Origin of the sequence: Muribaculum gordoncarteri, from assembly GCF_004803695.1 — a bacterium.
Taxonomy (GTDB): Bacteria; Bacteroidota; Bacteroidia; order Bacteroidales; family Muribaculaceae; genus Muribaculum; species Muribaculum gordoncarteri.
In genome coordinates, this window is sequence record NZ_CP039393.1 from 1 (window position 1) to 115,343 (window position 115,343).

Below are 115,343 nucleotides of genomic sequence, written 5' to 3' on the forward strand. Positions count from 1 at the left end.
TTATTGAGGAAAAGAATCGTAATATAAGAGAAACGCTGGATAATGTTGATAAAAATGTCTCATACTTGTTCATTATAGATGATGCAAATAGAACTGCCATTTGGGATGAGGCAATCGAGTTTTATGAGCATACCCTCAATAGTAATGTTAAATTTATTGCGACAGTTCGCAGTTATGCTCTTGATTCCGTAATTACAAAATGTTCTAATTTGGTAAAAAGTTGAGCAAATTGCAATGTCAGAATCTCCGGAAGATCTTGCATCAAAAATTCTTACATCGTTTGGTATTACTAATGCACTGTGGCACAAACGCATTAATAATATCACTGGTAAGAATATCAGATTAGCAGTGATGTGTGCTCAAATTGCTTTGGCTGGAAAAAAGTATAACGATTTAATTAATGTGGAAGGGGTTTATGACGCATATTACAAACCTTTCTTTGAGCGTTTAATTTCGGATTGTACGGATTGTAAGCTAATCAAGGTAGTTGCAATTATTTCTTTTTACAAAGTTGTTGATTTAGAGGAGACTTCATTATTAGATCAAATTGAACACGTTTTTGGTCTTGAATCGTCAGAGTTTAAATCTATATGTCGTAAGCTTGATGATTTGGAATGTATTAGTATAACAGATGATGATATTGCTACTATAGAGGATCAAAATTTTGGAACTTATGCATTCTATAAATGTTTCTATGTCCTTAAAGAACTAAGTTTGTCGAATCTAATTGAGAACCTGCATAATCGAAGAGAACGATTGAGAGATAGTATATTTTCCGTATGGAATTGTTTCCATAAAAAGGAGGTGATAGATTTCTCGCGAAGTTCTATCTCCGATGCATGGAAAAGTCTGTCTGTTTCTATCAAAGAAGAACGAGAAAAATGCGAGTTCTTAGAAGTATTTAGTGGTGCGATTCCTGCATTGACTTTTCTTTACATTAAGAATTTAATTAAAGAAAATAAATTTGATGATTTTAGTCATTCTTATGTAAATTCTGATATAATTCTTTCCATACTTTCTAATTTCTCTCATTCAGAGGAATCTGATACCGCCACGGCATTAGCTCTCATAGTTGAGTTTTTGAAAAGCCATCCTAATAAAATGGAAAGTGCCGTAAAAATAATATCAGAACATTGGATATATGATGATATTGACTATGCCAATTCATACAAACGTGAAACGAATATCATTGAAGTTCTCATAGATTTATCAAAGGAGAGTGAAACTGGCTTCATATTAGCTAGCTGCGTATTGCCATCATTTCTTAAGTTTTCATACCAATATTCACGCATAAAAGGAAGGAACTTCGTAATCGGACGTTATGCAGTAGTTATCACTGATGAACTGAAGACCAATCGTAAAAGAATATGGGAATGGATTAATAGCAATATCGTTAATTTAAATCAGTCAGTATTATTAAGTGATCTTTATGAAGATTTCTATGAAGTAAAATCTATTGCCCGAAAGCTAATAAGTGCTGAATTGGATTTTATAAACGATTGTGTTAGCAAACTTAATATCACAGAAGATTTCAATGTGTGTAAGAATCTGGAAACTCTTCGTCAGAGAATAAAAGCTATTATGGGGAAAGACCTACTTCAGATAGATTGGTCTAAGGCAAATAGGCATTATCTTCTGGACTGTCAGATAAGCAAGGTTAGAAAACAGAGATGTAATAGATTATATGATTTTGAACGAGAAAATATTGCTCAAATAATAAAAACAAAATCAGTCACCGAACTCATAAATTTTTGTAAAGATATTGCACATATCTCACATTACAAAAATATCGGAGATGACGTTAGGATATCATATGTAATTGAATGTGCTTTTGAACTAAGTCAGGAAAGTGGATTTGAACTTTGGCAATACTGTATTGATCAAGGATTGTATTTTATACCAACTCGAATTATTTCAACGTATTATAGTAAGGGACATGATTTAGCAGAGCTTGTTGGATTTATTGGGTCTCAAAGGCTTAATCTAAAATCAGACTTATTGTTGGCTTATATCGTTATTATTGATAATGCATCATCTCTGGTTTCTGCATCGGATTTTTGTAAAGCTATACGTCATCACTCTTTAGAGTGGTTTACCATAGATGGTTTATGTAATAGATATTTTTCCGCTGAGAGTTTTGATAATGGATGTCGCTCCATAATGGCTGCTCTGATATACAGAATTCGCAATGCTATGTCTATTGCTGGATCAGAAGAGTTTTTGTTGAAATTTTGCAAACGACATCAATCAAAAACAGATCTTGTCAAATATGCATACATCAGTGCTATTAAAAGTCAAGATAAATTTGATTATAACCATAAATTACTTAAGTATTTATTGCAAATATCACCGCAGTTTTGGGTCGAATGTTGTAAAGCCTTTCCAACATTTGTCACTAAGTATCAAATCCATCCCTATGAGTTTATATGGGATATTGAGAACTATTCCATAGTTATTGAGTCGACACTACAGTATTATGGTGCTATGGCCTATTTTCCATATAGCGAAAAAGAGAATTTATATTCGTTCTTTTGTAATCTAAAGGATGATACTGCTGCAAATTTCATAGATGATATGATATATAAATACTGCCAAAACAGTAATATTTCCAGTATTATTTTTGAGATAATATCGTCATATATGGGTTCTTTTAGAATCCGTCATTACATTACATTCATTTCTTCCAATACCAACCTCACCGATTTTCGGCAATTAGATTTATTCCCTCATTCAATGACTGGCGGAGATAGTTTTGCACCTGCCATAAAATGTAGGATTGAGTTTCTGGAATCGCTAATTGTAGAGATAAGAAAATTGAAAGATAAAATAAATTATCTTGAGCATATTCAATATCTTACAGAGGAAAAAGAGTCATTGGTACGAGAGTATGAATTCGAACTAAAACGCGGTCACAAACATAAACTATACGATTTGTAAATGGATAACGGACAGATAATATTATTCCAGACGCAGGGCGGAGAGACGAAGATTGAGGTTCGGCTCTCAAATGAGACTGTGTGGCTCACTGCAGACCAGATGGCGGAGTTGTTTCAGCGCGACCGCTCAACTATACAACGTCATATCAAAAGAATCTACGATGAAGGTGAGTTAACCGCCGATTCAACTTGTGCATTTTTTGCACAAGTTCAAACGGAAGGGAAACGGCAGGTTGAGCGTAAGATTCCCATTTATAATCTTGACATGATTATCAGCGTGGGTTATCGTGTCAACTCTCATCGTGGTGTGCAGTTCCGGCAGTGGGCTACTCAGGTGCTGAAGGAATATATGATAAAGGGGTTTGCGCTGAATGATGACCTGCTGAAAAATGCCGGACAAGGAAATTATTTTGATGAGCTGCTGGCGAGAATCCGAGATATACGCAGCTCTGAAAAGGTGTTCTATCGCAAGGTACTTGAAATTTACGCCCTCAGCATCGACTATGACCCTCGCACCGCCATCACCCAACAGTTCTTCAAGACTGTTCAGAACAAAATGCACTTTGCCGCACACGGACATACTGCCGCAGAGGTTATCTATGACCGTGCCAATGCCGAAAAGGATTTCATGGGTTTGACAACATGGCGAGGTGCCATGCCTACCAAACATGAGGCTGAGATTGCGAAGAATTATCTCGCAGAAGAGGAGGTAGATATGCTGAACCGAATCGTCAACCTATATCTTGACTTTGCCGAACTTCAGGCCAAGAGCCATGTGCCGATGTATATGAAAGACTGGATTCAGAAGCTCGACGATTTCCTGAAGCTGTCGGGTAAGGAATTACTGAACCATGCCGGATGCGTCTCGGCCGAAGTTGCCAAGCTGAAAGCCAATGAGGAATACGACAAATTCCGTGAGCGTACCCAGTATCAACTATCCCCGGTCGAAATCCACTTCCTCGAAGCCTTTGAAGCCGAACAAAAGCGACTCCGCTCCAAGAAATAAACAAAAGAAAAATGAATACATCTAAAGATATATCGCAATTGATTGCCCATGCGAACGAAGACGATTTGCGCGATATTGTTTCAGGATGGGCCAACAAACATTCTGATTTCAAGGATTATATCCGAAATTGCCTCTGCCCTTCGGTAGAAAATGTGGATTTCGCCCGCAAACTCAGTCAGGCCGTAAACCGCGAGACAAAAGAGTTCTTCTCGCGCCATGAAGTGAGAGAAGCGACTGACTGGAGCAATGTCTATAATGACTTGATAAAGCCATGGAGCGAAAACGCAGACTCGCTGTCTACCGAGAAGCTATATGACCTGTGTGACGTAATAGTCAAAGAGGTCGGTATGCAGGTGACTGATGAGGATTTTTACGGTGATGATTGGTATGGCGATGATTTTTCCGGCAGTATTCAGGATATAATGGATGTATTGGGAAACATTGTCGGACTTCTTATGATTCGCGAGGATGTCAGCCACGATATTCTGAATTCTTTAGAAAAACTCATTAAAGCTGCTAAAAAGAAGGATGTGATAGACGACTACATTGGTTCGCCATACGATTTTATTCTTGAACTTATCGCACTCAGACGCGACAACGATGAAGTTACGTGTGGAATATACGATGCTCTGATTGACGAGAATCTGGGTGATGAGGCAGGGACGTGGGTGTGCCGTAAAATTGATTTTATCCGTTCAATGGGTCTTGCAGATGAAGCTCGCCAATATATGGAGGATGAAATACAGTATCCTGAAGTCTGCCTGAAATATTATAATGAGTTGCTTGATGCCGACAACTGGCTTGAGGCTATCCTCCTGCTCGACAGGGCGCAGGCAATCAAGGACAATGGCTCTTACTTCTATTCGCCAAAGACTCCGAACTGGCTTGAACTTAAACAGCAACTTCTTGTGGAACATGGCACATTGGAAGAACGTATAGATAATCTCAAACGCCTGTTCTATAACAGCTACAACGATAAAGCAAAATTCTATCATCAACTCAAGGAACTTGTTGACGGGGACAAATGGAACGCATTCTACCATAATCTGCTCTCAAAGGCAACCGGTTATAATGTCATTGATGAAATCGCCCCATTCCTCATAGAGGAAGGTGAGTTTGACTGGTTATTCCGTCTCGTGTCGGAAGCAACGGCAAAGGATTCGACTGATTATCGGACTCCGTTAAAGTACGCCGGATCATTGCGTCAAACTCATTTTGAAGAAATGCAGGCGATCCTAATCCGTACAGTCCGTGCATACGCTGCCGACCGTTTCCCCCAAAGAAAAAAGTCAATTCTTCCAAGTACTCATATTTCAGAGCAGACCTGGAATCGTTGTCAGAACTTGGGTATTCAAAAACGCAAAAGGAAATTGTCGAATTTCTATTGCAGGAATATAGGTTCCGTCCATCTCTCACTAAAGAATTGAAGTCTATAAAACTGGAAACAGACAATGAGTAAGAAGTCGATACGATTTTTCAATGATCGCGAGGTGAGGGCGGTTTGGGATGACGAGAATAACTGCTGGTGGTTCTCGGCTACGGATGTGGTGCGCGCTATCAATAATGAGCCGGACTATACAAAGGCCGGCAACTATTGGCGTTGGCTTAAACGTAAGCTGAAACAGGAAGGTGTTCAACTCGTGAGTCCCACTCACGGGTTCAAATTCGAGGCCCCGGATGGCAAACAGCGTATTGCTGATGTTCTGAATAGCGATGGCGTTATCCTTCTTGCCAAGCATTATCCCAATAACCGGGCGAGCGGGTTTCTCGACTGGTTTACCTATAGTGATAATACCATTGACGGTCAGAGCCGAAAGAAAGCATACACTTTGTTTGAAAGCGGACTGCTGAACTCTCTTGAACCGGGCAGTATGAAATGCCTGCAACAGATTCATGCCTACTTGTTCGGCGGCCTATATGAGTTTGCCGGACAAATCAGGAACAAGAATATATCAAAGGGAGGTTTCACTTTTGCGAATTGCCTCCATTTTCCGACCATCATACCGACCATTGAGGGAATGCCGGAAACGACGCTTGACGAAATTGCCGACAAGTATGTGGAGATGAACGTGGTACATCCGTTTATGGAGGGCAACGGGCGCAGCACACGCATCTGGCTCGACCTGATGCTCCGCCGCTCGCTCAAACGCTGCGTGGACTGGAGCCGGATTGATAAGAACGAATATCTGACAGCGATGCGAGAGAGCGTTGTCGACTCCACACATATAAAAACGCTGCTCGAAGGAGCCTTGACCGACAAAATCAACGACCGCGAAATGTTCATGAAAGGCATCGACTACTCTTACTATTACGAAGAAGAGTGAACCTAACTCAAAGTTGCGTGCAGGCCTTTTGCACGTAATATGCACGTAAAAATAAAAGAAAGCGACTTAACTTGGTGATATTCACTTTATTAAGTCGCTTTTGTGGTGCCCAGAACAGGACTCGAACCTGCACGCCTCGCAGCACTCGCACCTGAAACGAGCGCGTCTACCATTCCGCCACCTGGGCTTTTGCGACTGCAAAGATACGCTTTGTTTTTGTATTTTCAAAATATTGTAGCAGTGTTTTTCGGCCGAAAATAAAAATATACCCAATGGTGATTGGGTATATGTCGATCGATTCACATCCTCATGTATTGCACTTAATAGGGTGTCAGTTTTTGTGAAACCACCATTTGAGCTTTTCCCACACGGTGGGCGGGTTGGCTTTCAGGTGAACGTTTACTCCCATGTCGTTTTTGTTGAGGAATATGATTGAGCTGTGGAGCACAATCGCTATTGTTTCTTCAAATTGCGAGAAGCCGTGCACGCGTTCAAGCGCTATTTTGTGAAATGGCGACATGGGGTCAAGACTCCCGATTACGATGTGTCCCTCCTCGTCAATCTCGACATTGTGATGCTCCGACGCGTAGTCGAAGAGCAGCCCTATGTCAAGATGTTCAATGCCCGGGGGCAATTTGGCGTATTTCTTATATAGTTCGTCGATAACCTGTTTTGTAATCATAATTTCAGTACATACAAAATTCTGAAAATTTTTTGCATTAATAGTTAATATGCACTTATGCTTTGGAGGGAAACGCGGTAAACCTAAAATTGGTTTAAATTGAAGCGTTTATTAACATTTATTATCTGAAGACAATAGGTGACAAACATTGGTTGGGTAAACAATGCGGCGGAAACGCATTTAAGCAATAACCGCCGCATTGATATTTAGAAGTTTGTTATGCAAGGAATCCGAGGAGCACACCTGCTGCCACGGCCGAACCGATAACACCTGCAACGTTGGGGCCCATGGCGTGCATGAGCAGGTAGTTGCTGGGGTCATATTCAAGACCAAGGTTGTTGGAGATTCGGGCCGACATCGGAACTGCCGATACGCCGGCGTTACCGATAAGCGGGTTGAGCTTCTTGCCCTTGGGCAATACAAGATTGAACAGCTTTACGAACAGTACGCCCGATGCCGATGCAATGATGAATGCCATGAATCCAAGTGCAAAGATGAAGATTGTGTCGAGTGTGAGGAATTCCGACGCCTGGGTCGATGCACCTACGGTCATACCGAGAAGTATTGTAACGATGTCGGTGAGGGCGTTGCTTGCTGTCTTGGCAAGACGGTTGGTGACACCGCACTCACGGAGCAGGTTACCGAAGAAGAGCATACCGAGCAACGGAATACCCGAAGGCACTACGAAGCAGGTGAGCAGAAGTCCTACGATGGGGAAGATGATCTTCTCGTTCTGCGACACGGCGCGTGCGGGCTTCATCTTTATCAATCGCTCGTGCTTGGTTGTGAGCAGTCGCATGATTGGCGGCTGGATGAGCGGTACCAAGGCCATGTAGGAGTAGGCCGATACTGCGATTGCACCCATCAAGTTGGGGGCGAGCTTTGATGAAAGGAATATGGCGGTGGGGCCGTCGGCACCTCCGATGATTGCGATTGCACCTGCCTGGTCGGGGGCGAATCCCAATGCGAGAGCCACCATGTAGGCTCCGAAGATACCAAACTGTGCGGCTGCGCCTACGAGCATGAGCTTAGGATTGGCGATGAGGGCCGAGAAGTCGGTCATCGCACCGATTCCGAGGAAGATTAGCGGGGGATACCATCCGGCGCTTACGCCGTTGTAAAGGATGTTGAGCACTGAGCCTTCTTCGTAGATGCCGATTTCAAGTCCGGCTTCGGCGTTGAAGGGGATATTACCTATAAGTATACCAAATCCGATGGGCACCAGAAGCATGGGCTCGAAGTTCTTCTTGATGGCAAGCCAGATGAAGAACAGACCCACGACAAGCATCACCAGGTGTTGCCAGGTGGCATTGGCGAAGCCTGTCAGCTCCCAGAACTGATGGAAGTTGATAGCCATGAATTCGTGGAAAGTCATAATCTTGAGATTCTAATTGGATTGTAAATTCGTGATATTTGTTCTCTTCGGTTATGCTTAATCCAGAGTGATGAGCACGGCTCCTTCAAGCACTGAGTCGCCGGCGCTTACATTGACCGATGCCACCTTTCCGTCGCGGCCTGCATGGATGGCGTTTTCCATCTTCATGGCCTCAAGCATGAGCACTGTGTCGGATGCCGAAACGGTGTCGCCCACCTTTACGTTGATCGACAGGATGGTTCCGGGCAGGGGAGCTTTTATCTGGAAGCCTCCGGCGCTTACATTGGGCTTGCTTACTACCTTTTCGCCTGTAGCTGTGCGCGGGGCAGCCGAGGGACGCGGAGCCGATACGATGCTTACGGGGCCCTGCTTCTTTTCAAGCTCTACTTTGTAGGGCATTCCGTTTACGAGAACCTCGGCCACGTTGTCGACGATGTCGCCAATCCCCACGTTGTAAGTGTTACCGTTGATTTTATATTTATATTCTTTCATTTTGTGGTAATTGTTAAAACGAGTATTTAATGTATACTTTAATTATAGTGGAGAATTAACGACGGGGAATCTCGCGGAGTCCGTAGATCTTGGAGCTCCACGGCGAGTAGCTCTTTCTCACCTTGTTTATGGTGAGGATTGTGCTTTCCTTGTCGTGGGTGTTGAGGTGTTCGTGCAGTGCCATTACGATTGCGGCGATTTCCTCGCCCGAGTCGTGGGCCGGACGCTCTTCCTTGGCCAGAGCCTTGGTTTCGAGTCCTTGCGAACGTGCCTTGTTGGTCTGCGATATACGTGCTCCTATGCGGCTTATGCCGTAGAAGCAGAGGCTAAGGAGCAACAGGGCGCTGAACACGATGCACATCGCCATGATCGACAGTCCGAATCCGTGTCCGTCGGTTTCGGCAAACATTTCCACCTTTGAGTTGGTGTCGATGATGATGTTGTTGCTGCTCGGGGTTATGTAGAGCAGGTCGCTGCCGTCGCGCACTTCCCATGCCTCGGCGCCACTGCCTGCGCCGTCGACTTTGCGGGCGTAGGTTGTGTTGGCTTCAAGTGAGGCGGGGATGGTTATCGAGTCGATGAGTGTCACTCCGTTGGCGTCGTATATACCTATCCAGTTGTCCTGTCCGGGCTCAAGCTCGAAGCTGAGGTGGAAGGTGCCCTTGTTGGGCTCTCCGTCGGCCCAGAACACTACATGCTGGCGGGGAGGTATCTCGGTGTTGACATCGCCCAGGGGCACGGGGTACATCTTGGGCTTGTCGGGATTGTTGGTAAGATACACACTCGATATCTCCATCGGTGCATAAGTCGAGTTAAACAGCTCTATCCATGCATGGTGAAGGCCGTAGTCGTCGACATAGTTGCTGTCGTTCTGCACCATCACCTCGTTGATGCGCAATCCGCGTCGCCCTTGGGCGTAGGATGCGGCACTCAGGGTGATGACTGCAACGAGCAATAATAATATTCTCTTTTTCATTGCGTGTCGTTTATAGAGGAATATTGCCGTGCTTCTTGGCGGGGTTGGTCACTTTCTTGGTGGCGAGCTGCTGAAGAGCGCGGATTACGCGGAAACGAGTGTTGCGGGGTTCGATTACATCGTCGATGTAGCCGTACTTTGCTGCATTGTAGGGGTTGCAGAAGAGCTTGTTGTATTCGGCTTCCTTCTCGGCGAGAACCTTTGCGGGATCGTCCGATTCCTTGGCTTCACGGGCATAGAGCACCTCTACTGCACCTGCACCGCCCATAACGGCGATTTCGGCGGTAGGCCATGCGTAGTTCATGTCGCCGCGGAGCTGCTTACAGCTCATCACGATGTGGCTTCCTCCGTAGCTCTTGCGCAGTGTCACGGTTACCTTGGGCACTGTGGCTTCGCCGTAAGCGTAGAGAAGCTTGGCTCCATGCAGGATTACGCCGTTGTACTCCTGGCCTGTACCGGGAAGGAATCCGGGAACATCGACGAGTGTTACCAACGGAATGTTGAATGCGTCGCAGAAGCGAACGAAGCGTGCGCCCTTGCGTGAGGCGTTGCTGTCAAGCACGCCGGCGAGATATTTGGGCTGGTTGGCTACGATACCTACCGACTGGCCGTTCATGCGGGCAAAACCTACGATGATGTTCTTGGCGTAGTCGCGCTGGATTTCGAGGAATTCGCCGTTGTCGATGATTGCGCCGATTACCTCATACATGTCGTAGGGCTTGGTTGCACTGTCGGGGATTATGTCGTTGAGTGAATCCTCAAGACGGTCGATGGGATCGGTGCACTCAACCAACGGGGGCTCTTCAAGGTTGTTCTGCGGGATGAAGCTGAAGAGCTTGCGGATGATTTTGAGAGCCTCTTCGCCGTCTTCGGCTGCAAAGTGTGCAACACCGCTCTTGCAGGCGTGAACATTGGCGCCGCCGAGAGCTTCCTGAGTTACATCTTCGCCGGTAACGGTCTTCACTACCTTGGGACCGGTGAGGAACATGTAGGAGATGCCCTTGGTCATGATGGTGAAGTCGGTGAGGGCTGGAGAGTAAACTGCACCGCCGGCGCAGGGACCGAGAATACCTGAAATCTGAGGTATTACACCCGATGCCATGATGTTGCGCTGGAAAATTTCGGCATATCCGGCAAGCGCGTTGATGCCTTCCTGGATACGTGCACCTCCAGAGTCGTTAAGACCGATGACGGGAGCGCCCATCTTCATGGCCATGTCCATGATCTTGCATATCTTCAAGGCCATGGTTTCCGAGAGTGAGCCGCCGAATACGGTGAAGTCCTGTGCAAATACGTACACAAGACGGCCGTCGATTGTTCCGTAACCTGTCACCACGCCGTCGCCGAGGTAGCTTTTCTTCTCCTGGCCGAAGTTGGTGCAACGATGGCGAACAAACATATCGAGTTCCTCAAACGAACCTTCGTCGAGCAGCTGGGCAATGCGTTCACGTGCCGTGTACTTACCTTTATCGTGTTGTTTCTGGATGGCTTTTTCGCCGCCACCTAAACGAGCTTCGTTGCGTAATGCAATTAGCTCCTGAACTTTTTCGAGTTGATTGCTCATGTCTATTTCTTTCCTTTGGAAATGTTGTTATTTAGCCGGCATTGCGCCGACCTTGATTTTATTTGTTGGGGTCTTCGCAAAGCTCGATGAGCGCACCGCAGGTCGACTTCGGGTGGAGGAATGCGATGTTGAGGCCTTCGGCACCCTTGCGGGGAGCCTTGTCGATAAGGCGGCAGCCTTTTTCCTCAGCTTCGGCAAGAGCGTTGGCTACACCGTCCTCCATAGCGAATGCTATGTGCTGGATGCCGCCGCGACCGCCGTTGTTGGCGATGAACTTGGATATTGCACTGTCGTCGCTTGTGCCTTCAAGAAGCTCGATTTTGGTTTGTCCTACTTTGAAGAAGGCTGTACGCACTTTCTGGTCGGCAACTTCCTCAATGGCAAAGCATTTAAGGCCAAGAATGTTCTCGTAGAAAGGTATAGCTTCGTCCAAGCTGGGAACGGCTATGCCCACGTGTTCGATGTGAGAAATGTTCATTTTGAAAATGTTTTAAATATGGTTCATTATATAAGTTAACTTGAAAAAAGCCGAGTCGACATCGCATAAAACGCTGAAGCTACGGATTATTGTGCAAAATTAATAAATATTGTGGAACTTGCGATATTTTAGATATATTATTTGTGCCGATTATTTTAACATGAAAAATGTGAATTTTTGGCAGATTCAGGAAATTGTGTCACGGTAGTTTGACAGTTGCATTTTCATGAATCTTTTTTGCTGGCACGCTTGCACGTGTCAAATTTTATTACTATCTTTGTAGCACCGTGTAGCAATCAACGGCAGGGCGGCATAATATGAAGCTGAAAATAACCAAGACAAAAAAGACTTCCATCCTTTATGTACAGAAGGCATACAGGGACAAGAACGGCAAAAGTACCTCAAGAATCCATGAGCGCCTTGGAACGCTTGAGGAAGTTCGTCAGAGATGCGGAGACAGAGATCCTGTTGAATGGGCCAGGGAATATATCGCCAGGCTTACGGCACAGGAGAAGGAGGGCCGGCAGGTGATAATATCACGTCTGTCGCCCACAAAGCTTATTGAAAAAGGCGAGGCTCAGAGTTGCGAGAGCGGATATCTGTTTCTTAAACGGCTGTACCATAAGGTCGGGATGGACAGGATATGCGAGGCAATCTCACGTAAACATAAGTTCGACTTCGATTTCAACAAAGTTCTGGAGCTGATGGTCTACGAACGGCTTTTGAGACCGGCTTCAAAACTAGGTAATTATCGCAGGAGCGGAAGCTATATCGAGCCTTTTGATATAGAAAAACAGCATATCTACAGGAGTCTGGATATCCTGGACAGACACGGTGAATACATCCAGAAGAGACTTTTCCTTAATTCGTCAAAGGTTGTCGAACGGGATACGACCGTCATGTACTATGACTGCACCAACTATTTTTTCGAGAGAGAATCTGCCGATCCGGACTATGTGACAGACAAAAAAGGGAACGTTCATGAACGTATACGCAAGTACGGAGTCTCCAAGGAACATCGACCGAACCCCATCGTACAGATGGGTATGTTCATCGACAACTCCGGCATGCCGGTTGCGATGTGCATCAATCCCGGCAATGCCAACGAACAGACTACCTTGATTCCAACTGAAAAGATTATAGTTGAGAAGATGGGGGTCAGCAAGATTGTAGTCTGTACAGACGGAGGTCTCGGTAGTTTGACAGTTGCATTTTCATGAATCTTTTTTGCTGGCACGCTTGCACGTGTCAAATTTTATTACTATCTTTGTAGCACCGTGTAGCAATCAACGGCAGGGCGGCATAATATGAAGCTGAAAATAACCAAGACAAAAAAGACTTCCATCCTTTATGTACAGAAGGCATACAGGGACAAGAACGGCAAAAGTACCTCAAGAATCCATGAGCGCCTTGGAACGCTTGAGGAAGTTCGTCAGAGATGCGGAGACAGAGATCCTGTTGAATGGGCCAGGGGATATATCGCCAGGCTTACGGCACAGGAGAAGGAGGGCCGGCAGGTGATAATATCACGTCTGTCGCCCACAAAGCTTATTGAAAAAGGCGAGGCTCAGAGTTGCGAGAGCGGATATCTGTTTCTTAAACGGCTGTACCATAAGGTCGGGATGGACAGGATATGCGAGGCAATCTCACGTAAACATAAGTTCGACTTCGATTTCAACAAAGTTCTGGAGCTGATGGTCTACGAACGGCTTTTGAGACCGGCTTCAAAACTAGGTAATTATCGCAGGAGCGGAAGCTATATCGAGCCTTTTGATATAGAAAAACAGCATATCTACAGGAGTCTGGATATCCTGGACAGACACGGTGAATACATCCAGAAGAGACTTTTCCTTAATTCGTCAAAGGTTGTCGAACGGGATACGACCGTCATGTACTATGACTGCACCAACTATTTTTTCGAGAGAGAATCTGCCGATCCGGACTATGTGACAGACAAAAAAGGGAACGTTCATGAACGTATACGCAAGTACGGAGTCTCCAAGGAACATCGACCGAACCCCATCGTACAGATGGGTATGTTCATCGACAACTCCGGCATGCCGGTTGCGATGTGCATCAATCCCGGCAATGCCAACGAACAGACTACCTTGATTCCAACTGAAAAGATTATAGTTGAGAAGATGGGGGTCAGCAAGATTGTAGTCTGTACAGACGGAGGTCTCTCTTCTGAAGGCAACCGGTCATATAACTCCACAGCAGAAAGATCATTCATAACGGTGCAGTCAATAAAGAAACTGGAGGATAATCTCAGGGACTGGTGTCTGGAACCGACAGGATGGAAACTTGTAAAGTCCGACACGGTACAAAAAGACAAGCGGTACCGGGATGCAGACGAGGATGAACTGGAGTTTGACCTGACTGATGCCGATACTGCCCGTTATTACGGAGACCGCACTTTTTATCGCGAGCGTTGGATTGTCAATGAAAAGACAAAGTTCTCTCAAAGATTGATTGTGACATTTTCATACAAATACCGCGACTACCTCCGATTCCTGCGTCAACGCGAGATTGACAAGGCTGACAGCAATGCACGTGGAAACAGGACATTGACCAAATCTTATAAGAGCCCTGACAGGTTCCTTTCCGAGACCTACGCCACAGAAGACGGCGAGGTTGCGGTATTCAGAACCGTCTCCCTGAATCTTGACGCCATATCAGAAGAAGAAAAATATGACGGCTTCTATGCGATATGTACGGATCTGTCTGACAATGTGACGAAAATCATCGAACTGAACCATAACCGCTGGGAGTCGGAGGATGCCTTCAGGGTCATCAAGACTGACTTCAAGGGTCGACCCGTCTTCGTCTGGACGGCGGAACACATAAGGGCCCACTTCATTGTCTGCTTTATCACACTACTGCTCTTCAGAATAATGGAAAAGGAACTGAACTATAAATACACATCCTCCGCTATAATTGAGAAACTACGGTCAATGACTATGAACATAGTCAAGGGAGAAGGCTACAAGCCTAACTTCACACGGGATGATCTTACCGATGACCTACATGCCAAAGCCGGCTTCAGACTCGACACCGAGATTGTTACTCGTCAGAAAATCAAACAGATTATTGCTAATATTAAAAAAGGTTAAATATAGATAACCCCATTCCAGTGCTACATATATAGACCCTTTTGCACATGGCTTCACGCCAATGTACAAAAGGGTTTGCTCGTTTTTGGACTGTAAAAGATGGGATAATCCCCCACATAACCGCGTTACACCGCCAAAAATGTGGAAATCGCAATCGATGTTTCGTTGCCGATTTGCGGGGATGTGGAGTAATTTTTAACTTTGCCGAATAAAAACAATGTGGATGTTATGAAGATAAGAGAAGTGCGCACCGACGACGCAAAGGAAATTGCCGAAATATACAATCACTATGTAAGGACTTCGACCGTGACTTTCGACACGGTCATAGCCACCGAGGAGATGACGCGCAACCGCATCGAGGCTATCGCTTCGCGCTATCCCTACTATGTGTGCGAGGACGAGGGCCGCGTGGTAGGCTATGCCTATGCCCATGAGTGGAAAGGACGCGGAGCCTATCACAACACCCTTGAGGCTTCGGCCTACGTGCTCGACGGAATGACCGGACGCGGCATCGGCCGCAAGCTGATGGAGTGTCTTATCGACGACTGCCGCAAGCGCGGATTCCATGCCCTGATAGCCTGCATAACCACCGGCAACGAGGCGAGCGAGCGCATGGTGAAGTCGTTTGGCTTCTACGAGGCGTCGCATTTCCGCGAAGTGGGATATAAGTTCGGACAATTCCTCGACGACAGCGACTACGAGCTTCTGCTGTGACACATATTTGAGGCTGCGATGAGCCGTGACGCAAACAATGGACGGCCCGGCTGTGTTACATCATAGTAACCAAGATTTTCAGGATGATGAAACGAATTGTTATCATGGGGGCCTCGTCGGGGATAGGCCTCCGTACAGCCGAGATATTTGCTTTAACCGGATGGCATGTGGGCGTGGCGGCACGCAATGAGGGCCCGTTGAGGGCTTTGAAGGAGATGTTTCCCACTCAGGTGGAGTATGAGGTTATCGATGTAACCCGAAGTGACGCTCCCCACAAGCTTACAGAACTTATAAGGCGGCTTGGAGGCATGGATGTCTACTTCCATGTGGCCGGCATATTCAGCGAGAATCCCTGCCTTGATCTTGACAAGGAGGTGGCCGTGACCGAAACCAACACAACTGGCTTCGTGAGGATGGTCGACACGGCCTATCACTACTTCTGCCTCACGAGAATCAAGGGCACCATCGCCGCCGTGACATCGGTAGCCGGAGTAAAGGGCATAGGGCGGATGGCCGCCTACTCGGCATCGAAGCGTTTCCAATGGAACTATCTTGAGGCGCTTGAACAGCTTTCCAACAACAAGCGCGCCGGAATATCATTTGTCGATATACGCCCGGGATGGGTGCGCACCCCGCTTCTCGACAAAGAGCGCAAATATCCGGTGAGCATGTCGCTCGACCATGTTGCTCCGCTCGTTGTCGATGCGATAGAGCGCAAGATACGCATAGCCGTCGTCGACTGGCGGTGGGCCATAGGGGTGTTCTTCTGGCGTTTGATTCCGGGATGCCTCTGGGTGAAGATGCCCGTAAAGGTGTCGAGGGCGGTTAAGCGCATACCCCGACCCGCCAAATGATGTAACGGTCGATACAATAAGCCGCGACCTGCATTCGTTTACATTTTGTAATGAGTGCGGGTCGCGTCATATTGTCACGTTTCGTTGTCGTTCTCATCCTGATAGCCGGGGTGGGATGTCACGCTTGTGCGCAGCGCAACAACCGCGTGATGAACCGCCCATATACCGACCTGAGGCCGTGGCATCTCGGATTCAGCGTGGGGCTGCACACCCAGGACCTTCAGCTGACGCATAGCGGATATGTCACGCCCGGCGGCGAGTCATGGTTTGTCGAGCAGCCCGACTTCTCGCCGGGATTCTGTGTGGGCGGACTTGTAGATTTCCGGCTCAACGAGTGGTTCAGCCTCAGGGTGTCGCCGGGCATCTATTTCGGCAACCGCAGCCTGGTGATGCGCGACTACGAGAGCGGAGCCGTGGAGCGTCAGGACATCAAGAGCAATCAGGTGGTGCTGCCTGTCGACCTGAAGTATGCGTCGTTGCGCTACCGCAACGTGCGTCCCTATCTTGTGGGCGGCGTAATGGGCGCATTTGATGTGTCGAAGCGACATGCCCGCGACCTGTTGCAGCTCAATAGTGCCGATGTCCTTGTGTCGTTGGGGTTGGGGTGTGACATCTATCTCCCTTATTTCAAGTTGTGCCCCGAACTGAAGTTCTGCTTCGGGCTTACCGACATGCTGCGTCACGACCGTCCCGACCTTGCCGACGACCCCGACCGTTACAAGTTCACGCAGTCGCTTTCCAAGGCGGTTACGCGCATGGTTGTACTAACCTTCTACTTTGAGTGACGCATGACACGGATTAACCGCATATTGTCGCTGATTGCCGTTACGGTCGCATCGCTTGCCGTCACCGTCGACGCGCAGGTCGACATGATGATGACCAACTATGTCGAAGCACTCAACTACTACAATGCCGCCGCCATAGGCACGAGCGACTACCTGCGCGTGAGGGTAGGCGGCCGTTGGGACCGTATAGGTACCGACCCGGCTCCCAAGTCGTTCATGCTCACAGGCGACATGCCGCTTCCCCTCCTCGGCAACAAGCTCGCGGCAGGAGTGGTGGCGCAGCGTGAAAGCATGGGGCTTTACCGCAACATCACCGCAGGATTACAGTGCGGCTACAAGATAACGACCGGACGAAGCTCGAGCGTCACGCTCGCGGTTCAGGCCGGCATCATCGACAATGAGTTCCGGTGGTCGGAGAGGGAGCTTCCCGAAGGTGACGCCGCAAGTGACGAAGCCGGTGACATGCCGGTAGAAGACGAACGACATTCGGCTGTGGACCTGTCGCTTGGGGCGTTCTATAACTCGCGTCACTTCTGGGCGGGAGTGTCGGTGACGCATCTCACCCGGTCGCAGGTCACGCTCGATGTCGACGGCGACGGTGACAACGCCGTCACGTTTAATGCCGGGCGCAAGTTTTATTTGATGGCCGGCGGCAATATTCCTATAAAAAACACGTTATTTGAGATACAGCCGTCAATGCTTCTGAGAGTCGACCGCGACCGCGTGACGGGCCAGCTGACGGCCCGTGTGCGTTACAACCGCTTCCTGTGGGCCGGCGTGGCATGGCGTCACGACGATGCCGTGGCACTGCTGCTCGGAGCTGAGTTCAGCAACATCTTCATCGGCTACAGTTACGACCGTGCCGTGGCCGATGTGTCACGCCGGGGACGGGGCAGTCACGAGGTGTGGGGCGGCTACAAGGTAAAGCTTGACTTCGGGCCGCGCAACCGATACGGGCATAAAAGCATACGCATAATGTAATCATCACAATATGAAAGGAGTATCGACAAGATTATCAATCATTATAATAGCCTCGGCCATGGCGGTGTCATGTGCCGTGGGAGGGCATGGAAACTCCGGCGGCGAGGTTACCGGCGTGGGCGGCGTGTCGTGGAGCGAACTTACGCCCTATGGCATGGTGCTTGTCGACCGAGGGTCGATAATGGCAGGTCCGGCCGAAGCCGACAGCGCATGGAACCTGCGAGCCGACGCCCGCGGAGTGTCGGTCGACGGATTCTGGATGGATGAAACCGAAATCACCAATGCCAAGTACAAGCAGTTTGTCTACTGGGTGCGTGACTCCATAATCCGCGAGCGACTTGCCGACCCGGCCTATGGCGGCAACGACGAGTTTCGCATCGAGGAGGACCGTGACGGCAATCCCGTGGGGCCCTATCTCAACTGGAGCAAGCCCATTCCGTGGCGTAACGCCGACGAGGACGAGCGGCGTGCCATCGAGAGCATGTACCGCGTGAATCCGGTGACGGGAGTGCATGAGCTCGACCCCGAGCAGCTCACCTACCGTTACGAGGTGTACAACTACACCGAGGCGGCCAAGCGAAAGAACCGCCTGAACCCGGCACGGTTCTAGTGGTCGGAAGAGGTTTGTAACGATAGTATTTTGATTTTTAGATTATTGACCTCTGATTTCATTGATTTTACTTGAGCCTCAAGTCTTTTTATCGTTTCTGTCTGATATCTAATCAATTCTGTCATGATGGCCTGTTTGGCTATGCGTGGCCCCATATTATGGGCAATGGAATATATTTTAACCAGCAGGGCGACAATCAGGGTCATATACAGCATTACCTGTATTCCGTGTACATTTGTTGATATAAAATGTGAAAAGCTCAGATCCTGTTTGAGAAATTTAAAGAATACCTCAATATCCCAGCGCCTTCGGTAATATTGGACAATTTCGATGGCATCTTTCTCAAAGTTATTGGTAATCAAGACCATCTCGTCATCATAGTGTCGGGCGTGGCGTCTGGTGTTTCGTGGAGATTCCGGACGCGGTGTCTTGAATCTAACCCGTATAATCCTGTAAAGGCATGAGGTATCCCATTTGTCGGATTGTTTGGCTCTGAGATAACCCTTGTCATCCGCGGTCACTACCACTTCATTGTCTGCCAGCACAGAGTCTTCGGGCAACATCGTTTCTACGGGTTGTGTGCAGCGGTTTAGGTTGAGCCTCCCGACGAAGAAGGCCCGGTTCTGTTTTGTCAGTTTCGCGATACATTTGAAATCATCCACATCCTTCAAGCCTCTGTCAAAGACATATCCATTCGACATCCCCGCCCTTTTACGCAGACATTGTGCCACAGTCTTGCTTATCGGGGCATTGTCGGCAGAATATGTCCTTTCTGTAAAGACATTGGCCGCCACAACGTTGAGTCCGTTATAAGCCATGGTGTACTTGAGTTGTCTCCGGTCTGAAGATGTATTTTTTGTCATGCCGGTAGAGAAACCCTCCACAAGTTTGTTTGAGGTCTCGGCGACCATGGTGCTGTCAACGCGTATTATTTGCATGTCATCCAGTACAGCATCGGGTACATACTTAAGATATTTGGAGCATATCAGTGCATATGCCTCTTTGAAAAAATCTATATTTATCCTGGTCAGCCGCTCGCTGAAAGATGAATGAACCACCACTGTGCGCTTGCTGTCAGAGGTGCCATTTGTGTCCGTCATCAGCGGGATGCCATTTTTTATCGATATAATCCTTTGACTGACCTGAGATGAAGACAGCATTGCAAATATGCAGTCGACCATCATGTCTACTCCACGTAATTTTTTTGCTTTGTAATCGACCTTTGTTTTGGCCGCTATCTCTGAGATTTTATCGTATGGGAGGTTTTTTATCACCCCGATGGCTGTTACATTATCTTTTGGGTGCTGTGTAGTCATATCTGTTTTTTTGATATAACAACCAGGCTCGACTTTTTGCTGTGTCTTCCGACCACTAGAACCGGCACGGCGCGAATACAACACCGACAAGCCGGTGCCCACGCGCGACCCGGTGATATCGAAGGACACGGCCTACATAAACGACGACGGCGAGATTGTGCGCGAAACCATAACCCGTGCGCTGACCGGCGACTACGACTTCGTGAACACCTATATAGTAAATGTCTACCCCGACACCACCGCGTGGATCAACGACTTCGACAACTCGTTTAACGAGCCCTACGTGCGGCTCTACTTCTCCCACGGCGGTTACAGCGACTATCCCGTGGTGGGAGTGAGCTGGGAGCAGGCTATGGCATTCAGCAACTGGCGCACCGACTTCCTGCGCAAGTCGCTCGGCAAGGATGGCATCCACATCGAGCCTTACCGCCTGCCCACCGAGGCCGAGTGGGAGTATGCGGCCCGAGCCGGAAAGAGCGAAAACAAATATCCCTGGGACGGTGACCTGCCGATGAGCGAGGACAAGGGGTGCTTCTATGCCAACTTCAAGCCCGGCGAAGGCAACTACACGCGCGACGGCCACATAATAACCTCCAAGGTGGGAACCTACGCCCCCAACGACTTCGGCCTATACGACATGGCCGGAAACGTGAGCGAGTGGACCTCGACCGCCTACAACGAGAGCGTGAGCCGCCTCACAAGCGATGTAAATCCCGAATACCGATATGACGCTGCCGTCGACGACCCCTACCGCATGAAGCGCAAGATAGTGCGCGGCGGCTCGTGGAAGGATGTGCAGCACAACGTGCGCAGCGACCTGCGCATGTGGGAGTACCAGAACGAGCAGCGCAGCTACATAGGATTCCGTAACGTGCGCACACGCATCGGATTTGCCAAGGGGCGCAACAAATAACTCTCAATAGACTACTGTGACAATGGGAAAAATCAAGAGATACCGTAACCGCGTAGAGCGTTTCCTGTCAAGCGACCGCGGACAGAGCTTTTTCAATTTCGCCTATTCGATAGGCGCCGCCATCGTGATATGGGGTGCGCTTTTCAAGATTCTCGACCTGCCCGGCGGCGACCTTCTTCTCACCGTGGGCATGGGCACCGAGGTGATAATGTTCATCCTGACGGCTTTCGACCGTCCGCCGCGTGAATACCGGTGGGAGGATGTGTTTCCCGTTCTCGACTCGCACCGTGACGCCGACCGCCCGGTCATGACCGGTGCATCGGGTCTTGCAGTGGCTCCGGCGGCACCCCGCCAGGCATCGGGCGATGTGAATGACCATGTGGCACGCATAGCCGAGGCCGCCGACGCACTCGCCGGGGTGTCGGCCACGCTTATGGAGCAGTACAAGGCGGCGGGAAGCGACAGCGAGGAGATAAGCCGCGTGTCGGCCGACTACCTTGAGCAGATGCGCAGCCTCACCCGCAATATCGCCGGACTCAACGCCATCTACGAGCTGCAACTGAAGAATGCCGGGTCGCAGCTTGAAACGATCGACCGCGTCAACCGGGGCATGAACGATGTGCGTGACATGTATGAACATTCATCGGAGATGACGCGCCGCTACCGCGAGGAGGCCGAGAAGATGACCGAGCACATGCAGCAGCTCAACGCAATATACGAAAAGATGCTAACGGCCATGACCGCCAATCCGTTGTCGGCCGTGTCGTCCAACCGATAAAGACTTACGATGGGAAGTAACAATACACGCAATCTGTCGCCGCGTCAGAAGATGATAAACCTGATGTATATCGTCCTGACGGCCATGCTTGCCCTGAGCGTGTCGAGCGATGTGCTCGACGGTTTCGGTCAGGTCGATGAGGGGTTGTCGCGCTCCAACGCGAATGTGGAGTCGCGCAACACCGCGCTTCTCGACCGGCTTGAGGCTGTAGCGTCGCAGAATCCCGAGAAGGGGGGAGCATGGCGCGACAAGGCGGTGGAGATACACTCGATGACCGGCAGCCTATATGCGCTCATCGACACGCTGAAACTCGCCATTGCGGTGGAGGCCGACGGAGAGGATGCCGACCCGGGCAATCTGCGTCACCCCGAAAACCGCGAAGCCTCGTCGGTGGTGATGGTGACTGCGCCTGATGCCCGCGGCGAAGAGCTACGCAAGGCCATCGAGCGTTATCGCGAGCAGGTGACGGCGCTTGTGCCCGACCCGGTGAAGCGTGACAACCTGCAACGCGCACTGTCGACCGACCCCATGCTGCGTGACGGCGCACTCGCCAAGCGGCCGTGGGAGGAGGCACTGTTCCTGTCAAAACCGGCCGTGGCTTCGGTGACCATGCTCACCAAGTTGCAGAACGACCTGCTCTATGCCGAGGGCGAGGTGCTGGGCGCACTTCTTGCCAATGTCGATGCCGGCGATGTGAGAGTCAACGAGCTGAGAGCCTTTGTGATACCGTCGTCGCGCAACGTGATGCGCGGAGCGAGCTACCGGGCCGACATTGTGCTTGCCGCAGTCGACACGACACAGCGCCCGAGGGTCTATATCGACGGCCGCCGCCTCGACAACGACCGCGGAGTGCTCGAAATCGACGCTTCGGCTACGGGAGCGTTCAGCTACTCGGGCTACATCGAGCTGCCACACCACGACGGCACTGTTACGCGTCACGACTTCGAGTCGACTTACAATGTGATCGAGCCCGGCGCTACTGTGTCGGCCAAGATGATGAACGTGCTGTATGCCGGAATCGACAATCCGCTTGGAATCTCGGTGCTGGGCGTGCCTCAGTCGTCGGTGAGCGCGACAATGACCAACGGCTCACTCGTGCGCCGCGGCGACGAGTGGATTGCCCGCCCCGACCGCATAGGCGAACAGGCGGTGGTGACGGTGGCCGCCGACATCGACGGCAGCCGCCGTCAGGTGGCCTCGACCGGCTTCATGGTGCGCCGTCTGCCCGATCCCGCTCCCTATATGACGATCACCGATCAGGCGGGCAACAAGGTGCGCTATCGCGGTTCCAAGCCCATTGCCAAGTCGCAGCTCATGCAGGCTCAGGGGGTTGAGGCGGCAATCGACGACAATCTGCTCGATGTCAACTACCGGGTTCTCGGGTTTGAAACGTTGTTTTTCGACTCGATGGGAAATGCGATGCCCGAACTGTCGGACGGCCCCCGGTTCTCGTCGCGACAGCGCGAGGCGTTCAGGCGCTTGTCGCGCGGTAAGCGATTCTTCATCTCGCGTGTACGCGCTGTGGGTCCCGACGGCGTGGAACGTGACATCTCGCCCATGGAAGTTATTGTAAATTAGAATAATCAGGAGAAAATAAATTATGAATGTCATGACTTCGATATATCGCTACGCGCTGGCGCTGTGCATGGTCGCTGCCGCCGGTGCTCTGTCGGCTCAGAATGCATCGACCTCCTCGGGCGTGAGGCGCGTAGGGGGCGACGACAAGCGCCCAGCCTCGCAGGCTCAGGTGAGCGACCGCATGCAGATGCGACAGGCCGCCGACTCGCGCGTTCCCGACGATGACGCGCAGTGGATGAAGGTGGTGTATCGTTCGCTCGACCTCGCCAAGGTGCCCAATGCGTCGCTCTACTATCCGCAGGAGGTGGTTGACGGACAGGAGAATCTGTTCCGCATCATCATGAACCGCTTTGCGTCGGGCGAGCTTACGGCCTACGAGTATCTCGACGGGCGGGAGATGTTTACCGAGCAGTATCGGGTCAACCCTGTCGATGTGCTTGAGCGTTTCCACGTGCCTTACACCGAGGCTGGAAGCGGAGCGCGTCGCCGTTATGTGGTCGAAGAGAGCGATGTGCCCTGCAACGAGGTGCTGAGCTACTACATAATAGAGCGATGGGAGCTCGACCGCTCCACGACGCGCATGACAACGACGGTGCAGGCGCTGTGTCCGGTGCTTCACCGTGCCGGCGACTTCGGCGGCGAGGATGTGCGCTATCCCATGTTCTGGATAAAGATGGATGACCTGCGCCCCTATCTGCTGTCGACAACGACATTTGTCGACGACGACAACAACGCATCGCGCTACACCTACGACGACTTCTTCGCCCTGTCGCTCTATGACGGCGAAATCTACAAGACGCGCAACCTGCGCAACCTGTCGATGATGCAGATGTATCCCGACCCCGACGACCGCCGTCGCGCCCAGGACAGCATCCAGCACAGGCTTGAAACGTTTGACGACATGATGTGGGTGCCTACTCGCGAGGAGGTGCAGGCACGTGGCGGCGCAGAGTCGGCCGACTCGGTTGCCGTGGGCGAGTACCGCAAGGAGGCCAAGCCGGCGTCACATTCGCGCAAACCGGCCAAGGTGAAGGCTCCAAAGAAGCCCAAGTCGTCGGCCGACAGCGGAGCGAAGCGCTCGGTGCGTCGCCGCCGTTGAAAAAATACCTTAATATGCGCTTGTAATCGGGAGGGAAGCATTAAAAAAATGTAATACGGAAAAATTTCTTTATTTAATTGTCACCGTTATCAAAAAAGTGACTATCTTTGTAGGCGATTTAGAGTACATAGCCCATAACTAAGTATATACATCTAATAAACTCAATTAAATAAAGTCTACAAAATGAGCAAAATTGATTTAACTCAGTACGGTATCACCGGTACCACAGAGATTGTACACAATCCCACCTATGAGCAGCTCTTTAAGGAAGAAACCTGCCCTACGCTTGAGGGCTTTGAAAAGGGCGTAGTTACTGAACTCGGCGCCGTTAACGTAATGACAGGCGTCTATACCGGACGTTCACCCAAGGATAAGTTCATCGTTCTTGATGACAATTCAAAGGACAATGTATGGTGGACAACCGAGGAGTATCCCAACGACAACAAGCCTGTTACCGAAAAGACTTGGGATGCCGTTAAGGAAATCGCTATCAAGGAACTTTCAAATAAGAAACTTTACGTAGTTGACCGCTTCTGCGGTGCCAACAAGGACACCCGCATGGCAGTGCGCTTCATCATGGAAGTTGCATGGCAGGCTCACTTCGTAACCAACATGTTTATCGCTCCTTCAGAAGAGGAACTCGCTAACTTCAAGCCCGACTTCGTTGTTTACAACGCTTCAAAGGCTAAGGTTGAAAACTACAAGGAACTCGGCCTCAACTCCGAAACCGCAGTTGTGTTCAACATCACTTCTCGCGAGCAGGTTATCATCAACACCTGGTACGGCGGTGAAATGAAGAAGGGTATGTTCTCGATGATGAACTACTTCCTTCCTCTCGAAGGCATCGCTTCAATGCACTGCTCGGCCAACACCGACAAGAACGGCCAGAACACTGCTATCTTCTTCGGCCTCTCGGGAACAGGTAAGACCACCCTTTCAACCGACCCCAAGCGTCTGCTTATCGGTGACGACGAGCACGGATGGGACGACAACGGTGTCTTCAACTTCGAGGGCGGCTGCTACGCCAAGGTTATCAACCTCGACAAGGAGAGCGAGCCCGACATCTACAACGCCATCACTCGTGACGCTCTTCTTGAGAACGTTACCGTTGACGCTGAAGGCAAGATCGACTTCAAGGACAAGAGCGTAACCGAGAACACTCGTGTATCTTATCCTATCAACCACATCAAGAGCATCGTTGAGCCCGTTTCGGCCGGCCCCGCTGCCAAGAATGTAATCTTCCTCTCGGCTGATGCATTCGGTGTGCTTCCTCCCGTTTCAATCCTTACTCCCGAGCAGACTAAGTACTACTTCCTCTCAGGCTTCACTGCTAAGCTTGCAGGTACTGAGCGTGGTATCACCGAGCCTACTCCTACTTTCTCGGCTTGCTTCGGCCAGGCATTCCTTGAATTGCACCCCACCAAGTATGCTGAAGAACTCGTTAAGCGCATGCAGAAGAGCGGCGCCAAGGCTTACCTCGTAAACACAGGCTGGAACGGTTCAGGCAAGCGTATCTCTATCCGTGACACCCGCGGTATTATCGACGCTATCCTTGACGGTGCTATCCTCAAGGCTCCCACCAAGCAGCTCCCCATCTTCGACTTCGAGATTCCTACCGAACTTCCCGGTGTAGATCCCAAGATCCTCGATCCTCGCGACACCTACGCCAACCCTGAAGAGTGGAACGTTAAGGCTAAGGACCTTGCCGAGCGCTTCATCAAGAACTTCAAGAAGTACACCAACAATCCTGCCGGTAAGGAACTTGTTGCCGCAGGTCCTCACGTTGGCTAATTCATGCAAGTAGTGACTGACTAACTTTCACGACTATAAAATTTTCCCCGGAAGGTGGACGCCCACGCGCCCACCTCCTTTTTTTGCGCCTGCCGTCCAATGGTGGGGGTGCAACCCGCAAGGGTTCTAGTGGTCGGAAGACACAGCAAAAAGTCGAGCCTGGTTGTTATATCAAAAAAACAGATATGACTACACAGCACCCAAAAGATAATGTAACAGCCATCGGGGTGATAAAAAACCTCCCATACGATAAAATCTCAGAGATAGCGGCCAAAACAAAGGTCGATTACAAAGCAAAAAAATTACGTGGAGTAGACATGATGGACGACTGCATATTTGCAATGCTGTCTTCATCTCAGGTCAGTCAAAGGATTATATCGATAAAAAATGGCATCCCGCTGATGACGGACACAAATGGCACCTCTGACAGCAAGCGCACAGTGGTGGTTCATTCATCTTTCAGCGAGCGGCTGACCAGGATAAATATAGATTTTTTCAAAGAGGCATATGCACTGATATGCTCCAAATATCTTAAGTATGTACCCGATGCTGTACTGGATGACATGCAAATAATACGCGTTGACAGCACCATGGTCGCCGAGACCTCAAACAAACTTGTGGAGGGTTTCTCTACCGGCATGACAAAAAATACATCTTCAGACCGGAGACAACTCAAGTACACCATGGCTTATAACGGACTCAACGTTGTGGCGGCCAATGCCTTTACAGAAAGGACATATTCTGCCGACAATGCCCCGATAAGCAAGACTGTGGCACAATGTCTGCGTAAAAGGGCGGGGATGTCGAATGGATATGTCTTTGACAGAGGCTTGAAGGATGTGGATGATTTCAAATGTATCGCGAAACTGACAAAACAGAACCTGGCCTTCTTCGTAGGGAGGCTCAACCTAAACCGCTGCACACAACCCGTAGAAACGATGTTGCCCGAAGACTCTGTGCTGGCAGACAATGAAGTGGTAGTGACCGCGGATGACAAGGGTTATCTCAGAGCCAAACAATCCGACAAATGGGATACCTCATGCCTTTACAGGATTATACGGGTTAGATTCAAGACACCGCGTCCGGAATCTCCACGAAACACCAGACGCCACGCCCGACACTATGATGACGAGATGGTCTTGATTACCAATAACTTTGAGAAAGATGCCATCGAAATTGTCCAATATTACCGAAGGCGCTGGGATATTGAGGTATTCTTTAAATTTCTCAAACAGGATCTGAGCTTTTCACATTTTATATCAACAAATGTACACGGAATACAGGTAATGCTGTATATGACCCTGATTGTCGCCCTGCTGGTTAAAATATATTCCATTGCCCATAATATGGGGCCACGCATAGCCAAACAGGCCATCATGACAGAATTGATTAGATATCAGACAGAAACGATAAAAAGACTTGAGGCTCAAGTAAAATCAATGAAATCAGAGGTCAATAATCTAAAAATCAAAATACTATCGTTACAAACCTCTTCCGACCACTAGAACCGCAAGGGGTTGTGGAGGGTTGGGGTCACGGCTTGTCCGCGGGTAGGGCTTTCGCCCAACCCGCGGACAAGCACATGATATGCCTATCGGCATATACCATCTGGCCACGCCCCGCATGCTGTGGATGGGTCTGTTTGGGTGTATATGATTGCATATACGCGGCGCGGCCGGCGGCGGTTACTCCAGGAAGGTGTTGAAGGAGTGGGGGGCGAGGGTGGTGTTGATGTAGCGGTCGCCGAGCTTGAGGCTGAAGGGGGCTTCGCTGTCGGCGAAGTTGCCGGCGATCACCACGTGCTTGCCCTGCGGATTCACTGCCACGAGCACCGGCATGGTGCCTTTCTGGTCGCCTTTCCAGCCCACGATGCGCGAGCCTTTGGGGAGGAACTGGCAGTAGTGTCGCGCGGCATAGTACTCGGGCGTGAGGGTGGCCTTGCGCTCCTTGGAGTCGACGCGTATCAGCGCGTTCTGCTTCCATCCCCAGGGACTTTCGCCGTTGTCGGCCAGGATGAAGTTCCAGAAGTTGTATTCGTTGCATCCGTTGCCCAGATAGTGGTTGATGAGCTCGAATGTGTGTTCGGCTGCCGGCCAGTCAAAGCTTCCCCAGCCGCATTCGCTCTCCGAGCAGATGTAGGACCAGTCGGGGTGCTGTGCCCTGATGGCGGCGAGTATGTCGCGTCCTTCCCACTGGAAGCCCATGCCCGAAATCGACTTGTTGAGCTCGCTGTCGCTCAGCACCTTCTCCACATGGTCCTGACGGTTGGTGTTGAACGTGCCGAGATAGAGCTTCACCTCGGGATGGTTGCGCTTAAGCGCGGGGGCGAGATAGTCGCGGTTGAAGCGTATCGTGCCTTCGGCGGTCCAGGCGCATCCGGGGTAGGGGGTGTAGCTGTAGGCCTCGTTCTGATACATAACCATGTCGATGGGTATGCCCTGCTCTTTGTAGGCGTCGATGAAGCGGCAGAAGTAGTTGGCGTAGGCGTTAAGGTAGCGCGGATCCTGTATCATGTAGTCGGTCGTGGCAAGCTGACGCGGAAACACTCCGTCGCGGGCTCCGGTGAGCTTCATCTCGTCCTCGTCGATTTCGGCCGATTCGGTGCCGAAGAGCAGATAGTTCTGCTTCTCCGACAGATTGTTGTATTTGCTGCTCACCACGGGGTAGTCGCCGTTGATTTTCATCCAACTCGGCGGACACCACGGCGATATCCAGCAGGTGATGTCGGGGTTATACTTCTGCGCGGCGCGGATGAAGGGTATTATCGCCTGCTTGTCGCGGTCGATGTTGAAGTGGTTGAGGTTGAAGTCGCCCTCGACCTCGTCGCAGCTGTACCATGAGCGGGCGTAGTCGTTGGCTCCCGGCGATATGCGTCCACGGGTCACGCGCAGGTCGCCGTCGGGGGCGAATACGCGGTGCAGAATCTCGTCCTGCTCCTCGCGGGTGAGCATCGACAGCGCGTCCCAGTCGAGTTCGTTGAAAGTTATGCCCCAAGCCTTGAATTCCTGCCCCTTGGCGTCGCGTGCCACTTCGAGCACGGGTGCTGTGGCGGCTTTTTTCTCCATTTTGCCTTTGGTGCTGCTCCATTCGTTGCCTTGGGTCGACGAGATGTGGGTGTAGGACTGTGCCGACATGTCGGTTGCCGCTGTCGCGAGCAGTGCCGACAGTGCTATTGCTGTGATTCGGGCGTTCATTGTCATGATTGGTTTATGATGTTGATGTTGTGGATGTTATGTCGGTGTAATCAGCGGGTGGGGACTACCGGCTTTATCGAGCCGTCGGGGTTGAACTCCATGCGGTCGATGCACACTTCGCGATGCCAGCCCGGGCCTTTGTCGCGGTCGATGTACTCCTTGTTGATGCGGTGGTACACGATGCACCACTCGTCGGTGCCGGGGATGTTGAGCACCGAGTTGTGGGCCGGGCCGTAGATCTCCTTGTCGGGACGCTGGATGAGTATCGTGCAGGGGTCGGCCACCTTGATGGGGCCGAGGGGGCTGTCGGATGTTCCGTAGGCCACGTGGTAGTTGGGCGAGCCCGTGTCGTCGACCGACCACAGGAAGTAGTAGATGCCGTTGCGGTAGAACACGTAGGGAGCTTCGCGGAAGGCGTAGGTTTCCAGTGTGCCGCCCTGCGGAGTCATCACGGTTATCGTTTCCTCCTTCAGCGAGGTCATGTCGTCGTTGAGTTCGGCGCCGGCCATGTAGCCGTTGCCCCAGTAGAGGTAGTATTTTCCCGAAGCCGGGTCGCGGAACACATCAACATCGATCTGCTGCCCATGTCCGGCGGGAGAGTCCTTGACTAAGGGGCGGCCGAGGTCGACAAATGGGCCTGTGGGGCTGTCGGCCACGGCAACGCCTATCTCCTTGCGGTTGTCCTCGGGCGAGTGTCCGCTGTAGTAGAAGTAGTATCGGTAGCCGTCGCCCTCCTTGCGCTCGATAATGGCGGGGGCCCATGCGTTGCCGCTGGCCCAGGGCACCTGTTCCGACTTCACGTCGAGCATTATGCCGTCGTCGTGCCAGTCGGTGAGGTTGTCCGATGAGAACACGTGGAAATACCAACCACCCCATCCCGGCTGTCCGTCGGTGGTGGAGTAGATGTAGTAGCGACCCGTGTTTTCCGAGTATAGGATTTCGGGGTCGGCGTGAAATCCGGGCAAAATGGGGTTGTGGGCCCGGTCGGATAATGTGTGGGCCGAGGCCGACATGGCGGCCGCGACGCAAAGTGACAATAATATAGTTCGCATATACAAGAAACGGATATTTGATAAACCCAAAGATAGCCAATAAAATCCATCCGTGCAAATCCCGCCGGCCCCCGGGATGATGGGAGCGGTGTATGCCGGTATATAATCCGGTATATAATAATGTGTAATGTTTGGAATGGATGGGAAATGGGGGCATGACGCATAGAGCGTTATATATGGGTATGGATGCTTGATGGGATGCAATTTCCCCACACTTCATTAGCAAATCCGCGCGTTAGCGCTTAGAGCTGCGATAGCTGCTCAATAAGGTTAGCCCCATGCTGCACGTGCCTTTAGGTACGTGCAGCATGGGGTCATGTGCAGGTTCCCCACCATACCGAGGGCTGCGTTAGCTGCCCAATAGATGCCATCATCCCAGGGGATGGGGGTGCAGAGCGGGGATGTTAAAGTGAAAGGGGAAATAGTATCTCTTGGTAGGAGATACTAACTAAGAGATTACAAATCTATGTAAAATGTTTGAATTAAACAAAATATTTTTTGGATAAAATGTGTTCAAGATGCTTAAAATTATTCGGTCAATTTTAACTTAAAATCACAACCCACCTGGCCCTCAGCCCCTTACCCCACGTAGTATCTCCTACCAAGAGATACTATGCGAGGAGGCCTTATCGATTAGGATATATAGTAATTTTGAGGAAAACGCTTACAGAGTTCAAAGTGTGGGATAGACCATGAAATTACTGTATTGCAGAATGTTAAACTATATTTTTAGTATTTTTTAATAATTATTTAACCCAATTATTTACCATTTAAGTAAAACTACAATGAAAAAGTTGACTTACTTAGTCGCTTCGCTGTTGACTACAGCGACAGTCGGTATGACTTTCACCGGCTGTATCGACAATGATGAGCCCTACGGCATTGAGCAACTGCGTGGTGCCAAGGCTGAATTGCTTAAGTCCAAGAAGGCTCTTATTGAGGCTGATGCTCAGTATAAGCTTGCTTTGGCTGAGGCTGAAAAAGTGAAGGCTGCTGCTGAAGCTGCCAAGTTTGATGCCGAGCGTGCAAAAACCGAAGCTGAAATCGCTGAAATTCGTCAGAGAATGGATGATGCAGCACGCATTGCCGAGCAGACGTTGCAGAATCTCAAGGTTGCTTATGAGCAGGCCCTTTTGGCCTACGAGAAGGAAAGATTGGAACTCTCTCAACAGCAGCAGACTATTCTCGATGGATTCTACAGAAAATACTTCACCGCTCTTAACAATTACAACGAGAAGTATATGGAGTATGTGAGAGCCCAGAAGGATCTTGTAGCGAATGCTCTCGACCCCGATGGTATTGCTTATGATGCCAAGAAGCGTGTAGAAGATGCTGTTGCCAACGCTCAGAAGGCTCTTGATGACGCTCAGGCCAATATCGAGGACTATAATGAGCAGCTCGCCGACGCAAAGACCTGGAAGCCTTCGGAACTCGGCGCAAAACTCACCGCTTATCAGGATCAGGTTGAGGAAAATACCGAGAAGATGAAGCTCATTGACCTTACTATTGCTGAAAACAACAACGAAAGCGAAGAGGGTAAGGCTCTTGTAGCAGCAAAGAAGGCTTTAGACGCTCTGTATAACGAAGAGGTAGAGATTCCGGCTTATACTTTCAATGCCGATGGCGCAATCACTATCCCCGGCTTGACTGAACCTGAGGAAGTTATAGGTGAAGGATGGAGCTATACTTGGAATAGTCAATACGGCTACCACGGTTATAATGACGCTTTTAACCGCCTTGGTAATTTCAAGAATAGCATTCGCCGTTATGTCCTTGATGACAACGATGTTGAGTGGACTAAGGCAGAAATCAATAACCTTGAGGCTGAAAAGAAGGAAAAAACTGCTGAATTCGACAACCTGTTTGCCGGCTGGAAGATGTTTGCCGACGCTTATAATGTAGGTGCTGCTCCCAAGTATGACGCCATCATCGGTTACGATGAGCTTAAGAAGGCTGTTGACGCTTACAATGCACAGGTTCCCGCAACTCAGGCTGCCAAGGATGCATATTATGCCGCTCAGAAGGCCGCTCAGGAGGCTTGGGATGCTTATAACGAGAAGAACAATCTCGAAGGTGATGCTTGGAGTGACTATTATGAAGCAGTAAATGCCGCAAACGAGGCTTATAATAAAGCTGTAGAGGCTGCAAATAATGAACTTGACAAAACTATCACCGCGCTTAACAATGCTGTAGTTAAGGCTCAGCAGGAAAAGAATGCTGCTGATAGCAAGTATATGATTGCACAGGGTTTGGCTGATAAGTACGATGATAACGACCTTAAGGAGGCCGCTTTAGCAGCTCTGAAAGTGGCTGAAGATGCAGCTAAGGCTCTTGAAACCGCTGAAAAAGCAAGAGATGAGCAGGCTCCTAAGGCTCAGGCAAAGGCTGAAAAGGCTAATGATCTTGCTGCTGCCACCCGTGACAACGCTATCACCGATGCTGAAAAGGCACGTAAACTTGCCATTAACGATGCTCCTCAGATTGCCGATCCGTTGCTTGATGCCGCTAATGCTGCCGATAACAAGGTAAATGAGGCACAAGATGCTTATAACGAAGCATGGAATGAATTAAGCGAACTTGTTAGAGTATGGGATAACGAAACTCAGAGTTATACCGGTGTTTATGGCGCTATAGACAATCAAGTTGAAGAGATTAATAAAGAATATCAGTATGAGGAAGAGTGGTATGATGGCGAAAATTGGCATACATACACATGGATGCCTGCCTCCGATTATTCATTGTTCTATCAATTCGAGAATGAAGTCAACGGCTCTCAGTGGGATGCAGAAGTAGCTATACCTGAATGTTCGGTTGCTGATGTATGTGCTTATTCTTCTTCCAACATGAAATATAATATCATCGCTTTGTCAAATAAGATATATGGAAGTTACTATTATGATAAAAATGATGACGATATCTTAGGCATACCTTCAGCTCAGTTGATACCTCTTACCAAGGACGATATCGACAAGATGCTTGCCAAGTATGGTGTAGATGAAATTAACTACCCCAACAGCTATAATTATTATTTTGGCTTGTTCGGAATAACTCTCTATTATGACAATCGCATCGAGGTAGCTAACGCTTACATCACCAACAAGCCTGCTATTGAGGCTGCATTTGAGGATGTTCAAACTCAGATTGACAATCTTGTCGCTTCTCGTGAAGAATTGTCAGATAAGATTGATGAAGCAGGCAAGGCTGTAGAGGCTGCTCAGGAAGCTGTTGATGAGCTTAACGCTGATTCATGGGCTGAGTATTATGAACTTCAGCGTCAGAATGATGTTGCCGATAAGATGATTATTGCTATCTCGGCGGCTGCTGAGGCAACCGGTGTTGCTCAGACCGAGCAGTGGACTCAGGAAACTATCGACGCGGCTATCGAGAATATCGAACAAAGCATCAAGGATGAAGAAGAGAGCATACCCGACCTTGAAGAGGCATTGGCAAGAGCTAAATACATCCTTGACCAGTACGAAAAGGGTCTTATAAGCTCAGCCGAACTTGCAGCTCTTGATGTAGAAGAGGCTAAGCTTGCAATGGATGCAGCCAAGGAGAAACTTGACGCAGCCAAGGCTCGCCTTGATGCAGCTATCAAGAGTGTAGAGAACGCTGAATAATCTCACCGTCATCCAATTAGAAACAACAACAATCATTTAATATCGAAAAAATGATTAAACGACTTTGCACAATCTTATTGTCGGCACTTCTGGTCGCTCCCACCGTGTGGGGGCAGACCGGGGGATGCCCCGACAAGGGATGCGCATCGTTTGCACCGCACAAGGGTCAATGGGAGTTCTCGTTGATGCTCGGCAGCAGCGGCTCGGTCTATGGCGACGACCAGACCGCCCTGCTCCCGATGTACAACTCCAACTACGGTTCGATCGGTCTTCCCAACGGCGGGACGGCCACTTCGGGCAACCTGAGCGGCTACTTGAACCTCACAGGGTTTGACAACAACAGTCTTGTAAACATACTCGGCATTCAGGCCAAATATTTCTTCCATGACAGCTGGGCGGTAAATCTGTCGGCGGGCATGAACATCGGAGTAACTCCGAAGAAGGACTATATCGAGGCCGAATATGAGGATCTGGACAACCTCCGCATCCCCGACCAGAAGTATGTCAACGCGCAGGTCAACAACAACTGGTATATCAACGCCGGAGTTGACCGCTACTTCAAGACGAGCAACGAGCGCATACACCCTTATGTGGGAGTGACGATAGGGATGCAGATGGCCCGCATCCACACCAAGCAGCCCTACACGGGCATCATGGTTGACGATGAGGACCTAAGCGACCTCGGCGAGCAAATCGAGGAGGCCGTCTACCTTGCCCCGGGTCGTGTGGGCCAGATGATAGCGCTTAAGGGCGCGGCTGTAGCAGGTATCGAGTACAGCCTGACACGCGGCATGTTCCTTGCCGTAGAGTGTCAGCCGGTATCCTACCGCTACGACCTTATCCAGATGGCACCGCAGGGCTTTGACAAGTACAATCTGTGTCACCATAACATCAAGCTCATAGACATGCCTATCGTAAAACTCGGATTCCGATTCTGATTTTACAGAGGTACAACAATCCTGAAGAGGGCGGAGCGGCAGCAGCCGTGCCGCCCTCTCTATAATTGACTAATCAATATTGACGATGAAGACAATCAATTTTATTGTGACGCTGCTTCTTGTGGCTGCATTTACGGCCTGCGGCAGCGGAGCATCCAACAAGCCCGAATGTACGGTGACTATAGTGTCGCCGGGCGAGGAGTATGCGCAGGCGGTGCTCTACGATGTCGACAACCGGGTGCTTGACTCGGTGGTGTTCAGCAACAACGAAGCTGTGATGGTGCGCCGCGACACGGCCGAGATGCCCTATCTGGGCTTTCTGCGCTTCTACAATCCGGCCGACTCGCTCGACTTTATCGAGCTTCCGATGGCGGTTGAGCGCGGCGACGTGAACATCGACCTGAGCCACGGCATCGGCCTGTCGGGCACGCCGCTTAACGAGCGTGTTCACGGGTTCCTGATAGCTCGCGCACGGCTTAACTCGCAGTTTGACATCGAAAACGACACTACCGTGACGGTGGAGGGGCTTCGCAAGGCGTTCTCGCAGTTCTACGTTGAGCAGATTAATGCCAACCGTGATAATGTGTTGGGCGACTTCCTTCGTGAATCCTACGGAATCCACGTTCTGCCGGCCGACCGCCCGAAGCTGAAGTGACGGGGTTGCGCGGCCGCGGTGGCGGTTGCTGTTGCTTATGCGGGCTTTTGCCTCGCTTTGGCGGGTATAAAATATAATAGGCACGCGCTTATTAGCTGTGGGGCTGTCCGGCCTAAAGCAATACGGTGGGGCATTAGCCGGGCAGCCACCGCAGCTCCTCTCCCTTCTTTACCAACATAAAACCGTAAATTATTGAAAAAGATGGATATATGCGATCGCATCAATGCGATAATACAACATGAGAATATGAATGTTTCATCGTTTGCGCGTCACATCGGAGTCGGCGACCAAACGGTGAGGGGCGTCGTGGTTATGCGCCGCAACAAACCCGGCTACGACTTCCTGCTGAAGGTGGTAAGGGCATTTGACTGGCTTGATACCGACTGGCTCATCACCGGCGAGGGCAACATGGTGCGCAGTCTGAAGCAGCAGCCCGACGCCGCGCCCGTCACCGACCAGGTCGACGCCCTCTTGACAATCATCCGCGAAAAAGACGAACGCATCGAGCAGCTCATCCGCGAAAACACCCTCCTCCGCCACAACCCGTAATCCCGCGCGGCCCAGCGTATATGTGCTACCCCTTGCGGGTTGCATACTACCATCCGAGGGATTTAGCGGGGGTGTGTTTGTTGTTGAGGTGGGCAGCGTTTACGCGGTAGACGAGGATGGTGACGAGGACGACAAAGATGATTGCAAAGAGCCCGGCGCAGCCTTGCAGGAGCAGCTGCACGGTGGTCGATGTGCCGACCCACCCGAAGGCATTTATCAAAAGTAGTATTATAGCGATGGCGATTGATGCGATTGCAGCATATTTCAATCGCAAATTGGGTTTTTCGTTATAGTACTTTTCAAGCTCCCTGCGATGTGCTTCCTTCTTTTCAAAATAGTTAGCCATAATCATTTGATATTTTGGTGATTAGAGGAGGGTGTCGAGGGTGGTGGGGATGTTGTTCTGCTTTTTGAGGAGGACTGTCGAGGGGCGGTCGGTGTTCCATTCGACTATCTTTCCGTCGGGGCCTACGAGAATGTAGGTGGGGTAGCCGATGGTGCTATAGATGGGCGCCGACTCATTGTGCATGATTACAGTGTTGACATCGTTGAGGTTGTAGCGCGTGATCATGTTTTTCCATCGCTGATTGTCGGGATTGCCGCAGCACACAGTCACTACCTGAAGATTGTCGGCCTTGTCGCCAAGCGCTTTCTTGAATTCATCCATTTGTCGGAACTCTTCAAGGCAGGGGCCGCATCCGATCGACCAGAAGTCGAGCAGCACCGGCTTGCCCTTGAAGCTGTCGAGCGACAATTCACGACCCTCGCTGTCGATAAGCTTCATGGGCGGCAGGTCGCTTCCCGTGCTTGTGAGCTTGTAGGTTTCGACAGCTTCCGACAACAGGCTCCTTAGCCACGGGGTGGTTATGCCCTCGATCGTCTTGTCGGCAAACGGACGGATTTTTTCATAGGGGTCAAATACCATGCAGTTGCAGAGCTGATAGGCGTTGACAACATCGGCAGTGAGCGAGTCGGGCGAGATGCCTCTTGATGCCCGGATTATGTTGTAGTAGTCATCGTTGGATAACAGGGAGTCATTGTTGACATTTAAAGTAGCATTGAAGGTTACATATCGTGATGCAAAATCGCGTGTCTTGGGATACTTCATATCGTCGCCGGTGATGCATTTATAGGGCTCGGATGATTTCAGGGCTGCCTGACCTGCGGTGATGCGTGGCAGCAAGTCGGGCCGTCCGGCGATAAAACCGACGACGCCGAAGTAAGCGTCATGTGCAAAGTAGTTGTGATTGGCCAACATTCCTGACGAAGCCTCGAAATCATCTATCAGCTTGTTGTAGTCGTTGATGTAGTCGTTGATGCTGTCGACGAGCGCCGATTTGGCCGAATCGGTTAATGCGTAGTAGGATGCGACATTAATGTCGAGAAACCGCTTGCGCATGTTTTTGTGGCATAGCAGCGCAAATTCAAGGTCGCGGTTGAAGTCCTTGTCGTTGCTTGAAAGAGTGAGCTTGCCGTCATGACAGTTTACTGTCACCGTTTTATCGGGCATCAAAGGTATTGACACGGCATCGTTGTTGACATACAGGTAGGCTTCCTGCAGGGGGCCTTCGATGTCGATCGTGCTTTGGAAGTTGCCGTCGTTGTCGATGGTAATCTCCTTGGAATAGTTGTCAAGGTATCCGGTTACGGCCATTTCAAACAGATTGCCGAATGACGGGTCGACATTTCCGTTTATTACGAAACTTCCTTTTTCGCCTAATGAGGAGATGTTGTCGCCGGCATGCAATCCCAAGGCAGCCGTGAGCATAAGCAATGATGCGATAATGTGATTGGTGTTCATAAATCAGCTGATGTGAAAACAGATACAAATTCCGATACGCAAAAGTAGCAAAAATTATCCAATGCCGATTGATTGCAACAAGATTTTATGAATTGGTGAAAATCAGGGAGGCTGTGTCGAAAGTGCGGCACAGCCTCCCATTGAAATATGAAGAATGAAGGGTTTAAATCGAACCTTTCGGGATGTCGTCGGACGACTGTGCGGGCACATCGTCCACACCCTTGAAGAATTTGCTCAGCACCTTCTCCTGGAACGTTTGCATCATGTCCCAGAAATTGGGGACAAAGAGGGTTCCGAGGATTGCATTGAGCAACATTCCGAATACTACGGCCGTACCAAGCGAAACGCGGCTTTCGGCTCCCGCACCCGTGGCAAACATCATGGGCATTACGCCCAAGATGAAGGCTATCGCTGTCATCATGATGGGTCGGAAACGTATCACACCGGCATCGAGTGCCGCCTGCTTTATCGTCACTCCGCTCCTGCGGAAATAGGTGGCATACTCCACGATGAGGATCGCGTTCTTGGCCGACAGGCCGAGCAACAGGATAAGTCCTATCTGAGTGTAGATGCTTATGCTCTGGCTCATGAACATACATCCGAGCACGGTTCCCAGGATGGCTATAGGCATCGACAGCACTACCGCTATAGGGTCGGTCCAGCTCTCATACTGGGCTGCGAGCACGAGCAGTGTAAGGATGATGGCAAAGAGGAACACGGCCGTCACCGTGGTGCCCGACTGGGTTTCCTGATAGGCTTCGCCGGTCCATGCGTAGGAGTAGTTGTTGCCGAGAGTCTTCTTGACAAGCTGCTCCATGGCCTTGATGCCGTCGCTCGAGCTGACGCCGTGGGCCACATTGGCCGTTATCGCCGCCGTGGCATACATGTTGTAGCGCGATGCCGTGGGCTGTCCCATCACCGACTCTATTGTCGTGAACGAGGCAAAGGGCACCATCTCGCCGCCCGAGTTGCGCACGCTCAGCTTCATCACATCCTCGATGTTGCCTCGGGCGCTGTCGTCGCCTTTAAGCGTCACCTGATATACGCGGCCAAACTCCACGAAGTCGTTGACATAGCTGCCGCCCATGTAGTAGGCGAGCGTCGAGAATACATCGCTCATCGTGAGCCCCTGGAGCTTTACGCGGTCACGGTCGATGTTGAGGCGGTACTGCGGCACTTCGCCCTGATACATCGTAGTGATAGAGCTGATGCGGGGCTCATCCTTGGCCGCTTCCTGAATGCTTGCTATAGCCTTCATCATCTCGGCTGCGCCCAGGTTGTTTATGTCGAGAAGCTGCATCTCAAGACCCGACGACATACCCAGTCCGGGAATCGTGGGCGGATTTACCGAGAACACTATCGCCTCCTGATAGCTGTCGGCGATGTTGCGCACGCTGTCGATCATCGCAAACACGCTTTGGCTCTTGGACTTGCGCTCCTTCCACGGCTTCAGCACAACGACGAGCGAACCCATGTTGGACGACGCGCCACCGCCGAGGAACGAGAATCCCGATATCGCCATGACATCCGACACTTCGGGCAATCGGCGGCGTATCTCGTCGGAGAGGCTGTTGACCACCTTCTCGGTACGTTCGAGCGAAGCTCCCTGCGGCAGCTGGATCGACGACATGAAGTAGCCCTGGTCCTCCTGCGGGATGTAGGATGTAGGCCATTTCAGGAATGCAATGATTCCTATCACGGCTATTATGACAAATGCAAGTATGGCGAGCTTGGCATGGTTGAGCGCATGGCCCACCACTCGCTTGTAGAATGCCTCGACGGCGTTATATCCCTTGTTGAATACCTTGTAGATGACATTCTTGGTGTTCTTGTTGCGTGGCGTGAGGAAGAGGGCGCAAAGAGCCGGGGTGAGCGTGAGCGCGTTGAATCCCGAGAATGCCGTCGACACGGCTATGGTGAGCGCAAATTGCTTGTAGAGCTGTCCCGTGATTCCGCTTACGAAGGCCGTAGGGATGAATACCGAGAGCAGCACGAGCACCTCGCCGATCACCGGGCCGGTCAGCTCGTTCATCGCCTTCTCGGCCGACTGTCGCCTTGAAAGCTTGCCTTCATCGACAAGACGCGAGCAGTCCTCGACCACGACTATCGCATCGTCGACCACAATCGCAATGGCGAGCACGAGGCCGAAGAGCGTAAGCGTGTTTATGGTGAATCCCATGAGCTTCATGACTGCGAATGTGGCGATGAGTGACACCGGAATGGTGAGCATGGGTATTATCACCGCGCGCCAGTTCTGAAGGAATATGAGAATCACAATCATCACGATGAGTGTAGTTTCGACGAATGTCACTGCAACCTCCTCGATTGAGGCTGTGACAAACTGCGATGTATCCTCGATCACCGAGTACTTCACGCCCGGCGGGAAGTATTGGCTGAGCCTGTCAAGCTCCTTCTTGGCGGCCTTCGACACATCGAGCGCGTTGGCACCGGGGAGCTGTTTGATTCCGAGCAGTGCGGCCTCCTTGCCCGATACAAGAGTCGTAGCCGCGTAGCTGATGCTTCCGAGGTCGACACGTGCCACATCGCGCAGACGCAGCAGTCCGTCGCCGTCGGAGCGTATTATGATGTTGCCGAACTCCTCGGGGCTCTGCAGTCGGCCCTGGGAAACGAGCGTGAACTGGAACGCATCGGCTCCGGCCGTCGGGGCTGCGCCCACATCACCTGCCGACACCTCCATGTTCTGTGACTGGATTGCCGAAAGCACATCGCCCGGAGTGAGTCCGCGGGCACGCATCAGTTCGGGATCGAGCCATACACGCATGCTGTAGTTGCCTCCGCCGAAAGCCTGAACGCCACCCACGCCCTTGACGCGCGAGAGCTCGTTGACAAGGTTGATGTTGGCGTAGTTGGTGAGGTAGAGAGCGTCATACTTACCGGTGCTGTCGCCTTCGAGGGCGCAGAACAGCACGATGTTGGTCGACTCCTTGTTGACCGTTATGCCCTGCTGCTTCACTGCGGCCGGCAGTGTAGGCTCGGCCTGGTTCAGTCGGTTCTGCACGTCGATAGCGGCCTGGTCGATGTCGGTACCCTGCTCAAATGTCACGGTCAGCGAGTAGCTGCCGTCGGAACCGGAGTTGGAGCTCATGTAGAGCATGTTTTCCACTCCGTTGATCTGTTCCTCGATAGGAACGCCGATTGTGCGAGCCACGGTTTCGGCATTGGCTCCCGGATAGGAGGCCATCACGCTTACCGTGGGCGGCGTTATGTCGGGGTACTGCGCCACCGGGAGCGATGACACAGTGAGCAATCCCGCCAGCACCATTAGAACGGCAAGCACCGTGGCGAAAATCGGTCGGTCTATGAAAAATTTTGAAAACATGACGGTTGAGGCATTACGTTTACTTTATCACCGGGTTGACCGGCATACCGTTGCGCACCTTCAGCAGTGCCGATGTCACGTAGCGCGACTGCGGCGTGATGCCTTCGGTGACCACTCGCAGGGTGTCGTTGTAGAGATCGCCCACCTTGATAGGCGTATAGATCACCTTGTCGGAGTCGTTGACCACATAAAGGTACTTGCCGAGCTGATCGGTGCCTATCGAAGCGTCCCTCACGAGTATGGCCTTGGGGTCGGTGTCGTAGGGCAGGTGTACCGTCACATACATTCCGTCGCGGAGTTCGCCGTAGGGATTGTCGACCTGCGCCTTCAACTCGAGAGTACCTGTGCTCTTGTCGATTGTGGGGGCGGTGTAGAAGAGGTCGGCGGTATAGGAGTGGGGAAGCGTGTCGGTGAATGTCAGCGGCACGTGACGATAGGAGGACTCGTCACTGGTTCCGCGTGAGTTGAGCATGCGCTGATACTGTGTGTCCTCAATCTGGAATATTATCACGACCTTTGAATCGTCATATATCTGTGCGAGGGTGAACGGAGCGCCTTCACCGCTTATGAACGACCCCGGGTCGACTGTCGATGTGGTTATGTGTCCTGTTATCGGGGCTCTTACGGTGCAGTAGCCGAGATTGGTCTGAGCCGTGCTCAATGAAGCCTGTGCCTGCTTGATAGCCGCTTCGGCCTGCTCCATCGAACTTTGGGCGTGTATCACATCCATCTGCGACACGGCATCGCTTTCGAGCGCCTTCTTCATGGCCGCGTACTGATTGGAAGCGTATTCATATTCGCTCTTAGCCGTTTGCAGTGCGGCTGATGCCTGCTGCACGGCGTCGCGATATTTGGTGGGCTCGATCGTGAAGAGTACCTGTCCTTTCTTGACGAGCGAACCGCCGTCGTAGGTTCTTGTAAGCAGAGTTCCGTTGACGCGTCCCACCACGGCGGCCGATGCGTTGGCCGAGATGTATCCGGGATAGGTCTTGTAGATTGTTATTGAATCGGTTACGGGCATCGCTACTTCGACGGCCATTTCACCGCCTTCCTGATGAGCCGGGCTCTTGTGGCTGCATGCGGCGAGAGTAATCATTGCCAGTCCCGGCAATGTTAAGCGCAGGAGAGTCGATTGTTTCATTGCTATAGGGTGTTTGTTTTTTTATAATTCAAAGTTGTGTTATGTCCCATCCGCCGCCGAGCGCCTGATAGAGGGCCACGAGCGAGGTGAGAGCCTTGCCTTGTGCCGCCACAAGCGAGTTCTGGTTTTCGAGCAGGCTCATCTGTGCGTCGACCACGTTGCTGAAAGCCGAGAGGTCGCTCTTGTAGAGGTCGACCGACAGCTCAAGCGACTTGCGGCTCTGCTCGATCACCTTTTTCAGCATCTCGATGTTGTCGAGAGTGGCAAGATAGGTCGACATGGCGTTGTCGACCTCCTCGACGGCGGTCATCACGGTGAGATTGTAGTTGTCCATCTCGATTTCCATCGAGGCACGTGCCGAGGCCATGTTGTAGTTGCGTGCGAGTCCGTCGAATATGGTCCACGACAGGGTGGGGGCTATAGCGTAGGTGAAGCTGTCGTTTTTGAACATGTCGCCTATCCGGTGGGCCGAAGTGCCTATCGAGCCGTTGAGCGTGAGCGTAGGCAGAAACTCTTTCTTGGCGATTCCGAGCTGAGCGGCCGATGCTGCGAGCTGATACTCGGCCTCGACAATGTCGGGGCGTCGGCGCAGCAGCTCCATCGGAATTCCGGCGGTGACGATGTGGTGGTAGGATGGCAAGGGGGCAGTTGCCGACAGTCGTTCGTTCAAGGCTTCGGGGTATTCGCCGAGCAGCAGTGCGAGAGCGTTGATGGTGGTGTGAATCGACGATTTCAGCTGCGGAAGCGTAGCCTGGGTCGAGTAGAACACAATCCTGGCCTGTGTCACATCGAGCATGGAGCAGAGTCCCGCTTCATGCCGCGCCTCGGTCATCTTCAATATCTTTTCCTGCGAGGCTATGTGCTCCTGAGCCACAAGCAGTTCGGCCTGCCACATGCGCAGCGTTATGTAGGTCTTGGCTATGTTGCTGCACAGTGAGGTCATCACGGCGGCATATTCGGCTCGGGTGGCGTTGTAGGATGCTTTGGCACCCTTGGCTTTTGTGGCTATTCGTCCGAATATGTCTATCTCCCAGCTCATGTCTATGCCGAGCGAAAAGTAGTCGACCGTGCTTGCGCGTGTCATCACGCTGCCGAGCGCACCCGAGTTGCGTGACTTGGTCCAGCCTCCGCTCAGATTGAATGTCGGGAAGTAGCCGGCACGTATCGAGTTGAGCGACTGGCGTGCCACCTCGATGCGCCGGGCGGCCATGAGTATGTTGTAGTTGTTGTTTTCGCCTGCTGTGATGAGCGAGTCGAGCACGGGATCCTCAAAGTAACTCCACCATCGGTCGTCGGATGGCAGCTCCTGACTGAAGTTCTCGTTATAAGTCCACTGCTCGGGAAGTGAATCATTAAGTACCCTGAGCGGCTTGAAGTCGTCGGCATTCATCGCCGACGGAGCAAGCAACAGGCCTGTAATCAGGTAAAATGAAATCGATTTGATACGCATATTCGGAAAGACTCAGTTGTTATTCCGAGTGCCTTCGATTAGTTGGGAGGCACTCTTAGTAATAACTTTCGGTGTGTGCAATCCGTTTACGTATCTACATTAGATTTAAGTTATTTTAAGTCAATGGCTGTGTCAATGTAGTTCGATGGAGGTTATTACATCGGCTCCAACAGCCTCGTTGAGCAGCTGCACGAGCCGGCTGCGGTGATAGGACAGCTCGTTTTTCAGCGAGGCCGAGCTGATGTAAACGTGCATCACGCCACGGTCGACATAGCGGCGTGTGGTGTATCGGTTGATGCCGGGACCCACGACCTCCTGCCACAGATAGGCGGCGCGTTGTTCGCGGAATCGGGTTTCAAGTCCGTCGTTGCGCAACGCCTCGTTTATGATGTCGTTGAGTAGTTTGGGTTCAGTGCGTTTCATGATTGTTAATCGGTTCAACGGTTCCGTGACTTACGAGCCACAGCTTGTAGTCGCCCGTGGTGCGTGACATTATGTCGTCGAGATGGGTGCGGTTGGTGTCGGTTATGAATATCTGTCCGAAGTCGCTTTGCGTCACAAGTTCCATTATGCGCTCCACCCTTGTTGCATCGAGCTTGTCGAAAATGTCGTCGAGCAGCAGCAGCGGCATCATTCCGCACGAGCTTCTCAGAAATTCATATTGCGCGAGGCGCAGTGCAAGCGAGTAGGTTTTGCACTGACCCTGCGAGCCTGCGCGACGCATGGGCATGTCGTCGATCAGCATTTCGATGTCGTCGCGGTGAGGCCCCACCGAGGTGTGTCCCACAATTTCGTCATGACGGCGTGCGCTGTCGAGGAGCGATGTCATTGATGTCCCCGGCGATGAGAGCGTGCTTATGTATCGGAGTGTCACGTTCTCGCCCTCGCCGGCTATGGCGTGGTAGAAGGTGTTGAATATCTCGGTCAGGGTTTCGACCCATCGTGAACGTGCGTTGTGCAGGTAGGTTGCGGCCATGTCCATTTGCAGCTCGACGGCCATGTAAAGATTGTGATCGACCGAGTGGTCGCGCAACAGGCGGTTGCGCTGCTCGAGTGCGCGGTTGTAGCGGAGCAGGTTGTCGAGATATACAGGGTCGCTCTGTGAAATCACCATGTCCATGAGTCGACGGCGTTCGTCGCCGGCACCTCTTATGAGGTCGATGTCGATAGGAGCCGCTATTACGAGCGGAAACGCTCCTATGTGACTTGACAGCCGGTCATACTCTTTGCCTCCGCGCTTCAGCGACTTGCGCTTGCCTCGCGACATACCCAGCACAAGTTCCTCTTCGGCTCCCCGGCGCAGATAGTTGCCTTTGAGTATGGCAAAGTCCTCGCCTCGCCGCATGACCATGGAGTCGGTCATCCCGGTGAAGCTTTTGCAGAAGCTGAGGTAGTAGACGGCGTCGAGCAGGTTGCTCTTGCCCATGCCGTTGTTGCCGAGGAAGCAGTTGACCTTGGGTGAAAACTCCAGCCGTGCCTCCTCGAAATTCTTGAAATTGGTGATTGAAAGATGTCTTAATATCATAGTCAGTACAAACTTACACAAAAATCCCCGAAATCTTGCGATTCGGGGATTGTAAAATTTTGCTGACTTAGAGTTTTGCGGTGGTTGTTAGGCTGTTATTTCTCGGCCCAGGGCATCCATTTCATGTAGTCGACCTCGCTGAACATGTCGGCGCGGGTGATGTTGGTGTCGATTTCGGGCTTGTCGAGCAGGAATCGGTCGACAAATGCCTCAACCTCTGGATACTGGCTCTCGGGAAGCTGGCAGTGGCCGTGGTTGCCTTCGATTGAGAATCCCATGCGCTCCTCGATGCCGAATGTGCGCCACACTTCGCGCGCTGCACGGCTTGACACATAGTTTGACTCGTCGGCGAGCCACTCGAAATCGGTGTTTCCAAGCACGAGCAAGGCTCGGGGTGCTATGAGCGCAGCCACCTGGTGGTGGTCGATGGGGAGTCGCGACACATTCTCTTCGGCAAACTGTGCCATGCTTTCAAGGAACCATGAGTAGTTGGTGCGTCCGAGTGTTTCCACGTTGCCGAGAGTTTCCGACACTCTCCAGGCGTCGACTCCGCCGCCTCCGGGCTCCTGTGCTATTGTGAGGGCTATGCGCTCGTCAAGCGCTCCTGAGAATAACGCCATCTTTCCGGCAAACGAGCATCCGGTTATGCCAAGGTGTTTCAAGTCGATGCGCGATTGCTCGCCCACGATCTCAAGTCCGTCGATAATTCGGCTCACACCCCAGGGCCATGCGCTGTAGGCTCCTATTTGTATCATGTCGGGGTATATGCGGTTGATGGGCTCGGTGCCGCGTTTCTGGGTGTGCGACATCACCTGCGTGAAGTTGAATGCTATACCGGCAATGTTGCGGCTCTCGAATATCTGCGGAGGCAGCGATCCGTAGGGGAATCCCACGCCTATCATGGCCGGGAAGGGCCCGTCGCCTTCGGGATATTTTATAGTGGCCGAGAGGTTGAGGGTTTCGCCTCCGTTGTGCACGGTCACGCGCAGGGTATCATTGTCCATGAATGCCTCGATGCTGTCGCGGCTCACTACCGGCTTTTCGCCTATTTCGTAGTGGTAGAGCTGCTGGATTATTTCGGAGCGGTGGCGCGCCCAGTCATCGAATCGGGTTGAGCGTCCGCTACCGTCGGCCCATGCAAACGGGTCGGGCAGGGTGGCTATTTCGGGAAGCTGCTGCAGTCCCGGCATCTCGATTGCGGGATAGTTGTCGGCAGTGTTCTCGCGGTCGTAGACTGTCGGTATTTCCTTGGGTTGGCATGACGCGAGCATAATCGCAATCAGCGGCAGGGAGAGGGTTGATAATTTCATCGGCTTAAAATTAGGTTAATTAAGTTATGACTTCAATCAGTAAAAAAGGTTTAACGGGCGCTTGTGTAAAAGTTGCGGGGCAGGGTGGTGTAGATGAATCGCGGTGAAATCAGATGCGTGAAATCGAGGAGGTTAATCACATTTAGTTAGAATGATTCTAAATAACGGGTGAATTTCATCATTTTTGAGTATTTAGCGGGTTAGAGGGTAAAACTAATTTTGCATAAACAAAAATTAACCAAAAATGAGTATGTACATAGTGCGAAATTCACTCTTGGCCCTGACCGTTGCAGCAGGTTGCGCATCGGGTTATGCGCAGGATTCAACCGCAGTCGACAGTTACGACAAGTTCCGCTTTGGCGGTTACGGTGAAATTGTGGCATCGTTCAAGGATTATGGTATAAACCGCTTTCAGAAGGATGGCGCGACACGCGAAAACCGCAATACGATATCGATTCCGCGATTTGTCCTTGCGCTTGACTACAAATTCAATCCCAAGTGGGTACTTGGCGCTGAAATCGAGTTTGAATCGGGCGGCACCGGCTCGGCTTATGAAATTGAGAACACCGAAAACGGTGAGTATGAAACCGAGATAGAGAAGGGCGGCGAGGTGGCTCTTGAGCAGTTTCATATAACGCGCGTCATATCCCGCGGGCTGAATGTGCGTGTAGGACATCAGATAGTGCCTGTGGGGCTTACCAATGCCCACCATGAGCCTATCAACTTCTTCGGCACCGAGCGCCCCGAGGGTGAAACAACACTCCTGCCTTCGACATGGCATGAAACGGGATTGTCGCTGTTTGGCTCGTTGGGGCGTGGCTACGGCCGATTGGACTATGAGGTTATGGCTGTGGCCGCACTTAATGCCAACGGCTTTGACCGCAATGAGTGGATCGCCGGCGGTAAGCAGGGATTCTTTGAAAACGACAATTTCACATCGCCGGGCTATGTCGTGCGCATTGATTACCGGGGTGTGCCCGGATTGCGCACCGGAGTTTCGGCCTACTACTGCCGAAACACGGGAGCCAACTCCGACAAGTCGCAGACCTATAAGAGCTACGGGCGTATTCCGCTCACGCTGGTGTCGTGGGATGCACAGTACCGCAACCGCTATGTCACGGCACGGGCCAACGTGCTTTACGGCCATCTCGGAAACAGTGCGGCCGTAAACGATGTCAACGGTAAGCTATCCAACGCATCGCCCTATAGCCGGCTCACGCCTGTAGCCAAGAATGCACTCGCCTACAGTGCCGAAGTCGGAGTCAATTTAGCCTCTGTTTCGGGCATCAGGCAGTGTCCTGTCATCTATCCTTTTGTGCAGTATGAGTATTACAATCCCCAGCAGAGGGTGGAGCAGCCCCGCACCCCCGACAAGCGTCTTGAAGTGAGCAAGTGGAGTGCCGGATTAAACTGGTTTGCATTGCCGGGCCTCGTCGTGAAGGCCGACTATACGACACGCCGGATAGGGACTTCGCGTGTGTTTGGTCGCGGAGAGTACAACAGCGAGAATGAATTTTCAATCGGAATCGCCTACATAGGGTGGTTCATAAGCCGATAGTAACTACAATAATCAATAACAAAAACAATAACCCAAGATGAAGAGAACATCAATCACAACGGCCTTTGCCGTAGCCCTGACACTGGGCCTTACATCATGCGGAAGCGACAATCAGCCCGACAATCCCGGCGATGACACAGTCAATGCCAAGGATATAGACTACACTTCGGCCAACTCCAAGAGCTGGCACAATTACATGATCAATGTAGCCCTCCTGCTTAGCGATGACGCTCAAAGCCTTTGCGACGCATGGACGGTGAGCTATAATGGGGACGAACCTTTTGCGGCGACATTCAAGAATCACTCCAAAGGAGCCTATCAGAGCGCGTTGAATTGCCTGGAGCAGATTGTCGACGGTTGTGCCGACATAGCCAATGAGGTGGGTACCGCTAAAATCGGCGACCCTTACAATCTCTACATGGCCGGACGCACCGAGGAGGCGTTATATGCCGTGGAGTCGTGGTACAGCTGGCACTCGCGTGACGACTACACCAACAATATCCGCTCAATACGCAACTCCTACTACGGCTCGCTTGACGGAACGGTGAACACGCACTCGATGTCGGCACTCATAGCCGAGGCCGATCCCGACTTCGATGCACGCTTGAAGGCCGCGATACAAAAGGCGGCCGACGACATACAGGCCATACCTCAGCCCTTCCGCAATCACATAAACAGCTCTGAGGCCAATGTCGCGATGGAGTCATGTGCCTCACTCGAAGCGTTACTTAGCAACGACCTGAAGCGTGCGCTTAACTCCATGTCGGGCAATGACGAGATGCTTGACGCAATCGTGGAGAGTTATGTCGACGAAGTGGTTGTGCCTACCTACCGTAACCTTGTGTCATGTAACAATGCATTGCGTGACGCAGTGAATCGACTTGCCCGAAATCCGTCGGATGCCGCATTTGAGTCGGCTTGTGACGCATGGCTTGAAGCGCGTGAGCCGTGGGAGAAGAGCGAGGCATTCCTGTTCGGCCCCGTGGACCAACTCGGCCTTGACCCCAACATGGACAGCTGGCCTCTCGACCAGAATGCAATAGTGCAGAACCTGAACACCGGCAGCTTCGACAACCTTGACTGGAGCGACGGCGACAGTGACGATGTGATAGAGGCAGCTCAGAACCTGCGCGGATTTCACACTCTTGAGTTTCTGCTCTTCAAGGACGGACAACCGCGCCGAATCAAGGAGTGACACCTGACATGAACCGACTGTTTATAATAAAGAGTATATCGGCACTCGTCGTTGCGCTGGCCCTCATGTCGTGTGACGACGAGGGGCTCGATGTGCTCGACATCGAGGTTCCCGAAGGCTATGCTCTCTCGGCGGGCACCTCTACCATATTCATGAACTCGTCAAAAGCCTACGACAGCGAGGCCGAGTGGGTGACCGGAGCATTGGCGAGCCGCTTCACGCGAGGCGACAGGCTCTACGACGACATGCGCACGAGCAGCAACGACTATGGAGGCGGCCTTGGCCCTGTCTATGCCGGATATTCGTGCGGAAGCTGCCATGGCAATGCCGGACGCACCAAGCCGGCACTGTGGAGCGACGGCGGTTCGGGCCCTTACGGATTCTCGGCGATGCTCGTCTATGTCACGCGCAAAAACGGAGCGTTTTTCAAGGATTACGGGCGCGTGATTCACGATCAGGCAATATACGGAGTCAGTGCCGAGGGCAAGCTGAAGGTTGAGTGGCGTTACGAATCGGGAAGTTTTCCCGACGGTGAAACCTATGAACTCGCTTGTCCCTCCTACACGATTACCGACTGGTATGCCGACGAGATAGACCCTGACGACCTGTTTTGCACGGTGCGCATTCCACTGCGTCACGTGGGGATGGGACAGATTATGTCGCTCGATCCCGTCGAGATAGAGGCGCTTGCCTCACGCAGCAACTATCCCGAATACGGCATAAGCGGCCGATGCAACTACGTGACCGAGCGAGGGGTGTTGTCGTTGGGCGTGTCGGGCAACAAGGCCCAGCATGCCGACCTCACGGTGGAGCTTGGATTTTCAAGCGACATGGGTGTCACCAACAGCCGATACCCCGAAGAGATATGTGAAGGGCAGATTCAGATTAACCAAGGGTCGATGATGGGGCTACTCTATGACAAGCTTGACGTGTCGACCGAGGATATGGAGAATGTCGACCTCTACATGCAGTCGCTTGGCGTGCCGGCCAGGCGCAATGTCAATGATCCCGAGGTGAAGATGGGGGAGCGCATGTTCTATGAGGCCAAGTGTCATTTGTGTCACGTGACTACGCTGCACACGAGGCCTCGCGGGTCGGTGCTGCTCAACGGAACACAGCTGCCGTGGCTCGGCAACCAGACGATACATCCCTACTCCGACTTCCTGCTTCACGACATGGGCTCGGAGATAATGGGAGTGGGACTTAATGACAACTATGTGTCGGGCCTTGCCCGTGGCAATGAGTGGCGCACAACCCCGTTGTGGGGAATCGGGCTTCAGGAGAAGGTGAACGGACACACCTGCTTCCTGCACGACGGCCGTGCGCGCAACTTCGTTGAGGCAATAATGTGGCACGGCGGTGAAGGCGAAGCGTCACGTAATCTTTTCAAGGCGATGACTAAAGAGCGGCGCGACGCGCTTGTGAAGTTTCTGGAATCGCTTTAGATGTCACTGACAATCAATTAAATGCAAGTATATGAAAAAGATTTTTGCGATAATGTCGATTATGCTGATGCTGCACGCGACGGCATCGGCGCAATATGACGCCGATACTGAAAACGGGGTCGTGTCACTTGCCGGTCGCGACGGCTTTACATGGAGCAGCAACAGCGGCGACTTTGTGTTCAAGCCCTATCTGCTTGTGCAGACCTCGGCCAATTACAACTACTATGACGACGAGGGGCTTGATGCCGCCTACAATCAGGACAATGTGGCCAACAGCGGATTTGCAATACCCTATGCCGTACTTGGATTTACCGGCAAGGCTTTCGGAATAGTCACCTACAACCTGTCGATAAATGCAGCGGCAAGCGGGGGCAACCTGCTTCAACAGGCATGGGCCGATGTGAAGCTTCGCGATGAGGTGGCGGTGCGTGTGGGTAAATTCAAGACCCCCTTTTCACATGCGATTCTCACGACTCTGGGCGAAACGCTGATGCCTTCGCTGCCGTCATCGCTCACTACACCGGTCATAATGCCACACTCGCTGAACGCGGTAGCTCCTAAGATAGGTACGGGATTTGATCTCGGAGTCGAGGTTCACGGCATGATACGCGACCGATGGGGCTATCAGGCCGGAATATTCAACGGCACGGGGTCGGCCATCAACAGCGCCACCAAGACATTCAGCGACGACTGGCACATACCGTCGCTGCTCTATGCCTGCCGCTTCACTTTCCAGCCAAAAGGCGTTATGCCTGCGACACAGGGCAATCCGCGTCAGCTCGATCTCGACAGGATGCTCATAGGCGTGTCGGCGTCGCTCAATGTCGAGAGTGAAAACGAAAGCACCAACGACTTTCGTGCAGGGGCCGAGTTTGCCTGGCTTAAAGGACGAATGTATATCGGTGCCGAGCTTTACTACATGCGTGTGGGCTTCACCAAGCGACAGAAGATTCATGACTCCTACAGCTACACGGGAGGTTACATCCAGGGAGGTTACTTCATCACCGACAGGCTGCAGGGTGCGTTGCGTTACGACCTCATGGACCGTAACGGGCTCGACCGCGGAGGCTTGCTGAACATGCCTGCGGCGGGAATAAATTATTTTTTCAAGGGGTGCAATCTGAAGCTGCAGGCCATGTATCAGTACATGGGTCGTGTGGGTCATGACAGCCAGCTCGACCGTGACAATGACAACCTTGGACTGGCCATGCACTCGGGTACAGTGATGATTCAATATACATTCTGATGATGAATCGAGCTATTTTTACTATTTTTGTAACTGTAGTCGGATTTTTGATGTTTTTGGCATCATGTGATGACGGACCGGTTTACGGCAGCGCCGAGCTGAAGCCCGAAAACGGACTCGTGCTGAAGCTTACCGGAGAGCTTTCGGGAACCGGCCGGTGGAACGCGGGAGGCTACAGCCTTGTCGTGGCCGGGTTTGACGACAGCGATTACGCCGTTATCACGAAATCGGTGCCTCAGTCGGCCGACGGAGCCGCTGTAACGGTGGTTATGTCGGGCATAGGGGAGAGCGTTACATCGCTTGAGCTGTGTGTCATCAATCGTCTTCGCCGCCGTGTGGTGACATTTGCCTCGGTGTCGACAATATCGGACGATGACACGGTGAGATTGCCGGTAGGACGCATGGATGTCAGCGTCTACAGCGCACTGCAGGCCGGAGTGTTTGACGCCTCGTGTGTACAGTGTCACGGTGGCAGCAACCATGCAGCGGCCGGGCTCTACCTCACCGGCGGCCGCAGCCGCGAGTCGCTTGTCGACATCCCTTCGACTGTTGTCGGAGATGCCGTGCGTGTATTACCAGGCAATGCCGATGAAAGCATCCTCTACGGGGTTGTGTCAACCGACATGACTTGCGGATGGAGCTTCGATCACTCGGCTTTGCTCGATGTAACATCGGTCGAATTCATTAAAAACTGGATTAACAATGGAGCAGAATAACATAACAAAATACAGTCACGTTACAATAGAGAATAACAACGCAATGGAGTACAGTCATGTCACACTCGGCAGCGGAAGCGTTGATGTGACGCTTGCCGCATTCAAGCCTGCGGAGGGTGTTGCCGAGTATCACGCCATGTTCCGATGCCTGATTCCGGGCACAACCTTCAGCGAGCAGCTTGACGGCGTGCTTCAAGCTTACGACGAGCTGTCGGCTACGCTCGGCCGTGATGTGCGTCCGGTGTTCAAGCGTTACTTCCTGAGCGATGCCGCCAATCAGGCGTGTGAGATACCGGCCGAGAGCGAATGTGCCGTTTCGGTAATCGAGCAGTCGCCACTTGACGGCACAAAGATTGCACTTTGGGTGTACTTCCAGGATGATGTGACGGTGAAAAACCTGTATAACGGACTTTTTGAGGTGACGCACGGTGATTACCGTCACTTCTGGCAGGGAAACGCCTGTGCGCCCGACCTTCAGTCGGAGGTGGCCACACGCGCATTGTTGTGCGATTACGCCCTGAGGCTTGAGGACGAGGGCTGCACACTGGCCCGCAACTGCATGCGCACGTGGTTTTTTGTCCAGAATGTCGATGTGAACTATTCAGGTGTCGTGAAGGGGCGCAATGAGGTGTTTGCAACCAACGAGCTAACCCGTGACACACACTTCATAGCAAGTACCGGAATATGTGGACGACATGCCGACCCACGTGTGACGGTGACGATGGACACTTATGCCGTCGACGGATTGCGTGACGGTCAGCACGGCTATCTCTACGCTCCCGACTATATCAATCCCACCTATGAATACGGTGTGTCGTTTGAACGTGGCGCCTACATCGACTACGGCGACCGCCGTCATGTGCTCGTTTCGGGTACGGCCAGCATCAACAATGAAGGCAAAATCATGTATCCGGGCGACATAAGGCGTCAGACAATGAGAATGTGGGACAATGTTCACGCTCTTCTTGACGAGGCCGGTTGCTCGTGGGGAAATGTTGGCTACATCATCGTCTATCTTCGCGACCTGTCGGACTATGCCGTGGTCAATTCGATGTTCCGTGAACGTTTCCCCGACATTCCGCATGTGATAGTTCTTGCTCCGGTGTGCCGTCCCGGCTGGCTTGTCGAGATGGAGTGTATGGCGGTCAAGCCATGTCACAATGAGTGTTATGCGCGTTTTTAAGCGTGTCGCGATAACGGTCTACATCGTTACGACGGCGGTGTTGGCCGTCACCACATTCATGTCGCCGTCGGTCTACTCGTCGGTGTGGTTTGTCACGTTGCTTGCATTGTGGGGCGTTACGCTCGTCGCGGGCATGGTGATGACCGGCATGTGGCACCGGTTGCCGTCGTTTCTGTTGCACTCGTCGTTTGTGCTGATGCTTGCGGGCGGGCTGGTGACCTACGTTTCAGGCGAGAAGGGTTACGTGACAATGTCGCCGGGCGATGAGGTGTCGTCGTTTAATCTTGAATCGGGAGGAGTGTCGCAGCTGTCTGTGACATTGCGGCTCGACAGCTTCCATGTGGAATATTATCCCGGCGGCGTGGCTCCGAAGGATTATGTCAGCTTCATCCGTGTCGACGGCGAGCCTTGCCGCATATCGATGAACAATATACTTGAACGTGACGGTTATCGTTTCTACCAGTCGTCCTACGATGGACGGGGCGGCACACTGCTTACTGTGAACCATGATCCGTGGGGCACGGGCATAAGCTATGCCGGATACATGTTGCTTGCCGTGGGCGGCTTGATGCTGATGTTGTGGCATAAAGGGCGGTTCATGACATTGTTGCGCGGATTGAGCGTTGTCGCGATGCTGTTGTTGTGCTACAATGTGGCCGATGCCTCCTCGATAAAGGGAATTACCCGCGAGCAGGGCGATTCGCTTGCGTCACGGCAGGTCATCTACAATGGCAGGGTGGCTCCATTCAACACTCTTGCGCGTGACTTCGTGACGAAGCTGTCGGGCAGCGCATCCTATAGGGGGCTGTCGGTCGAGCAGGTCGTAGCCTCATGGCTGTTATATCCCGAGGAGTGGCAACACCAGCCCATAATATCGATAGAGAGCGACGAATTGTGTAGCAGGCTCGGCATCGAGGGTGGCATGGCGCGAATGACCGACCTCTTTGACGATGAGGGTCGTTACAGGCTGGAGGCGATGTATAAAGGCACCGACCGCGGACTTGACCGTGACATACTTGAAGTGGACGAAAAGGTGGGGCTGGTGCTGATGCTTACCTCCGATGAGCTGATAGTGCCGCGTGGCGATGATGTGGCTCCGTTGTCACGGGCCAAGGTCGCGGTGGAGATTGCGTATAACCGATTGCCGCTTGAACGGATTTTCTTCATGTTCACACTGTCGATGGCCGTGATTGCTTTTTTAGCGTTTGCCATGAAGTGGCGTTGTCGCAGGCTGCTTGTCGCGGCACTCTATGTTTCGCTGTCGCTTCAGGCGTTGAATTACGCCATGCGATGGTATGTGTCGGGCTCGATTCCGCTTGCCGACGGTTACGAAACCATGCAGTTCCTGTCGTTGGCAGTTCTTGTGCTGACCTGTGTTATTTACCGGCGAAATGAGTTTGCATTGCCGTCGGGCATGCTGCTTGCCGGTTTTGCCGGACTTGTGGCGTGGCTCGGCGAGTCGAATCCGACGATAACGCCGCTGTTGCCTGTGCTGTCGTCGCCTTGGCTGAGCCTGCACGTGACATTGGTGATGATAGCCTATGCGCTGCTTTCGTTCACGATGCTCAACGGCATTGTGGCTCTCGCTATGAAGCGTGAGCGTGAGCGGCTGATGGCGATGAGTACGGTGCTGCTCTATCCGGGAGTGGTGCTGCTCGGCATCGGAATATTCGCCGGTGCAGTGTGGGCCAATGTGTCATGGGGGCGATATTGGGGATGGGACCCGAAGGAAACATGGGCATTGATTACATTCTTGGTCTATGCGGTGCCGCTTCACACTTCGATTGCCAAGTTGCGCACTCCGCTCAACTTCCATATCTACCTGATTCTGGCATTCCTGACCGTGATAATGACCTACTTCGGCGTCAACCTCCTGCCCTCGCTGCACGCGTATTAAGCTGACTATTGCTTTTTTAATTCCTTTAGTTTGTCGGTCGCTTGCTCATACCCTTGATCGGCGGCTTTAGTGTACCATTTTATTGCAGTATCGATATCTTGCTTAACCCCTAATCCATATTGATACATGTATCCGAGATTATATTGTGCAGAGCTGTAATTCTGCATTGCCGATTGTCGGAACCACCAAATCGCAGTGGAATAGTCTTGCTTGACTCCGAACCCTTTAAAATACATGAATCCTATATTGTTTTTTGCTGAGCAACAGTTTTGTAGGGATGCTTTGCGGAACCATTCTAATGCTTTGTTATAATCCTTTGTTATTCCGATGCCTTTTAAGCATCTATATCCCATTTCATCCTGGGCTTTGTAGTATCCTTTTGATGCTGCCTGTTCATACCAATGTGTAGCCGTATTCTCATTTTAAAAAACTCCTAATCCTTTTTCATATATAAGGCCTAAATTGTAGGCCGATAGAAAATGTCCTTGTTTAGCTGCTTTTAAAAAGAGATTAAATGCAGCCTTGTCATCCTGAGGAACTATATCTCCGCTTTGATAGAACTTAGCCATGCGAAACAGGGCTTTGTCATAGTTTTGGTCAGCTGATTTCCTAAACCATTTCAGTGCTTTTGATAAATCTTTTTTTACTCCATAACCGTCGGCATATATTACTGCAAGGCAGTATTGTGATTTCGCATCGTTTTGGTTGGCCGCAACTTCAAGTAATGGCAATGCTTCTACGAAACGACGACTATTGTACAGTTCTATTCCTGACTCTATTGTTTTGGTTTCAGGCTTGTTGACTTTCTTCTCTTTTGGAGGATTTTGGTCCTTTAGCAGCGATAATAGATCGTTGATTAGTATTGTGTCAATTGGATGTTCGTTTATATTACGCCACGTTATGTTGGAGAATACAAGCCGCATAGCCGGCGGTAATTTAGAGTCGTCAATAATATATGGAAGGATTGTGTTTTTAGGCTTTTCGTTGAATGCGAATGTTATTTCGCTTTTTGTAAACTTGGATTCATAAGAGTTGTTGCTTGCAAGGAACAGGAAAAGTTTGCAGTCGATTATTGCATTAGCTAATATCTCCGGAAATTCCATGGCTCCGCCAATACCTTGCCAATCTATAAAATAGGATATTTTTGCACGGTCAAGGGCTTTGCATATACGATTGGCTGTTTCAGAATCTTTTCGACTGTAACTTATGAATATGTCTTTGCCCATGGATTAATTTACGATTTAAAAATTCAGTTTGTACAAATTTAGTAAAAATCATTAATATTGAGGTATTAGGGTGAGATATTTACTGATTTATTATGTATAAGGTCCGGTTTCCTGTAGGCCGGGCGAGAGTTCGGGATTTGTGGATAACGGAAAAAGCCCTTCGGAGTGTGAAGGGCTTTTTCGTGGATATGCAGCTAAAAGATGTGCTGTTGTTTAGAAGTTGTAGCCGAGGGTGAATGTCCATGCTTTGTTGTGACCGTCGGGGTGTTTCTCGGTTTGAGGCAGCTCGCGCAAAACGTTGCGGCAGCTGAAGTGGTAGTGCGCACCGATGTAGTAGTGCTGCATGACGAGAACACCGAGTCCCATCTTCAGTCCCCAGTCGTAGGTCTGCACCATTCCTTTGTCGCCGAAGCAGTCGCTCTTGAAGTCGCGACCTATTACCTGCGGAGCTGTAGGCTCGGTGTCGGATGTGCCGTAGACGGTGTATTTGTTGGCGCCGCCGAATCCCCATGCAAAGTAGGGACCGAAGTCGATCTGTACCTGAGCGAGCTCGGCCACACCCAGTCGCAATGATGCGAGGATGGGTATTCTGATATAATTGCCGGTAAGCTGGCCGTCGATAGCCTTCAGCACATTGTCGGAATTGACAAGATAGTGATAGGTGCTTTTACGGGTGTCCAAGAATATTCCGGGCTGAATCGAGAAGAAATTGCGCAGATTTATGTCGACAACCATTCCGGCTGAGAAGCCGCCTTTCCATTGGTTGTGGTTCCACTTGATGTCTTGAAATGCGTCATCATAGTTGGTGGTGAGGTTGGAGGTGTTGAAGCCCGCTCTCACACCTACCTGAAACAGCTTGGCGGGTACACCGTAGTCGATGAGGGTCTGGGCTTGCGATGATACTGATATTCCTATAAGCAGAAGCGCTGCAAATAGACGGGAAATGGTTTTAGTCATAATATTGGAAGTATAATTTAATAATTGATAGTGTAAAATTACTTAATAAGATTGAATAATACAATATCGCGGGCTGATAAATATACAAATAGACAAACAATACGGATAACATGGATAATTGCCGCAAATTCGTAGAAATTTGACACACAAATTGATTTTCCTCAGCTGAAAGGTTGACAATTGAACAATTAGAGTTATTTTTGCAAAAATTTATCACAAATCATAATTATTATTATGAAATCAATCATCAATTACATTCTCGCGATTGTGATGCTGTCGATGACGGCGTTTTCAATCCATGCAGCGAAGTATGAGTACAGGACTGTACCCAACGACCCGCTGAAAGCCAAACTCTACACACTACCCAACGGTCTTAAGATTTACATGACCGTAAACAAGGATCAGCCGCGTATACAAACGTATATAGCAGTGCGCGTGGGTGGAAAGAACGACCCCGCCGAAACCACCGGACTTGCTCACTACTTCGAGCATCTGATGTTTAAAGGCACTCAGAATTTCGGAACATCGGATTACAAGGCCGAGGAGCCTCTACTCGATGAGATAGAGCGACTCTTTGAGGTGTACCGCAAGACTACCGACGAGGCCGAGCGTGCCGCGCTCTATCACCGCATCGACAGCGTGAGCTACGAGGCTTCCAAGATAGCTATTCCCAATGAGTATGACAAGCTTATGGCCGCCATCGGTGCATCGGGAACCAACGCATTCACCTCCTACGATGTAACCTGCTACACCGAGGACATCCCCTCTAATCAAATCGAGAACTGGGCGCGCATCCAGGCCGACCGCTTCGAGCATCCGGTGCTGCGCGGATTCCACACCGAGCTTGAAACAATCTATGAGGAGAAGAACCGCTCTCTTACCAGCGACTCCCGCAAGGCTTACGAGAAGATGCTCTCGCTGCTCTTCCCCAACCATCCCTACGGAACTCAGACAGTGCTCGGAACTCAGGAGCATCTTAAGAATCCCTCGATCACCAATGTCAAGAACTATCACTCGCAGTGGTATGTGCCCAACAACATGGCAATATGCGTGAGCGGTGATTTCGACCCCGACAACATGGTCGACATCATCACCAAGTACTTCGGCAACCTGAAGCCCAATCCCAATCTGCCCGTGTTGAAGTTCAAGGAGGAGGCACCCATCACGACTCCCATCAAGGGCGATGTTATGGGTAACGAATCGGAAATGCTGTTTATCGGATGGCCTTTCCCCGGAGCCGGAAGCCGTGAGGTTGAGGTGCTCGACATTCTCAGTTCTATATTGAGCAACCAGGGCGATGCCGGATTGATCGACATTGACATAAACCAGCAGCATAAGGCGCTTGCCGCCGGTGCCGGAATGTACAACATGGCCGACCGCACCGCATTCATGCTCATCGGCGCTCCCAAGGAGGGCCAGACACTTGACGAGGTGCGCGACCTGCTTCTCGCCGAAATCGACAAGCTGCGCAAGGGCGAATTTGACGAAAGCCTTATCGAAGCTACGATCAACAACTATAAGCGCAATGTTCAGAGCAGCATCGAGAGCAATGACAATCGTGTGAGCATGTTCCTCGACTCATTTGTCAACGGTACGGACTGGGCCGACGATGTAGCGTCGATCGACCGTCAGTCAAAGCTCACCAAGAAGGATATCGTGGACTTTGCCAACAAGTATCTCGGCGACAACAACTATGCCATCGTCTACAAGCGTCAGGGCAAGGACACCACCGAGCTTAAGATGTCGAAGCCCGCGCTCACTCCCATCGTGATGAACCGTGAGATGTCGAGCGACTTCCTCAAGGAGATTCAGTCGAGCAATGTGAAGCCCATCGAGCCGGTGTTCCTCGACTACAACAAGGACCTCACTATCTTCAATACAAAGAAGAGCAACATTCCGGTGCTTTACAAGAAGAATGAAACCAACGGATTGTTTGACCTCACCTATGTGTTTGAAATGGGTAACCGTCACAACCGTCTGTTGGGTACTGCCGCTCAGTATCTCGACCTGCTCGGCACCAAGGACATGACCGCCGAACAGATAAAGAATGAGCTCTACCGACTCGGATGCACTTTCTATATCAGCCCCAACACCGACCGCCTCTATGTGCGCATCAACGGACTTAGCGAGAACATGCCCCAGGCCGTGGCTCTTGTCGAGAAGCTGATGAACGAGGCTGTTGTCGACACCGAGGCTTATAACGGACTCGTGAGCCGCATATTGAAGTCACGCGACAACAACAAGAGCAGCGAAAGCGCCAACCAGCGTGCGCTGCAGTCCTACATGATCTATGGTGATGCCGCCAAGAAGCTCAATCTCACCAACGATGAACTTCTCAATCTCGACCCGGCCAAGCTCACCGAGGCTATACGCGACCTCAATTCCTACAAGCACCGCATAATCTACTACGGCCCCTACAGCGAAACCGAACTGACATCGCTCGTTGACCGCGAACACAAGACTCCGGCTGCGTTGAAGGATGTTCCCAATGTTCCCCGCCTTAAGATGAGAGAAACCACCGAGCCTATCATCTATGTGGCTCCCTACGACTCCAAGCAGCTGAAGATGATGCAGTACTCCAACAACGGCGAGAAGTACAATCCGTCGATTGAGCCTGTAGTAACCCTCTACAACGAGTATTTCGGAGGCAGCATGAACTCGATCGTGTTCCAGGAGATGCGCGAGAGCCGCAGTCTTGCCTACTCGGCAGGCGCTTACTTGTCGTCGCCCTCTTATCTCGACCAGCCCTACGTTTATATAACCTCTATAGGTACACAGAATGACAAGCTCTTCGACGCTATAAACGCATTTGACGAGATTATCAACAACATGCCGCAGAGTGCACCCGCATTCGCGCTTGCCAAGGAGGGTCTTGACGCCCGCTTGCGCACCGAACGCGAAATCAAGGACATGGTTGCATGGTCCTACATAAACGCTCAGGACCTTGGCGAAACAACCGATGTGCGCCGCCGCATATTTGAGGCTCTTCCCTCACTCACACTTGAGAATCTCACCGATTTCCAGAAAGCCGACATAGCAGGACGCACCTACAACTACTGCATCCTCGCCAATATCGACGACATCGACCTTGACGCTCTCGGCAAGCTTGGCAAGGTGGTTGTCCTCACGACCGATGACATATTCGGTTATTGATAATACTGTCAGTTGACTGAAACGTGTTGCATAAAGTCGCCGGTTTCCCGGGTTTCGGGAATCCGGCGACCTCTTTTTGTAAGGAGTGGCCGACGGTTGCCCGGAGGGTGGAACCGATACTGAATTATTGTGGCGAAATGTTTGTAAAGTTTAAATTGTTGGGTTAATTTTGCACTTCAAAATTGGGAATTTTAATCAACAGTTAATCGGTATCTCTATGCCAAAATTATCACGCAACATCTGGCTGTCGTCCAAGGACTATGTATTTATTGTCCTGGGTTTGTGCATCTACGCATTCGGGTTCACTGCTTTTGTTCTCCCTGAAAAGGTCGTTATCGGCGGTCTTGTCGGAGTGGGTTCACTCGTATATTTCCTTACCGACATTCCTGTGGCCATCACCTCCTATGTATGCAACCTGCTGTTGCTCGCAATCGCCTATAAAATCGTAGGCCGTCAGTTTGTGGTGCGCACAGTGTTCGGCGCCACGGTGCTGAACCTTCTCATAGGTATAATGCAGCCTCTTTTTCCCGAACCGCTCATTGCCCAGCAAACGTTTATGAACATCATCATCGGCGGTGTCCTTTGCGGAGTGGGCATCGGATTGGCATTCACCCATAACGGCAGCACGGGCGGCACCGACATCGTGGCCGCGATGGTGTCGAAGCGCAGCAACGTGTCGATAGGCCGCATGATGATATATTGCGATTTCTTGATCATATCGTCGAGCTTCTTCCTCTTTCATCAGATTGACAAGGTGGTCTACGGTCTTGTGGTCACATTCCTTGCATCGTTCATGACCGACCAGGTGATAAACACCAACCGTCAGGCCGTCCAGTTCACCATCATATCGCGTTACTGGGAGGAGATAGCCACGGCCATAAACAATGAGGCCCGTCGAGGCTGCACCGTGCTCTCGGGAATGGGCTGGTACACCAAGCATGAGGTTAAGATGCTCATTGTCATGTGTCGCAAGATAGAGTCGGTAACCATATTCCGCATCGTCAAGTCGATCGACAAGGATGCATTCATCACTCAGGCCAATGTCAACGGAGTCTATGGCCAGGGATTTGACATGGTAAAGCTGAAGATGAAGCCCAGCAAGAATCATGACGGACTCGAAGAGCCGGCTCATGCAGTGCCTCATGATGCGATAAAACAAGAATAATAGAAGAAAAAAAGTGTAAATGTGACATTTATTAGCGAAAAATGGCTATCTTTGCAGCCTGCATTTTGGTAAGAAGTGCCATTTAGGCAGAAGTCAGTCACAAAACGCTTACTTACACATAGACTATGAAGCTATTACAAGCTAAACTGGACAAGTATCAGGAACCGCAGAAAGCTAAGGCTGCGGGCATTTATCCTTATTTTAGAGAAATATCGAGCGAACAGGACCCTGAGGTTATAATCAATGGCCGCAAGGTGCTGATGTTTGGCTCCAATTGCTACAGCGGCCTCGTGAACCATCCCAAAATCAAGGAAGCGGCCATTGCTGCAATTAAGAAGTACGGCACGGGATGTGCCGGTTCGCCGTTCTTGAACGGTACGCTTGACATCCACAAGGAGTTGGAGGCAAAGCTTGCTGAATACGTTGGAAAGGAAGACGCTATGATCTATTCAACCGGATTCGGTGTGAATCTCGGTGTCGTTTCCACATTGACAGGCCGTGAGGATTACATCCTCTGGGATGAGCAGGACCACGCTTCCATCATCGAGGGCCGTCGATTGTCGTTCTCTCAGTCGTTGAAGTACAAGCACAATGACATGGAGTCGCTTGAAAACCAGTTGAAGAAGTGCGATCCCTCAAAGGTAAAGCTTATAGTCACCGACGGCGTTTTCTCGATGGAGGGCGATGTAGCCAATCTTCCTGAAATAGTGCGTCTTGCCAAGAAGTATGATGCAAGCGTGATGGTCGACGAGGCTCACGGTATCGGAGTGTTCGGCCGCGGAGGTCGCGGAACATGCAATCATTTCGGAGTTTCCAAGGATGTGGATCTCATCATGGGAACATTCAGCAAGTCATTTGCATCGCTCGGCGGATTTATCGCCTGCGACAAGTCGATCACCAACTATCTGCGTCACCATTCACGTTCCTATATATTCACAGCCAGCATAACTCCCGCATCGACTGCCGCAGCTATGGCCGCGCTTGAAATCATGCAGCAGGAGCCTCAGCTTCAGGAGCAGCTTTGGGAGCTCACCCACTATGCGCTTGACGGATTCCGCAACATGGGCTGCGAGATAGGCAACACCTCGACTCCCATCATTCCGCTCTTCATCCGCGACAACTACAAGACATTTGCCATCACTCGCGACCTTCTCGAGGAGGGCATATTTGTCAACCCCGTGGTTTCGCCTGCAGTGGCTCCCCAGGATACGCTGATACGCTTCAGCCTCATGGCCACTCACACCAAGGATCAGGTAACTACCGCCCTTGAGAAGATCCAGAAGGTGTTCAAGAAGCACGGAATATTGAAATAGTATATCCAACACTACAGATTATATGTCGACATGGCTGTCTATCGCTGACGGCCATGTCTTTTTTTGTGCGCGAGAAAAAAATCGTGCCGTTACATGAAAAAAATTAAGTAAAACACTTGCATGTTTCAAATAATAATTATAACTTTGTAATGATTACAAAACAGTATTGACTGCAATGAAAATGATGACGACGGCACAACTGAGCGATTATCTGAAGGCCAAGGGGGTAAGACCTTCGGCCCAGCGCATCGCCATATTGCGCTATCTCATGGAGAATCCGGTTCACCCAACGGTCGAGAAGATACATGAGGCCCTGGTGCATGACATGCCGTCATTGTCATTGACCACCGTCTATAACACTCTGAACTGCCTTGTGGCAGCCGATTGCGGAGTGACGATGCTGACTCCCGACTCGCGTAACGCTCACTTTGATTTCATAGAGCATCCCCACGCCCACACCTATTGCCGCTCATGCGGAGCGATAATGGATATGGAACTTGGCGGAGCGTTGTCGGGCGATGATTGCCGGGGCGGCTTCCACGTAGAGCGTGTTGATGTGTGCTACCGGGGCCTTTGCAGCGACTGTTATGCAAAATTGAATTGAACTTAAATTTTTTCGTATAATTATTTAATAACCAAAAGAAATGAAAAAGAAATTTATTTGTACCGTTTGCGGTTATGTTCATGAAGGTAATGAAGCTCCTGAAAAGTGCCCCCAGTGCGGCGCTCCCCGCAGCAAGTTCAAGGAACTCGACGAAACCGCTCTTCTTCAGTTTGTAACCGAGCATGAAATCGGTGCAGCAAAGGGTTCGGACGACGAGATGATCAAGGACCTTACCGCTCACTTCAACGGCGAGTGTACCGAGGTGGGTATGTATCTTGCAATGTCGCGTCAGGCCGACCGCGAGGGTTATCCCGAAGTAGCCGAGGCTTTCAAGCGTTACGCTTTTGAGGAAGCTGAGCACGCTGCAAAGTTTGCCGAACTTCTCGGTGAGATGGTATGGGATACCAAGACCAACCTTGAAAAGCGTATGGCTGCCGAGGCAGGTGCCAATGCCGACAAGATGCGCATCGCAAAGCGTGCCAAGGAACTCGGTCACGATGCTATCCATGACACCGTTCATGAAATGGCTAAGGACGAGGCTCGTCACGGTCAGGGCTTTGAGGGTCTTTACAACCGATTCTTCAAGAAGTAATCAAATCCTGTTTATAAAAAACGCTGTGAAGCTCGCCGTCAGTTCGGTGAGCTTCACTTGTATATGTTCATGCCCCATCGGGTTAAAAATGCTTATATGGTTAACTTTTAGGATTCCAATGTGTTATATTATCTGAATAGAATAATGAAAACATTTAATTTCAAAGTTATGAAAAACAAGCTATTTTTGATGATGTTGGCATTGTGTGGGGTGTTCATGCTGTCGTCGTGCAGCGATGATGACGATGACAATGATGTTGCAGCCTCCAAAGTCCCTCAGGCTTATGTAGAGGCATTGGCTGCCAAGTTTCCTGAAGCTGCAAATGTGGAATGGGAAAACAAGGGCGCATATCTTGTAGCCGATTTCACAAAGGATTTCCGTGACTATGAAGTGTGGTTTGATTCATCGGCAAAGTGGAGTATGACAAATATCGATTGTGGAAAGGATCTGTTCTTCATTCCCGGCGAGGTGTCGAAGGCTTTTGCCGAGAGCGAGTATGGAACATGGACTATCGACGACATCGAGAGTTACGAAAGAGCCAACGACAGCTTCTATGTAATAGAGGTGGAAAAGGTCGGAAACAGCGACACCGACATCTACTACAGGCCCGACGGCGAGCTTATAAAGGCTGTGGTGAGCGACAATGCTGAAATAACCCCGGTCACTGTATTGTAGCCACGATTGCGAATGCCGATGCATAGAGCAGTATAAGCATCGCAGTCATTCCAAGCAAAGGATTAAGCGACTTGCCCGTAACACGGGTGAGTCGCTTCCATAATATGAGGTGAAGCACGATGTACACGTAGGCAATGGCGTGCATGTTGGTGAAGGCTTTCCACATCAGCGCTACGGCAATCAGGCCGTTGAGCAGGTATAGCGTGGCCATGAACGGGCGCCCCATCTTGACGGCAAGAGTGAGCTTGCCCACGGCGCGGTCGTCGTCGATGTCACGGTAGTTGTTTACGATGAGCACATTGGCGATCATGAGGCCCAGTGCCACCGATCCGGCAAGAACTTCGGCGGTGAATGTGCCCGATTGAACGTAGTAGGTGAGATTGACAGGAATTATGCCGAAGTAGAACACTACCGCCACTTCGCCCCAGCCGTGACGCGACAGCGGGTAGGGGCCGGTTGAGTAGGCCATTACGCCCAAGGCAATCAGTATGCCTGCGGGCAGCATCCACCATCCTCCCCAGTGTATCAGCGAGCACCCTACGGCGCAAGCCAGCGCGAGAGTGGCGAATGTGGCTGTTTTCATCGCACGCGGCGTTATGTCGCCCTCGGTCACTCCTCGCCGGGGCCCGTCGCGGCCTGCGCGGTCGAGTCCGTCACGGTAGTCATAGTATTCGTTGGCGAAGTTTGACGCTATCTGCGCAAGTACGGCAAAAATCAGGCACAACGCCGCAGGCAGCGGCTTGAAGTTTCCGTCGAGTTGATTGTATCCTATTGCAAGCACCACTCCGGCTACCGACACGGGAAGCGTGCGCAGCCTCATGGCTTCAATCCAGCACTTAATCATCATTGATGGCACTTATGTCGGGTCGCGGAGCCGAAGCCTCGGTTTCATCGATTCCGAAACAGTGCACTATGGCGCGTCTTATACATTCGGCGTCGCGTCCGTTCTCTTTTAGTATTTTTATTATATCGTTAATGTAACTGTCCTTGTTGTTGAGTCCGCACAGTGCGGCGACATTCGATCCGGGGAGCATCGACTTCTGGTTGTAGACGCGAAGCACCGACTGGTAGTCGCCGTTGACCACGTAACGGTGAAATTCCTTACAGAAGTTCTCGTACATTGCTCTCGGGTTAATTTCGTTGACGAGATTGGCCATGTGCTCCTCCAGCTTGTTGATGTTGGGGAAGCGACCGTCGATGCGATACTCCATGATTCGTTTTACGCGATGTCGAGTGTGCAGCAGGGCCTGCTGGCGTATGTCGTGCTTAAACTGTCCGAGAATCGATTTCTTGACATGCTCAAATACCCGGTTCTCGTTGCGGTGGTGACGGCGTGCTACAGTGCGAATCACCCCTTCGAGCATCAATATGTTTTCGATTTCGGCCACATCGGGTACGAAAATTTTTTTGTCACGCAGATACTTCACCTCTTGGGCGTCGCGGCGGTCGCGGTCGACTATTCCGTGACTGTCGAGGTGGTGGAATGCGTTCAGGTCGTTGAACGTGCGTGTCGCCTCGATGACCTTGTTGCAGCTGCCGAGCGACTTTACCGTATAGTCGGTGAACACCAGCGGATAGAGCTTTGCGTCGATGGAGTGGGTAGCGTCACCTTCGATGAAGAGCACCGGCTTGCGTGCGCCCACGAGGGTGGCATAGAGGTCTTCGCTTATTGAGGAGTTGGGAGGCAGAACTGCATAGTCCCATGTCTGTTTTGCTGCGTCATATCCCCGCACCCATATAATGGCGTTGCCACGCTGTGCCGACAGGAATTCGACATCGTGGGTGGTGTAGACAAATGTGCAGTCGGGGCGCATCGACTCGACTTTATCCCAGATGAAACCTGTGATTGAGGGGTGAAGGAACATTCCCGGGCTGTCGACAAATATGACGGCCTTCTCGGGGGCGTATTGTAACGCTCCGAAGTAGTAGAGTACGGCCTTTTCGCCGTCGGAAAGTTTAAGTGAGGAGTAGGCTTCGGCTGCGTCGTTGTTGCGTCTGAAGAGCAGCTTGCCGCCTTCACGCAACACCTTGTTTTCGGGGAATACCTCCTGCCAAGCCTTTATCACGCGGTCGAGGTGACTCTCGGGCAGCGGCACGGGCTTGCTGTCGGCGTTTGTGACCTTGTGGGCGATAAGGTTTAGCACTTCATCGTAGAGCATCAGGGTGGTGAGCCGTTCAAACTGGGTGGCGTTGTCGCTTCGGATGAACGATGACTGCGATGTGGCCTCCACGTAACGTGAATCGATCGAGCCGGGGAGATTGTCGGGCGTGTCACAACGATATAGAGCCTTCAAGGCCGAAAGCCTGAAGACCGGGGAGTCGAGCTCGGAGATGAAGCGCTCGGTGAAGCGCGTTTTTCCGGCTCCGTTGGCTCCGATAACGATGATTCGCCTGTTGTCGGCGACGATGGTGTCGCGTGACCCGTCAAGCCGTGGAGGAAGTTGTAGTTTCATGACGCTATAGGTGAAGAGTTATAACGTAAAGTTAATAAAAACTTTTGTAACTCCACCTATGCTTTCGGGTTCTCGATTGACAGATTGTACTTTTTGAGCAACATTACGGGATGATATGACAATTTGGCCTTGCGCAGCCCCTCGTCGCCTACATCCTCTTCGCGGTTTATGTAATTGACGCCGTGACGGGTCGTCATGTCGGCGGCAAACAGCTTGTTGATCGTTTCACCCGCACCCGGTATGGTGTGGTTCATCTTCTCGATGTGTACATAGAGCGTGTCGCCTATTATCTCGCCTATGGTGAATGCCACGATGCCGTGCCGGTGGGTCGATAACACAGCGCCCTCAAAGGGAAACCGCTGATAGTTGTCGAGAACGTTGAACACCTGTTCGCGTTCGGCATCGGCGAGCTCCTGCGAGGCATCGGGCTGCAGTGTCGTGCGATGGTAGAACTCCTTCACCGCCTCGATGTTGTCGATGGTGAGCGGACGGTAGTCATAGTCGGGATTGTCGGCGATGAACCGGTTTACGTGATTGCGCTTTTTGCTGTATTTGTTACCCTGAAGGGTAGCGAGGTCGGCTGCGTTGTAGAGGTAGTCGGCCCAGTCGGTCAACTCCTCTATGCGGCACGGGCCAAGGCAGTAGAAGTCCGACAGCCGGTCCTCGGGTACGGCCGAAAATTGAACGGGCAAGTTGTGGTGACGGCAGTAGTCGAAAACAAGCGATATTGCGTCACGCAGTGCCATGTCGCCTATCGGCATCGAGAATGCAGGAACGGCTGTGTCGTTCTCCGACACGCCTTTTATGAAAAGTGTGTTGTCGACTATGTCGTATTGATAGTGGAAATAGTCGCTCCACATCAGCAATCCGGCTATGGTGTAGTCACAGGTGCGGCTTTCGGCCTTTCGGAGAATCTCCCTTAATGCCGGAACAGCGTCGATTGTGACGGGTCGGAACGATAGTTTTGTAAGAGTATCCATAAGTTTGATATCAACATAAATTGTCAAGCATCCGGTGCGACAGTCACATGACTCTTCATCCCTCCTCTTAGAATACTGTCGCACCGGGATAAAAGAATAATGCTTACAGCCCCGCGATTGTTTAATTATGCATAAGTAATTGAAGAGATAGGGCAAAAATTAGTTATGTATTAATTTCCCAGAGCTGTACATCATTGCCTATGGTAAGAAAAGATTTATCAGATAGATATATTACTTTAGGCATAATGGCATCCACTCCGGAAATACGTCCAATTTCCATCCCGTTGTCTAAATTAAAAAATACTATTTCAGATGAGATTGTAATTACAGCGAGTAGTTTCTTATTTTCGGAGGCCCAACCGGAAAAACAAAAGCTTTCTAATTCTGTCCCTAACATTTTATTAGATAATGTATTCGAGATAAGATTAAGGGAGCCGATAGGATTGCTCTTATCTTCATGTCTAACATATATATTCCAACTGAATGGGTCAAATGCAATAAGTTTCCACTCTCCGTGTAGTTCTCCTTTGTTCTCTATTTCCGAGAAAGTAGAACTCCCTTCTTTTATATTAAAACAGTGGTGCATTCCATAATTGTTTATTGCTAAAAGTGTTTCATCAGTTCCATTAGAGAATAGGTTTTCATATTGCCATAAAGTTTCATCGGTGAAAAAGCAAGTTCCGTCATGCATTATTTGTTCTTTTTCTTCCCAATGTTGTGACATATAATAGAATAATTTTTCTCCAATGAAAACCGGAGATTTAATATGTGCTTCGTATCCATCCTCTCCTCTTATTTTGAATAATTCCGGTTCACTGGTGCCAATCTCCCATTTTATAACTAATCCAGGATCACATAGCATGCCGATAAAGCGTCCATCTAACGATATTGTTGCTTCCGTTACTTTAGAGAAGAATGGTTTAGCTCTCGGATAGTCTGTAACTTCCAGCATCGCCAATTCTGTTCCAGCAATAAGTTTCATACTATATAAATCATAGACATAGCAGTATATTACGGGTTCTTCGTTAATTGCAATGAGTAATTTGCCACCTCCAGCAGTACACACTCTGTTGTATTTTTGTCTCATAAGACGCCTCCGACTAACCTTATAATCTCCGATTGATATTTTGCAATTTGTCCGGTATTTGTCAAGTTCCCGAGAAAATGTGCGTGGCGCTATACGGCAGTAAGTGCATAGCGTGGCTCTCTCTGAAGAGAGAAATGACTTTCTTAAGAGAAGTTCGTCATGATTGTATGCATTAGGTATTTTTAATGCAATATCAATATCTGAAGCGAGTCCGTCAATTTTGCCAGAAGCAATCTTTAAATTACAGAAGCTGTTATCGAGTAATAGCTCTACAATTTGTTCATTTTGATTATTTTCAGCAAATAACCAAGGCAATAGATCGAGAGCGTGATTGCTGTTTTTCCTTTTTTCATCATTGAAATATTTTAAAGAAAGGTCAAGAACTCGTGAATGTATACTTTCGCCTAAGTAATCGGCTAAGGATGATGCCACAATAGTTCCTCGTAAAGTATTGTACATCCCAGTTCCTACTGTGCCGCTAACTAATAGCGGAGATAAACGAAAATAGAGATTAGACCATAATGCAATCGGTATCTTTCTTTCCGAGGATACGATTCTATGTCCGTAGTTGTCGTTTAGTCTATTATATAGCTCGTCATCAAGAGCGACAATTTGAAGTAGTTCTTCATCTGTAATGCCTCCTTTTATGAAAATAAGCAGACCCAAGGATAATTGTGCAAATAACGGATCTCCTGAACGTGGATCAGTAAGTTCTCTCCAAAATCGTTTAATAAGTTCTTCTCCTGAATTTATTAATTCCGGAATGTTATCCCATGACTTTAAATCAATACATCGGTTAGTTATTACTTCAAAAATTTGTGGCAATGGAGTGTGGGCATTTCCCAACAGGCGAGCTAATGAAACTTCTTGTGTTTCGGTTATTCTGCGTCCTGTTTCTGACAATCTTTTTCTTATTGCTTTATGAATGTCATCAACTTTGGCTGGCAATAGATCTATGTAAACCGTATCTTTACGGAATGCTAAGTTCTTTACTTTTTTGTCTTCTCCTGCCAGAACAATTTTTAATTTCGGAGCAACATTTATATTTGGAAGCCATGATAATGTGAATAGAATGTCATCTGGCTCTAATTTGTCAACATTGCTTATTAATATGATGAGGGATTTGTTACTATTAACAGATAAACCTGTCCTCATTTTTGAAAATAGCTCCTCGTCACTTATATCTGGTGCTATATTCTTCTCTGTTATTTCACGGTATATTGAACATAATATCATTTTCCCGGAGGAAGACATTGCACTTATCCCGGCATGTCTTATAATTGCTTCTGATGTATCGAGTCCGACTCTTGATAGTAAAGCTCCTGAGTCGTGAGCTTCGCTGCCATGAATTACAGTTATGCGATAGTGTTGTAGGGATGTTTTCAATACATCTGAGCTCGCTCCCGATAGTAGAGGATAGTTTCGTGCATATTTTTCGCTTTCTTTACGTTGTATTAGTAGCTCTTCCATATGGGAATCAAGACCCTTGTGTTCTTGAATTTCACGGTCTACCAATTGTAATAGAAGTTCACTGACATCTTGACAGAACTTATTGTCAAAAGCACCATTGCTGTACTCATTGAATTCTATTGTTGTTTCGATACAATTTGTTGCTGGTAAAAATTTTTCTAGTTGTCTTACGAGTTCTGTCTGTCTATTGTTTCCATCTTTAAATAAAGATAGTTTATCGTACGGAATATTCTTCAGAATGCGTTTATAAAGTCCTACATTGTATTTAAGTTCTTCTTGATTTAAGAGGCCTAAATATATTTCACTTTCAGTGGCTGAGCGTAAATATTGTTGTCTAAATTCTTTGTTGATATCTCCGTATTTCAGTATGGCTTCTCGAGCAGTGTTTAGATCAATAGCTTTGACTTCTTTTGTTGATTTCAGCTTTAGTTCCGGTGGAAATGCATTATTGTCAAGGCGGTAAACAGTTTCTAACGCCAGTTGTTCTTTTTCAGAGCTAAATGAGATGATATTATTCCATAGTTCTATTGGTATGTGGTCAGTATCCGGTATCCACCCATATCTCTCTCCGGCAAGTATTAGAAAATTTGGGCGGGGTGATATTTCCTGACAAAGTTTAATCTCGTTTAGGCATATTTGTAATGTTAGATTTTCATCAGCTTGTTCTTCAGTTATGCCCCAACGTAAATCTACAAATTCAAAATCCCAACCATACTTCCTACAATAATCTTTTATTATAGGAAGTACATGTTTATGCAGTAAAGTGCGTTCCCGCTGCATATCGGCAAATGTAGAGCTTATGAAAACTCGTATAATTCTTATAAAACGCATTACTGCTGTTTTGTTAGTGGCTGAGATATTTTCAAATAGGCTATTGATATATTGTTAATGTTTCGTTGCGGTCAAGTACAAATAGGCCGCAATCTGCCATCTCTATTGCTTGGATACCGCTTTCTACAGATATGGCATCAAGGACTTAAAATGTACTATTATTTAGAATAATAACTGAGTTGTCGGTTGTGGAAAACGCGATTTTGTCTTTATTGGATGTTGCTTCATAGAATCCGAAATCAAGCCCCGTATTAACGATTGTCCATGTAAAGTCGACGAGATTCATTACGACAATTAATCCGTCACGGCATCCTATATATGCGTTGTTACCGCATATTGTGCCACAATATGGGAATGGGTCTATCCAATCAGTGTCTATAAGCTGTTCGTGAGTATCAAATGTATGTACCATGAACCTATGATCGCGGCCTGCTGTAACTACTAATGGAGCTTTTCCTTCTCCACGATTATAAAGTTTGAGAAAATTCAATTGAACTAAAGGATGGTGTCCGGTTATAGGTAGATTTTGGGGAATGATGCTATTGAAAATAGACATGGCTTTCTCTTCTTTTTCCTCTTCTTCATCCTGTTCAAAATCGTCAATATAATTTATAACAACAATACCGGATTTGTTATCTTCATCGTCATTATTGGAATTTTCATTGTTATCATTATTCATTTGCTGATGTACTTCTTGCATAAAATGTCCATCCCAATGAAATGTATCTATTTCTGGCAAATTCTTGGGGTCTAATGTATATATTGTACCATCACGCGATATTGCTAAGTATTCCGAATCTGTTGTTTTAATATAATCAAATGTTAGTGGTCGACTATCAAGTATTCCCATAGCCATAACTCCTTCCCAATAATTATCATTGTTGCGTCGGCATAGCATACCGTCATTATCCACTGCCAAATCGGGCGCTATTATCGTTGTGAAATTGCATAAACCGGCGTCTGTTTTGCCCTCTCCGGTTGTTTTGCATATTAGCACTACAGGATTATCGTATTTGGCCATTTCCCCAAGACCGATTAGCTCTTTGTCAGTTGCTCGAAGTTGTGTTACTTCACAATCTTTGATTCCGCCAATCTGTATAGGTTTTGAACCTATAAAACATAATATGGCACCTGATGACATACTTGCATAGATTTTGTCGCCATATTTGTAAATCGCTTTTACATTGTCTAATTTCATGGTGATATAAATTTTTGTGATAATATGATAATCGTTAAATAAAAAATCTATTTATGCGTAAAGTTTTTATCGTTTGAGTTCTTCCGCAAAGATAAAAAAATTATTTATAATCACATGATATAGTAATAGGTAATTGCAATATGCCGTGTAGTTCTCTACCATTGGAGGCTGTGGGTAGTGATGTATTTTAAAGGAAAGGCGACCTCACGCGTCGGGGGTCGCCTTTATCTTAGCTGTATACATCAGGGGACTACGATTAGCGGCGATTTCATCCGCTTACAGTGAAGTGGGATTGATATCCCGGTCGAGTTCCCTTTCTTGTCTATATAACACATTGTAAATGATTGATGTTTGATTCACAATAGTTAAAAGAGTTTAGAAAGGGATACAAAAAAAGGGTAAGCTTACTACATCGCACCGCTACAGCCCGGTACCGTTGCTCCGGTCAAGGCCTGGCGGAGTTCCCGGGGAGCTGGTCGTGTAGGACTTACCCGGGCACAAAGGTACGACTTTTTTCCGTAACAACAACTATCCGATGTTATTTTTTCATCGGTTGACATTGTGAAATAGGGTTAACGCATTGCAAGCGTGACATGAATGTGGGATGACAATAAGTGACGATGATTTACGTTTTAGTGATAGCAACGTTTATGTCGGAGCGCATATACATAGTATTACGGATCGTGCTTGCCGCGGTGTCGCTTTTGTCGGCGCCGGCGGTAAGGGCTTTTGCGCCCGACAGTTACGCCCGACATTCGGTGCTGTCACATGGCCGGTGGGTCAAGTTGAAGGTCATGTCGGAGGGCATGTATCGCATAAGCCTTGACGACCTTGAGCGGTGGGGATTCCACGATGTGACGCGCGTGAGCGTCTACGGTTACGGTGCCGAACCGGCAGGTGACGCACTTTTGGAGTCGGATTACATCGACGACCTTCCGCAAGCTCCGTGTGAGGTTACATCCCGCGGTCTTGTGTTCTATGCGCGGGGAGCCGAGGGGCTTACGGTGTCGAATGGGCGTTATGTCATGCACAAGAACGGCTACACCGATGCTGCCTATTACTTCCTTGGAGAATCGGAACCCGCTGAGCCCGGCAGGACGGGGATTCCCGGAGCAGTCAACGGCGTCACTTCGTTTACCGAGGTGTTGTCGCATGAAATCGACCTGGTGTCGCCCGGTGCCACGGGACATGAAATGCTCGGAGAGGATTTCCGGTTTCAACGGAGTGCCGAATTTGTATTTGATCTCACAGGAAAGTCAGATGACAACGTGTGGACGGGTTGCCGGTTTGCAGTGAAAAATGTGAAGGGAGCTTCGACATTGGCATTAAGCGTCAACGGGTCGGGAGTGTCGCCCGTCACCTCGATTGCCGCGGGGCCCAATGACAGTCACCAACACTACCGCATAGCCGAAATGTCGCATGACATAACCGTTGATGGCGATGTGCTGACGCTCGGCCTCGACTTCTCGACCAAAGGTCAGGCGGCACTGGCGCGCCTCGACCGCATAACGGTCAACTATAACCGCAGGCTGGCGATGACCGACGGTGTGCTGACATTCAGCCACTCGTCACTGTCGTTGATTCTTGAGGGCGTGCGTGACGATACGCGTATATGGGATGTGACCGATGCGCGTCGGTTCTTGAAAGTTGACGCTGCTGTGTCGCATGGAACGGCCAAGTGGACAGCCTCAAGCAGGGGATTGCGGCGATATGTCGCATGGAATCCCGATGCCGACATGAAGTCGCCGGTACTCGCCGGTGAGGTATATAACAGCGACCTCCATGCCATGGCGGTGCCCGATATGGTGATTTTCACCCCTAAGCGTTGGTCGAGTTATGCCGAATCGCTTGCCGCCCTGCACCGTAACTCGTCAGACAACCTTGATGTGGCTGTGGTGGCCGCCGAGGATGTCTACAATGAGTTTGCCTCGGGAGCTCCTGACTTCAATGCCTTCAGGCGTATGCTTAAGATGCTGTGGGATCGCGGAGGGGGTAGTGCGTCTGCTCCGAGCAAGCTGAAGTATGCGCTCATGTTGGGGCGCGGACATCATGACCACCGGCGCATAACGGCCTCGGCTCAGGCGACGGGCTATCCTATACTTCCGCAGTGGCAGAGTGTCGACGGGTCGTCGGACAACACTTCCTATACCACCGAGGACTATCTCGCATTTCTGCTCGACGGGTCGGGCGTGAATCCGGGAAGTGACTATCACTGTATAGCAGTGGGGCGCATTCCCGTCACATCGGACACGGAGGCGCGCATGGCGGTCGATAAGATTTCGGCCTACATCAACGGCGACAACGACGAGAGCGATTGGAAGATAAACATGGTAATGACAGCCGATGACGGTGACAACGGAGAGCATACCGAGCAGATGGAGCGGATATACAATCAATTGATGTCGACTGACGACGGCGGCCGTGAGATGCTCTATCACAAGGTGTATGTGGATGCGTCGCCGCTTGTCGACAAAGTAGCCGTGGAAGCTCACGACAGGATGATGAGGCTGCTTGGCAGGGGTACTTGCTGGTGGTGGTTTGTAGGTCACGCCACAACCTACTCATGGACTGGTGAGGGGCTGCTTACAGCCGATGACATACGTGACATGAACCTGCGCCGTCAGCCGCTGCTTTTTGCTGCTACGTGTGACTTCCTGCGATGGGATGCCGACGGACAGTCGGGTGCCGAACTGCTGTTCATGAAGCCCGGAGGAATAATAGGAGCGGTGGCTGCCACCCGTCCTGTCTACATGACCTATAACCGTGACCTGACGATTGCCACGGCGAGGATGATGACGCGACGCGACGAGTCAGGCGAGCTGCTTCCCGTGGGTGAGGTCATGCGCCGTGCCAAGAACGAACTCACCTCGCCGAGCGATGTCAACAAACTGCGTTACGTACTGCTCGGCGATCCGGCGTTACGCCCTGCCGGTGCCTCTTTCAGGGCGGTGCTCGACTCTATTGCGGGGCAGGCTGTACATCCCGATTCGCAAGTGACGGTGAAAGGGCGTCAGCAGCTCGTTATGAAAGGACGCATCACCGATAGCCGAGGACGCATTGTGTCATCGTTTAACGGAGTTGTCAATTCAACCATATATGACGCTGAATACAGCACCATCACCGAGGGGCGCAACGATGGAAAGCAGGTGATTTTCGAGCAACAGGGCGACCGGTTGTGGACGGGGCGTGACACTGTTGTAAACGGACATTTCAGCATAAACGTGACCATGCCGGGTGAAATATCGTCAAATTTCCGTCATGCGGCATTGAGCATGACGGCCCTGTCGGTCGACGGCCGCGATGCTTCGGGGGTGAACCGTGACTTCTATGTCTACGGTTATGACGAAACGGCGATTGCCGATGAGGAGCCCCCGGTAATTGAGTTGTTCGGACTGAATGGCGAGGATTTTGTCGACGGACAGACGGTCAACGAGTCGCCCATGGTCATTGCACGTGTCACCGACAATGTGGGCATCAACATATCCAATGCAGGAATAGGTCACCAGATGTCGCTGATGCTTGACGGCAACAAGGCATGTCCCGATGTTCCCCACTACTATAGTCCGGGAAGTGACGGCGGTCGCAGCGGAACGATAGCCTATCCGCTTTCGGGACTGTCGCCCGGTCGTCACACTCTCAGGCTGCGGGTGTGGGACACCTCCAACAATATGGCCGAGTCGACTGTTTCGTTCAAGGTGGTCAAGGGACTTGCTCCCGACATTGTTGAGCTGTACACCGATGCCAATCCGGCAGTGGATATGGTCAAGTTTTACATACGCCACAATCGACCTGATGCGATGTTACAAGTAAAGCTGACGGTATATGACCTGTCGGGACGCACGGTGTGGAGCACACGCCAGAACGGGCGCAGCGACATGTTTGTCACGGCTCCTATCGTTTGGAATCTTTCGGATAACGGCGGCGGACGCGTTTCCCATGGCCTTTATATCTACAAGGTGACAATCAGTGCCGACGGCGGCAGCGAAACTTCGGCAACACGCAAGCTCGCCGTAGCTCCACGTTGACACAGCATAGCTGATTGCGGCCTTTTCGATAACAATGTGACCGACATTCGCAAAGAAAGAAAAAAATGCGTACCTTTGCGCATCCAAAACTATAACAATGTCATGAAGAGCATAAAAGAACTTTATAGAATAGGAACCGGACCGTCGAGCAGCCACACGATGGGCCCGCGTTATGCCGCTCAACAGTTTGCCGCCCGCAATCCCGGAGCATCGACATATCGTGTCACGCTTTACGGCAGTCTTGCAGCTACCGGAAAGGGTCACATGACCGATCGTGCCATAATCGACACATTAAGTCCTACCGCACCGGTGGAGATAGTGTGGCAGCCTCAGATATTCCTGCCGTTCCATCCCAACGGAATGCTTTTTGAAGCCCTTGACAGCGAGGGTAACGTTACTTCCAACTGGACGGTGTTCAGTGTGGGAGGCGGACAGCTTGCCGAAGAGGGAGAAACTCCTACAGCGAGCGATGATGTGTATCACATGAACACCCTTACCGAGATACTCGACTGGTGTCAGCGCACAGGCCGTTCCTACTGGGAATATGTAGAGGAGTGTGAAGGCCCTGAAATATGGGATTATCTTGCCAAGGTGTGGGACACCATGTGCAAGAGTGTCGAGCGCGGCCTCGACCGCGAAGGTGTGCTGCCCGGCCCGCTGCATCTTCCGCGACGCGCAGCCACCTACTATGTGCGCGCATCGGGTTATAAATCCAATCTTCAGTCACGCGGACTGGTGTTCTCCTACGCCCTTGCGGTGTCGGAGGAGAACGCTTCGGGAGGAGAGATCGTGACGGCACCGACCTGCGGATCGTGCGGAGTAGTGCCGGCAGTGCTTTACCATCTTAAAAAGAGCCGTGACTTCTCGGAGGCGCGTATATACCGTGCGCTTGCTACAGCCGGACTCATAGGCAACATCGTTAAGCACAATGCGTCGATAGCCGGCGCCGAGGTGGGCTGTCAGGGCGAAGTGGGCGTAGCATGCGCCATGGCGGCAGCGGCTGCCAATCAGCTGTTTGGGGGCAGTCCCGCTCAGATAGAGTATGCGGCCGAGATGGGTCTTGAGCATCATCTCGGTATGACATGCGACCCTGTGTGCGGCCTTGTCCAGATTCCGTGCATCGAACGTAACGCCTACGCAGCCGCACGTGCGCTTGATGCAAACCTCTATTCGGCATTTACCGACGGCGGGCACCGGGTGTCATTTGACCGCGTGGTCGAGGTGATGAAGCAAACCGGCCATGACCTGCCTTCGATATACAAGGAAACAGGCGAAGGCGGTCTTGCCCGTGACTACGAAATAACGGAATAAGCATAAGAGCCGTTAATATTTATTGTCGAACCGGCATTAAATGACGATATTTTCTCCGCCCCGGTCATAATCAAAACCGGGGCGGAGCTTGTTATAATAGTTACTAATAATGACTGTTATGAGAATATCGGATAGGGATAAGCGAATATTAAGGACTTCACTCTATGTGTTAGTGCTGCTGTTGTCGCTGGCTTTGATCGTATACATATCGATAGACACATTCACCAACGTAAACTTCCTTGAAAACAGGAATTACATGAGATTTCAGCTCCTGGTGTGTGTCGTGTTCATGATTGACTTCTTTGTGGAGCTTGCCCTTGCCGACGACAAGTGGAAATATGTGCGCCGACACTGGTTTTTCTTTCTGCTGTCGATACCCTATCTTAACATAATAGAGATGTTCAATATAAGCTTCTCGCATCAGGAGCTATATTTTATAAGATTCATCCCTCTTGCACGAGGAGCGTTGGCATTGTCGATAGTGATAGGCTATATGACGACCAACCGCATCTCCTCGCTGTTGATGTCATATATCGTAATATTGCTGTCGGTAATATATTTCGCCAGCCTTATATTCCTTGAGAAGGAGCAACCGGTCAACAACATGGTGCCCAATTACGGAGCGGCGCTGTGGTGGGCGTGCATGGATGCTACGACCATAGGAAGCAACATATATCCCGTTACGGTTGTGGGAAAGATACTCGCCGTAATACTCGCCGGCATGGGCATGATGATGTTCCCGTTATTCACGGTCTATGTCACCAACATGGTGCAGCGTTACAACAAGAAGCACTTCCCGAAGATATTCCAGTCGGAATTTGACGACCGTCACATAGAACCGGGATCGGAGTAGCCGTTATATGGTTTCAAGCGACAACACGTTGTTGAGCAGGGCTACGGCTTCCTCGACAGTAGGCACATCGGCTATCGCAAAACTGCGACGGCCGTTTTTTTCGCGTATGCGACAGCGTCGCGGATTAGCTTGCAGGAAGTTGAGCAGTCGGCCAAACATAGGCGACTGGTAGTAGGCCTTGTTGTTGTCGTCGACAAAGTAGATGTACATTGATCCCTGTTTCAGCACTACTTTCTCGATTCCGAGCCTTCGGGCCAGGTAACGCAGACGCGGGATGCGCAACAGTTCGGCTGTTTCCTTGGGAATCTTGCCGAATCGGTCCTCAAGATGAAGCTTGAATTGCTGAAGGTCGAGTTCGCGCTCTATGCCGTCGAGCTCCTTGTAGAGGCTTATGCGTTCGCTCTCCTGAGGCACATATTCGGGCGGAAGCAACAGCTCCATGTCGCTTTCGATCACGCAGTCGGCCACAAATTCCTGTCCGTCGCTCGAGTCGTCGGGCGTGAGAGTGTCGGAGAACTCCTCGTTTTTAAGTTCAAGCACGGCCTCCTTCAATATGCGCTGGTAGGTTTCATAACCGAGGTCGGCAATGAATCCCGACTGTTCGGCTCCGAGAAGGTTTCCGGCACCCCTTATGTCGAGGTCCTGCATGGCGATGTGGATGCCGCTGCCAAGTTCGCTGAAACTCTCAATGGCCTGCAACCGTCGACGCGCAACGGGATTTAGCGGAATGTGAGGCGGCACAAGAAGATAGCAGAAAGCCTTGCGGGAGCTGCGTCCCACTCGTCCGCGAAGCTGATGCAACTCGCTCAATCCGAAGTTCTGAGCGTTGTTGATGACGATTGTGTTGACATTGGGCATGTCGATGCCCGACTCGATTATAGTAGTCGCGAGGAGCACATCGTAGTCGTGGTTGGCGAAGTCGATTATGGCCTTCTCAAGTTTCTCGGGCGGCATCTGTCCGTGGGCTACGATTGTGCGTGCGTCGGGTACGAGCCGGTTTATCATAGCCTCCAGTTCATATAGCCCCTCGATGCGGTGGTTGACGATAAACACCTGTCCGTTGCGCGACATCTCGAAGTTGACGGCTTCAAGCATTATGTCGTCGTTTATAGCGTTGACCGAGGTGAGTATGGGGTAACGGTTGGCGGGGGGAGTGGTTATGGCCGACAGGTCGCGGGCTCCCATCAGCGAGAACTGCAGGGTGCGCGGAATGGGGGTGGCCGACATGGTGAGTGTGTCGACATTGACCTTCATCTGCTTCAGCTTTTCCTTTACGGCGACACCAAACTTCTGCTCCTCGTCGACGATCAGCAGTCCGAGGTCTTTGAATTTGATGTCCTTGCCAATGAGCTTGTGAGTGCCTATGAGAATGTCGATTTTGCCTTCGGCAAGGTCGGCCTTTATCTGTTTCACCTCCTTTGCACTTCGAGCTCGCGAGAGATAGTCGACACGCACGGGAAACTCTTTCAATCGATTCTTGAATGTGTTGAAGTGCTGATAGGCGAGCACCGTAGTGGGTACAAGGACGGCTGTCTGCTTGTTGTCGGTCGCGGCCTTGAAGGCGGCGCGTATTGCAATCTCCGTTTTGCCGAATCCCACATCGCCGCATATAAGGCGGTCCATCGGCCGCGCCGACTCCATGTCGTTTTTAACCGCCTGTGTGGCCGTCAGCTGGTCGGGGGTGTCCTCATAGATGAACGATGCTTCAAGTTCCTGCTGCAGATAGCTGTCGGGTGAATAGGCAAATCCTTTTTCGTCCTTTCGCGCGGCATAGAGTTTGATGAGGTCGCGAGCAATGTCCTTCAGCTTGCTCTTGGTGCGCTCCTTCATCTTGCCCCACGCGCCCGAACCGAGGCGGTTGATGCGCGGTTCCACGCCCTCCTTGCCACGGTACTTGGCAAGCTTGTGCAGCGAGTGGATGCTCACCAGGAGAATGTCGTTGTTGAGGTAGACGAGTTTTATCATCTCCTGCATGCGACCGTTTACCTCGGTGCGTATGAGTCCGCCGAAACGGCCCACGCCGTGGTCGACATGGACCACATAGTCGCCGACCTCTATCTGACCAAGCTCCTTGAGCGACAGTGCAAGTTTTCCCGAGCGGGAGCGGTCGCTCTTCAGATTATACTTGTGGAATCGGTCAAATATCTGATGGTCGGTGAATATACATGCCTTGGTCACGTGGTCGACAAATCCTTCATGGATTGTAGAGATGACGGGAGTGAACTTTATGTCGTCGCCCCGGTCCTCAAATATGGCACGCAGTCGCTCTATCTGCTTTTCGGAGTCGCTGAGAATGTAGACGGTGTAACCGTCGCCGATGAACTTCAGCAGTGAATCGCTGATGAGGTCAAAATTCTTGTGGTAGATGCCCTGCGGCGTACAGCCGAAATCGATTGCGGCCGAAGCTTCGGCATCGGCGTTGGCTGCCGCCGAGAATCGAATCTGGCGCATGTTGTTGAGCGACTCGGCAAACCGGTCGGGCTCGACTACATGCTTGAGAGCGTCCTTGTCGCCCTCGTCGGCTATCAGGGCGCTGTCGCTGAATGTTTCAGTTGCAATAGCCTCGATGCGCTGCAAGGTATAGTCGGCATCGCGCACCCACAGCGGTGTGTCGGCAGGAATGTAGTCAAGAAGCGACTCGCCTTTGCCCTGCTGTGAGACATTGGATGTAATCGATATGCGGTCGTGCTTTGACTCCGAGAGCTGTGTTTCGATGTTGAATGTGCGTATCGACTCGATTTCGTCGCCGAAAAAGTCGATGCGGAAAGGCTCTTCGCAACTGTAGCCGTAGATGTCGAGAATGGAGCCGCGGACTGCGAAATGGCCGGGGTCGTACACGTAGTCAACCTCCTGGAATCCATTTTCACGAAGCCACTTCTCGGTTTCGGCGAGGTCAACGGTGGAGCCTACGGCAAGCTGCAGGGTGTGAGCCTCGATGGTGTCGCGGGTCGCCACATGCTCGGCAAGTGCCTCGGGATAGGTGACGACATAGCGCAGCGAAGGGTCGTCAAACCAGTGGTTGAGCACTTCGGTGCGCATAATCTGCGACGGCGGGTCGACCTGCCCGTATTTTATCGACCTCTTGTAGCCCGATGGAAACATGAGCACCGCGCTCTCGCCAAGCACGCGTGACAAGTCGTGATAGAGGTAGCCGGCGTCATCGAGCGAATCGCCTATAACAAGCATCGGCCTCCCCCGGGAGGGGAGGGCCGACATTAACATTGGTGCCGATGACCCGGCAAGTCCATACAGGGAAATGCGGCGGCAAGAGTTGTCATTTACGGCACTCTCGACCGCTTCACGCCGGCCGGGAGTGAGAATCTTTTCACATAACTGCTTCAGGTCCATCTACTATGAATTCTTCTTTGTAGCAGGAGAGAGTATGGCGTTGTAACGAGCTTTGTCATTAAGGATTACTTCGGCTGAGTCGATTGTGACATCGCGCTTGAGGGTTTCGATCACCTGTCCCTTCTGGTAGTAGTAACGCTTTACGATTTCGCCTGCCAGAATGCCTTCGATGTCCTCGCGGTTGTTGTCGAGGTCGTGGCTGAGGTTGTGCTTCAGCAAGCCTTCGAGTACGGCAAACTCAGCCTTGGTGGAGTCGTTCATGTAGCCTTCGATTTCGGCTGTCGACTTCAGTGCGGCAAGCATCGACTCGCACACCTTGTCGTAGTTGAACTTGTCGGGGTCGATAAATGACTTGAAGTCATTGAAAATCGAGTCGGTGATGACAAAGTCCTCGGCAGCGGCGATTTCGGGATGCTCGGCAGCATACTTTGTGGCGTAATTGAACGCCCAGTTGTCGCTGACGATGTTGTAGGTCAATCGGTTGACTTCGCCGTAGTCGATTTTTACATCGGGGGTTATGCCTCCGCCGTCGCGCACTTCACGACCATGGATGGTGGTGAATACATTGGTGAGCGAGTCGGGAATGCGTGCCACCGAGCCGTCGGGGTTGCGATGGCTGTAGTCGATGGCCTGGATGAGGCGTCCGCTGGGGATGTAGTATTTGGCGATTGTAACCTTAAGCATTCCGTCGTAGGGCAGAGGGCGGGTGGTCTGCACAAGACCTTTGCCATAGGAGCGTGCTCCCATGATTACGGCGCGGTCGAGGTCCTGAAGGGCGCCTGCCGTTATTTCAGAGCTGGAAGCCGAACCCCCGTCGATGAGTACGGCCAGCGGAATTTCAGTGTCGACAGGAGCCGATGTGGTCTTATACACCTTTTCGTTAAGAAGGCCTTTGCCACGGGTGCGCAGAACTTCGGTGTTCTTGGGGACAAAGAGGCCCACAATCTTTACAGCCGCTTCGAGCAAGCCTCCGCGGTTGCCGCGCAGGTCGAGCACTATCGACTTCACATTAGGATTTTTCTTAAGCTCCACAAGTGCGTCCTTCACTTCGCTTGCAGCCTTGTCGGTAAATGAGGTGAGGTAGATGTAGCCTATGTTGTCCTTCAGCACTCCGTAGTAGGGCACTGCCGGCAACTGAATCTTGCGTCGGGTGAGGTCGAATGTCTTTATCGAGTCGGCGACATAGGGTCGCTTCACGGTTACCTGAAGTTTTGTGCCGGGCTGGCCCTTCAGCTTTTCGCTGACTTGCGAGCTGTGCCATCCGATAACCGAGTCGTTGTCGATTTTTAAAATGAGGTCGCCGGGCTTCAATCCCGCTTTCTGGGCCGGACTGCCTTCGTAGGGCTCGGAAATGAACACTCCCTTTCCGGGCATCTCCACAATCATGGAGCCAATACCGGCGTATTCGCCCGAGGTCATCATGGTCAGATCCTCTTGGTCGCTTGCTCCGTAGTACTCGGTATAGGGGTCGATGTCGTTAAGCATGGCCGCAATGGCGATGTTGATCGACTTCTCGGCATCGATAGAGTCTACGTAGTTGGTCTGCAACTCCTTGTATAAGGCGTTGAAAATGTCAAGATTACGAGCTATTTCTCCCTTATTGCTCCGTGTCGCCGCGATAGTTGACATTGCGACAATCACGATGGTAGCCACGACTGCAAGGCGGCTCAACAGTGAATTACGACGATTCTTCATTGTTATCTTTCAAAAATTAAGTTGCTAAGTTACTTAATAATTATAACAATCAAGTCTTAATTTTGTCAAAAAAATCTTCAAGAATTATCGCATCGAGTAAATGATGATTTTGGTGAATCACATTCAGGAAGGTGTTTTTTGACGGTTAAGAGCCGTTAACACGGTAGTTTGACAGTTGCATTTTCATGAATCTTTTTTGCTGGCACGCTTGCACGTGTCAAATTTTATTACTATCTTTGTAGCACCGTGTAGCAATCAACGGCAGGGCGGCATAATATGAAGCTGAAAATAACCAAGACAAAAAAGACTTCCATCCTTTATGTACAGAAGGCATACAGGGACAAGAACGGCAAAAGTACCTCAAGAATCCATGAGCGCCTTGGAACGCTTGAGGAAGTTCGTCAGAGATGCGGAGACAGAGATCCTGTTGAATGGGCCAGGGGATATATCGCCAGGCTTACGGCACAGGAGAAGGAGGGCCGGCAGGTGATAATATCACGTCTGTCGCCCACAAAGCTTATTGAAAAAGGCGAGGCTCAGAGTTGCGAGAGCGGATATCTGTTTCTTAAACGGCTGTACCATAAGGTCGGGATGGACAGGATATGCGAGGCAATCTCACGTAAACATAAGTTCGACTTCGATTTCAACAAAGTTCTGGAGCTGATGGTCTACGAACGGCTTTTGAGACCGGCTTCAAAACTAGGTAATTATCGCAGGAGCGGAAGCTATATCGAGCCTTTTGATATAGAAAAACAGCATATCTACAGGAGTCTGGATATCCTGGACAGACACGGTGAATACATCCAGAAGAGACTTTTCCTTAATTCGTCAAAGGTTGTCGAACGGGATACGACCGTCATGTACTATGACTGCACCAACTATTTTTTCGAGAGAGAATCTGCCGATCCGGACTATGTGACAGACAAAAAAGGGAACGTTCATGAACGTATACGCAAGTACGGAGTCTCCAAGGAACATCGACCGAACCCCATCGTACAGATGGGTATGTTCATCGACAACTCCGGCATGCCGGTTGCGATGTGCATCAATCCCGGCAATGCCAACGAACAGACTACCTTGATTCCAACTGAAAAGATTATAGTTGAGAAGATGGGGGTCAGCAAGATTGTAGTCTGTACAGACGGAGGTCTCTCTTCTGAAGGCAACCGGTCATATAACTCCACAGCAGAAAGATCATTCATAACGGTGCAGTCAATAAAGAAACTGGAGGATAATCTCAGGGACTGGTGTCTGGAACCGACAGGATGGAAACTTGTAAAGTCCGACACGGTACAAAAAGACAAGCGGTACCGGGATGCAGACGAGGATGAACTGGAGTTTGACCTGACTGATGCCGATACTGCCCGTTATTACGGAGACCGCACTTTTTATCGCGAGCGTTGGATTGTCAATGAAAAGACAAAGTTCTCTCAAAGATTGATTGTGACATTTTCATACAAATACCGCGACTACCTCCGATTCCTGCGTCAACGCGAGATTGACAAGGCTGACAGCAATGCACGTGGAAACAGGACATTGACCAAATCTTATAAGAGCCCTGACAGGTTCCTTTCCGAGACCTACGCCACAGAAGACGGCGAGGTTGCGGTATTCAGAACCGTCTCCCTGAATCTTGACGCCATATCAGAAGAAGAAAAATATGACGGCTTCTATGCGATATGTACGGATCTGTCTGACAATGTGACGAAAATCATCGAACTGAACCATAACCGCTGGGAGTCGGAGGATGCCTTCAGGGTCATCAAGACTGACTTCAAGGGTCGACCCGTCTTCGTCTGGACGGCGGAACACATAAGGGCCCACTTCATTGTCTGCTTTATCACACTACTGCTCTTCAGAATAATGGAAAAGGAACTGAACTATAAATACACATCCTCCGCTATAATTGAGAAACTACGGTCAATGACTATGAACATAGTCAAGGGAGAAGGCTACAAGCCTAACTTCACACGGGATGATCTTACCGATGACCTACATGCCAAAGCCGGCTTCAGACTCGACACCGAGATTGTTACTCGTCAGAAAATCAAACAGATTATTGCTAATATTAAAAAAGGTTAAATATAGATAACCCCATTCCAGTGCTACATATATAGACCCTTTTGCACATGGCTTCACGCCAATGTACAAAAGGGTTTGCTCGTTTTTGGACTGTAAAAGATGGGTAATTATAACAATCAAGTCTTAATTTTGTCAAAAAAATCTTCAAGAATTATCGCATCGAGTAAATGATGATTTTGGTGAATCACATTCAGGAAGGTGTTTTTTGACGGTTAAGAGCCGTTAACATTTATTGTCGGACCGGCTCTAAAGGGCGTCAGAACTGCTCTATTTCCTGTTGAAGCAGGTCGAGGAATCGGGCGGCGTGGGCGCCGTCCATCTGCGTGTGATGAAACTGAAACGACAGTGTGAGGGTGGTCTTGAACAGGCTTTTGCGGTATTTGCCCCAGATGATGAAGGGATTGTTGAAAATGCCGCTGTACATCCCCACCGCGCCGTCGATGTCGTATTGCACAAGTGCCGAGGTGCCAATGACCATGCTGTCGGTGAGGTCGTGGTTGATGCATGACTCGGTTACCTGACGGGTAAGGCGCAGGTAGTCGGCATTGAACTGTGACAGGTCGTTGGAGAAGGGTAGGTCACACGAGCTTACTTCGCCCTCGCGGTTGGTGACGATGGTGTTGACAGCTATCGTGTCGTAGCTGAAGAGCTTGTCGCCCACCGGCAGCATGTAGAACTCCTTGACACGGCTTGCGGCCTTGCCTATGCACCAGCACATGAGCATGTTGAATTTAAGTCCTTTCTTGCGGCTGTATTTTACGAGCGGCGACACATTCAGCGTTTTGAACAGTGTCACCATGGGCATTGGCGCTTTCATCCAGGCGTGGAACGCGTAGGCGCGGGTTGTTTCATCGGGATTTACCTCTTTCATGTTTCTGTTATTTTATTGAAAAGTTACTTAGTCGGTTTTTCAGTATTAAACGGAAATGGAATATTGATGAGGATGATACGCCGGAGTCGGGGTACACGTGTGCCCGTGAGGAAGTGTTATAAGGCGGAAAATGCAGCCGGCCTTTAGCGGGTCGGCTGCATTCGTTTGAGTTGCGGAGTGAGGGGGATTCGAACCCCCGATACGCTTTTGGCGTATACACGCTTTCCAGGCGTGCCTCTTCAACCACTCGAGCATCACTCCTTGGTTGAAACCGGTGCAAAGGTAATGATTTATTTTTGATTTGGCATAATAAGTCGAAGTAAATTCATGATGCAACGGCAATAAATCGACTTGATTAATTGAATAAAAAAGCTTAACTTTGTATTCGGTAGACGGAACACGATGGCGTTTTCCCGTACTCTAATACAAGACTATGACCGACGACAAGCGAATAAATCAAATGAGAGAGCAGCTTCCGGAGCCAACGCTCAGGCGTCTGCCGTGGTATCTTGCCTACGTGAGGCTGTTGCTTGACGCAGGAGTGGAGTATGTGTCGTCGACACAGATAGCCAAGGAGATAAATGTCGATGCGTCGATGATAGCCAAGGACTTATCATTCCTTAATATAAAAGGCAAGACACGCATAGGCTATGAGGTGGCTTCGCTTGTGCATGAGTTGCAGGACTTTCTCGGATTCAAGGTGGGGCATAACGCTGTCATGATAGGCGTTGGCAGCCTTGGCGGCGCCCTGATACATGATTCGGGATTGGCTAACTATGGATTGAGGATAGTCGCGGGATTTGACATTCGTCATGATGTCGTGGGCACAACGCTGTGCGGAATCCCCATATATGATATATCGGAACTCGACCAACGGCTCGCCACATTGAATGCCGAAATAGGCGTGATAGCCGTGCCTATCGATCACGCTCAGGAAGTGAGCGACCTGCTTGTCAAGGCCGGCATCAAGGCTTTGTGGAATTTTACGCCGTTCCGCATTACGGCTCCTCAGGATGTGGTGATACAGAATACTTCGATTTATGCCCAGCTGGCGGTGATGTATAACCGCATGGGAAAGCAAATGTAGATTATCACGATGAAAGTGCTTGTTTATGGACGGACTCCGGATGCGCCTTTGTCAGGAAACCAGCGGGTGGACCTTATGCCCGATTCGGCAATAATAAAGGACGGCAAGCCGTTTTTTGTACCCCCGTTTTCGGAACGATGGAATTATAGGGTGGGGATTGTGGCAAGGATATGCCGTCTTGGCAAAAACATAGGACGAAAGTTTGCGCCGCGCTATGTCGACGCTGTAGGAATATGCCTGCTTACCGAGCCGGTTGATGCCATGGAGCGTGCTGCGGCACATAACGCTTTGCTGCAGGCCTACGAAGGTGCAGTGATACTTGGCGATATCAGCCGAAGCGAATTCGGCGTAGCCAAGGTGGGCGACATCGAGCTGACCCTTGGTGACGAGATTGAGAGGATATATGACATAGTAGCTGATGCAAGCCGCTATTGCACAATGAAGATAGGCGACTTGATAGTGTCGTCGTCGATTGCCGGCGGCACTCTTGAAATCGGCCAAGAACTCACCGGAACCATCGACGGCACCCCCGCCTTAACCGTGCGGGTAAGGTGAATCTCCGTGATGATTTTGTGGGTTGTTGGGGCGGTTTTGTGTTGGGTGATATTGTGAAGAGCCGAAAATGTTGAATTGCATGATACTGAAGGATGATATTTGTGATTTTGTCGTTTGTTGATTGGTTTTGGGGCATTGTCTTTGATGTGATTTGTTTGCTGATGCAGTATCTTTCTTGTTGTTAGCGGTTTATGCTGTTGCTGCGTGGGCTTTGTGGAGTGCAGAATGTTGTTCCTATAAGGCGTTTTAAGGGATATTTAAGATTGTTTTAGTGGATTATTTTGCGAAAGAGGCGATTTTTGTTCAAATAAATTTGGCCAATTGAAAAAATAGCCCTACCTTTGCAACGCAAAAAGGCAATGGTGCCATAGCTCAGTTGGTAGAGCAAAGGACTGAAAATCCTTGTGTCCCCGGTTCGATTCCTGGTGGCACCACCAAAGACCGCTAATTCTCAATGAGTTAGCGGTCTTTTATTCATCTACACCCCTCCGAGTCACCACAAAAGTCACCACGTCCCACTTAATTTATTGATACAACGCACTTTATGTATGTTGTGGTGTATGCATATCTATAAGTCTTAATTTCTAACCCGCTGATATTCAGAAATTGGACGACAACTATTCATCTTCGTTCACCACCGTTCAACTCCACCAAAACATCTCAACAATCCAAACTTTAACAGACTTTAACCATATCGGAGCCTCTAAAATGTGGTGACCTCAGCCAAATTTTCGCCGGGTCACCACGTTAATTAGCCATATTATCATAAAAATGTCGTACCTTTGTAAAAAATAGTAATACAATGAATGATACAATATATGTAGAACCCTTTTATGCGTCGCCATCATCTTTCCTCAACTCTACATTTTTTCAGACATGCGTTTTGATCGCAACTTTGATTGGAACCCTTTTCTTGACATGGTATCTTTATAATAAAAAAGTAAAGGAGTCTGTTAGAGCGGCCACTACTATTCTGATTTTACAAATCAAAAATATTGAACGCAATATAGAATATCTAAAGGCACATGGTATCACTGGCACAGCCATAAATGAGACTCCACTACATTATTCCATACCAATATTTGAAGAGAATGCTTGGGAAAAATATAAACATTTATATGCAACAAAGCTACCCAGTTCAGATTTCTCTTCAATAGAAAAATTCTATGAGACTGCACTGGCAATAAAAACCACCCAACTCTTTATAAAAAGAAAAATAGAGGAGAGCCTTTACGCAAAAGCTAATTGCTACTATAACATGGAATATAATCGCGTCAACATGTCAATTATTTTTAATGAGATTGATAATGCTCGATTATTCAATGATATAGATCGAATTCGATCTATTTATGGTGCGGTTCACATACAAACATACATGCCCATAGAGTTTTATAATGGCTTGAGTCAGGGATTGAATAGCTATTTCCGCCTTTCAGGGACTACGACATTGGGCAATTTGCGAAAAAAAGGACATCTCGGCAAAGAATGAACAACGATATCGAAAGCTTATATTCAGAACTGGCATCATTATGGGACAATGACCTTAATGAGGTAAGGCCAGATAGTGTATCCATCGGTTCACATCTTCAGGCATATTGGAGTTGTGCAATTTGTGGATATTCATATCCACGTGAGGTTCAGAATCAAGTGAAAATATATCGGCAACGAGGAACAAACAATATTTGTCCTATTTGTCGAGGCAAGAGGGTCATTCCAGAGTTCAATAGCCTTAAGGCTCGTCATTCAGATATAGTAGAGGCAGAATGGGACTATGATAAGAATAGTGTTTCTCCAGATGAAATTGCCCCTCATACCAATAAGAAAGTTTGGTGGCTATGTCCTAATAGGCATTCTTATCCAAGTTCGCCCAATAACAAATTAAATGGAGGTGGAGATTGCCCTTATTGTAGCCATCAGAAGGTTTCTCCGGAAACATCTTTGTCCGCTACTTATCCTGAGATTGCTAAAGAATGGCATCCCACTCGGAATAATTATGGCCCTGAGGATGTACTTCCACAAAGCAATATAGAAGTATGGTGGAAATGTTCGGTATGTGGGAATGAATTTAAGAAAAAAGTCTATCAAAGGATACAATCGCCATTTGGATGTAAAGAGTGTAATAAAGGGAGGCAGACTTCTGTATCTGAACAGATTGTGTTTAGCTTTCTTTCCCAATACTTCCCAAATGCCGTAAACACGTATAAGATTGATCGAAATACTGACGTTGATATTTTCTTACCCTCGATAAACGTAGGTATTGAATATGATGGCGCAATATACCACAAAAACAGATTGGATAAAGATATTGCTAAAACGGAAAGGATTGTGTCTCATGGAATCAAACTAATTAGGATTAGAGAAGAAGGATGTCCACTATTGTGTATGGATGGGTGTATCTGCGTTGAAACAGGTGATACCCCAAATTCTTTAGAGGAAAAGTTGCCAATACTTCTGGAAGTCCTTAGCCAAATGGCTAACAAGCATTTTAACCTGAAGAATTTTGATTTTCAATTGATGCTTCGTAAGTTAAAGTCTGAGTTTTCAACAGTTCCTTATGATAAAAGTTTAGAAGCGTATATCGAAAAACTTCAGCATGATGGCAAGTCTCTCGCAGCTATCTGGGATAAAAACAGGAACGGCAGACTGACCCCAAGACACGTTACCACAAAATCCGCACTCGTGGTTCATTGGTTGTGTCCCAATGATTCAACCCATAAAGGTTGGAGTGCGCCTATTCATTCTGTAGTAAACGGATATGGATGCAAGATCTGTTCTAACCGCCAACGATATACAACCGAAGAATGGGTTATAGAGGCTAAAAAAATTCATGGAGATAAGTATGATTATTCTCAATCAAGATATGTGGATGCTTCTACCTCAATTGACATAATTTGTTCAATACATGGCATTTTTTCGCCCCCAGCAGGACAACATCTTGCAGGAAGAGGATGTCCATATTGTGCAGGACAAGCATTTCATCATGCCGATACTATTACCATAGCTTATCCTGAATTAGCCAAAGACTGGGACATTGAAAATAATATTACTAAATATAACATAACTCCAGATAAGGTTAGTTATCACGATACACGAGAGTTTTACTGGCATTGTAACTATGGCAAACCACATAGCTATAGGGCAACTATCTGGAGTAGGATAAATTTAGGTTCAAAATGTGCAGTTTGTCATGGCAAACAAGTAACCTATGACACGAGTTTAGCATACTTAAATCCCCTGCTGGCTGCTGAGTGGTGTGCCGAAAATGATAAAACTCCTGACGAAGTCACCCCTAAATCGGACTATGAAGCGTTATGGAAATGTCCCAATCCGAACCATCCGCCTTATAGACAAAAGGTGGAAGTCAGGTCAAGAGGAACGGGGTGCATATACTGTTCTCGCTATGGTAAAAAGCATCCAAAAGATTACGAGGATGAATTAAAAGCAATACATCCCAATATTAAATTATTGAGGCCATTTGCCAAAACTTCGATTCGAGTGGAATGCCAATGTAAGATATGTAATCATGTATGGACGCCATTCCCATATCAATTATTGAAAGGGAAAGGATGCCCCATATGTCGAAAATAGTAAGCGGATATTTTGAATACTATTGGAGTTGAATATCAATAGAAGATGCTATCAATTGTTTTCACGACGATACTCATAAATATCATTGTTGCTCAATGATTTTATTACCAATATGTCATCTTTGAATTGAATAATTTTATAGTACATGGTGTCATTCATCTCCATACCTTTTCCAAAGTCCGACATATGAAGTGTGATTAACTGCAACGAATCATTCGATACACCCCATTTCCCATTTAATTGCAAAGTTGCTTTCCCACTGTAATCAGAGATTTCATATTTTGACACATCCCTAGTTGATGAGTGTACAAACGTAGAATCTTCATAAAGATTCAAGTTAATCTCACTATCATCTTGTGTGCGATGATAATTACCTATCAATTCCTGCCTTGTGTTCTGCCCACAGGAAACGCACAACAATGCTATAAGCAACAAGTTATGTAATAATATCTTCATATATCATCAGAAAGATTAAATTTGAAACCAAAGATATATCACAGTTCTATCGTCTTATGGTAACATTGTATCACTCGACAACAGTAATGAATTATATCCTTAAGACTATTCATTGCAAAATTAATAAAATTTCGATTAACTCACAATTTATTGGGAGAGATATTGTTTAAAACTTAAATGTATGCCGCTATTGCCGCTACTCACCATCAAAATACATACGCCCCCGAAATTGCAGATGCTTATCTCGGTGTCGTTGTCGGTTAGTGGAGTTTGGGGCCTTTGCGTTGTTGCTTGGCTTTCTGCTCGTCCTTGAAACGGCGTTTGGCTTCCTCGAAGCTCATGCCGGGGTGCAATTCAAGGAAGTGCTTGAAATCGTCCGGCATTCCGTAACCGTTGGCGAAGCCTTGTTCTTCTGGACTGTTTCCACCGAGAGAGGGCGATGAGAAACGGATTCCGGCCCCTTGCGATGACGGTGTGTGGGATTTCCTTGCAGCCAACTGTCGCCGGAATGTTTTGGAGATAAGGCAAGTCTGTGTCGGATAAAATGCAGGCTGTGGAAAGGTTGGATGATATATTTTTTGTAATTTTGCATATATAGAATCAAGAAATCCGAATGATAGCTAAAGAGGATATATTGGAATTGCTGAAGTCCACCGAATCTTATCGGGTGGAACGTACTATCAGCACGGGCAACATGGACAAGTTCTGTGAGGCCATTTGTGCTTTTGCAAATGATATGCCCGGCTCCCGCAAGAACGGCTATCTGATTATCGGAGCAAAAGATAATGGCAGTATTGCCGGTATGAAAGTTGATGATGCCCTGCTTAAGAAGATTGCGGGCATCCGTTCTGACGGCAATATTCTCCCGTTGCCTGCCATGTCAGTCGAACGTTTTTAATTCCCGGAAGGCGATTTATTGGTTGCCGAAGTCAGACCATCCGATTTACCTCCTGTTCGCTATCGTGGTAGGGTATTTATTCGTGTCGGGCCTCGCAGGGATATTGCGACGGAAGCAGAAGAGAGAGTACTTGCGGAGCGTCGCTGTTCTTTCATGGCAACCTTTGACGCGACACCTTGTTTAAACGCCAAACTGGAAGATTTGGACCTCGATTACATCAAGATCAGATATCTCCCGATGGTGTTTGATGAAGGAACTCTCGCGGACGACAAACGCGACATCAAGGAACAACTCGCGTCAATACACCTCTATGACCGTGACAACGACTGCCCTACATATGCCGGCATAATACTTTTCGGCATCAATCCCAAATACTTTCTTCTCGGCGATTACGTGCAGTTTGTGCGGTTTGCTGGGAAAGACAAAGGTGGAGACATTCTTAATGAACGCCAGTTTGCCGGACCCCTATATCGAATGTTGCCGACACTGGAATCATTTGTAAAGGATGCCATCATCACACAGCGTCCGGTTCCCGAATCGCTATTCCGTGAACGCACTGTCTGGAATTATCCCGAAGGTGCTATCCGAGAATTGCTGATGAATGCCTGTATGCACCGTGATTACCAAGCGAATATGCCTATTCGCCTGTATCAGTTTGATGACTATATCGAATTGATGAATGCCGGTGGACTATATGGCGAAGCCCGTCCTGAGAACTTCCCGTCGGTCAATGACTATCGCAACCCACTCGTGGCAGAAGCCATGAGAGTGATGAAATATGTCAACAAATTCAACCGTGGCGTTACCCGTGTGCAGGAGATGCTTAAAGATAACGGTAATCCGCTCGCAGAATTTGATGTAAATACAATCACTGCCTTCCGTGTCAATGTCCATGCTACAATGGGCTCTGACTTGTCGAAGGGCACAAGTCAACCCCTAAGTCAATCGATTGAGGAAAAGATTGTAGAATTCTGCAAAGAGCCACGTTCATTAACCGAGATAATGCGATATCTTGGATATAAGGACAGAGTGAAGTTTAAGAAGAAATACATTAATCCTTTATTGGGATTCACTTTGACTATGACAATCCCTGAAAAGCCAAATAGCCGAAATCAAAAGTATGTTGTACGGCATGAATAATATTAACTTTATGCCTGACTTGATGCTTAAGCCACAAGTCAGGCATCAAGTTAACACCTTGTGCAAAATGCCCATAATGCCATAAGATATCAATGGAGCAAGTGATATTATCCCTACGGATTGCCACAAAGTTGTGGCGGAATTGGCACGATTCAATCGAATTGTGGCTGTAGGTGGCTAAAGGTGTAGCAGTTTTTCTGCGTTTAATTAGGGATATTCAGTTAATGGCTTGATTTATCAAGCTGAAAATGGAGCGTGGTCGCCCTATGGCGGTGCTGTTTTGATTATGAGGGCAAATTTTCAATTCTCGGCGATAAAATATGACATTTCGGACAAATAGGGATACACTGATTCGCCTCCGATGTGCTTCGGAGATGAGATGACAGTATGATTTTTCACGCTCGCTGTTTTTGTAACTGCTTCTCTTTTTCTTCGATGGCGAGTTGTCGGGCGGCAAGTGTTGCGGCGTTTGCCATGTGGATGCCGAAAAAGAGCAGCAGGGTTTCGCTGCGGGAGTTGCGTGCCGCTATCCGGCCAACGCTGTAGTGTTGTTTCTGATTACCGAAACTGCCCTCCATGGCGGTAGAGCGCAGTGTCCCGATTATTCGTCGGGCTGTGCTTATGTCAGCATCTTCATCCTTGGGCTTCGGGCCTTTGCGGACAAAACAGGTCGTCATGCCGTTTTCGGTGCAATACCGCCGGTTGTCGTTGTTGGCATAGATGGTGTCTGCCCCTACCCTGGTCACTTTGATACCGGTCAGTTCCTGTTGATATTCAATACACTCCTGTAATCTCACGCCCTCGTTGAAGGCTTCGAAGGAATGGTGTTCGATGAATGAAATTCCGTCAATCTGGATGTTGTTGACCTTGACTCCGAACTCCACTCGCTTGTTCTCCTTGCCTCTGACAATAGGACGGATGTACGGACGGTCTATGCTGACGATACGGTGTTTCACCTCCTTTTTCTGAGCAAGTGCGCTCTGCTGGCGATACACCTCTTTTAATGCACTGAGACGCTTGCTTTGCTCTGCGGTGAGCGTGATGTCAACGGTGTGTATCTTGCAGATTCTGTTCCATTGACCTATCTGTTTGGAAAGCAGGCCGAGCAATCGACGGCGGAGTTTGGCGGTTGCCGCCCTGGTGTGCTTGCGATGCTTGGCATAGGTGAGTCTGTCGCGGTCAATATCACGATACTTGTTGCGTGGCAACCGTTCCTTCAACGCCTTGCAGGTCTTTTTTATAAGTGATTGAATCCACTCGCAGCATTCCCACAACAGCTTTACATCTGTCGGGAATCGCAGATGGCTCTCGTAACAGGTGGCGTCGGTCAGGCACAGGTTCTTGTCTTTTAACAAACCGCCCCACTTGTCATACAGCAATTTCTGTAGTTCTTTGATATCAAGAGCTCCGGCTATACGCTGACGGATAGCACTGACTATCTTGCCGTTCTTTATGGGGTTGGCCGGATCTATGAGCACCCCGCAGAACATCTGTATGTGTATACTGCCGTTGAGCATCTCGATCAGGCCGTCATCCGACTGTCCGGTATATGGCTTGAGAAACATCAGCGCCACCTCTCCCTCCGGCGGGAACATCGGAGTGTTGCCCTGAGGATGCGTTTTGGGAAAATGCGAACGGATTTTCTCTGCCAGTTCTTTCAATGGCAATTGCGCATGGATGCGCCCGAGCTCGCTTACGGCAAAACTCTCGCGATATTTTTGCATGAAATCGAACTCGGTAAACGGCAACGTGGCCGTAATCTCGGATATTTTTCGTAACTTCACGTACAATTATTTTAAGAATTACCCCCGAATAAGCCCGTGATGGGTCCATCGGGGGTTCATTGTAAAGTTACAAAATATCTACGACTTTGGCAAACAATTAGTTGGCAATTAACTGAGTATCCCTAAGTAGGCAAATTTTTCTTTCTGCCCTTCCGATAGCGGTGCGTTGTCGAGAAATGGTTTGGCTCCCGCGAGCGGAACGTAGGGAAAGTCGGTTGCAAATAGCAGATGATCTATCCCCACTTTATTAAGGCAATATAATAAATCGTCATTGTCATATATGCCGCCGGGCGTCACCCAAACGTTTCGTTTGTAATAGGTTGAAAATTTTTCAGGAAGTCCTGAAAGGGCCGGCGGGAACATCTGGTCAAGTCGCGGCAGATAAAAAGGAACCATCTCGCCCCAGTGGCCTGAAATTACTTTAAGAGTCGGAAACTTCTCGAATACCCCGGCAAGAATCATACGTATAACCTGAATGCCGGCCTCCAGATGCCAGCCATATCCCATAGTGCTTAATATGGCGTCCAGCTCGTCACCGAGTCCTGAGTAATATGCCTTGCAAGCATCAGGAGATGTATAGTGGGGATGCACATATACGGGTAAGTCATATTTTGTCAGTATCTCCCAGATAGGGAAGTACATTGGGTCGTCGGCATATACGTTTCCTGTCTGTGGCCTGCCTGAAAGCAAAGTCCCTACAAATCCGTACTCTTCAATTGTGCGTTTCAATTCGTCGGCTGCGGCATCGGGTTGATTCCATGGCAATGTGGCGAACCCACGGAATCTGTCAGGAAACTCTTTCACGTTCTGAGCAAGGGCTTCGTTGGCCTGCTTGGAAAGCGTTAAGGCTTCGGAGCCTGTCAGCCATTGCGTTACGTTGACATACGACAGCACCTCCATATCGATTCCCGCCGCATCGAGTTCGTTGACACGCCGTTCTCCCAATTGAAATAAATTAGGCAGTTCAATATGATAAGAGGGTACGGGGTGCTGGAATGCCTTATAAAAGGGAATACCTTCGATATGGTTTTGCTGTTGGCCGTTTCTATTGCCTTGCTGACGGTATGCTCCTCAATAGCTATTATTTTCATAAAAATCGATTTTTCATTATAAAGGAGGCTTCTTTTGTGGGCTTTTTTCGTTGGCAAAAGACCGCAAGGGCCTCATTTAAGCGGTCAGAAACCATCATGAAGAATCTCATAGCTTCTGTAGTAATGAAATTCATAACTGTATAACATAGCGCTGTTTGGAAAAGTTTCCATATTGCAGTGTTGGATTATTCATGTCAGGCCGTCAGGACACTCTGATATTTATTGCCTGATTTAAGCCCTTTAGCTCGACGAGGCTTGTCCGAGTCAAATATGGTTACCTCAGCCCAAAATCTTGCCGAGTTAACACACTAAATAGTTAAAATCCCATAAATTTTTCGTACCTTTGCGGTCGGGTTGACGCAAGTCGGCCCGCGACATTTTGAAAATAAGAAGCGGTATGCTCTCTTGTAATTGGAAACGTAGGAACTTTTCAGGATACAAAGATGGCATAGCGGTTCTCACGCATACGGCGTGGGCTGCTATCTCTACATCTGTATCCAAGGTTTCCTACGACCTCCAATTAAGACGTGGCGTTGCAGTCCGCGCTTCTGTATTATAATAGCCTGCATCATCGGACTGTGGTGTATTTGATATGGAAAAAATAGAAGCAAACAAAGAACTCATAGCGGCGTGCGGCTTCTACTGTGGAGCGTGCCGCAAGTATTTGGCGGACAAATGTGCCGGTTGCCATGATAATGAGAAAGCAACGTGGTGTAAGATACGGTCATGCGTCAGAAGTCATGATTTCCATACTTGTGCCGAATGTCATAAGGACGTGGCCAAGTGCAAGATATATTTCAATTTCATTGGCAAGATATTCGCATTCCTGTTCAACTCCGACCGCGCGGCTTGCATCCGCTATATCGAAGAACATGGAGAACAGGCTTTCGCCGAGGAAATGACGAAACGTAAATGTCAGACGATAAAAAGAAAATAAAAGTCTACAGAAATAATGGATAAGATAGAAATAAAGAAGATCATGTATACGTTGGGTGCAGATTTGTGTGGCGTGGCCTCTATTGACCGGTTCGATGGTGCACCAAAAGGATTCCATCCCTTAGATGTGATGCCCTCGTGCTAATCAGTCATATCTTTTGCGTGCCGGTTTCCAGTCGGGACACTTAGGTGCAAATCAGCCGTACCTTACACTCGTGTCAGAAATTCCATGACACCCAAACTGGATGCTATTGCCATGGATTTCTGTATTGAGATGGAAAAACATGGAATAGTCTGCGTCCCGATACCAACCAATGAGAGTCTTTGGAACTCTGCAACCAATAGATTCCGTTCAATAGTATCTCAGAAACATGCCGCACAGGCAGCAGGAATAGGGACAATAGGCAGACATTCCTTGCTGATTACACCTGAATATGGCAGTATGGTATGGCTGGGAGCTGTGTTATCTGAGCATGAATTTGAACCCGACCCGCTTCTCGCTCCAATATGCAACAACTGCAATTTATGTGTCGATGTCTGTCCGATCAACGCTCTGTCTGAATCAGAACTAAAGCAACTTGATTGCTGGAACCATGCATTTGGCGATGACGAGGAACAAAAAACATGGAAAATATCTTGCCATAAATGTAGAGACATCTGTCCTTATAACCTCGGGAGCAAAAACAAACTCTAATAATTCTTACGATGCCATACATATCAATCGAAAGCGGACGGTTGACTGCTGAACAGAAGAAAGAGCTGATTGAACGGCTGACAGAAACAGCCTCCGAGATTCTTTGCAGAGCAAAGCGCTTCGCGTATTCCAATATCCAGGAGCAGTTCTTTACGGTTACAATTGAGGAGTTGTCAGATGAAAACTTCGGTATCGGCGGCAAGTCAATCGACGAGATTAAACGCAATTGCAACCCATGACAAAGGCGAAGAAATTAAAAATATGTGATTGGTTGCTGCTCGTGGCAGTTGTTGTGATGCTTGTCTCAAGCATCCAACTTGAAGCGACTGGAAGTCGAGCCGTCCTCTGGGTGTGCTTACATATAATCGTCGGATGTCTGTTCTTTGCTAATATTATCTGGCACTTATATCTGCATTTCGGTTGGAAATCGTGGCTAAAGAAGTTTCGTAAGCAGAAATCGTTTATAACTCGTTGGCTTGCCGTATTCGGACTGCTGACTCTCATAAGCGCGATTGTAGCTTCCGCTCATTGGATCGGCTCATGGACACATTCCTCATTAGGAGGCGTTCATGGTAAAATTGGATTTATATTCATTGCCATTGCAATAGGACACACCGTAAAGCGTATTAAGTTTTTCAAAAACAAAAGAAATAGTATTCAGAATACTTAGAAGTATGGATAAGATGATATATCCGCGTTCCAGTGATAATCAGACGGTGTATCTGAAATCGGTTGTCACGCGCCCTACAATTGAGGTCGGCGACTTCACTATCTACAATGATTTTGTGAATGACCCGCGGGATTTCGAGAAAAACAATGTGCTCTACCATTATCCGATAAATAATGACAGACTTATTATCGGTAAGTTCTGCTCGATAGCCTGCGGAGCGAAGTTTATTTTCAACTGCGCCAATCATACGCTTAAATCGTTGTCTACCTATACATTCCCTTTGTTCTTTGAGGAGTGGGATTTGCCGAAATCGGATGTTGCCACAGCTTGGGACAACAAAGGCGATATTGTGATTGGCAATGATGTATGGATTGGTTACGATGCGGTAATCATGGCGGGAGTAACTATCGGCGACGGTGCAATTATCGGGACAAGAGCTGTCGTTACCAAAGATGTTGAGCCATATTCAATAGTGGGCGGTATACCGGCAAAAGAAATTCGTAAACGATTTGCTCCGGAAGTTATAAAGAAACTTATGGAGATACAATGGTGGAACTGGCCCATTGAGAAAATCCGAAGCTCTATTCCGGATATACAATCCGGGAATATAGATGCTTTATAAGGATAACGCCACCGAGAGAAAACTCACGGTGGCAATTGGTTTAGTGAAGTTTCGGGTCTTTGCGTAGCTGCTTGGCTTTGCGGGACCTCCTCCCAAAAATCTTGCCGGGTTAACACACTTAATCGTTGAAACCACATGGAAATTTCATATCTTTGTGATTGGGCCATATTTATTGGTGAATAATAATCGCAATAATAATCCCAATAATCATCGATATGATTTTGAAAGTACACAGATACATAGTCAAAAAATGGATAGTGCTGAGAATGGCATCGCAAGAATTTTATTTCAAACAACCGTTTGAGATAAAAGACGAGTATCCGATTATGAAGAGTATTCTGTTTTTTGCGCTTGTTCCCATAGAGTTGATTTTTATATTTCTATATGCCAGAATCGTTGGTTCCCTAAGTGCTTACAATTTAGAAATAATACTGGCGGTGGCCGTAGTCAATCTGTTAGTGGCCAATTTGTTAATCAACCACATCAAAGATGAGGCATTTATTGATGAAACAATCAGATCTTATAAACAATTAGATTTTGAAACCCGGAAAAAATCATATTCATTTAAAGAAGGTTTTACTGTAACGTTTCTTATGGTTGTAATTCCGTGGCTTATCTTTTTCATTGGCATATCAACTGTGTGTTATTTAATTCCTCATTATAGATAATTTTATGAGCAACGAAATTCTTTATATCCTCTTGCCTGATTATGCCGCGCATGAGGCCGTTTATCTCTCGCAAGCTATCGCTTCCGATGAATTTGCGATGAAAGAGCATCCCAAGTATGTCAACAAGGTAGTGGCGCCGACGCTGGACCCTGTAAAATCCATAGGCGGTTTCCGCACATTGCCCGACTATTCGTTTGACACGATGCCCGACGATTATGCAGCATTGGTGCTTATCGGTGGTTTCGGATGGGCTACACCGATAGCCGATCAAGTCAAGTGTATTGTCAAGAAAGCCGTTGAAAAAGGCAGCGTGATTGGCGCGATATGTAACGCTGCTTCGTGGATGGCAAGACACGGTTTCCTCAATGCCGTGAAGCATACTGGCAACGGATTGGAGCAATTGAAAATCTGGGGTGGTAAAAATTACACTAATCCCGAAGGCTATATCCACGCACAAGCCGTAAGCGACAATAATATCGTGACGGCAAACGGCTCGGCCACGCTTGAATTTGCAAAGGAGTTGCTCACATTGCTTGAGAATGATATTCCCGAGCGAATCGAAATGTACTATCAGTTCAACAAGCAGGGATTCTGCACATTATTCCCCCGTAATTAAAACATGCCCTGTACTGCCGATTTCATTGAGTTCGTCTGCAGCGCACTCGCCCCTTTAGGAGTGGTTCGTTCCCGCAAAATGATGGGAGATTATGTTATTTATCTGAATGACAAATGTGTGATAACCGCATGCGACAATATGGCCTTTGTCAAAAAACTGCCATGCATTGCAGATTTAATGGCTGATGCGGAATGCGGTTGCCCTTATGGAGGAGCAAAAGAAGCATATATCCTTGATTTCCAAGACAGACAAAAGGTTTTGAGAGTGATAGAGATGTTATGGGAAGATTTACCTTTCCCGAAATCCAGGAGGAAATAGCATGCCATACATATCAATCGAAAGCGGCAGATTGACCGCTGAACAGAAGAAGCAGTTGATTGAACGGCTGACAGCAATAGCCTCCGAGATTCTTTGCAGAGCAAAGCGCTTCGCGTATTCCAATATCCAGGAGCAGTTCTTCACCTTAACCATTCGGGAAATACCAGATGAAAACTCTTAAGGACATGACATTGGAAGAACTGTGGCAACTATTTCCCATTGTCCTGACGCCGCATCAGCCGCAATGGAAGGATTGGGCGAAGGTTGAAATAGATGATCTTTCTGCACTCCTTTCGGAATATGCTCCGATTTTCAACCATATCGGCAGCACTGCGATTCCCGGCATTCAGGCCAAGCCGACAATCGACATCCTTGTTGAAATCGCGCCCTGCGCCGATTGGCAACGTGTCCGTGCAACCATGGAGGCGGCGGGGTATATATGTATGTCCTCTTCCGATACCCGCATGAGTTTCAACAAGGGATATACTACGGAGGGATATGCCGAAAAGGTGTTCCATATTCATTTTCATGCCATAGGCGACAATGACGAAATCATTTTCCGTGACTATCTAAACTGTCATCCGGAAATAGCTCACGAATATGAAACGCTGAAATTAAGCCTGTTGCCAAAGTTCAAGCATGACCGTGACGGATATACCGATGCCAAATCTGCATTTGTCAAGAAAATATTGGGGATAGCCAAGTCCGGCAGCAAACCACCAAAACCATAAATCAAAGAGCGAACTGACTGAACAATATAAGATTATACAACAATTCACCCGCCAATATGCAGGCGAATGGGACTTGGAGCGTCACATTATGAAATCGGCAATATGTATATGAAAGAATCGGGCAAGAAAAATCCGCATCTCCACGGCAACCACCATAAAAATGCGGATAATGTAGCTTCTTTTCCCCAGCCATCATGACCATTGCCCTCCCCTTACTACGCCACGCCGATAAATCAGTTTGGTTTAGTTCGGGCTTTATATATGCCCGACAAACTAAACCTAACTATATATGTGGGCTGGGCAAAAGGAAAACTTTACGTGATATCTTATTCTGATAGGAGTTCTGTAGCTTTTTCTGCTATTTCTTGGTTGAAAGTCTTTATTTCGTCGGTGATTAGCTGTTTCAACTCTTTTTGAGGCACGATAAGTTTGTATTCGGCCACGCCGATGGGCTTAGTAAAGCCTTCGAGGGTAAGCTCGACCTCTACATTGTCTTTCTCAGCGCATAAGATTATACCGATTGACGGATTTTCATCTTTGCCACGTTCAAGCCTATCAAGCAACGAGAGATAGAGGTTCATCTTGCTGACATATTCGGGCATGAACTCGGAAATTTTCAAATCGACGGCGACGAGCGAACGAAGCCCCCGATGAAAGAAGAGCATATCTACCTTGTAATCCTTGCCATTATAGGACAGGACGTGCTGATTGCCAATGTATGTAAATCCTTGACCAAGTTCAAGAAGAAACTTTTTTATCTTCTCTACCAATCTCCGCTCAAGCTCCAGTTCAAGAAGCGGCTCAGTCACTCCGAGAAATCCCATGCAATAGGAATCCTTGAAAACCTCGTTGGCGTATGCAGCCTGAGCCTCCGGGAGCGCAATGGCAAAATTGTTTGACATATTGGCCTCCGGCTGATGCTTGTGCATCTCCAAATTTATGGCATTGACGAGTAAATCTCGGCTCCAGCCTTTTTCTATAACTTTCTCAGCATAGTATTGGATAGCGTTGTCATCATCTTTCAGTTTGGTCATCAACTGATTTATGTGTCGCCATGGCAAAACTCCAACGCAGCGTTGGAGTTTTGGATCGGAGAGATGAAACCGCACATAATATTTCTTCATTGCCCACAAATTGCTCACCGACATACCCATTTTGGGATACATCGACTTCAAGTCTACAGATAGTCGCTTTACTACACCATCCCCATGTGCGCTATCAAGTTTACGCTCATATAATAGCTGCCCAATACGCCAATGCATTTCATTGGAAGTGCTAATAATTGCACAAGCTGCGTTGCTTCTCGCGGTTTCAATTACTGCAACAGCCTGTTGCAATATTTCATTATATTCTGATTCGTTATGAATGCGGACAACTGTTTCCATATACAAAGTTAATACTTTTCTTTTGATTTTCAGCTATGTGCAGACACTTTGCCTCTCTGAACACTTCTTCTTCTTTTGCTCCATCGGAATAGTCCCGTATTGATAATCCCTAAAATGAACCGTTATAAGTTATCTGATTTCAGGAACTGTCGTAATGTCAGATGTTTTATGCCTTCGTAGTTCTGAGGGCGTGTCATCGGATTCATGGATATGACATACTTGGGATAGTTGTCTTGAATCTTCAGCAGATTTCCAAACTCACGTTCCATTGTATTGTCGTCAGCGATGAGATACGCTACCTGTATATAAACTGATGTGCCGCCTTTTTCGGCAACAAAATCAATTTCACCGTTGGGAAGAGTTCCCACGCTAATCTTGTATCCGAGATTTTTAAGGTGAAGATAGACGGCATTTTGTTAATTATAGCAAATAAAATTGCGCTTAATCGCAATTCTATTTGCTATACCTTATAAAATTATGTAGCAAACTGTGAGGGGTGCAAAAGCTCGGCATTGCCAAAATTGAAGAATCGGCTAAACACAGTGGGCGTGAATACAGAGAGGTGCCAGTAGCGGCTGAAACGAATTGTAGCGGAGTCCGCGTCCGGATTTGTGCTCAAGGCAAAAGAAAAAGCAGCTACGATTGGATTCGTAACTGCTTGATTTTCCAGTGGTCCCACTTGCTCTATCGCCTAATGATTAAGCAGATGATAACCAAATATTTAACGCTGCTATAAGTGGTGTGGAACCACCATAGAGGCACCTTTATTATTCATTATTGTTCAGCAATATGATTTCGTTGAAATAGTGTCGTTACACTACTTTGGTTAGTGTATGGCAAAGTTCGTTATTTTGGGGACGATTATACAAGAGTCATAGTCCAAAATAACCTTAAAATGAACCCAGATACCCGTTTTTTTTGAACGAACCGATTAGTTGGACTCATTCCTAATCCTTAAACAGCTCTGAATGGGAGCCAAGCCTGAACAATGCAAGAGTATTACTTTCCTCATCATACCATATAAGCAGGAAATCGCCTTCAATATGACATTCAAGGCAGCCGGAGTATTCTCCTTTTAATGGGTGCTGCCGATATTTCTCCGGTAGCGTAATTTCATTACGGAGCATATCAAGGACAATCTTCAGTTCTTCGAGTTTCTTAGGCTGATTCAGAAATCGCTTCAAGTCTTTCTTAAATTGTCGCGTGTAGCGAAGCTCTTTCATAAATCCATTGATTTAAGCATGGCTTCGACACTTGAAGTATCAATCGGCCCTTCAAGTTTACCGGCTTTCGCATCGTTCAACGCGGCGATGGTTTCCTCGTTTGGTTCGTGATACACGGCATCAAGCAGCAAGCACTCAACATAGTTGTTAAGGCTGCGGCGATCCTTTTGTGCAAGTTCCTTCAGCTTGTCAAGAAGATAGACAGGCAGTCGGAACACGTGGGCTTTCTTTTCGAGCGATGTATACATAGTGATATCATTTAGATTACAAATCTACGACATTTTATAATCAACAACAAATTTATTTATTACAAAGTTTCAAAGTTCTCCTTGTAAACATCTGTATTACTGCGAAAATGCGGCGCGGCGTGGCGGCTCGTGTTGGCGTCGGCTAAACACCGACTGCCTCATACACCGAGTCCGCGTCCGGATTTGTGTTCAAGGCAAAAAAAGCAGCTACGATTTGTTTCGTAACTGCTTGATTTTTAAGTTGTGGTCCCACTAGGGCTTGAACCTAGGACTCCCTGATTATGAGTCAGGTGCTCTAACCAACTGAGCTATGGGACCGAAATTGTGAGTGCAAAGATAATACGTTTTTTTGTTATGCGCAATAGGTGGCGCGTTTTTTTATTGAAAGTTTTTCCAAAAACATCGCCATGTCACGGATGTTGACTTGATTTCAACATCCGTCATCTCCAATGTTACATGGGGAAAGACAAATGTTACATTATTCACTCTGCATTTTGCCTCCTGATTGTTAATTTTGCATTATTAAATGATAAACCAATTAACAAAATCAAGTAACCAATGAATCTTATAACCAAACGAACGCTATCTTGCATTTCGGCATCGATTCTTTGTTTCGCTTGTGCTGTCGCTCAGAATTTCGAGCAGACACAACATGGAATCAAGGCCCTTGCCAACGGACAGAATGTTGAGCTGCAACTCTACACACCGTCAAGTGTACGTGTGACAAAGTCGCCTGCCGACGCTCCGAGCAGTCCCAAAAGTTTCTCAGTCATAGCCTCGCCTGAAAAGGTCGAGTTCACCGCTAAAAAGTCGGGCAACAATGTCGTGTTAAGCAGCAAAGAGCTTACCGCCACACTGAACCTGAAGACCGGTACCGTGTCATTTCGCAACAATAAAGGCCGATTGCTTTCGGAAGGCACCGCAGCCTCATTCACTCCCGTGGACGATGCCGGGGAGCCGGCTCTGAAGGTAAAGCAGACATTTGTTCTCGACAAAGATGAGCCCGTTTATGGACTCGGAAACCTTGAAAACGGCAAATTGTCGCAGCGCGGCGTCAACCGCACTCTCATGCCCGGCAACATAGAGGACGGAATCCCCTTGATCGTATCGCCTAAAGGCTATGCCGTGTTCTGGGACAACTATTCTCCTACCGAATTTATCGACAACGACAACGAAACGGCATTTGAGTCGGCAGTGGGCGAATGTGTCGACTACTACTTCATGGAAGGTAAAAACGCCGACGAGGTGATCTCGGAAATCCGCACCCTGACCGGCGATGTTCCCATGTTCCCCTTGTGGACCTATGGATTCTGGCAGAGCCGCGAGCGTTACAAGAGCCAGGGCGAAACCGTAGGCGTGGTCAAGAAATACCGCGAACTCGGTGTGCCCCTCGACGGAATCATCCAGGACTGGCAATACTGGGGCAACAACTACTTGTGGAATGCAATGGAATTCATGAATCCCGAATTCAACAATCCGCAAAAGATGATGGACGACATCCACGGCCTCAACGCCCATGCCATAATATCTATATGGTCGTCATTCGGACCCCAGACCAAGCCCTACCGCGACCTCGACGAGAAGGGCCTGCTGTTCAACATCGCCACATGGCCCCAATCGGGCATTGCCGAGCAGTGGCCTCCCCGCATGGACTATCCCTCGGGTGTACGCGTTTACGATGCCTACAGCCCCGAAGCACGCGACATCTATTGGAAGCACCTGTCACGCCTCCATGACTACGACATGGACGGATGGTGGATGGATTCTACCGAGCCCGACCATTTCGATGTCAAGCCAGCGGACTTCGACACCAAAACCTATCTCGGCTCATTCCGCAAGGTGCGTAACGCCTATCCTCTGTTGACCGTAGGCGGTGTCTACGACCATCAGCGAGCCAAGACCGACGACAAGCGAGTGTTCATCCTCACCCGTTCAGGCTATGTAGGTCAGCAGCGTTACGGATGTAATGTGTGGACCGGTGATGTCAACTCTACATGGGACATGCTGCGCAAGCAGATACCCGCACTCCTCAACTTCACGCTCACCGGCAACCCCAACTGTAACTCCGACATAGGAGGATTCTTCTGCAGCGGCTACAACCGACGCAACGGCGACAATTCGGCTACAAAAAATCCTTTGTTCCAGGAGCTCTTTGTGCGTTGGATGCAGTTCGGTGCATTCACTCCGATGATGCGCTCCCACGGTGCCGACATCATGCGCGAGATATACTATTTCGGACAGAAAGGCGATGTGATATACGACGCCATCGAGGATGCAATACGCCTGCGCTACTCGCTTCTGCCCTACATATACTCGACCTCATGGCAGGTTTCCAACGATGACAAGAGCTTCATGCGCGCACTCATGATGGACTTCCCCAACGACAAGAAGGGCTGGAACATCGGCGACCAGTACATGTTTGGCGACAATCTGCTTGTGGCTCCCGTTGTAAACGCCCAATATACTCCTGAAAAGGTCATGAAGATTGACGAAAACACCGGATGGAACCGCGATCAGGCCGGAAGCAGCGAAAACACCAAGGGCAATGTCAATTTCATGGAGCAGCACTCAACCGATGTGTATCTGCCCGCAGGTGCTTCATGGTATGACTACTGGACAAATGAACGCTACAAAGGCGGCCAGACCATCAGCAAGCCCACTACCATAAAGACCATACCTCTTTATGTAAAGGCCGGCAGCATCATGCCCATGGGCCCCGATGTTCAATATGCAACCGAAAAGCCCTGGGACAACCTCACCGTACGCGTTTATCCCGGAGCAAACGGTGAATTTACACTGTATGAGGACGAATTTGACAACTACAACTACGAAAAGGGTCAATATTCGACTATAAAGTTCATCTGGAACGATAAATCCCGCACGCTCACAATCGATGACCGCAAGGGAACATATCCCGGAATGTTGAAAAACCGCAACTTCAATGTCGTATTGATGTCAAATGGCGGTGGCGCATCACCCGTAACTGTTCCTTACGACGGAAGCAAAAAGAGTGTAAAACTGTAATAACAGGCTCAAATATCCTATTTGATCGGTCGGTATTTGCATCACATTGTCAATACCGACTGATTCATTTTATAAATTATCGTATTATAAATTATCGTAACCGACGATTATTAAAATAGATTCGGATTACCGGATATTTAGGATATTTGTCATGTCATCACATTAACTTCAAATTCATGAAAGTAAAATTTGCGATATGTCTTCTGATTGCGTTAGTCGGCTTGCCGGTCAATGCTCAATTACGCGTTTCGGGACAGCCTGTTGGCAACAGCGTCAACCTTGGGAAATGCTCCATACTCGTTGACTCTCTCGATCATCACCTGATAGTGACCGTGGCAGGAATGTTTGCCGACGATTTCCACCGGGTGACCGGCAAGTCGATTCCCGTTGCCGGTGCTGATGTATGAGGAGCTGAAAAAGGCCTACGACACAGGCGCCGACCGCTATTGGCTGCTTAACGTAGGCGACATAAAGCCCATGGAGCTTGCCGTGCAGACATTCTTCGACATGGCGTGGGACTTTGACCGATTCAATTACGAAAACATCAACCGTCGCCAAAGCGCATTCCTTGGGTCGGTTTTCGGTGATGAATACACCCCCGATTTCCAGGAGATACTTGACCAATACTACCGCCTCGCGTGGAGCCGCAAGCCCGAATTCATGGGGTGGGAACGCGAGTGGGATTCACCGCAATACACCGGACTCAAAGATCCCGAGTACTCATTCGACAACTACAATGAAGCCGCCTCTCGCCTTAAGGAGTACAGTGACATAGCCGACCGTTGTCGCGAATTGTACGACAAACTGCCCGCTGACTACAAAGCCTCGTTCTTTGAACTGCTTGGCTATCCGGTCATGGCAGCAAACCAGATGAACCGCAAGTTCCTCATGGCCGGTTTGAACCACAAAATGACCGAGGCCAAGGAGTATGGCAAGGCCAATTGGGCGGCATTGCAATCGCAGCAGGCCTACGACAGCATCAATGCGTTGTCCCACAGGTACAACACCCAGTTAGACGGCAAATGGGAGGGAATGATGGCAATTCCTCCGGGATATGTGGCTCTATATCACAAAATGCCTGAAGTCAAATATCATGACGGCTATTCTCCCGAAGCTGTCGACCTGTCAATCGACAAGAGCAAGGAGATTCCTGCAGGTTATGCCGTAATTCCGGTTGACTCTTACAAGTCATCCAATTGCGGTACAGGTCACACCATCCGTATTCTGGAGGGCATAGGCTATGACTGGAAGTCGTTGCAGTTAGGCGAACCCCTGCAGCCACTCTCGTCCATTGACGACGATTCTTGTCTGAGAGTCGATTACCAACTGCCCGTCATCGATTCCGATTCAATAACCGTCATCTTGTACACTATGCCGAGATTCCCGTTGTACAAGGGTGCTGAATCTAAGTTTGCAATGAAGGTCGACGGCAACGAGCCTGTAATATTCGACGACATACTCAAGGAGTGGTCGCTCGAATGGAAAGACCAGGTGCTGCAAAACGGAAAGGCCAACAAAGCCTCGTTTAAAATCGCATCACCCCGAAAGCCCGCCACACTGAGCATCCTTGCTCAAGACCCGGGTCTGATTATACAGCGCATTATAATCGATTACGGCGGATTGAAAGAGTCCTACATCGGGCCGCGTCCTCTGGATTGAGCGGAGCCTGCATGCTTCCTCATGAATGAGAACCACTCTTCGGCCGACTTGAATCCGCCTCTCTCCCTGTCGCCCGAACTGATGACTCTGTAACGTATCTTTCCGTCACTGTCGGGGCGCACGATAAACAGGTAGTTCAGTTCGTCCTCCATCGACTTGACGATATTCTCGGGTGCGACACAAATGCCGAGCCCAACCGATTCTATGAGTTCGGGATGTCCCTTGTCGGGGACATTCCGGCCCCATGACGCGGCATATCCGTCGGGCGATATGAATCCCCGGTTGTCAAGCTCAAGTTTTTGAATGCCGGTGCTGAACATGTCACCGTCGTTATATCCCTCCAGCGTTATCTCTACCCAAAGGTCACGTGAGTCGCCTCGCACGGTATAACGTTGCGTCATCTCTATTGGGTGTCCGTTGAAAATCCACTCTTTGTCACGCACCTCTATCTCTGATGGCGATAGCACCGTTTGAGTCCTCGATGTGACGTTATCAATTGTCACGGGCCCCTCCTGCCATCCGCGGAAAGAGCCGGCGCCGATTGATTTGCCGGCCCAAAGCACATCGCAGCCGTATCCCTCATCCATCTGCTGTGGCGTGGTATAGAATCCCGTCACATCAAGTTCCGTCTGCGGCACCGCCTTGACATAGAGGTCGAGGCTCTGGCGGTTGTCCATATATACGCGATAGGCCACCCATGGATTCTCTATTACGGCTCCGTGACCGTATATGCTGTTATACATATCGAGCGTGTTGGCATCGCCGGGATAGGTGATCGACACTATGCGCGGATGCTTGCCGTGGGAGTCATGTAACTTTATATATGCATCGGTCGACTGTGCCGATGCGGCAATGCTGCACAACAGCATCATTGCCGTGACATGGACATTGTGTTTCATCTCTTACAGTGTTGCTGATTGATTGTCAATGAAGAACCTCGGTGGCCTTGCCGTTCTCGTCAAGGCTGAATATGGGCACTGTCGCTTCGGGATCGACATTGTAGTAATGTATGGCGCTGTCGTTCAATCTCGGGTAGCTGCTGTTCAGCATCTTGATGATTTCTGAACCGGCCCATATAACAGGCCCGTATCCGTGAGCTGCTTTCACGCTCACCGGCCGGTAATAGTAGTAGGCGGGATCAAATCCCATGCCGGTGCCCACGCACACTCCCTCTACTTCGCCCTTGTCGTTGATTTTTGAGGCAACGGCCTCCCATGCGAGCTGTGCGACAGGGCCGTAGGTTACAGCCTCGACCCAGCCTTGATTAACGGCATGAGCTATGCAGTAGGCAAATATTGCCGTGGCCGATGTTTCCTCGTAGGAGTCGTTGCGGTCAAGCAGCTGATGCCAGAATCCGTCGCGTCCTTGAAGCTGCGACAATCCCTTTATGTGCTCCTTTATTGTCGATAGTATCTTTGCCCGCTGTGGATGGTTCTCGGGCATTGCGTCGAGCAGCTGACACATGGTCAATATCGCCCATCCGTTGGCTCGTCCCCAGGCCATCGAAGGCTCTTGCTCAAGTCCCTCTACATATCCGTGACGGAATATGCCCTTCTCGGGAATCCACATGCGGTCGATGAAGAGTCCGGCTATGCGTGCCGCCTCGTCAAGCTGCTTCGGGTCGTTGGTGTAGGCCGAGCGTGCGGCCATCGACGGGAGAGCCATGAACATGTCGTCGAGCCACACCGAATTGTGGTGAGGACGGTTGCGCGCTATCGTTCCGTCGGCAAGACGGTAGGTGTGGTTCTCCACAATGTCGTAGTAACGCTCGATTATGTCGCCGATTTTCAATGTGGAATCGGCCATTGCGGCACGCATGAAAGCTGCCGACATTGCGCCTGCGTCATCAAGAGTGGCGGGCGCTATCACCTGACGCATCTGTCCGTCATGTCGGCCGGTACGTGACGCAAGTTCCGCAAACGCAGGAGCTGCCTTTGCAAGAAAACCTATGCGGTCGCTCACATAATCCTTGTATTTCGCATCGCCGAGAGTGTTGTAGGCATCGAGCAGCGCCATGTACATGACGCCCCATTCGTAACTCGTCAACCTGTAAGTGCCTTGGTTCAGCTTTGCGTCATCGGGCAGATTCGTGAGGTCGTCTATTACTTCATCCTCTTCATTGACCACGCGGGCCGGAGTGACTGAATCGATGTATGAGAACACGCGGTCGATGTCGGCCTTTACCGAATCGACGCTTAACACTTTATATGGGTTAGTGTAGTCGGGTTGCAGCAGGTGAAGCGGAGTTGTCGAGTCGTTTATCTCAACCTCCTTCGGTTGCTTGTTCGATGAACAGGATGCCAATACGAGGCCCGACAGAAGAAATATGTTTATTCGTGACATGAGTTGGTGTAATTATTGTTTGAGGAAATTTTTCAGTGAGCAATCGGTGCTGCGCAACCCTTCGGCAATGCTTTCGGCATTAAGTCGCGCCCCTTTCAGCGATGAGTGAGTGTGATCGTTCTTGAAGTATGGAGCCGAGCCATCGGGACCCAACTCCTGAAACTTGGCACCTGATATGGCGTTGAGGTCGATGAAGAACGCTCCGGCACGGTCGGCGGCCTCTCGTGCCCATAGGCCGAATGAAGAGGCGTTACTCTCAATCAGTCCGTCGTGCCACTTGTTGCGCGGAGTGTGGCTCAACACAACCGGGATGGCTCCTTTTTCGAGAGCGTCCATGATGAATTTGCGTATGTACCAGCCGTAGGTGTAAACGACCTGGTTCCGCCCCTTGGCCACCATGCGAAACACTTTGCTTTCGTCGCCCGAGCCATGCAGCTCGCCTCGCGCCTTGCCTGTGTTTATGTCACCGTCGTCGTTGTGGCCAAACTGCATGATTACATAGTCGCCCGGTTGCAGTGCGTCATATACTTTGTCCCATCGCCCTTCGTCGAGAAATGTGCGGGCGCTTCTTCCGGCCATGGCGTGATTCTCAACCGTTATGCGTGTCGTGTCAAATAGCTCATCGATCACGCTTCCCCATCCCCACATGCTGTCATCGTCACGGTCCTCGTTTTTGACAGTGCTGTCGCCTATGGTGAATAATATCGGCTTACCCTGAATGCGTGACGCACCCGTGACGCTATCCACCGGAGAGGGTAGAAGGTAATCCTTCAATCCGAGTGAGGGCGTTGAAGCTATACCCTCAACAGCCGACTCGGCATTGACTCGCGCGCCAAACTCCGATGTGTGTATGCGGTCGAGGTAAAACATCGTCTTCACCTTCTCCTTGCCGAAACGCTCAAACTTGCATGCCGTTATGTCATTCAGGTCGATAAACGGCACATTCTCGGCTTCGGCCACCTGACGGGCCCATAATCCGAATGTCGAGTCGACACGCGTGATTACGGTGCTGTCGGCATCATCCCATGCGTTACGCGGTGTCAGTGACATGAGCACGGGAAAGGCCCCACGTGACTTGACGTCACGCACATAACGGCGCATGTATTCACCGTAAGTGTAGACGGTGTCACGCTTCCCGGTTTCCTTTATCACCACGGCGAGCGATTCATCGCCGATGCCGGGTATTGAGGCACGGGCGCGACCGCTGTCGTAAGGGCCGTTGTCGTTATGTCCGAGTTCGATTATAACCCAGTCGCCGGGGCGCACTCCTTTGAGCACATCGCCCCACAGCTGGTTGTAGAATGTGCGGCTGCTCATGCCGCCGAGGGCATGGTTCTCGACTGTTATCTTGGCGGGGTCGAAATATTCATGCATGAAATATCCCCATCCCCACTGTCCGTTGTCACCATTGCCACGCGTGCCGGTGCGCATGGTCGAATTTCCCACAAGAAACAGCACCGGATTGTCGCCCACACGCGTGGAGCCTGACACCGGGCGCATTGTTCGTGCCAGCTCGATACTGTCGGGCGTGTTGTCGA

General features: G+C 49.6%; 93 protein-coding genes, 4 tRNA genes, 1 other RNA gene and 2 pseudogenes (1 of these 100 running past the window's edge). 57 read left to right on the forward strand and 43 right to left on the reverse strand.

Going from position 1 to position 115,343, the window contains the following annotated elements; translation table 11 throughout:
- The 5 genes from E7746_RS15180 to fic form a co-directional block, all read left to right on the forward strand.
- Positions 1-224 (forward strand): hypothetical protein (locus E7746_RS15180; RefSeq protein WP_238337262.1); only part of this gene is annotated, 224 nt, incomplete at its 5' end.
- Positions 225-234: 10 nt separating this feature from the next.
- The gene (locus tag E7746_RS00005; protein ID WP_136409405.1) at positions 235-2,937 is read left to right on the forward strand and encodes a hypothetical protein; all 2,703 of its coding nucleotides are present in this window, start codon (positions 235-237) and stop codon (positions 2,935-2,937) included.
- A complete protein-coding gene (gene rhuM, locus E7746_RS00010; RefSeq protein ID WP_136409406.1) occupies positions 2,938-3,942 on the forward strand; it encodes a virulence RhuM family protein in 1,005 nt (334 codons plus the stop codon).
- Positions 3,943-3,953: 11 nt separating this feature from the next.
- Positions 3,954-5,369, forward strand: coding sequence for a hypothetical protein (locus E7746_RS00015; protein WP_136409407.1), 1,416 nt, complete (start codon positions 3,954-3,956; stop codon positions 5,367-5,369).
- 24 nt (positions 5,370-5,393) lie between these two features.
- Positions 5,394-6,266: a protein adenylyltransferase Fic gene (gene fic / locus E7746_RS00020; protein ID WP_136409408.1), complete on the forward strand. Its 873-nt coding sequence runs from the start codon at positions 5,394-5,396 to the stop codon at positions 6,264-6,266.
- A gap of 103 nt (positions 6,267-6,369) precedes the next feature.
- Here fic and E7746_RS00025 read toward each other — a convergent pair.
- The 7 genes from E7746_RS00025 to mce all read right to left on the reverse strand — a co-directional run bounded on the left by E7746_RS00025 (position 6,370) and on the right by mce (position 11,833).
- A tRNA-Leu gene (locus E7746_RS00025) sits at positions 6,370-6,453 on the reverse strand.
- 144 nt (positions 6,454-6,597) lie between these two features.
- Positions 6,598-6,948 (reverse strand): hypothetical protein, encoded by a 351-nt coding sequence (locus tag E7746_RS00030; RefSeq protein WP_123397228.1) that lies wholly within the window; start codon positions 6,946-6,948, stop codon positions 6,598-6,600.
- Positions 6,949-7,165: 217 nt separating this feature from the next.
- Positions 7,166-8,323 (reverse strand): sodium ion-translocating decarboxylase subunit beta, encoded by a 1,158-nt coding sequence (locus E7746_RS00035; protein ID WP_136409409.1) that lies wholly within the window; start codon positions 8,321-8,323, stop codon positions 7,166-7,168.
- 57 nt (positions 8,324-8,380) lie between these two features.
- Positions 8,381-8,815 carry an acetyl-CoA carboxylase biotin carboxyl carrier protein gene (locus E7746_RS00040; RefSeq protein ID WP_123397226.1) on the reverse strand — a complete coding sequence of 145 codons (435 nt, stop codon included), beginning with the start codon at positions 8,813-8,815 and terminating at the stop codon, positions 8,381-8,383.
- Between the two features lie 55 nt (positions 8,816-8,870).
- Positions 8,871-9,791, reverse strand: coding sequence for an OadG family transporter subunit (locus E7746_RS00045; protein ID WP_135947737.1), 921 nt, complete (start codon positions 9,789-9,791; stop codon positions 8,871-8,873).
- A 10-nt stretch (positions 9,792-9,801) separates the two neighbouring features.
- Entirely contained in the window at positions 9,802-11,355 is a 1,554-nt protein-coding gene (locus tag E7746_RS00050; protein WP_123397224.1) for an acyl-CoA carboxylase subunit beta, read from the reverse strand.
- A 58-nt stretch (positions 11,356-11,413) separates the two neighbouring features.
- Positions 11,414-11,833, reverse strand: a complete 420-nt coding sequence (mce, locus tag E7746_RS00055) for a methylmalonyl-CoA epimerase (protein ID WP_123397223.1) — start codon at positions 11,831-11,833, stop codon at positions 11,414-11,416.
- A 317-nt stretch (positions 11,834-12,150) separates the two neighbouring features.
- Here mce and E7746_RS00060 point away from each other — a divergent pair, with 317 nt between their 5' ends.
- From E7746_RS00060 to E7746_RS00090, 7 genes and pseudogenes are all read left to right on the forward strand, one after another.
- Entirely contained in the window at positions 12,151-13,053 is a 903-nt protein-coding gene (locus E7746_RS00060; protein ID WP_136409410.1) for an IS1634 family transposase, read from the forward strand.
- An 87-nt stretch (positions 13,054-13,140) separates the two neighbouring features.
- The gene (locus E7746_RS00065) at positions 13,141-14,946 is read left to right on the forward strand and encodes an IS1634 family transposase (protein WP_136409411.1); all 1,806 of its coding nucleotides are present in this window, start codon (positions 13,141-13,143) and stop codon (positions 14,944-14,946) included.
- A 228-nt stretch (positions 14,947-15,174) separates the two neighbouring features.
- Complete coding sequence (locus tag E7746_RS00070; protein WP_123395047.1) at positions 15,175-15,660, forward strand: GNAT family N-acetyltransferase; 486 nt, start codon at positions 15,175-15,177, stop codon at positions 15,658-15,660.
- A gap of 83 nt (positions 15,661-15,743) precedes the next feature.
- A complete protein-coding gene (locus tag E7746_RS00075) occupies positions 15,744-16,514 on the forward strand; it encodes an SDR family NAD(P)-dependent oxidoreductase (RefSeq protein ID WP_238337261.1) in 771 nt (256 codons plus the stop codon).
- Between the two features lie 50 nt (positions 16,515-16,564).
- On the forward strand, positions 16,565-17,299 hold the full coding sequence (gene porT / locus E7746_RS00080) for a type IX secretion/gliding motility protein PorT/SprT (protein WP_136409412.1): 735 nt from the start codon (positions 16,565-16,567) through the stop codon (positions 17,297-17,299).
- 3 nt (positions 17,300-17,302) lie between these two features.
- Positions 17,303-18,280, forward strand: coding sequence for a PorP/SprF family type IX secretion system membrane protein (locus E7746_RS00085; RefSeq protein WP_136409413.1), 978 nt, complete (start codon positions 17,303-17,305; stop codon positions 18,278-18,280).
- Between the two features lie 58 nt (positions 18,281-18,338).
- Positions 18,339-18,881, forward strand: a pseudogene (locus E7746_RS00090) (SUMF1/EgtB/PvdO family nonheme iron enzyme); the annotation flags it as partial.
- Positions 18,882-18,886: 5 nt separating this feature from the next.
- Here E7746_RS00090 and E7746_RS00095 read toward each other — a convergent pair.
- A complete protein-coding gene (locus tag E7746_RS00095) occupies positions 18,887-20,206 on the reverse strand; it encodes a transposase (protein ID WP_136409415.1) in 1,320 nt (439 codons plus the stop codon).
- Between the two features lie 55 nt (positions 20,207-20,261).
- Between E7746_RS00095 and porK the strand changes: the two are divergent.
- From porK to E7746_RS00125, 6 genes and pseudogenes are all read left to right on the forward strand, one after another.
- Positions 20,262-21,119 (forward strand): annotated as a pseudogene (porK, locus tag E7746_RS00100) (T9SS ring complex lipoprotein PorK/GldK); the annotation flags it as partial.
- A 22-nt stretch (positions 21,120-21,141) separates the two neighbouring features.
- The gene (porL, locus tag E7746_RS00105) at positions 21,142-21,897 is read left to right on the forward strand and encodes a type IX secretion system motor protein PorL/GldL (RefSeq protein ID WP_135946371.1); all 756 of its coding nucleotides are present in this window, start codon (positions 21,142-21,144) and stop codon (positions 21,895-21,897) included.
- 9 nt (positions 21,898-21,906) lie between these two features.
- A complete protein-coding gene (gene porM, locus E7746_RS00110; protein WP_136409417.1) occupies positions 21,907-23,475 on the forward strand; it encodes a type IX secretion system motor protein PorM/GldM in 1,569 nt (522 codons plus the stop codon).
- A gap of 22 nt (positions 23,476-23,497) precedes the next feature.
- Positions 23,498-24,574, forward strand: a complete 1,077-nt coding sequence (gene porN / locus E7746_RS00115; RefSeq protein ID WP_136409418.1) for a type IX secretion system ring subunit PorN/GldN — start codon at positions 23,498-23,500, stop codon at positions 24,572-24,574.
- 183 nt (positions 24,575-24,757) lie between these two features.
- Complete coding sequence (gene pckA, locus E7746_RS00120) at positions 24,758-26,365, forward strand: phosphoenolpyruvate carboxykinase (ATP) (protein ID WP_136409419.1); 1,608 nt, start codon at positions 24,758-24,760, stop codon at positions 26,363-26,365.
- Positions 26,366-26,550: 185 nt separating this feature from the next.
- The gene (locus tag E7746_RS00125) at positions 26,551-27,870 is read left to right on the forward strand and encodes a transposase (protein WP_136409420.1); all 1,320 of its coding nucleotides are present in this window, start codon (positions 26,551-26,553) and stop codon (positions 27,868-27,870) included.
- Positions 27,871-28,050: 180 nt separating this feature from the next.
- Here the strand turns inward: E7746_RS00125 and E7746_RS00130 are convergent, their stop codons facing one another.
- Positions 28,051-29,559, reverse strand: coding sequence for a glycoside hydrolase family 30 protein (locus E7746_RS00130; protein WP_136409421.1), 1,509 nt, complete (start codon positions 29,557-29,559; stop codon positions 28,051-28,053).
- Between the two features lie 50 nt (positions 29,560-29,609).
- Positions 29,610-30,572 carry a family 43 glycosylhydrolase gene (locus tag E7746_RS00135; RefSeq protein WP_238337398.1) on the reverse strand — a complete coding sequence of 321 codons (963 nt, stop codon included), beginning with the start codon at positions 30,570-30,572 and terminating at the stop codon, positions 29,610-29,612.
- Positions 30,573-31,396: 824 nt separating this feature from the next.
- On the opposite strand from E7746_RS00135, the gene E7746_RS00140 reads away from it, so the two are divergent.
- From E7746_RS00140 to E7746_RS00155, 4 genes are all read left to right on the forward strand, one after another.
- Positions 31,397-34,231: a hypothetical protein gene (locus tag E7746_RS00140; protein ID WP_136409423.1), complete on the forward strand. Its 2,835-nt coding sequence runs from the start codon at positions 31,397-31,399 to the stop codon at positions 34,229-34,231.
- 50 nt (positions 34,232-34,281) lie between these two features.
- The gene (locus E7746_RS00145) at positions 34,282-35,169 is read left to right on the forward strand and encodes a BT1926 family outer membrane beta-barrel protein (RefSeq protein ID WP_135946653.1); all 888 of its coding nucleotides are present in this window, start codon (positions 34,282-34,284) and stop codon (positions 35,167-35,169) included.
- An 85-nt stretch (positions 35,170-35,254) separates the two neighbouring features.
- Positions 35,255-35,824, forward strand: a complete 570-nt coding sequence (locus E7746_RS00150; protein WP_136409424.1) for a hypothetical protein — start codon at positions 35,255-35,257, stop codon at positions 35,822-35,824.
- A 201-nt stretch (positions 35,825-36,025) separates the two neighbouring features.
- Entirely contained in the window at positions 36,026-36,373 is a 348-nt protein-coding gene (locus E7746_RS00155; protein ID WP_136409425.1) for a hypothetical protein, read from the forward strand.
- Between the two features lie 46 nt (positions 36,374-36,419).
- Here E7746_RS00155 and E7746_RS00160 read toward each other — a convergent pair whose 3' ends face one another.
- From E7746_RS00160 to E7746_RS00195, 8 genes are all read right to left on the reverse strand, one after another.
- Positions 36,420-36,719 carry a hypothetical protein gene (locus E7746_RS00160; RefSeq protein ID WP_136409426.1) on the reverse strand — a complete coding sequence of 100 codons (300 nt, stop codon included), beginning with the start codon at positions 36,717-36,719 and terminating at the stop codon, positions 36,420-36,422.
- A gap of 21 nt (positions 36,720-36,740) precedes the next feature.
- Entirely contained in the window at positions 36,741-38,174 is a 1,434-nt protein-coding gene (locus E7746_RS00165; protein WP_136409427.1) for a TlpA family protein disulfide reductase, read from the reverse strand.
- Positions 38,175-38,337: 163 nt separating this feature from the next.
- A complete protein-coding gene (locus tag E7746_RS00170; RefSeq protein ID WP_136409428.1) occupies positions 38,338-41,514 on the reverse strand; it encodes an efflux RND transporter permease subunit in 3,177 nt (1,058 codons plus the stop codon).
- A 19-nt stretch (positions 41,515-41,533) separates the two neighbouring features.
- On the reverse strand, positions 41,534-42,655 hold the full coding sequence (locus E7746_RS00175) for an efflux RND transporter periplasmic adaptor subunit (RefSeq protein ID WP_136409429.1): 1,122 nt from the start codon (positions 42,653-42,655) through the stop codon (positions 41,534-41,536).
- Between the two features lie 28 nt (positions 42,656-42,683).
- Positions 42,684-44,105: an efflux transporter outer membrane subunit gene (locus E7746_RS00180; RefSeq protein WP_136409430.1), complete on the reverse strand. Its 1,422-nt coding sequence runs from the start codon at positions 44,103-44,105 to the stop codon at positions 42,684-42,686.
- A gap of 132 nt (positions 44,106-44,237) precedes the next feature.
- Positions 44,238-44,528 (reverse strand): DUF721 domain-containing protein, encoded by a 291-nt coding sequence (locus tag E7746_RS00185; protein ID WP_136409431.1) that lies wholly within the window; start codon positions 44,526-44,528, stop codon positions 44,238-44,240.
- On the reverse strand, positions 44,515-45,630 hold the full coding sequence (gene recF / locus E7746_RS00190) for a DNA replication/repair protein RecF (protein ID WP_136409432.1): 1,116 nt from the start codon (positions 45,628-45,630) through the stop codon (positions 44,515-44,517). The genes E7746_RS00185 and recF overlap by 14 nt, the downstream gene beginning before the upstream one ends.
- Before the next feature lie 95 nt (positions 45,631-45,725).
- Positions 45,726-46,940: an alpha/beta hydrolase family protein gene (locus tag E7746_RS00195; RefSeq protein ID WP_238337263.1), complete on the reverse strand. Its 1,215-nt coding sequence runs from the start codon at positions 46,938-46,940 to the stop codon at positions 45,726-45,728.
- A 244-nt stretch (positions 46,941-47,184) separates the two neighbouring features.
- Between E7746_RS00195 and E7746_RS00200 the strand changes: the two genes are divergently transcribed.
- Genes E7746_RS00200 through ccsA form a run of 7 tightly spaced genes read left to right on the forward strand, consistent with a single transcriptional unit; the run spans position 47,185 to position 56,180 of the window.
- A complete protein-coding gene (locus E7746_RS00200) occupies positions 47,185-48,498 on the forward strand; it encodes a hypothetical protein (protein WP_370640281.1) in 1,314 nt (437 codons plus the stop codon).
- Between the two features lie 37 nt (positions 48,499-48,535).
- Positions 48,536-49,693, forward strand: coding sequence for an imelysin family protein (locus E7746_RS00205; protein ID WP_136409433.1), 1,158 nt, complete (start codon positions 48,536-48,538; stop codon positions 49,691-49,693).
- Positions 49,694-49,701: 8 nt separating this feature from the next.
- Positions 49,702-51,138 carry a di-heme oxidoredictase family protein gene (locus tag E7746_RS00210; protein WP_136409434.1) on the forward strand — a complete coding sequence of 479 codons (1,437 nt, stop codon included), beginning with the start codon at positions 49,702-49,704 and terminating at the stop codon, positions 51,136-51,138.
- Between the two features lie 31 nt (positions 51,139-51,169).
- Positions 51,170-52,384 carry a porin gene (locus E7746_RS00215; protein ID WP_136409435.1) on the forward strand — a complete coding sequence of 405 codons (1,215 nt, stop codon included), beginning with the start codon at positions 51,170-51,172 and terminating at the stop codon, positions 52,382-52,384.
- Between the two features lie 56 nt (positions 52,385-52,440).
- Positions 52,441-53,100, forward strand: coding sequence for a hypothetical protein (locus E7746_RS00220; RefSeq protein ID WP_136409436.1), 660 nt, complete (start codon positions 52,441-52,443; stop codon positions 53,098-53,100).
- 43 nt (positions 53,101-53,143) lie between these two features.
- On the forward strand, positions 53,144-54,283 hold the full coding sequence (locus E7746_RS00225) for a Rid family hydrolase (RefSeq protein WP_136411265.1): 1,140 nt from the start codon (positions 53,144-53,146) through the stop codon (positions 54,281-54,283).
- Positions 54,270-56,180 carry a cytochrome c biogenesis protein CcsA gene (ccsA, locus tag E7746_RS00230; RefSeq protein ID WP_136409437.1) on the forward strand — a complete coding sequence of 637 codons (1,911 nt, stop codon included), beginning with the start codon at positions 54,270-54,272 and terminating at the stop codon, positions 56,178-56,180. Before E7746_RS00225 ends, ccsA begins: the two co-directional genes overlap by 14 nt.
- A gap of 5 nt (positions 56,181-56,185) precedes the next feature.
- On the opposite strand, the gene E7746_RS00235 is transcribed toward ccsA, so the two are convergent.
- The 3 genes from E7746_RS00235 to E7746_RS00250 form a co-directional block, all read right to left on the reverse strand.
- A complete protein-coding gene (locus tag E7746_RS00235; RefSeq protein WP_136409438.1) occupies positions 56,186-56,533 on the reverse strand; it encodes a tetratricopeptide repeat protein in 348 nt (115 codons plus the stop codon).
- Positions 56,534-56,602: 69 nt separating this feature from the next.
- Positions 56,603-57,406 carry a toll/interleukin-1 receptor domain-containing protein gene (locus E7746_RS00245; RefSeq protein WP_136409439.1) on the reverse strand — a complete coding sequence of 268 codons (804 nt, stop codon included), beginning with the start codon at positions 57,404-57,406 and terminating at the stop codon, positions 56,603-56,605.
- Between the two features lie 213 nt (positions 57,407-57,619).
- Positions 57,620-58,363: a porin family protein gene (locus E7746_RS00250; RefSeq protein WP_136409440.1), complete on the reverse strand. Its 744-nt coding sequence runs from the start codon at positions 58,361-58,363 to the stop codon at positions 57,620-57,622.
- A gap of 234 nt (positions 58,364-58,597) precedes the next feature.
- Here E7746_RS00250 and E7746_RS00255 point away from each other — a divergent pair, with 234 nt between their 5' ends.
- The 6 genes from E7746_RS00255 (at position 58,598) to E7746_RS00280 (ending at position 65,865) form a co-directional block, all read left to right on the forward strand.
- Complete coding sequence (locus E7746_RS00255; RefSeq protein WP_136409441.1) at positions 58,598-61,516, forward strand: M16 family metallopeptidase; 2,919 nt, start codon at positions 58,598-58,600, stop codon at positions 61,514-61,516.
- 217 nt (positions 61,517-61,733) lie between these two features.
- Positions 61,734-62,681: a YitT family protein gene (locus E7746_RS00260; RefSeq protein ID WP_136409442.1), complete on the forward strand. Its 948-nt coding sequence runs from the start codon at positions 61,734-61,736 to the stop codon at positions 62,679-62,681.
- Positions 62,682-62,806: 125 nt separating this feature from the next.
- On the forward strand, positions 62,807-63,994 hold the full coding sequence (gene spt, locus E7746_RS00265; RefSeq protein ID WP_136409443.1) for a serine palmitoyltransferase: 1,188 nt from the start codon (positions 62,807-62,809) through the stop codon (positions 63,992-63,994).
- Between the two features lie 175 nt (positions 63,995-64,169).
- Positions 64,170-64,598: a Fur family transcriptional regulator gene (locus E7746_RS00270; RefSeq protein ID WP_136409444.1), complete on the forward strand. Its 429-nt coding sequence runs from the start codon at positions 64,170-64,172 to the stop codon at positions 64,596-64,598.
- A gap of 40 nt (positions 64,599-64,638) precedes the next feature.
- Entirely contained in the window at positions 64,639-65,190 is a 552-nt protein-coding gene (locus E7746_RS00275; RefSeq protein WP_123395075.1) for an NADH peroxidase, read from the forward strand.
- 168 nt (positions 65,191-65,358) lie between these two features.
- Positions 65,359-65,865 (forward strand): PepSY-like domain-containing protein, encoded by a 507-nt coding sequence (locus E7746_RS00280; protein WP_168184263.1) that lies wholly within the window; start codon positions 65,359-65,361, stop codon positions 65,863-65,865.
- On the opposite strand, the gene menA is transcribed toward E7746_RS00280, so the two are convergent.
- The 6 genes from menA to ffs all read right to left on the reverse strand — a co-directional run bounded on the left by menA (position 65,852) and on the right by ffs (position 74,377).
- Positions 65,852-66,712 carry a 1,4-dihydroxy-2-naphthoate octaprenyltransferase gene (gene menA, locus E7746_RS00285; RefSeq protein ID WP_238337267.1) on the reverse strand — a complete coding sequence of 287 codons (861 nt, stop codon included), beginning with the start codon at positions 66,710-66,712 and terminating at the stop codon, positions 65,852-65,854. The genes E7746_RS00280 and menA overlap by 14 nt on opposite strands.
- Positions 66,702-68,318, reverse strand: coding sequence for a DUF4435 domain-containing protein (locus E7746_RS00290; protein WP_136409446.1), 1,617 nt, complete (start codon positions 68,316-68,318; stop codon positions 66,702-66,704). Before E7746_RS00290 ends, menA begins: the two co-directional genes overlap by 11 nt.
- Before the next feature lie 56 nt (positions 68,319-68,374).
- Positions 68,375-69,298 (reverse strand): DUF2156 domain-containing protein, encoded by a 924-nt coding sequence (locus E7746_RS00295; RefSeq protein ID WP_136409447.1) that lies wholly within the window; start codon positions 69,296-69,298, stop codon positions 68,375-68,377.
- A 163-nt stretch (positions 69,299-69,461) separates the two neighbouring features.
- Positions 69,462-72,686, reverse strand: coding sequence for a DUF4062 domain-containing protein (locus tag E7746_RS00300; protein WP_136409448.1), 3,225 nt, complete (start codon positions 72,684-72,686; stop codon positions 69,462-69,464).
- Between the two features lie 145 nt (positions 72,687-72,831).
- A complete protein-coding gene (locus E7746_RS00305) occupies positions 72,832-73,884 on the reverse strand; it encodes a hypothetical protein (RefSeq protein ID WP_136409449.1) in 1,053 nt (350 codons plus the stop codon).
- Between the two features lie 393 nt (positions 73,885-74,277).
- Positions 74,278-74,377, reverse strand: an RNA gene (ffs, locus tag E7746_RS00310) — signal recognition particle sRNA small type.
- Between the two features lie 127 nt (positions 74,378-74,504).
- Between ffs and porU the strand changes: the two genes are divergently transcribed.
- The 3 genes from porU to E7746_RS00325 all read left to right on the forward strand — a co-directional run bounded on the left by porU (position 74,505) and on the right by E7746_RS00325 (position 80,073).
- Positions 74,505-77,909, forward strand: coding sequence for a type IX secretion system sortase PorU (gene porU / locus E7746_RS00315; RefSeq protein ID WP_136409450.1), 3,405 nt, complete (start codon positions 74,505-74,507; stop codon positions 77,907-77,909).
- Between the two features lie 102 nt (positions 77,910-78,011).
- Positions 78,012-79,220, forward strand: coding sequence for an L-serine ammonia-lyase (locus E7746_RS00320; protein ID WP_136409451.1), 1,209 nt, complete (start codon positions 78,012-78,014; stop codon positions 79,218-79,220).
- A 118-nt stretch (positions 79,221-79,338) separates the two neighbouring features.
- The gene (locus E7746_RS00325) at positions 79,339-80,073 is read left to right on the forward strand and encodes a potassium channel family protein (protein ID WP_238337268.1); all 735 of its coding nucleotides are present in this window, start codon (positions 79,339-79,341) and stop codon (positions 80,071-80,073) included.
- A 3-nt stretch (positions 80,074-80,076) separates the two neighbouring features.
- Here the strand turns inward: E7746_RS00325 and mfd are convergent, their stop codons facing one another.
- Together mfd and E7746_RS00335 are read right to left on the reverse strand one after the other, a co-directional pair.
- Complete coding sequence (gene mfd / locus E7746_RS00330; protein WP_136409453.1) at positions 80,077-83,421, reverse strand: transcription-repair coupling factor; 3,345 nt, start codon at positions 83,419-83,421, stop codon at positions 80,077-80,079.
- 3 nt (positions 83,422-83,424) lie between these two features.
- Positions 83,425-85,116 (reverse strand): S41 family peptidase, encoded by a 1,692-nt coding sequence (locus tag E7746_RS00335; protein WP_136409454.1) that lies wholly within the window; start codon positions 85,114-85,116, stop codon positions 83,425-83,427.
- 276 nt (positions 85,117-85,392) lie between these two features.
- On the opposite strand from E7746_RS00335, the gene E7746_RS00340 reads away from it, so the two are divergent.
- Positions 85,393-87,198: an IS1634 family transposase gene (locus tag E7746_RS00340; RefSeq protein ID WP_136409411.1), complete on the forward strand. Its 1,806-nt coding sequence runs from the start codon at positions 85,393-85,395 to the stop codon at positions 87,196-87,198.
- Between the two features lie 256 nt (positions 87,199-87,454).
- On the opposite strand, the gene E7746_RS00345 is transcribed toward E7746_RS00340, so the two are convergent.
- Positions 87,455-88,069 (reverse strand): CatA-like O-acetyltransferase, family 2, encoded by a 615-nt coding sequence (locus E7746_RS00345; protein ID WP_136409455.1) that lies wholly within the window; start codon positions 88,067-88,069, stop codon positions 87,455-87,457.
- Positions 88,070-88,242: 173 nt separating this feature from the next.
- A tRNA-Ser gene (locus E7746_RS00350) sits at positions 88,243-88,330 on the reverse strand.
- A 172-nt stretch (positions 88,331-88,502) separates the two neighbouring features.
- On the opposite strand from E7746_RS00350, the gene E7746_RS00355 reads away from it, so the two are divergent.
- From E7746_RS00355 to E7746_RS00375, 5 genes are all read left to right on the forward strand, one after another.
- Complete coding sequence (locus E7746_RS00355) at positions 88,503-89,156, forward strand: redox-sensing transcriptional repressor Rex (protein WP_136409456.1); 654 nt, start codon at positions 88,503-88,505, stop codon at positions 89,154-89,156.
- Between the two features lie 9 nt (positions 89,157-89,165).
- Complete coding sequence (locus tag E7746_RS00360; protein WP_136409457.1) at positions 89,166-89,711, forward strand: FAA hydrolase family protein; 546 nt, start codon at positions 89,166-89,168, stop codon at positions 89,709-89,711.
- Positions 89,712-90,072: 361 nt separating this feature from the next.
- A tRNA-Phe gene (locus tag E7746_RS00365) sits at positions 90,073-90,148 on the forward strand.
- A 365-nt stretch (positions 90,149-90,513) separates the two neighbouring features.
- A complete protein-coding gene (locus E7746_RS00370) occupies positions 90,514-91,200 on the forward strand; it encodes a hypothetical protein (RefSeq protein WP_136409458.1) in 687 nt (228 codons plus the stop codon).
- The gene (locus tag E7746_RS00375) at positions 91,197-93,299 is read left to right on the forward strand and encodes a zinc-ribbon domain-containing protein (protein ID WP_136409459.1); all 2,103 of its coding nucleotides are present in this window, start codon (positions 91,197-91,199) and stop codon (positions 93,297-93,299) included. The genes E7746_RS00370 and E7746_RS00375 overlap by 4 nt, the downstream gene beginning before the upstream one ends.
- Positions 93,300-93,350: 51 nt before the next feature.
- Here E7746_RS00375 and E7746_RS00380 read toward each other — a convergent pair whose 3' ends face one another.
- Both E7746_RS00380 and E7746_RS00385 read right to left on the reverse strand, forming a co-directional pair.
- Positions 93,351-93,755 (reverse strand): hypothetical protein, encoded by a 405-nt coding sequence (locus E7746_RS00380; protein WP_136409460.1) that lies wholly within the window; start codon positions 93,753-93,755, stop codon positions 93,351-93,353.
- A gap of 260 nt (positions 93,756-94,015) precedes the next feature.
- Positions 94,016-94,252: a hypothetical protein gene (locus tag E7746_RS00385; RefSeq protein WP_136409461.1), complete on the reverse strand. Its 237-nt coding sequence runs from the start codon at positions 94,250-94,252 to the stop codon at positions 94,016-94,018.
- A gap of 116 nt (positions 94,253-94,368) precedes the next feature.
- On the opposite strand from E7746_RS00385, the gene E7746_RS15340 reads away from it, so the two are divergent.
- Together E7746_RS15340 and E7746_RS00390 are read left to right on the forward strand one after the other, a co-directional pair.
- On the forward strand, positions 94,369-94,653 hold the full coding sequence (locus E7746_RS15340; RefSeq protein WP_317130898.1) for an AlbA family DNA-binding domain-containing protein: 285 nt from the start codon (positions 94,369-94,371) through the stop codon (positions 94,651-94,653).
- 153 nt (positions 94,654-94,806) lie between these two features.
- Complete coding sequence (locus E7746_RS00390; RefSeq protein ID WP_317130899.1) at positions 94,807-95,793, forward strand: ATP-binding protein; 987 nt, start codon at positions 94,807-94,809, stop codon at positions 95,791-95,793.
- Positions 95,794-96,188: 395 nt separating this feature from the next.
- Here the strand turns inward: E7746_RS00390 and E7746_RS00395 are convergent, their stop codons facing one another.
- Together E7746_RS00395 and E7746_RS00400 are read right to left on the reverse strand one after the other, a co-directional pair.
- A complete protein-coding gene (locus tag E7746_RS00395; RefSeq protein WP_136409462.1) occupies positions 96,189-97,577 on the reverse strand; it encodes a DDE transposase in 1,389 nt (462 codons plus the stop codon).
- 108 nt (positions 97,578-97,685) lie between these two features.
- Positions 97,686-98,522, reverse strand: a complete 837-nt coding sequence (locus E7746_RS00400; protein WP_136409463.1) for an amidohydrolase family protein — start codon at positions 98,520-98,522, stop codon at positions 97,686-97,688.
- A 738-nt stretch (positions 98,523-99,260) separates the two neighbouring features.
- On the opposite strand from E7746_RS00400, the gene E7746_RS00405 reads away from it, so the two are divergent.
- From E7746_RS00405 to E7746_RS00450, 8 genes are all read left to right on the forward strand, one after another.
- Positions 99,261-99,605, forward strand: coding sequence for a DUF3795 domain-containing protein (locus E7746_RS00405; RefSeq protein WP_136409464.1), 345 nt, complete (start codon positions 99,261-99,263; stop codon positions 99,603-99,605).
- Positions 99,606-99,833: 228 nt separating this feature from the next.
- Positions 99,834-100,298, forward strand: coding sequence for a 4Fe-4S double cluster binding domain-containing protein (locus E7746_RS00410; protein ID WP_202877160.1), 465 nt, complete (start codon positions 99,834-99,836; stop codon positions 100,296-100,298).
- Positions 100,299-100,309: 11 nt separating this feature from the next.
- The gene (locus tag E7746_RS00415; protein ID WP_136409465.1) at positions 100,310-100,537 is read left to right on the forward strand and encodes a tautomerase family protein; all 228 of its coding nucleotides are present in this window, start codon (positions 100,310-100,312) and stop codon (positions 100,535-100,537) included.
- A gap of 435 nt (positions 100,538-100,972) precedes the next feature.
- Positions 100,973-101,590: a CatB-related O-acetyltransferase gene (locus E7746_RS00425; RefSeq protein WP_136409467.1), complete on the forward strand. Its 618-nt coding sequence runs from the start codon at positions 100,973-100,975 to the stop codon at positions 101,588-101,590.
- A 266-nt stretch (positions 101,591-101,856) separates the two neighbouring features.
- Complete coding sequence (locus E7746_RS00430) at positions 101,857-102,258, forward strand: hypothetical protein (RefSeq protein ID WP_136409468.1); 402 nt, start codon at positions 101,857-101,859, stop codon at positions 102,256-102,258.
- A 4-nt stretch (positions 102,259-102,262) separates the two neighbouring features.
- On the forward strand, positions 102,263-102,874 hold the full coding sequence (locus E7746_RS00435) for a DJ-1/PfpI family protein (RefSeq protein ID WP_136409469.1): 612 nt from the start codon (positions 102,263-102,265) through the stop codon (positions 102,872-102,874).
- Positions 102,875-102,952: 78 nt separating this feature from the next.
- A complete protein-coding gene (locus tag E7746_RS00440; protein WP_238337270.1) occupies positions 102,953-103,192 on the forward strand; it encodes a transcriptional regulator in 240 nt (79 codons plus the stop codon).
- 167 nt (positions 103,193-103,359) lie between these two features.
- Positions 103,360-103,923 carry a GrpB family protein gene (locus E7746_RS00450; protein WP_136409472.1) on the forward strand — a complete coding sequence of 188 codons (564 nt, stop codon included), beginning with the start codon at positions 103,360-103,362 and terminating at the stop codon, positions 103,921-103,923.
- A gap of 326 nt (positions 103,924-104,249) precedes the next feature.
- On the opposite strand, the gene E7746_RS00455 is transcribed toward E7746_RS00450, so the two are convergent.
- The 5 genes from E7746_RS00455 to E7746_RS00475 all read right to left on the reverse strand — a co-directional run bounded on the left by E7746_RS00455 (position 104,250) and on the right by E7746_RS00475 (position 107,097).
- Complete coding sequence (locus E7746_RS00455; protein WP_136409473.1) at positions 104,250-105,308, reverse strand: PDDEXK nuclease domain-containing protein; 1,059 nt, start codon at positions 105,306-105,308, stop codon at positions 104,250-104,252.
- A 122-nt stretch (positions 105,309-105,430) separates the two neighbouring features.
- A complete protein-coding gene (locus E7746_RS15185) occupies positions 105,431-105,577 on the reverse strand; it encodes a hypothetical protein (protein WP_238337272.1) in 147 nt (48 codons plus the stop codon).
- Between the two features lie 678 nt (positions 105,578-106,255).
- Positions 106,256-106,531 carry a type II toxin-antitoxin system YafQ family toxin gene (locus tag E7746_RS00465; protein ID WP_136409475.1) on the reverse strand — a complete coding sequence of 92 codons (276 nt, stop codon included), beginning with the start codon at positions 106,529-106,531 and terminating at the stop codon, positions 106,256-106,258.
- The gene (locus E7746_RS00470) at positions 106,528-106,779 is read right to left on the reverse strand and encodes a toxin-antitoxin system protein (RefSeq protein ID WP_202877161.1); all 252 of its coding nucleotides are present in this window, start codon (positions 106,777-106,779) and stop codon (positions 106,528-106,530) included. Before E7746_RS00470 ends, E7746_RS00465 begins: the two co-directional genes overlap by 4 nt.
- A 244-nt stretch (positions 106,780-107,023) precedes the next feature.
- A tRNA-Ile gene (locus E7746_RS00475) sits at positions 107,024-107,097 on the reverse strand.
- A 240-nt stretch (positions 107,098-107,337) separates the two neighbouring features.
- Here E7746_RS00475 and E7746_RS00480 point away from each other — a divergent pair.
- The 3 genes from E7746_RS00480 (at position 107,338) to E7746_RS00490 (ending at position 111,462) form a co-directional block, all read left to right on the forward strand.
- A complete protein-coding gene (locus tag E7746_RS00480; protein ID WP_136409477.1) occupies positions 107,338-109,803 on the forward strand; it encodes a glycoside hydrolase family 31 protein in 2,466 nt (821 codons plus the stop codon).
- A gap of 176 nt (positions 109,804-109,979) precedes the next feature.
- On the forward strand, positions 109,980-110,210 hold the full coding sequence (locus E7746_RS00485) for a hypothetical protein (RefSeq protein ID WP_136409478.1): 231 nt from the start codon (positions 109,980-109,982) through the stop codon (positions 110,208-110,210).
- Entirely contained in the window at positions 110,203-111,462 is a 1,260-nt protein-coding gene (locus E7746_RS00490) for a glycosyl hydrolase 115 family protein (RefSeq protein ID WP_136409479.1), read from the forward strand. Before E7746_RS00485 ends, E7746_RS00490 begins: the two co-directional genes overlap by 8 nt.
- Here E7746_RS00490 and E7746_RS00495 read toward each other — a convergent pair.
- The 3 genes in view from E7746_RS00495 to E7746_RS00505 are tightly spaced (at most 25 nt apart) and all read right to left on the reverse strand, a layout consistent with a single transcriptional unit that may run on beyond the window.
- On the reverse strand, positions 111,435-112,361 hold the full coding sequence (locus E7746_RS00495; RefSeq protein WP_136409480.1) for a DUF4861 family protein: 927 nt from the start codon (positions 112,359-112,361) through the stop codon (positions 111,435-111,437). The two genes, E7746_RS00490 and E7746_RS00495, sit on opposite strands and share 28 nt — an antisense overlap.
- Before the next feature lie 25 nt (positions 112,362-112,386).
- Positions 112,387-113,805, reverse strand: coding sequence for a glycoside hydrolase family 88/105 protein (locus tag E7746_RS00500; RefSeq protein WP_136409481.1), 1,419 nt, complete (start codon positions 113,803-113,805; stop codon positions 112,387-112,389).
- Positions 113,806-113,817: 12 nt separating this feature from the next.
- A protein-coding gene (locus tag E7746_RS00505; RefSeq protein WP_136411267.1) for a rhamnogalacturonan acetylesterase crosses the window boundary here: on the reverse strand, positions 113,818-115,343 show its 3' portion. 22 nt of this gene lie beyond the right edge of the window; the window shows 1,526 of its 1,548 coding nt (coding positions 23-1,548); the start codon falls outside the window, past its right edge — the gene reads right to left on this strand; it ends in the stop codon at positions 113,818-113,820.

Coding starts and splice junctions, on each gene's coding strand:
- E7746_RS00490 (WP_136409479.1), top strand. CDS start 110,203: ATGTATGAGGAGCTGAAAAAGGCCTACGACACAGGCGCCGACCGCTAT.
- E7746_RS00150 (WP_136409424.1), top strand. CDS start 35,255: ATGAAGACAATCAATTTTATTGTGACGCTGCTTCTTGTGGCTGCATTT.
- E7746_RS00050 (WP_123397224.1), bottom strand. CDS start 11,355: ATGAGCAATCAACTCGAAAAAGTTCAGGAGCTAATTGCATTACGCAAC.
- E7746_RS00280 (WP_168184263.1), top strand. CDS start 65,359: ATGAAAAACAAGCTATTTTTGATGATGTTGGCATTGTGTGGGGTGTTC.
- E7746_RS00355 (WP_136409456.1), top strand. CDS start 88,503: ATGACCGACGACAAGCGAATAAATCAAATGAGAGAGCAGCTTCCGGAG.
- E7746_RS00200 (WP_370640281.1), top strand. CDS start 47,185: ATGAGTATGTACATAGTGCGAAATTCACTCTTGGCCCTGACCGTTGCA.
- E7746_RS00455 (WP_136409473.1), bottom strand. CDS start 105,308: ATGGAAACAGTTGTCCGCATTCATAACGAATCAGAATATAATGAAATA.
- E7746_RS00030 (WP_123397228.1), bottom strand. CDS start 6,948: ATGATTACAAAACAGGTTATCGACGAACTATATAAGAAATACGCCAAA.
- E7746_RS00045 (WP_135947737.1), bottom strand. CDS start 9,791: ATGAAAAAGAGAATATTATTATTGCTCGTTGCAGTCATCACCCTGAGT.
- E7746_RS00015 (WP_136409407.1), top strand. CDS start 3,954: ATGAATACATCTAAAGATATATCGCAATTGATTGCCCATGCGAACGAA.
- E7746_RS00425 (WP_136409467.1), top strand. CDS start 100,973: ATGGATAAGATGATATATCCGCGTTCCAGTGATAATCAGACGGTGTAT.
- E7746_RS00135 (WP_238337398.1), bottom strand. CDS start 30,572: ATGTCGGCCTCGGCCCACACATTATCCGACCGGGCCCACAACCCCATT.
- E7746_RS00165 (WP_136409427.1), bottom strand. CDS start 38,174: ATGAACACCAATCACATTATCGCATCATTGCTTATGCTCACGGCTGCC.
- E7746_RS00290 (WP_136409446.1), bottom strand. CDS start 68,318: ATGAAACTACAACTTCCTCCACGGCTTGACGGGTCACGCGACACCATC.
- E7746_RS00345 (WP_136409455.1), bottom strand. CDS start 88,069: ATGAAAGAGGTAAATCCCGATGAAACAACCCGCGCCTACGCGTTCCAC.
- E7746_RS15340 (WP_317130898.1), top strand. CDS start 94,369: ATGATAGCTAAAGAGGATATATTGGAATTGCTGAAGTCCACCGAATCT.
- fic (WP_136409408.1), top strand. CDS start 5,394: ATGAGTAAGAAGTCGATACGATTTTTCAATGATCGCGAGGTGAGGGCG.
- porM (WP_136409417.1), top strand. CDS start 21,907: ATGGGAAGTAACAATACACGCAATCTGTCGCCGCGTCAGAAGATGATA.
- porN (WP_136409418.1), top strand. CDS start 23,498: ATGAATGTCATGACTTCGATATATCGCTACGCGCTGGCGCTGTGCATG.
- E7746_RS00175 (WP_136409429.1), bottom strand. CDS start 42,655: ATGAAACAATCGACTCTCCTGCGCTTAACATTGCCGGGACTGGCAATG.
- porU (WP_136409450.1), top strand. CDS start 74,505: ATGATTTACGTTTTAGTGATAGCAACGTTTATGTCGGAGCGCATATAC.
- E7746_RS00470 (WP_202877161.1), bottom strand. CDS start 106,779: ATGTATACATCGCTCGAAAAGAAAGCCCACGTGTTCCGACTGCCTGTC.
- E7746_RS00335 (WP_136409454.1), bottom strand. CDS start 85,116: ATGAAGAATCGTCGTAATTCACTGTTGAGCCGCCTTGCAGTCGTGGCT.
- E7746_RS00235 (WP_136409438.1), bottom strand. CDS start 56,533: ATGGGATATAGATGCTTAAAAGGCATCGGAATAACAAAGGATTATAAC.
- E7746_RS00125 (WP_136409420.1), top strand. CDS start 26,551: ATGACTACACAGCACCCAAAAGATAATGTAACAGCCATCGGGGTGATA.
- E7746_RS00185 (WP_136409431.1), bottom strand. CDS start 44,528: ATGAAACGCACTGAACCCAAACTACTCAACGACATCATAAACGAGGCG.
- E7746_RS00375 (WP_136409459.1), top strand. CDS start 91,197: ATGAACAACGATATCGAAAGCTTATATTCAGAACTGGCATCATTATGG.
- rhuM (WP_136409406.1), top strand. CDS start 2,938: ATGGATAACGGACAGATAATATTATTCCAGACGCAGGGCGGAGAGACG.
- E7746_RS00275 (WP_123395075.1), top strand. CDS start 64,639: ATGAAAAAGAAATTTATTTGTACCGTTTGCGGTTATGTTCATGAAGGT.
- E7746_RS00495 (WP_136409480.1), bottom strand. CDS start 112,361: ATGAAACACAATGTCCATGTCACGGCAATGATGCTGTTGTGCAGCATT.
- E7746_RS00465 (WP_136409475.1), bottom strand. CDS start 106,531: ATGAAAGAGCTTCGCTACACGCGACAATTTAAGAAAGACTTGAAGCGA.
- E7746_RS00435 (WP_136409469.1), top strand. CDS start 102,263: ATGAGCAACGAAATTCTTTATATCCTCTTGCCTGATTATGCCGCGCAT.
- E7746_RS00195 (WP_238337263.1), bottom strand. CDS start 46,940: ATGAAATTATCAACCCTCTCCCTGCCGCTGATTGCGATTATGCTCGCG.
- E7746_RS00250 (WP_136409440.1), bottom strand. CDS start 58,363: ATGACTAAAACCATTTCCCGTCTATTTGCAGCGCTTCTGCTTATAGGA.
- E7746_RS00155 (WP_136409425.1), top strand. CDS start 36,026: ATGGATATATGCGATCGCATCAATGCGATAATACAACATGAGAATATG.
- E7746_RS00085 (WP_136409413.1), top strand. CDS start 17,303: ATGACACGGATTAACCGCATATTGTCGCTGATTGCCGTTACGGTCGCA.
- E7746_RS00070 (WP_123395047.1), top strand. CDS start 15,175: ATGAAGATAAGAGAAGTGCGCACCGACGACGCAAAGGAAATTGCCGAA.
- E7746_RS00430 (WP_136409468.1), top strand. CDS start 101,857: ATGGCATCGCAAGAATTTTATTTCAAACAACCGTTTGAGATAAAAGAC.
- E7746_RS00180 (WP_136409430.1), bottom strand. CDS start 44,105: ATGCGTATCAAATCGATTTCATTTTACCTGATTACAGGCCTGTTGCTT.
- E7746_RS00145 (WP_135946653.1), top strand. CDS start 34,282: ATGATTAAACGACTTTGCACAATCTTATTGTCGGCACTTCTGGTCGCT.
- E7746_RS00440 (WP_238337270.1), top strand. CDS start 102,953: ATGATGGGAGATTATGTTATTTATCTGAATGACAAATGTGTGATAACC.
- E7746_RS00060 (WP_136409410.1), top strand. CDS start 12,151: ATGAAGCTGAAAATAACCAAGACAAAAAAGACTTCCATCCTTTATGTA.
- mce (WP_123397223.1), bottom strand. CDS start 11,833: ATGAACATTTCTCACATCGAACACGTGGGCATAGCCGTTCCCAGCTTG.
- E7746_RS00410 (WP_202877160.1), top strand. CDS start 99,834: ATGACACCCAAACTGGATGCTATTGCCATGGATTTCTGTATTGAGATG.
- porL (WP_135946371.1), top strand. CDS start 21,142: ATGGGAAAAATCAAGAGATACCGTAACCGCGTAGAGCGTTTCCTGTCA.
- E7746_RS00225 (WP_136411265.1), top strand. CDS start 53,144: ATGGAGTACAGTCATGTCACACTCGGCAGCGGAAGCGTTGATGTGACG.
- menA (WP_238337267.1), bottom strand. CDS start 66,712: ATGATGATTAAGTGCTGGATTGAAGCCATGAGGCTGCGCACGCTTCCC.
- E7746_RS00370 (WP_136409458.1), top strand. CDS start 90,514: ATGAATGATACAATATATGTAGAACCCTTTTATGCGTCGCCATCATCT.
- E7746_RS00360 (WP_136409457.1), top strand. CDS start 89,166: ATGAAAGTGCTTGTTTATGGACGGACTCCGGATGCGCCTTTGTCAGGA.
- E7746_RS00340 (WP_136409411.1), top strand. CDS start 85,393: ATGAAGCTGAAAATAACCAAGACAAAAAAGACTTCCATCCTTTATGTA.
- E7746_RS00405 (WP_136409464.1), top strand. CDS start 99,261: ATGGAAAAAATAGAAGCAAACAAAGAACTCATAGCGGCGTGCGGCTTC.
- E7746_RS00305 (WP_136409449.1), bottom strand. CDS start 73,884: ATGAAATTAGACAATGTAAAAGCGATTTACAAATATGGCGACAAAATC.
- E7746_RS00260 (WP_136409442.1), top strand. CDS start 61,734: ATGCCAAAATTATCACGCAACATCTGGCTGTCGTCCAAGGACTATGTA.
- E7746_RS00390 (WP_317130899.1), top strand. CDS start 94,807: ATGGCAACCTTTGACGCGACACCTTGTTTAAACGCCAAACTGGAAGAT.
- E7746_RS00140 (WP_136409423.1), top strand. CDS start 31,397: ATGAAAAAGTTGACTTACTTAGTCGCTTCGCTGTTGACTACAGCGACA.
- E7746_RS00450 (WP_136409472.1), top strand. CDS start 103,360: ATGAAAACTCTTAAGGACATGACATTGGAAGAACTGTGGCAACTATTT.
- E7746_RS00245 (WP_136409439.1), bottom strand. CDS start 57,406: ATGGGCAAAGACATATTCATAAGTTACAGTCGAAAAGATTCTGAAACA.
- E7746_RS00485 (WP_136409478.1), top strand. CDS start 109,980: ATGAAAGTAAAATTTGCGATATGTCTTCTGATTGCGTTAGTCGGCTTG.
- E7746_RS00210 (WP_136409434.1), top strand. CDS start 49,702: ATGAACCGACTGTTTATAATAAAGAGTATATCGGCACTCGTCGTTGCG.
- E7746_RS00095 (WP_136409415.1), bottom strand. CDS start 20,206: ATGACTACACAGCACCCAAAAGATAATGTAACAGCCATCGGGGTGATA.
- E7746_RS00255 (WP_136409441.1), top strand. CDS start 58,598: ATGAAATCAATCATCAATTACATTCTCGCGATTGTGATGCTGTCGATG.
- pckA (WP_136409419.1), top strand. CDS start 24,758: ATGAGCAAAATTGATTTAACTCAGTACGGTATCACCGGTACCACAGAG.
- E7746_RS00040 (WP_123397226.1), bottom strand. CDS start 8,815: ATGAAAGAATATAAATATAAAATCAACGGTAACACTTACAACGTGGGG.
- E7746_RS00320 (WP_136409451.1), top strand. CDS start 78,012: ATGAAGAGCATAAAAGAACTTTATAGAATAGGAACCGGACCGTCGAGC.
- mfd (WP_136409453.1), bottom strand. CDS start 83,421: ATGGACCTGAAGCAGTTATGTGAAAAGATTCTCACTCCCGGCCGGCGT.
- E7746_RS00215 (WP_136409435.1), top strand. CDS start 51,170: ATGAAAAAGATTTTTGCGATAATGTCGATTATGCTGATGCTGCACGCG.
- E7746_RS00075 (WP_238337261.1), top strand. CDS start 15,744: ATGATGAAACGAATTGTTATCATGGGGGCCTCGTCGGGGATAGGCCTC.
- E7746_RS00170 (WP_136409428.1), bottom strand. CDS start 41,514: ATGTTTTCAAAATTTTTCATAGACCGACCGATTTTCGCCACGGTGCTT.
- E7746_RS00295 (WP_136409447.1), bottom strand. CDS start 69,298: ATGGATACTCTTACAAAACTATCGTTCCGACCCGTCACAATCGACGCT.
- E7746_RS00005 (WP_136409405.1), top strand. CDS start 235: ATGTCAGAATCTCCGGAAGATCTTGCATCAAAAATTCTTACATCGTTT.
- E7746_RS00130 (WP_136409421.1), bottom strand. CDS start 29,559: ATGAACGCCCGAATCACAGCAATAGCACTGTCGGCACTGCTCGCGACA.
- E7746_RS00300 (WP_136409448.1), bottom strand. CDS start 72,686: ATGCGTTTTATAAGAATTATACGAGTTTTCATAAGCTCTACATTTGCC.
- porT (WP_136409412.1), top strand. CDS start 16,565: ATGAGTGCGGGTCGCGTCATATTGTCACGTTTCGTTGTCGTTCTCATC.
- E7746_RS00415 (WP_136409465.1), top strand. CDS start 100,310: ATGCCATACATATCAATCGAAAGCGGACGGTTGACTGCTGAACAGAAG.
- E7746_RS00270 (WP_136409444.1), top strand. CDS start 64,170: ATGAAAATGATGACGACGGCACAACTGAGCGATTATCTGAAGGCCAAG.
- E7746_RS00035 (WP_136409409.1), bottom strand. CDS start 8,323: ATGACTTTCCACGAATTCATGGCTATCAACTTCCATCAGTTCTGGGAG.
- E7746_RS00205 (WP_136409433.1), top strand. CDS start 48,536: ATGAAGAGAACATCAATCACAACGGCCTTTGCCGTAGCCCTGACACTG.
- E7746_RS00380 (WP_136409460.1), bottom strand. CDS start 93,755: ATGAAGATATTATTACATAACTTGTTGCTTATAGCATTGTTGTGCGTT.
- ccsA (WP_136409437.1), top strand. CDS start 54,270: ATGCGCGTTTTTAAGCGTGTCGCGATAACGGTCTACATCGTTACGACG.
- recF (WP_136409432.1), bottom strand. CDS start 45,630: ATGATATTAAGACATCTTTCAATCACCAATTTCAAGAATTTCGAGGAG.
- E7746_RS00160 (WP_136409426.1), bottom strand. CDS start 36,719: ATGGCTAACTATTTTGAAAAGAAGGAAGCACATCGCAGGGAGCTTGAA.
- E7746_RS00500 (WP_136409481.1), bottom strand. CDS start 113,805: ATGTCACGAATAAACATATTTCTTCTGTCGGGCCTCGTATTGGCATCC.
- E7746_RS00325 (WP_238337268.1), top strand. CDS start 79,339: ATGAGAATATCGGATAGGGATAAGCGAATATTAAGGACTTCACTCTAT.
- E7746_RS00480 (WP_136409477.1), top strand. CDS start 107,338: ATGAATCTTATAACCAAACGAACGCTATCTTGCATTTCGGCATCGATT.
- E7746_RS15185 (WP_238337272.1), bottom strand. CDS start 105,577: ATGGAACGTGAGTTTGGAAATCTGCTGAAGATTCAAGACAACTATCCC.
- E7746_RS00065 (WP_136409411.1), top strand. CDS start 13,141: ATGAAGCTGAAAATAACCAAGACAAAAAAGACTTCCATCCTTTATGTA.
- spt (WP_136409443.1), top strand. CDS start 62,807: ATGAAGCTATTACAAGCTAAACTGGACAAGTATCAGGAACCGCAGAAA.